This is a genomic window from Acidovorax sp. Leaf73 (genome assembly GCF_916855635.1).
Lineage (GTDB): Bacteria > Pseudomonadota > Gammaproteobacteria > Burkholderiales > Burkholderiaceae_C > Acidovorax > Acidovorax facilis.
The window spans coordinates 171,469-285,863 of sequence record NZ_CAKASI010000002.1 but is presented as its reverse complement, the minus strand read 5'-3'; the positions used below and the strand labels follow the sequence as shown (position 1 = coordinate 285,863).

At 63.9% G+C, this 114,395-nt stretch carries 103 protein-coding genes, 1 tRNA gene and 1 pseudogene (2 of these 105 only partly in view); 53 read left to right on the top strand and 52 right to left on the bottom strand.

Annotation, left to right across the window (positions count from 1 at the left end):
* Nucleotides 1-193 carry the end of an alkaline phosphatase gene (locus LPA35_RS07675; RefSeq protein ID WP_228896294.1) on the top strand. Its footprint begins 1,562 nt before the window's first position, so only the last 193 of its 1,755 coding nucleotides appear in the window; its start codon lies off the left edge, out of view; its stop codon occupies nt 191-193.
* An 8-nt stretch (nt 194-201) separates the two neighbouring features.
* On the opposite strand, the gene LPA35_RS07670 is transcribed toward LPA35_RS07675, so the two are convergent.
* Nucleotides 202-981, bottom strand: a complete 780-nt coding sequence (locus LPA35_RS07670; protein WP_228896293.1) for an IclR family transcriptional regulator C-terminal domain-containing protein — start codon at nt 979-981, stop codon at nt 202-204.
* Nucleotides 982-1,182: 201 nt separating this feature from the next.
* On the opposite strand from LPA35_RS07670, the gene pobA reads away from it, so the two are divergent.
* On the top strand, nt 1,183-2,367 hold the full coding sequence (gene pobA / locus LPA35_RS07665; RefSeq protein ID WP_228896292.1) for a 4-hydroxybenzoate 3-monooxygenase: 1,185 nt from the start codon (nt 1,183-1,185) through the stop codon (nt 2,365-2,367).
* Nucleotides 2,368-2,448: 81 nt separating this feature from the next.
* On the opposite strand, the gene purH is transcribed toward pobA, so the two are convergent.
* The 4 genes from purH to LPA35_RS07645 all read right to left on the bottom strand — a co-directional run bounded on the left by purH (nt 2,449) and on the right by LPA35_RS07645 (nt 6,148).
* On the bottom strand, nt 2,449-4,050 hold the full coding sequence (gene purH, locus LPA35_RS07660) for a bifunctional phosphoribosylaminoimidazolecarboxamide formyltransferase/IMP cyclohydrolase (protein ID WP_228896291.1): 1,602 nt from the start codon (nt 4,048-4,050) through the stop codon (nt 2,449-2,451).
* 96 nt (nt 4,051-4,146) lie between these two features.
* Entirely contained in the window at nt 4,147-4,380 is a 234-nt protein-coding gene (locus LPA35_RS07655) for a Fis family transcriptional regulator (protein ID WP_015015597.1), read from the bottom strand.
* Nucleotides 4,377-5,423: a tRNA dihydrouridine synthase DusB gene (gene dusB, locus LPA35_RS07650; protein ID WP_228896290.1), complete on the bottom strand. Its 1,047-nt coding sequence runs from the start codon at nt 5,421-5,423 to the stop codon at nt 4,377-4,379. Before dusB ends, LPA35_RS07655 begins: the two co-directional genes overlap by 4 nt.
* Before the next feature lie 161 nt (nt 5,424-5,584).
* Entirely contained in the window at nt 5,585-6,148 is a 564-nt protein-coding gene (locus tag LPA35_RS07645) for a M15 family metallopeptidase (RefSeq protein ID WP_228896289.1), read from the bottom strand.
* 153 nt (nt 6,149-6,301) lie between these two features.
* Between LPA35_RS07645 and LPA35_RS07640 the strand changes: the two genes are divergently transcribed.
* Nucleotides 6,302-6,784 (top strand): YqaA family protein, encoded by a 483-nt coding sequence (locus LPA35_RS07640; protein WP_055393381.1) that lies wholly within the window; start codon nt 6,302-6,304, stop codon nt 6,782-6,784.
* Between the two features lie 22 nt (nt 6,785-6,806).
* On the opposite strand, the gene LPA35_RS07635 is transcribed toward LPA35_RS07640, so the two are convergent.
* The 5 genes from LPA35_RS07635 to LPA35_RS07615 form a co-directional block, all read right to left on the bottom strand.
* Nucleotides 6,807-8,444 carry a bifunctional aminoglycoside phosphotransferase/ATP-binding protein gene (locus tag LPA35_RS07635; RefSeq protein ID WP_228896288.1) on the bottom strand — a complete coding sequence of 546 codons (1,638 nt, stop codon included), beginning with the start codon at nt 8,442-8,444 and terminating at the stop codon, nt 6,807-6,809.
* Nucleotides 8,445-8,584: 140 nt separating this feature from the next.
* The gene (locus tag LPA35_RS07630; RefSeq protein WP_055393383.1) at nt 8,585-9,826 is read right to left on the bottom strand and encodes a diguanylate cyclase; all 1,242 of its coding nucleotides are present in this window, start codon (nt 9,824-9,826) and stop codon (nt 8,585-8,587) included.
* A 245-nt stretch (nt 9,827-10,071) separates the two neighbouring features.
* Nucleotides 10,072-10,950 (bottom strand): EamA family transporter RarD, encoded by an 879-nt coding sequence (gene rarD, locus LPA35_RS07625; RefSeq protein ID WP_055393385.1) that lies wholly within the window; start codon nt 10,948-10,950, stop codon nt 10,072-10,074.
* Nucleotides 10,951-11,076: 126 nt separating this feature from the next.
* Complete coding sequence (gene ychF, locus LPA35_RS07620; RefSeq protein ID WP_228896287.1) at nt 11,077-12,171, bottom strand: redox-regulated ATPase YchF; 1,095 nt, start codon at nt 12,169-12,171, stop codon at nt 11,077-11,079.
* An 83-nt stretch (nt 12,172-12,254) separates the two neighbouring features.
* Complete coding sequence (locus LPA35_RS07615; protein ID WP_228896286.1) at nt 12,255-13,124, bottom strand: MOSC domain-containing protein; 870 nt, start codon at nt 13,122-13,124, stop codon at nt 12,255-12,257.
* A 90-nt stretch (nt 13,125-13,214) separates the two neighbouring features.
* On the opposite strand from LPA35_RS07615, the gene LPA35_RS07610 reads away from it, so the two are divergent.
* From LPA35_RS07610 to LPA35_RS07550, 13 genes are all read left to right on the top strand, one after another.
* Complete coding sequence (locus tag LPA35_RS07610) at nt 13,215-14,348, top strand: FAD-dependent monooxygenase (protein WP_228896284.1); 1,134 nt, start codon at nt 13,215-13,217, stop codon at nt 14,346-14,348.
* A 53-nt stretch (nt 14,349-14,401) separates the two neighbouring features.
* Nucleotides 14,402-15,130 (top strand): DsbC family protein, encoded by a 729-nt coding sequence (locus LPA35_RS07605; RefSeq protein ID WP_055393390.1) that lies wholly within the window; start codon nt 14,402-14,404, stop codon nt 15,128-15,130.
* 79 nt (nt 15,131-15,209) lie between these two features.
* Nucleotides 15,210-17,015: a M61 family metallopeptidase gene (locus tag LPA35_RS07600; RefSeq protein WP_228896282.1), complete on the top strand. Its 1,806-nt coding sequence runs from the start codon at nt 15,210-15,212 to the stop codon at nt 17,013-17,015.
* A gap of 115 nt (nt 17,016-17,130) precedes the next feature.
* On the top strand, nt 17,131-17,910 hold the full coding sequence (locus LPA35_RS07595) for an enoyl-CoA hydratase (RefSeq protein WP_176886979.1): 780 nt from the start codon (nt 17,131-17,133) through the stop codon (nt 17,908-17,910).
* 25 nt (nt 17,911-17,935) lie between these two features.
* A tRNA-Met gene (locus tag LPA35_RS07590) sits at nt 17,936-18,012 on the top strand.
* A gap of 207 nt (nt 18,013-18,219) precedes the next feature.
* Entirely contained in the window at nt 18,220-18,672 is a 453-nt protein-coding gene (locus LPA35_RS07585; RefSeq protein ID WP_228896280.1) for a hypothetical protein, read from the top strand.
* Between the two features lie 106 nt (nt 18,673-18,778).
* Nucleotides 18,779-20,122, top strand: a complete 1,344-nt coding sequence (gene miaB, locus LPA35_RS07580; protein ID WP_228896278.1) for a tRNA (N6-isopentenyl adenosine(37)-C2)-methylthiotransferase MiaB — start codon at nt 18,779-18,781, stop codon at nt 20,120-20,122.
* 22 nt (nt 20,123-20,144) lie between these two features.
* A complete protein-coding gene (locus tag LPA35_RS07575) occupies nt 20,145-21,608 on the top strand; it encodes an ATP-binding protein (protein ID WP_228896276.1) in 1,464 nt (487 codons plus the stop codon).
* Between the two features lie 25 nt (nt 21,609-21,633).
* Nucleotides 21,634-22,284 (top strand): hypothetical protein, encoded by a 651-nt coding sequence (locus LPA35_RS07570; protein ID WP_228896274.1) that lies wholly within the window; start codon nt 21,634-21,636, stop codon nt 22,282-22,284.
* Between the two features lie 30 nt (nt 22,285-22,314).
* A complete protein-coding gene (locus LPA35_RS07565) occupies nt 22,315-23,730 on the top strand; it encodes a sigma 54-interacting transcriptional regulator (RefSeq protein WP_228896272.1) in 1,416 nt (471 codons plus the stop codon).
* 181 nt (nt 23,731-23,911) lie between these two features.
* Nucleotides 23,912-25,483 (top strand): glucan biosynthesis protein G, encoded by a 1,572-nt coding sequence (locus LPA35_RS07560; RefSeq protein WP_228896270.1) that lies wholly within the window; start codon nt 23,912-23,914, stop codon nt 25,481-25,483.
* The gene (gene mdoH / locus LPA35_RS07555) at nt 25,456-27,465 is read left to right on the top strand and encodes a glucans biosynthesis glucosyltransferase MdoH (RefSeq protein ID WP_228896269.1); all 2,010 of its coding nucleotides are present in this window, start codon (nt 25,456-25,458) and stop codon (nt 27,463-27,465) included. The genes LPA35_RS07560 and mdoH overlap by 28 nt, the downstream gene beginning before the upstream one ends.
* 244 nt (nt 27,466-27,709) lie before the next feature.
* The gene (locus tag LPA35_RS07550) at nt 27,710-28,570 is read left to right on the top strand and encodes a C13 family peptidase (protein WP_228896267.1); all 861 of its coding nucleotides are present in this window, start codon (nt 27,710-27,712) and stop codon (nt 28,568-28,570) included.
* Between the two features lie 90 nt (nt 28,571-28,660).
* On the opposite strand, the gene ffh is transcribed toward LPA35_RS07550, so the two are convergent.
* The gene (ffh, locus tag LPA35_RS07545; protein ID WP_055395017.1) at nt 28,661-30,040 is read right to left on the bottom strand and encodes a signal recognition particle protein; all 1,380 of its coding nucleotides are present in this window, start codon (nt 30,038-30,040) and stop codon (nt 28,661-28,663) included.
* Nucleotides 30,041-30,109: 69 nt separating this feature from the next.
* Between ffh and LPA35_RS07540 the strand changes: the two genes are divergently transcribed.
* The 9 genes from LPA35_RS07540 to LPA35_RS07500 all read left to right on the top strand — a co-directional run bounded on the left by LPA35_RS07540 (nt 30,110) and on the right by LPA35_RS07500 (nt 40,400).
* Entirely contained in the window at nt 30,110-30,907 is a 798-nt protein-coding gene (locus tag LPA35_RS07540) for an inner membrane protein YpjD (protein WP_228896264.1), read from the top strand.
* Complete coding sequence (locus LPA35_RS07535; protein WP_055395021.1) at nt 30,904-31,131, top strand: PP0621 family protein; 228 nt, start codon at nt 30,904-30,906, stop codon at nt 31,129-31,131. The genes LPA35_RS07540 and LPA35_RS07535 overlap by 4 nt, the downstream gene beginning before the upstream one ends.
* Nucleotides 31,132-31,139: 8 nt before the next feature.
* Entirely contained in the window at nt 31,140-32,843 is a 1,704-nt protein-coding gene (locus LPA35_RS07530) for a nitrogen regulation protein NR(II) (protein WP_370641377.1), read from the top strand.
* An 11-nt stretch (nt 32,844-32,854) separates the two neighbouring features.
* Entirely contained in the window at nt 32,855-34,372 is a 1,518-nt protein-coding gene (locus tag LPA35_RS07525) for a sigma-54 dependent transcriptional regulator (protein WP_228896260.1), read from the top strand.
* Nucleotides 34,356-34,985: a 1,6-anhydro-N-acetylmuramyl-L-alanine amidase AmpD gene (gene ampD, locus LPA35_RS07520; RefSeq protein WP_228896258.1), complete on the top strand. Its 630-nt coding sequence runs from the start codon at nt 34,356-34,358 to the stop codon at nt 34,983-34,985. Before LPA35_RS07525 ends, ampD begins: the two co-directional genes overlap by 17 nt.
* Before the next feature lie 369 nt (nt 34,986-35,354).
* A complete protein-coding gene (locus LPA35_RS07515) occupies nt 35,355-38,294 on the top strand; it encodes a ribonucleoside-diphosphate reductase subunit alpha (protein ID WP_228896256.1) in 2,940 nt (979 codons plus the stop codon).
* Nucleotides 38,295-38,429: 135 nt separating this feature from the next.
* Complete coding sequence (locus tag LPA35_RS07510; protein ID WP_218301718.1) at nt 38,430-39,626, top strand: ribonucleotide-diphosphate reductase subunit beta; 1,197 nt, start codon at nt 38,430-38,432, stop codon at nt 39,624-39,626.
* Between the two features lie 22 nt (nt 39,627-39,648).
* Nucleotides 39,649-39,813: a hypothetical protein gene (locus LPA35_RS07505; RefSeq protein ID WP_158603296.1), complete on the top strand. Its 165-nt coding sequence runs from the start codon at nt 39,649-39,651 to the stop codon at nt 39,811-39,813.
* A complete protein-coding gene (locus LPA35_RS07500; RefSeq protein WP_228896254.1) occupies nt 39,813-40,400 on the top strand; it encodes a histone in 588 nt (195 codons plus the stop codon). Before LPA35_RS07505 ends, LPA35_RS07500 begins: the two co-directional genes overlap by 1 nt.
* A gap of 139 nt (nt 40,401-40,539) precedes the next feature.
* Here the strand turns inward: LPA35_RS07500 and LPA35_RS07495 are convergent, their stop codons facing one another.
* The 8 genes and pseudogenes from LPA35_RS07495 to LPA35_RS07460 all read right to left on the bottom strand — a co-directional run bounded on the left by LPA35_RS07495 (nt 40,540) and on the right by LPA35_RS07460 (nt 47,258).
* Complete coding sequence (locus LPA35_RS07495; RefSeq protein ID WP_121421121.1) at nt 40,540-41,436, bottom strand: carbohydrate kinase family protein; 897 nt, start codon at nt 41,434-41,436, stop codon at nt 40,540-40,542.
* 25 nt (nt 41,437-41,461) lie between these two features.
* Nucleotides 41,462-42,232: a DUF3426 domain-containing protein gene (locus tag LPA35_RS07490; protein ID WP_228896810.1), complete on the bottom strand. Its 771-nt coding sequence runs from the start codon at nt 42,230-42,232 to the stop codon at nt 41,462-41,464.
* Between the two features lie 699 nt (nt 42,233-42,931).
* Nucleotides 42,932-42,997, bottom strand: a pseudogene (locus LPA35_RS26155) (MJ0042-type zinc finger domain-containing protein); the annotation flags it as partial.
* Nucleotides 42,998-43,053: 56 nt separating this feature from the next.
* Nucleotides 43,054-43,956, bottom strand: coding sequence for a 50S ribosomal protein L11 methyltransferase (gene prmA / locus LPA35_RS07480; RefSeq protein WP_121421123.1), 903 nt, complete (start codon nt 43,954-43,956; stop codon nt 43,054-43,056).
* Nucleotides 43,957-44,032: 76 nt separating this feature from the next.
* Complete coding sequence (gene accC, locus LPA35_RS07475) at nt 44,033-45,382, bottom strand: acetyl-CoA carboxylase biotin carboxylase subunit (RefSeq protein WP_055395037.1); 1,350 nt, start codon at nt 45,380-45,382, stop codon at nt 44,033-44,035.
* A gap of 7 nt (nt 45,383-45,389) precedes the next feature.
* Nucleotides 45,390-45,845, bottom strand: coding sequence for an acetyl-CoA carboxylase biotin carboxyl carrier protein (accB, locus tag LPA35_RS07470; protein WP_121421124.1), 456 nt, complete (start codon nt 45,843-45,845; stop codon nt 45,390-45,392).
* Between the two features lie 235 nt (nt 45,846-46,080).
* Nucleotides 46,081-46,662, bottom strand: coding sequence for a TlpA disulfide reductase family protein (locus tag LPA35_RS07465; protein ID WP_228896253.1), 582 nt, complete (start codon nt 46,660-46,662; stop codon nt 46,081-46,083).
* Entirely contained in the window at nt 46,659-47,258 is a 600-nt protein-coding gene (locus LPA35_RS07460; RefSeq protein ID WP_121421126.1) for a hypothetical protein, read from the bottom strand. Before LPA35_RS07460 ends, LPA35_RS07465 begins: the two co-directional genes overlap by 4 nt.
* 174 nt (nt 47,259-47,432) lie before the next feature.
* Between LPA35_RS07460 and mpl the strand changes: the two genes are divergently transcribed.
* Nucleotides 47,433-48,857 carry a UDP-N-acetylmuramate:L-alanyl-gamma-D-glutamyl-meso-diaminopimelate ligase gene (gene mpl, locus LPA35_RS07455; RefSeq protein ID WP_228896251.1) on the top strand — a complete coding sequence of 475 codons (1,425 nt, stop codon included), beginning with the start codon at nt 47,433-47,435 and terminating at the stop codon, nt 48,855-48,857.
* 48 nt (nt 48,858-48,905) lie between these two features.
* Here the strand turns inward: mpl and LPA35_RS07450 are convergent, their stop codons facing one another.
* The 12 genes from LPA35_RS07450 to LPA35_RS07395 all read right to left on the bottom strand — a co-directional run bounded on the left by LPA35_RS07450 (nt 48,906) and on the right by LPA35_RS07395 (nt 61,730).
* Nucleotides 48,906-49,217, bottom strand: a complete 312-nt coding sequence (locus tag LPA35_RS07450; protein WP_055395047.1) for a hypothetical protein — start codon at nt 49,215-49,217, stop codon at nt 48,906-48,908.
* A gap of 105 nt (nt 49,218-49,322) precedes the next feature.
* A complete protein-coding gene (locus LPA35_RS07445) occupies nt 49,323-50,444 on the bottom strand; it encodes a 3-deoxy-7-phosphoheptulonate synthase (RefSeq protein WP_121508589.1) in 1,122 nt (373 codons plus the stop codon).
* 298 nt (nt 50,445-50,742) lie between these two features.
* A complete protein-coding gene (locus LPA35_RS07440; RefSeq protein ID WP_228896249.1) occupies nt 50,743-51,279 on the bottom strand; it encodes a hypothetical protein in 537 nt (178 codons plus the stop codon).
* A gap of 120 nt (nt 51,280-51,399) precedes the next feature.
* Nucleotides 51,400-52,539 (bottom strand): SGNH/GDSL hydrolase family protein, encoded by a 1,140-nt coding sequence (locus LPA35_RS07435; RefSeq protein ID WP_228896247.1) that lies wholly within the window; start codon nt 52,537-52,539, stop codon nt 51,400-51,402.
* 4 nt (nt 52,540-52,543) lie between these two features.
* A complete protein-coding gene (locus LPA35_RS07430; protein ID WP_176886993.1) occupies nt 52,544-52,696 on the bottom strand; it encodes a DUF5989 family protein in 153 nt (50 codons plus the stop codon).
* On the bottom strand, nt 52,696-53,109 hold the full coding sequence (locus LPA35_RS07425) for an SxtJ family membrane protein (protein ID WP_228896246.1): 414 nt from the start codon (nt 53,107-53,109) through the stop codon (nt 52,696-52,698). Before LPA35_RS07425 ends, LPA35_RS07430 begins: the two co-directional genes overlap by 1 nt.
* A 5-nt stretch (nt 53,110-53,114) precedes the next feature.
* A complete protein-coding gene (locus LPA35_RS07420) occupies nt 53,115-54,944 on the bottom strand; it encodes a carbamoyltransferase (protein ID WP_228896243.1) in 1,830 nt (609 codons plus the stop codon).
* Between the two features lie 90 nt (nt 54,945-55,034).
* On the bottom strand, nt 55,035-56,039 hold the full coding sequence (locus LPA35_RS07415) for a sialate O-acetylesterase (RefSeq protein ID WP_228896241.1): 1,005 nt from the start codon (nt 56,037-56,039) through the stop codon (nt 55,035-55,037).
* 9 nt (nt 56,040-56,048) lie between these two features.
* On the bottom strand, nt 56,049-57,533 hold the full coding sequence (tldD, locus tag LPA35_RS07410) for a metalloprotease TldD (protein WP_228896239.1): 1,485 nt from the start codon (nt 57,531-57,533) through the stop codon (nt 56,049-56,051).
* Nucleotides 57,534-57,614: 81 nt separating this feature from the next.
* Complete coding sequence (locus LPA35_RS07405; protein WP_228896237.1) at nt 57,615-57,953, bottom strand: YegP family protein; 339 nt, start codon at nt 57,951-57,953, stop codon at nt 57,615-57,617.
* Between the two features lie 129 nt (nt 57,954-58,082).
* The gene (gene rodA, locus LPA35_RS07400) at nt 58,083-59,255 is read right to left on the bottom strand and encodes a rod shape-determining protein RodA (RefSeq protein ID WP_055394909.1); all 1,173 of its coding nucleotides are present in this window, start codon (nt 59,253-59,255) and stop codon (nt 58,083-58,085) included.
* A gap of 36 nt (nt 59,256-59,291) precedes the next feature.
* Entirely contained in the window at nt 59,292-61,730 is a 2,439-nt protein-coding gene (locus LPA35_RS07395) for a serine/threonine protein kinase (protein WP_228896236.1), read from the bottom strand.
* A gap of 110 nt (nt 61,731-61,840) precedes the next feature.
* Here LPA35_RS07395 and LPA35_RS07390 point away from each other — a divergent pair, with 110 nt between their 5' ends.
* A complete protein-coding gene (locus LPA35_RS07390; RefSeq protein ID WP_228896234.1) occupies nt 61,841-62,425 on the top strand; it encodes a YqiA/YcfP family alpha/beta fold hydrolase in 585 nt (194 codons plus the stop codon).
* A 41-nt stretch (nt 62,426-62,466) separates the two neighbouring features.
* Here LPA35_RS07390 and LPA35_RS07385 read toward each other — a convergent pair whose 3' ends face one another.
* Nucleotides 62,467-64,044, bottom strand: a complete 1,578-nt coding sequence (locus LPA35_RS07385) for a Wzy polymerase domain-containing protein (RefSeq protein WP_228896233.1) — start codon at nt 64,042-64,044, stop codon at nt 62,467-62,469.
* Nucleotides 64,045-64,138: 94 nt separating this feature from the next.
* On the opposite strand from LPA35_RS07385, the gene LPA35_RS07380 reads away from it, so the two are divergent.
* From LPA35_RS07380 to LPA35_RS07360, 5 genes are all read left to right on the top strand, one after another.
* On the top strand, nt 64,139-66,214 hold the full coding sequence (locus tag LPA35_RS07380) for a ribonuclease catalytic domain-containing protein (protein ID WP_228896231.1): 2,076 nt from the start codon (nt 64,139-64,141) through the stop codon (nt 66,212-66,214).
* A 32-nt stretch (nt 66,215-66,246) separates the two neighbouring features.
* A complete protein-coding gene (locus LPA35_RS07375; protein WP_055394913.1) occupies nt 66,247-67,107 on the top strand; it encodes an energy transducer TonB in 861 nt (286 codons plus the stop codon).
* Nucleotides 67,108-67,176: 69 nt separating this feature from the next.
* A complete protein-coding gene (gene aroE, locus LPA35_RS07370; protein WP_228896229.1) occupies nt 67,177-68,025 on the top strand; it encodes a shikimate dehydrogenase in 849 nt (282 codons plus the stop codon).
* A gap of 29 nt (nt 68,026-68,054) precedes the next feature.
* On the top strand, nt 68,055-68,789 hold the full coding sequence (gene mtgA, locus LPA35_RS07365; RefSeq protein ID WP_055394917.1) for a monofunctional biosynthetic peptidoglycan transglycosylase: 735 nt from the start codon (nt 68,055-68,057) through the stop codon (nt 68,787-68,789).
* A gap of 31 nt (nt 68,790-68,820) precedes the next feature.
* A complete protein-coding gene (locus LPA35_RS07360) occupies nt 68,821-69,150 on the top strand; it encodes a hypothetical protein (protein WP_228896228.1) in 330 nt (109 codons plus the stop codon).
* Between the two features lie 48 nt (nt 69,151-69,198).
* Here LPA35_RS07360 and LPA35_RS07355 read toward each other — a convergent pair whose 3' ends face one another.
* The gene (locus LPA35_RS07355) at nt 69,199-70,698 is read right to left on the bottom strand and encodes a cytochrome P450 (RefSeq protein ID WP_228896226.1); all 1,500 of its coding nucleotides are present in this window, start codon (nt 70,696-70,698) and stop codon (nt 69,199-69,201) included.
* Between the two features lie 25 nt (nt 70,699-70,723).
* Here LPA35_RS07355 and LPA35_RS07350 point away from each other — a divergent pair, with 25 nt between their 5' ends.
* The 5 genes from LPA35_RS07350 (at nt 70,724) to LPA35_RS07330 (ending at nt 74,794) form a co-directional block, all read left to right on the top strand.
* Nucleotides 70,724-71,635 (top strand): helix-turn-helix domain-containing protein, encoded by a 912-nt coding sequence (locus LPA35_RS07350; protein ID WP_228896224.1) that lies wholly within the window; start codon nt 70,724-70,726, stop codon nt 71,633-71,635.
* 84 nt (nt 71,636-71,719) lie between these two features.
* Complete coding sequence (locus LPA35_RS07345; RefSeq protein ID WP_121508584.1) at nt 71,720-72,493, top strand: 1-acyl-sn-glycerol-3-phosphate acyltransferase; 774 nt, start codon at nt 71,720-71,722, stop codon at nt 72,491-72,493.
* Between the two features lie 2 nt (nt 72,494-72,495).
* Nucleotides 72,496-73,488 (top strand): phosphatidate cytidylyltransferase, encoded by a 993-nt coding sequence (locus LPA35_RS07340; RefSeq protein WP_228896222.1) that lies wholly within the window; start codon nt 72,496-72,498, stop codon nt 73,486-73,488.
* An 82-nt stretch (nt 73,489-73,570) separates the two neighbouring features.
* Complete coding sequence (gene ruvC / locus LPA35_RS07335; protein ID WP_055395965.1) at nt 73,571-74,119, top strand: crossover junction endodeoxyribonuclease RuvC; 549 nt, start codon at nt 73,571-73,573, stop codon at nt 74,117-74,119.
* A gap of 42 nt (nt 74,120-74,161) precedes the next feature.
* On the top strand, nt 74,162-74,794 hold the full coding sequence (locus tag LPA35_RS07330; protein WP_228896220.1) for a DJ-1/PfpI family protein: 633 nt from the start codon (nt 74,162-74,164) through the stop codon (nt 74,792-74,794).
* Between the two features lie 81 nt (nt 74,795-74,875).
* Here the strand turns inward: LPA35_RS07330 and LPA35_RS07325 are convergent, their stop codons facing one another.
* Together LPA35_RS07325 and LPA35_RS07320 are read right to left on the bottom strand one after the other, a co-directional pair.
* On the bottom strand, nt 74,876-75,628 hold the full coding sequence (locus LPA35_RS07325; protein ID WP_176887008.1) for a M48 family metallopeptidase: 753 nt from the start codon (nt 75,626-75,628) through the stop codon (nt 74,876-74,878).
* Between the two features lie 356 nt (nt 75,629-75,984).
* Nucleotides 75,985-76,470: a CZB domain-containing protein gene (locus tag LPA35_RS07320; RefSeq protein WP_055395973.1), complete on the bottom strand. Its 486-nt coding sequence runs from the start codon at nt 76,468-76,470 to the stop codon at nt 75,985-75,987.
* 203 nt (nt 76,471-76,673) lie between these two features.
* On the opposite strand from LPA35_RS07320, the gene LPA35_RS07315 reads away from it, so the two are divergent.
* The gene (locus tag LPA35_RS07315) at nt 76,674-77,693 is read left to right on the top strand and encodes an LLM class flavin-dependent oxidoreductase (protein ID WP_228896212.1); all 1,020 of its coding nucleotides are present in this window, start codon (nt 76,674-76,676) and stop codon (nt 77,691-77,693) included.
* Between the two features lie 18 nt (nt 77,694-77,711).
* On the opposite strand, the gene LPA35_RS07310 is transcribed toward LPA35_RS07315, so the two are convergent.
* Both LPA35_RS07310 and LPA35_RS07305 read right to left on the bottom strand, forming a co-directional pair.
* Entirely contained in the window at nt 77,712-78,488 is a 777-nt protein-coding gene (locus tag LPA35_RS07310; RefSeq protein WP_147433800.1) for a hypothetical protein, read from the bottom strand.
* A 217-nt stretch (nt 78,489-78,705) separates the two neighbouring features.
* Nucleotides 78,706-79,455, bottom strand: coding sequence for an SDR family oxidoreductase (locus tag LPA35_RS07305; RefSeq protein WP_228896210.1), 750 nt, complete (start codon nt 79,453-79,455; stop codon nt 78,706-78,708).
* Between the two features lie 234 nt (nt 79,456-79,689).
* Between LPA35_RS07305 and gspF the strand changes: the two genes are divergently transcribed.
* From gspF to LPA35_RS07290, 3 genes are all read left to right on the top strand, one after another.
* Complete coding sequence (gene gspF / locus LPA35_RS07300) at nt 79,690-80,922, top strand: type II secretion system inner membrane protein GspF (protein ID WP_228896209.1); 1,233 nt, start codon at nt 79,690-79,692, stop codon at nt 80,920-80,922.
* Between the two features lie 4 nt (nt 80,923-80,926).
* Nucleotides 80,927-81,859 (top strand): 5'-nucleotidase, encoded by a 933-nt coding sequence (locus LPA35_RS07295; protein ID WP_228896207.1) that lies wholly within the window; start codon nt 80,927-80,929, stop codon nt 81,857-81,859.
* A 146-nt stretch (nt 81,860-82,005) separates the two neighbouring features.
* Nucleotides 82,006-82,398, top strand: coding sequence for an EF-hand domain-containing protein (locus tag LPA35_RS07290; RefSeq protein ID WP_370460251.1), 393 nt, complete (start codon nt 82,006-82,008; stop codon nt 82,396-82,398).
* Nucleotides 82,399-82,485: 87 nt separating this feature from the next.
* Here LPA35_RS07290 and LPA35_RS07285 read toward each other — a convergent pair whose 3' ends face one another.
* The 3 genes from LPA35_RS07285 to LPA35_RS07275 all read right to left on the bottom strand — a co-directional run bounded on the left by LPA35_RS07285 (nt 82,486) and on the right by LPA35_RS07275 (nt 86,073).
* Entirely contained in the window at nt 82,486-82,917 is a 432-nt protein-coding gene (locus LPA35_RS07285; protein WP_029414343.1) for a hypothetical protein, read from the bottom strand.
* 319 nt (nt 82,918-83,236) lie between these two features.
* Entirely contained in the window at nt 83,237-83,743 is a 507-nt protein-coding gene (locus LPA35_RS07280) for a DUF1854 domain-containing protein (protein ID WP_055395969.1), read from the bottom strand.
* A 23-nt stretch (nt 83,744-83,766) separates the two neighbouring features.
* Nucleotides 83,767-86,073 (bottom strand): ABC transporter ATP-binding protein, encoded by a 2,307-nt coding sequence (locus LPA35_RS07275; RefSeq protein ID WP_228896205.1) that lies wholly within the window; start codon nt 86,071-86,073, stop codon nt 83,767-83,769.
* 253 nt (nt 86,074-86,326) lie between these two features.
* Between LPA35_RS07275 and cphA (LPA35_RS07270) the strand changes: the two genes are divergently transcribed.
* The 3 genes from cphA (LPA35_RS07270) to LPA35_RS07260 all read left to right on the top strand — a co-directional run bounded on the left by cphA (LPA35_RS07270) (nt 86,327) and on the right by LPA35_RS07260 (nt 91,718).
* Entirely contained in the window at nt 86,327-88,531 is a 2,205-nt protein-coding gene (cphA, locus tag LPA35_RS07270) for a cyanophycin synthetase (RefSeq protein WP_121508576.1), read from the top strand.
* A gap of 98 nt (nt 88,532-88,629) precedes the next feature.
* Nucleotides 88,630-91,209: a cyanophycin synthetase gene (gene cphA / locus LPA35_RS07265; protein WP_228896203.1), complete on the top strand. Its 2,580-nt coding sequence runs from the start codon at nt 88,630-88,632 to the stop codon at nt 91,207-91,209.
* Nucleotides 91,209-91,718, top strand: coding sequence for a CreA family protein (locus tag LPA35_RS07260; RefSeq protein ID WP_228896201.1), 510 nt, complete (start codon nt 91,209-91,211; stop codon nt 91,716-91,718). The genes cphA (LPA35_RS07265) and LPA35_RS07260 overlap by 1 nt, the downstream gene beginning before the upstream one ends.
* A gap of 123 nt (nt 91,719-91,841) precedes the next feature.
* Here the strand turns inward: LPA35_RS07260 and LPA35_RS07255 are convergent, their stop codons facing one another.
* Nucleotides 91,842-92,492: a DsbA family oxidoreductase gene (locus tag LPA35_RS07255; RefSeq protein WP_121421146.1), complete on the bottom strand. Its 651-nt coding sequence runs from the start codon at nt 92,490-92,492 to the stop codon at nt 91,842-91,844.
* Between the two features lie 194 nt (nt 92,493-92,686).
* Between LPA35_RS07255 and LPA35_RS07250 the strand changes: the two genes are divergently transcribed.
* Nucleotides 92,687-94,444, top strand: a complete 1,758-nt coding sequence (locus tag LPA35_RS07250; protein ID WP_228896200.1) for a hypothetical protein — start codon at nt 92,687-92,689, stop codon at nt 94,442-94,444.
* 69 nt (nt 94,445-94,513) lie between these two features.
* Here the strand turns inward: LPA35_RS07250 and LPA35_RS07245 are convergent, their stop codons facing one another.
* Nucleotides 94,514-96,037 (bottom strand): AMP-binding protein, encoded by a 1,524-nt coding sequence (locus tag LPA35_RS07245; RefSeq protein ID WP_228896199.1) that lies wholly within the window; start codon nt 96,035-96,037, stop codon nt 94,514-94,516.
* 283 nt (nt 96,038-96,320) lie between these two features.
* On the opposite strand from LPA35_RS07245, the gene LPA35_RS07240 reads away from it, so the two are divergent.
* From LPA35_RS07240 to LPA35_RS07230, 3 genes are all read left to right on the top strand, one after another.
* The gene (locus tag LPA35_RS07240; protein ID WP_228896198.1) at nt 96,321-97,319 is read left to right on the top strand and encodes a YcjF family protein; all 999 of its coding nucleotides are present in this window, start codon (nt 96,321-96,323) and stop codon (nt 97,317-97,319) included.
* 199 nt (nt 97,320-97,518) lie between these two features.
* On the top strand, nt 97,519-98,829 hold the full coding sequence (locus LPA35_RS07235; RefSeq protein ID WP_228896197.1) for an SPOR domain-containing protein: 1,311 nt from the start codon (nt 97,519-97,521) through the stop codon (nt 98,827-98,829).
* A 120-nt stretch (nt 98,830-98,949) separates the two neighbouring features.
* Complete coding sequence (locus LPA35_RS07230) at nt 98,950-99,702, top strand: GDSL-type esterase/lipase family protein (protein ID WP_228896196.1); 753 nt, start codon at nt 98,950-98,952, stop codon at nt 99,700-99,702.
* A 25-nt stretch (nt 99,703-99,727) separates the two neighbouring features.
* Here the strand turns inward: LPA35_RS07230 and LPA35_RS07225 are convergent, their stop codons facing one another.
* Nucleotides 99,728-100,504 (bottom strand): alpha/beta fold hydrolase, encoded by a 777-nt coding sequence (locus tag LPA35_RS07225; RefSeq protein WP_228896194.1) that lies wholly within the window; start codon nt 100,502-100,504, stop codon nt 99,728-99,730.
* A 13-nt stretch (nt 100,505-100,517) separates the two neighbouring features.
* A complete protein-coding gene (locus tag LPA35_RS07220) occupies nt 100,518-101,528 on the bottom strand; it encodes a M14 family zinc carboxypeptidase (protein ID WP_121421154.1) in 1,011 nt (336 codons plus the stop codon).
* A gap of 181 nt (nt 101,529-101,709) precedes the next feature.
* On the opposite strand from LPA35_RS07220, the gene LPA35_RS26075 reads away from it, so the two are divergent.
* From LPA35_RS26075 to LPA35_RS07210, 3 genes are all read left to right on the top strand, one after another.
* Nucleotides 101,710-101,841 carry a hypothetical protein gene (locus LPA35_RS26075; protein ID WP_255354175.1) on the top strand — a complete coding sequence of 44 codons (132 nt, stop codon included), beginning with the start codon at nt 101,710-101,712 and terminating at the stop codon, nt 101,839-101,841.
* Complete coding sequence (locus LPA35_RS07215; protein ID WP_176887027.1) at nt 101,813-101,974, top strand: hypothetical protein; 162 nt, start codon at nt 101,813-101,815, stop codon at nt 101,972-101,974. The genes LPA35_RS26075 and LPA35_RS07215 overlap by 29 nt, the downstream gene beginning before the upstream one ends.
* 264 nt (nt 101,975-102,238) lie before the next feature.
* Nucleotides 102,239-102,712, top strand: a complete 474-nt coding sequence (locus LPA35_RS07210; protein ID WP_121421155.1) for an HU family DNA-binding protein — start codon at nt 102,239-102,241, stop codon at nt 102,710-102,712.
* Nucleotides 102,713-102,852: 140 nt separating this feature from the next.
* Here the strand turns inward: LPA35_RS07210 and LPA35_RS07205 are convergent, their stop codons facing one another.
* From LPA35_RS07205 to LPA35_RS07190, 4 genes are all read right to left on the bottom strand, one after another.
* Nucleotides 102,853-104,652 (bottom strand): feruloyl-CoA synthase, encoded by a 1,800-nt coding sequence (locus LPA35_RS07205; RefSeq protein WP_228896192.1) that lies wholly within the window; start codon nt 104,650-104,652, stop codon nt 102,853-102,855.
* 271 nt (nt 104,653-104,923) lie between these two features.
* Nucleotides 104,924-105,865 carry a 3-hydroxyacyl-CoA dehydrogenase NAD-binding domain-containing protein gene (locus LPA35_RS07200; protein ID WP_228896190.1) on the bottom strand — a complete coding sequence of 314 codons (942 nt, stop codon included), beginning with the start codon at nt 105,863-105,865 and terminating at the stop codon, nt 104,924-104,926.
* An 11-nt stretch (nt 105,866-105,876) separates the two neighbouring features.
* Nucleotides 105,877-106,869: a Bug family tripartite tricarboxylate transporter substrate binding protein gene (locus LPA35_RS07195; protein WP_228896188.1), complete on the bottom strand. Its 993-nt coding sequence runs from the start codon at nt 106,867-106,869 to the stop codon at nt 105,877-105,879.
* Nucleotides 106,870-106,909: 40 nt separating this feature from the next.
* Nucleotides 106,910-107,830 (bottom strand): 3-keto-5-aminohexanoate cleavage protein, encoded by a 921-nt coding sequence (locus LPA35_RS07190; RefSeq protein ID WP_055393320.1) that lies wholly within the window; start codon nt 107,828-107,830, stop codon nt 106,910-106,912.
* A 130-nt stretch (nt 107,831-107,960) separates the two neighbouring features.
* Between LPA35_RS07190 and LPA35_RS07185 the strand changes: the two genes are divergently transcribed.
* Nucleotides 107,961-108,653, top strand: coding sequence for a Crp/Fnr family transcriptional regulator (locus tag LPA35_RS07185; protein ID WP_228896186.1), 693 nt, complete (start codon nt 107,961-107,963; stop codon nt 108,651-108,653).
* Between the two features lie 49 nt (nt 108,654-108,702).
* On the opposite strand, the gene LPA35_RS07180 is transcribed toward LPA35_RS07185, so the two are convergent.
* The 4 genes from LPA35_RS07180 to LPA35_RS07165 are packed head-to-tail and all read right to left on the bottom strand — an operon-like array spanning nt 108,703 to nt 113,202.
* Complete coding sequence (locus tag LPA35_RS07180; protein WP_228896808.1) at nt 108,703-109,518, bottom strand: alpha/beta fold hydrolase; 816 nt, start codon at nt 109,516-109,518, stop codon at nt 108,703-108,705.
* 8 nt (nt 109,519-109,526) lie between these two features.
* Nucleotides 109,527-111,077, bottom strand: coding sequence for a benzoate-CoA ligase family protein (locus LPA35_RS07175; protein ID WP_228896184.1), 1,551 nt, complete (start codon nt 111,075-111,077; stop codon nt 109,527-109,529).
* Between the two features lie 48 nt (nt 111,078-111,125).
* On the bottom strand, nt 111,126-112,676 hold the full coding sequence (locus LPA35_RS07170; protein ID WP_228896181.1) for a 3,4-dehydroadipyl-CoA semialdehyde dehydrogenase: 1,551 nt from the start codon (nt 112,674-112,676) through the stop codon (nt 111,126-111,128).
* Nucleotides 112,677-112,734: 58 nt separating this feature from the next.
* Entirely contained in the window at nt 112,735-113,202 is a 468-nt protein-coding gene (locus tag LPA35_RS07165; RefSeq protein WP_228896179.1) for a DUF4863 family protein, read from the bottom strand.
* A 261-nt stretch (nt 113,203-113,463) separates the two neighbouring features.
* Between LPA35_RS07165 and LPA35_RS07160 the strand changes: the two genes are divergently transcribed.
* Nucleotides 113,464-114,395, top strand: partial view of a helix-turn-helix transcriptional regulator gene (locus tag LPA35_RS07160; protein ID WP_228896176.1) — the 5' portion only. 10 nt of this gene lie beyond the right edge of the window; 932 of the gene's 942 nt are visible here — the first part of the coding sequence; the start codon lies at nt 113,464-113,466; the stop codon falls past the right edge of the window.

The window sequence follows — 114,395 nt, the reverse complement described above, 5'->3', positions numbered from 1 at the left end:
GCTCATCGCTCCGCTGAAGTACTGCGATACCTCGCGCCGTGGCTACATGGTGCTGACTGCCACCGCCACTGAGTGCCGCGCCGACTGGGTTTACGTGAGCACCATCACCAGCCGCAACTACACGGCCAGCACCGACAAATCTCTGAAGGTGCTGGCGGGCGCGGCGGGCACGGGGCGCATTGTCGCGGCATGAGCTCAGGCTTACAGCAGCCCGCGCAACTCGCGGGCGGCCTCCTGCAGCAGCGGCAGCATGTCGCGCTGCAGGCTGCTCTCATCCACCTGCTTGGGCGACGCCACCACATTGAGCGCCGCCACCGTGTCGCCCTGCAGGTTGCGCAGGGGCACGGCCAGCGCGTGCACGCCCAGTTCGTGCTCTTCCACCGCCAGGCAATAGTCATCGCGCCGCACCTTGGCAATCACCTGCCGCAGCGGGCCGACCTGGGTGATGGTGTGGGGCGTGAGGCGGTGCAGTGAGCAGGCCTTGAGCCACGCAGTGAGTTGCGCAGGAGGCAATGCCGCCAGCAGCACGCGCCCCGTGGATGTGGGGTGCGCCGGCAGCCGCGCCCCCAGGTGCAGGCCATAGGCCAGCACGCGTGACGGCGCGCCGTACACCCCGCTGCGCGCCACGATCACCACCTCGCTGCCATCCAGCACCACGGCCGAAAACGACTGCTGCGTCTGGGCCGCCAGCCGGTTCAGCGTGGGCTGCAGCACACGCGGCAGCCGGGCTGAGGCCAGGTAGCTGCCTGAAAACCGCAGCACCTTGGGCGCCAGCCAGAAGTAGCTGCCATCCGTCTCCAGATACCCCAGGTGCGCCAGCGTCAGCAGGTGCCGCCGCGCTGCCGCGCGCGTGAGACCCGTGCGCTGCGCGGCCAGTGTGGCATTGAGCCGCTGGCGCTCGGTGTCAAAACTCTCCAGCACGGCCATGCCCTTGGCCATGCCTTCGATGAAATCTGCCTTGGCGATGGGAACGGTGGTCATGGTTTGCTTGGGGCGCCTGGGGTCGGACGCCCGGTCGAAGACTGGAGGTGAGCCGAGGCTATGGAAGATTGCGCGATGATCGCACATCAGATCCATCAATCGCACGATAGCGGCGTGCGCCGCGCTTCAATTGACATGGATCAACCTACGCTTGGCCCTGTTCCTTTACCGCTTTCTAACGCCTTTGTGAGGTTGTCCACCATGCGTACCCAGGTTGCCATCATCGGCGCAGGCCCCGCCGGTCTGCTGCTCGGCCAGTTGCTCTACAAATCCGGCATTGACGCCGTCATCATCGAACAGCGCAGCCCCGACTACGTGCTGGGCCGCATCCGCGCTGGCGTGCTGGAGCAGGTCAGCATGGACCTGCTGGACCAGGCCGGTGTCGGGGCCCGTGCCCATGCCGAAGGGCTGCCCCACGACGGCATCGAGCTGCTGTTCAAGGGCCAACGCCACCGCATCGACCTGCACGACCTGACCGGCGGCAGCCGCGTGACGGTGTATGGCCAGACCGAAGTGACGCGCGACCTGATGGACGCGCGCGCGGCAGAAGGCTTGACCACCGTGTACGACGCGCAGAACGTACAAGTGCACGACTTTGACGGCCAAAGCCCCCGCGTGACCTACCAGAAGGACGGCCAGACGCACGAGCTGGCCTGTGACTTCATCGCAGGCTGCGACGGCTACCACGGCGTGTGTCGCGCCAGCGCCCCGGCCGACCTGCTCAAGACTTACGAACGCGTCTACCCCTTTGGCTGGCTGGGTGTGCTGGCCGATGTGCCGCCCGTCTCGCACGAACTGATTTACGCCAACACCGAGCGCGGCTTTGCGCTGTGCAGCATGCGCAGCGCCACCCGCAGCCGCTACTACGTGCAGGTGCCCAACACCGACAAGATCGACAACTGGACCATCGACCAGTTCTGGACCGAGCTGGGCAACCGCCTGGACCCTGAGGCACGTGCCAATCTGGTCACCGGCCCGGCGCTGGAGATGAGCATTGCCCCGCTGCGCAGCTTTGTGGCCGAGCCCATGCGGTTTGGCCGCATGTTCCTGGCGGGCGACGCGGCCCACATCGTTCCGCCCACGGGCGCCAAGGGCCTGAACCTAGCGGCCAGCGACGTGGGTTACCTGTGGACTGCGCTCACCGACTTCTACACAGAGAAATCCGCCGTGGGCATCGACACCTACTCCGACCGCTGCCTGCGCCGCGTGTGGCGGGCAGAGCGCTTCTCGTGGTGGTTCACCTCGCTGATGCACCGCTTTCCCGAGACCGGCGAATTCGGGCAGAAAATCCAGGAGGCCGAACTGGACTACCTGGTGAACTCACGCGCTGCTTCGGTGTCGCTGGCCGAGAACTATGTCGGACTGCCGATGAATTTCGGCACCTGAACCTCACCTTCATCCTGACAACGGGCATAAAAAAAGCGGCTTCCTTGGAAGCCGCTTTTTGTTGGATGACCGCCGGTCGAATCAATGGCGGAAGTGGCGCACGCCACTGAACACCATGGCTACGCCGCGCTCGTTGGCGGCGTCGATCACTTCGTTGTCGCGCATGGAGCCACCGGGCTGGATCACGCAGGTGGCGCCCGCATCCACCACCACATCGAGGCCGTCGCGGAAGGGGAAGAAGGCGTCACTGGCTACGACCGTGCCTTGCAAGGTCAGGCCTGCGTGGCCCGCCTTGATGCTGGCGATGCGGGCCGAGTCCAGGCGGCTCATCTGGCCCGCACCCACGCCCATGGTCATGCCACCCTTGCAGAAGACGATGGCATTGCTCTTGACGTACTTGGCCACCTTCCAGGCGAACAGCAGGTCTTCCATTTCTTCCAGCGTGGGCTGCTTCTGGGTCACGACCTTGAGGTCGATGAGCGACAGCTCGTGGTTGTCGGCGGTCTGCAGCAGCAGGCCCGAGCCGATGCGCTTGGCGTCCATGGCGTTGCGGCCGCGTTCCCAGTCGGTCTTGCCACCATGCGCGGGCAGTGCAATCTTGAGCAGGCGCACATTGGCCTTGGCCTTGAAGATCTCCAGCGCCTCGGCCGTGAAGTCGGGGGCCATCAGCACTTCGACAAACTGCTTGCTCACCTGCTGGGCGGCCGGGCCGTCCACCACGCGGTTGAAGGCGATGATGCCGCCGAAAGCGCTGGTGGGGTCGGTCTGGAAGGCCTTGCTGTAGGCGCTCAGCGCGTCCAGGCCCACGGCCACGCCACAGGGGTTGGCGTGCTTGACGATCACGCAGGCGGCGGCGTCAAAGCTCTTCACGCATTCCCAGGCGGCATCGGCATCGGCGATGTTGTTGTAACTCAGCTCCTTGCCCTGCAATTGCACGCCGGTGACCAGCGAGCCGGGTGCGGGGTACAGGTCGCGGTACAACGCGGCTTGCTGGTGGCTGTTTTCACCGTAGCGCAGGTCTTGTACCTTGGTGAAGATGCCGTTGCTCTGGCCGGGGAACTGGGTGCGCGTGGGCACGTAGGTTTCCGACAGTTTTTCTTCTTCGAACGTGACGGACGAGAGGTAGTCGCTGATGGCGCCGTCGTACTGGGCGATGCGATTGAATGCGGCCACCGATAGCGCAAAGCGCAGCTTGTCAGACAGCTTGCCGCCCGCTTTCAGCTCGGCCAGCACGGCGTCGTACTGGTCGGCCGAGGTGATCACGCCCACGTCCTTCCAGTTCTTGGCTGCGCTGCGCACCATGGCGGGGCCGCCGATGTCGATGTTCTCGATGGCGTCGGCCAGCGTGCAGCCGGCCTTGGCCACGGTGGCTTCAAAGGGGTAGAGGTTGACCACCAGCAGGTCGATGGTGTCGATGCCGTGTTCTTTCAACGCTGCCATGTGTTCGGGCAGCTCGCGGCGCGCCAGCAGGCCGCCGTGCACCTTGGGGTGCAGTGTCTTCACGCGGCCATCCAGCATCTCGGGGAACTGGGTGACCTCGGCCACTTCGGTCACGGGCAGGCCTTTGTCGGCCAGCAGCTTGGCGGTGCCACCGGTGGACAGGAGCTTGATGCCCAGCGCGTGCAGCGCTTGGGCGAATTCGACGATGCCGGTCTTGTCGGAGACGGAGAGAAGTGCGTTCATGGTGTGGGAGGGGGAGAGTTTGAATAAAAACAGGCTCTAGCGCTTATCCATCAAGCGCAATCAGCTACAAATTAAATAGCAAATAACACAATGACGTCAGAGCAGCTTGTGCTCGACGAGCTTTTTGCGCAGCGTGTTGCGGTTCAAGCCCAGCCATTCGGCCGCGCGGGACTGGTTGTTGTCGGCCTGCTGCATCACGACTTCCAGCAGCGGCCTTTCGACCACACGCACCAGCATGTCGTACATGCCATCGGGCGTCTCGCCGCCCAGGTCGCGAAAGTAGCCCTGCAGGCTCTCGCGCACGCATTCTTCTATGTGTTTCTTGCTCATGCAGCCAATCCCTCTTGTTCTTCTGGTTCTGCGTCCAAGCCCGTGGCGGCAGGCAGCCGGTCCATCTGTTGCCCGAGGGCGTCCAGGTGGTCGGCCACGGCCTGCCACTGCGTGGTGCTGTCTTCGATCGTGTTGATGTGTTGCCTGAAGGCCTCGCCGCCCGGCAGCGCGCGCAGGTACCAGGCAATGTGCTTGCGCGCACTGCGCACCCCGGTCAGCTCGCCATACAGGCTGTAGTGGTCTTGCAGGTGGTCCAGCAGCAGGCGGCGCACCTCGGCCACCAGCGGCGGCGCCAGGTGTTCGCCCGTGGCCAGAAAGTGGCCGATCTCGCGGAAGATCCATGGTCGGCCCTGTGCGGCGCGGCCGATCATGATCGCGTCGGCGCCAGTGGCAGCGAGCACGTCGCGCGCCTTTTCGGGCGAGGTGATGTCGCCGTTGGCCACCACGGGCACCTTCACCGCCGCCTTGACGGCTGCGATGGTGTCGTACTCCGCGTGGCCCTTGTAGCCCTGCTCGCGCGTGCGGCCATGCACGGTGAGCATCTGAATGCCCACGCTTTCAAACTGCCGCGCCAATGCCACGGCGTTCTTGTGCTCCTGGCACCAGCCGGTGCGCATCTTCAGCGTGACAGGCACGTTGAAGGGCGCGCAGGCCTCGACCACCGCAGCGGCAATTTCCACTGCCAGCGCTTCGTTCTGCATCAGGGCGGAGCCCGCCCATTTGTTGCAGACCTTCTTGGCCGGGCAGCCCATGTTGATGTCGATGATCTGCGCGCCGCGTTCCACGTTGTAGACCGCAGCCTCGGCCATCATCGGTGCATCGGTGCCAGCGATCTGCACGGCAATGGGCCCCGGCTCCCCTTCATGGTTGGCCCGGCGCGAGGTCTTGAGACTGTTCCACAAGTCCTTGCGCGAGGTCACCATCTCGCTCACCGCATAGCCCGCACCCAGCGCCTTGCACAGCTGGCGGAACGGCCGGTCGGTGACGCCCGCCATCGGGGCGACGAACAACCGGTTCGCCAAAGGAATGTGGCCGATGTGCATGGGCGGGGTGGGATAGGGAGGCAGCAGCAGATGCTGAAAAAGGAGGCAGGATTGTACCTGCTCAAAATTTCAGCAAATGAAATATCTCGACCGCTGAAAATCGGACGGTCTTGTCACCCTCAGGCGCAGCTGGGGCGAGTACCACCCCGCAGGGAGCAAGGTCATCGCGCGGCGAGGTCAGCGTCCGCGGTGCGCACCGGTGCAGGGCCGCGCAGCGCATAGTGCCACCAGGCGTCGGGGGTGTTTTCAAACTGGTGGCGGGCCATCGTCGCACGCAGCCAGGCGCGGTTGTGCAACACATCGGGCGAGAAGCCCTGGGCGGCCGACTCTGCCCCCGCCAGCGCCGCACCCGCAGGCGTGCCCATGTCCACATCGTGCCCATCGGCCAGTGGCCCGCGCACCACCTTGCTGGCCTTCATGCCGTCCACCACACGCACCTGCACCACCCAGCCGCCACCAGTGGCCGGGCAGGTAGCCTGCAACACCATGCCCTGCGCCTGCAATTCCTGGCCCACCCGCTGCAAAGCGGCGCGCGCAGTAGGGGTTTCGCTGCAAGGGCTGGCGACATGCACCTCAGCGGGTTGGAGTTCAGGCACCGCTGCCTGTGGGCTGTGCACACAGGCAGCCATCAGCAGCGCCAGGGCCAGAGGCAGCCAGCGTGAGCCAACAGGCGCGCCAGCCAGAGCGGTGCCGCTGGGGAAGACGTGGGGTTCAAAACGTTGCATGCTGCCTCCTCCTTGGGAATTTTTCGGGGGACGGTGTGGTTACCACGATAAGAAAGGAGCCCCTTGCAGGCCATGCGCAGATGGCGCAGCCCGGCGTAGGACAGCGCCCCCTGGCACCAAAGCACCGGCTGCGCAGCCCTACACTTGGCCCCTATGGAAATCTGGATGCACCAGCTGCTGGAATGGCTTGCGCTGCCGCAGTTCGGCCTGAGCACGGTCTTTGTGGTGGCGTTCATCTCCGCCACGCTGCTGCCTTTGGGCTCGGAGCCTGCGGTGTTCGGCTTGATCAAGATCAACCCTGAACTCTTCTGGCCCGCCATCCTGGTGGCCACGGTTGGCAACACGCTGGGCGGTGGTGTGAGCTGGTGGATGGGCCTGGGCGCTCACAAGGTGGTGGACAAGGCCCGTGGCAATGCCACTGAAGTTCGCGCGCTGAACTGGCTTCGGCGCTTTGGCGCCCCCGCCTGCCTGATGAGCTGGCTGCCCGTGGTGGGCGACCCGCTGTGTGCTGTGGCAGGCTGGCTCAAGCTGCCGTTCTGGCCTTGCCTGGCCTATATGGCTGTGGGCAAATTCTTCCGCTATCTGGTTATGACGAGCGTGTTGCTGTACTTCATGCCAGGGCATCTGGCGATGTAGTGGCCCGCCGAAGCCACCGGGATCAGGGCGGCAATAGACGGTCCCAGTTCACGGGCACCGTGGTGTCCACGTGCAGCGTGATCGCCTCTTCGTGGGACTGCAGCGGGTGGGCGCGGGCCCACTGGGCGTCCAGCACGGCCACGTCCGCCTCTGACGCACCGGCTCCGGCCAGCGCGCGCTGGCGCACACGCTCGCGCAGCACCGGCAAGGGGGCCTCGAACGACAGGATGTGGCAGGGCACTTGCACAGAATCGGCCAGGGCCAGGAAAAGCGCGCGGGCATCGCGGTCCAGCAAGGTGGCATCCACGATCACGGAGTAGCCTGCCGCCAGCACCTCGCGCGCCACTTGCGACAACCGCTGGTGCGTGCGGAATGTGGCCTCGGCGGTGTAGATGCCGCCAGGTACGCCGTCGCTGGAAGCATTAGGCGCCAGGCCGAATAGGCGCTTGCGCTCCACATCCGCCCGCACGCGCACCAATCCACGCTGGCACGCCAGGGTCAGCGCATGGGTGCTCTTGCCCGCCCCCGAAAAGCCATGGGCCAGCCACAACGCAGCAGGGCGCGCCACCGGCCAGCGCGCAGGCCGTTGCCCCGCAAAACCCGCCGCCAGTTCCAGATATTCCTCCAGGGCTTGCACAGCCTGCGCACTGCCATCACCGCAGGTTGGGTTCAGCCGCAGGGCAGCAACCCGCGCCCGCACCAACGCGCGGTAGGCTCCGTAGTACCGCAATACGGACAGGCCCGCGTAGTCTCCCGTGTGCTCCAGCCACCGGTTCAAAAACCGCCAGGCCAGATCGGCCCGGCCATGGGCCGCGAGGTCCATCACCACAAAGGCGATATCGGCCACACAGTCGATCCAGCGCAAGGCGGGGTTGAACTCGATGGCATCGAACAGCTGGGCCTCGCCATCGATGAGTGCAATGTTGGCCAGATGCAAATCGCCATGGCATTCGCGCACCCGACCGGCTGCCCGCCGTGCCTCGAACGTGGTGGCCAGGGCCCGCCCCTGGTGCCGGCACCAGCCGACCACCTGCGCCAGCAGAGGGCCCTGACCGGGCAGCGCGCTTGCCACGGGTGCGCGCAGAGCCGCCACACAGTCATTCACTGGCGCTTGCACCGCTGCCGCCGTGCCCCAGGTGTCGGTGCTTGCAGCGATGGCGGCTGCGTCGTGGAACTGCGCCACATGGCACGCCAGCTGGTCGATCTGCACAGGCGACACGCGATGCGCATCCAGTGCAGCGGCGAGCAGTGCGTCCTGGGCAAAACGTCGCATCCACACGACGGGCTCTGCGCCTGGCAGAGCGTCTTTCCACGGCACCACCTGAAGCGTGGTGGGGGCGCCATCCGCCCCAGCATTCACCTGACCCACCAAACCGACAAGGCCCAAGTACACGCCCGGCGCCGTGCGGCGATTGATGCGCAGCTCTTCCTCGCAGGCGGCGTGCCGCAGGGCATGGGTACTGAAGTCGAGAAAATCCAGCTGCAAGGGTTTCTTGAGCTTGTAGGCAAAGTCACCCGCAAGCAGCACCCAGGAGATGTGGGTCTCGATACATTCCACGCGCTCTACAGGGTGGGGAAAAGCCTGCGGTTGTTGCTGCAGCAGACGCACACGCTGCTGGGCGGTGGCGAATTCGGCCGACAGGTCGGTGGATGAGGGCATGGAACGGACGCGGGGGAAAGGCACCAACGCACAAGCGCGAAAGGCAGCCATGCCACCCAACGTGGGGGATGGAAACAGGCGTTCAGTGTGAACACCGAAGGCCGCTTGTCAACCCGGCCAGCACAAACAACGGCCAGCAGCTACAGGAAAGCGTTGCTGCTGGAGATCGACAAGTCCGACAGCTGCGAATCGCCTTTGGCAACGGGCTCCTCGACCACCACCTGGTTGCGCCCGCCTTCCTTGGCCATGTACATGGCGGTATCGGCCCGCGAGAAGAACTCCAGCACCGACTCGCCCAACACATACTGCGTCACCCCGACCGATACCGTCACCCGGCCCTTGAGCAATCCGGTCCAGGCATGGGTTTCCACCTGCGCGCGAATGCGCTCACAGGTATTGAGCGCAGGCAGCAACGAAGTGCCAGGGAAGATGAGCAGAAACTCTTCACCCCCATACCGGCCAAAAACATCGCCCCCGCGCACGCCCTGCTGCGCGATGCGCGCAAAGGTGCGCAGCACCTCGTCGCCCCCCAGATGCCCCAGCTCATCGTTGATGCGCTTGAAGTGGTCAATGTCCAGCACGGCCAGGCACAACGGGATGCCACTTTCGTCGGCCAGCTGTTTTTGCTCTTCCAGCGCGGCCAACACGTAGCGGCGGTTGAAGCATCCCACCAGCGGATCGCGCTGGGCGTCTTCCTGGATGTTCTTGATCTTGCGGCTTGCATGGTAGAGGCTGCGGTACAGGCGCTGCACGCGGCCCATGAGGGCAATGAAGGCGGGCAAAGAGACCGCCAGAGCCACCCAATGCAATGCCTCCAGACGCAGCAGGGCGTTGTTCTGCTGCTCCAGGTAGTGCAGCCCCACCACCCCGGCATAGAGGCACAACATGCAGGCCGCCAGTGCCAGCAGGGTGGGCCGTGGCACAGTGAAAATGCCATAGGCCACGGCCACAAAGGTGAATGGCGCCAACAGGATTTGCGTAACGGGCGCCAGGTAGACAATGCCGAGCATGCACGCGAGCGCTGTAGCCACCATGGCCAGCTTCAGGTGCCGATGCCGCACATTTTTGTGCAAGCCCGTGTTGAAAATGCCCCAGAAGGTCGCGCAGACCACCGCCACCAGCACGCCCAACACGGCGAGCACCTGGAGGTCCACCATGCCCAGCGCACAAAACCCCAGCATCGCCAGCGCATAGAGCCCCATCAGCCCTGCGGCCAGCAACCATTTTTCGCGCGCACTGCGCCCACTGCGGGGCCCCATTCCATCCAGCGCGCGGCGGGCCGGGCGCACCATGGCTGAAGACGAGTCATCGAACTCCATGACAGCGTCGGACAGGGGAAAGGCGTCCGTCGCCGAAAACGGATTCTTGCGACCAAAAAACATGTGGAGGCAGGCCTGAGCCCGGGTTCGTTCGGGTGATGCTTCACCGAAATGCGCAGGCTGCAGGCACCAACACCCGGCAGACGAGCCCGCGCATCTTACGCAGAACTGACACCCTCGCGCTCCGTGTTTTCCAGTAGCACCTCCAGCGGCGCAGCAAATCTGTGCAATGAATGCGACGCGAGCCCATCGAAAAGACTCCCAGCCCCGGTTCCACGCATGCGGTGCGGGGAGCACTCGGCCCTTCTTCAGGCCACTACAACCCGCCGGCGCGTCCACCAGCCTTCCATGCTGTAGACCAGCAGCGCCGCCCAGATCAAGACAAACCCCACCAGGCGCGCTGGCTCGAACGGTTCATGGAACAACCACACGCCCAGCGCAAACTGCAGGCTGGGCGAGATGTACTGCAGGATGCCCAAGGTGGACATGGGGATCAGGCGCGCACCCGCCGCAAACAGCAGCAGCGGAACTGCCGTCATGGGGCCCGCAAGCAGCAACCAGCCGACGGTGGCGGGCGTGCCCTGCACCAGCGCACCCTGGCCTTGCCACGCCCACCAGCCCAGCACGACGGCGGCCACCGGCGCGAGCACCAGCGTCTCCAGCGCGAGACCCTCCAGTGCGCCCAGCACAGCAACCTTGCGCAACAACCCATAAAAGCCAAAACTCAAGGCCAGCACCAGTGCAATCCAGGGCAGGCGCCCAGCCTGCACCGCCAGCCACAGCACGCCAGCGGCCGCCACGGCCACCGCCATCCATTGGCCCGAGCGAGGCCGCTCACGCAGAAATACAAAGCCCAGCGCGACGTTGACCAGCGGAAGGATGAAATAGCCCAGGCTGGCGTCTACCACGTGCTGGTTTTGCACCGCCCACACATAGGTAAGCCAGTTGCCCGACAGCAGCATCGCAGACAGCACAAATGCCGCCAGCACCTTGGGCTGGCGCAGCACGGTCCCCATCCACGACCATTGCCTGCGCACCATCAGTACGCCAAATACAAACACCAGCGACCACAGTGTGCGGTGCATCACCACTTCGAGCGAGGGCACGTCTGCCACCTGCTTGAAATACAGGGGGAACAGGCCCCAGGCGATGTAAGCCAGGGCGGCGTAGAGGATTCCAGTGTTCATAGAAATCGATGCTCAGGGGGATGCGTGGCCCCCCTGCCAAACGGTCGTAAAAAATCCCTGCATGCCAGGGGCCCTGCAGGGATTGCGGGCCACCGGGCCATAACCCGATGGCGTTTTCAGTGATTTTTAGACGTTGAACAGGAAGTTCAGCACGTCGCCGTCCTTGACCACGTATTCCTTGCCTTCGGCGCGCATCTTGCCAGCATCCTTGGCGCCCTGCTCACCCTTGTAGGCGATGAAATCGTCAAAGGCAATCGTCTGCGCACGGATGAAGCCGCGCTCGAAGTCACCGTGGATCACGCCGGCCGCCTGGGGTGCCGTGTCACCAATGTGGATGGTCCACGCGCGCACCTCCTTCACACCCGCAGTGAAATAGGTCTGCAGGCCCAGCAGCTTGAAGGCGCCCCGGATCAGGCGCGCGAGGCCGGGCTCGGTCTGGCCCATTTCGGCCAGGAACATGTCACGGTCTTCGTCGCTCATTTCAGCCATCTCGGCTTCCATCTTGGCGCAGATCGCCACCACGGGGGCGTTCTGGCTGGCGGCGTAGTCCTTGAGGCGGTCGAGGAAAGGGTTGTTCTCAAAGCCGTCTTCGCTCACGTTGCCCACGAACATCGCGGGCTTGGCCGTGATCAGGCACAGGGACTTGAGCAGCGGCTGCTCTTCCTTGGTGATCTCGACCGAGCGGGCGGGCTTGCCTTCATTGAGCGCAGCCTGGATGCGCGCGAGCAGCGCCACCAGCTTGGCGGCATCCTTGTCGTTGCCCGACTTGGCAGCCTTGGTGTAGCGATTGAGCGCCTTCTCCACAGTGCCCATGTCGGCCAGGCACAGCTCGGTCTGGATGACTTCGATGTCCGAGATCGGGTCCACGCGGCCGGCCACGTGGATGACGTTGTCGTCCTCGAAGCAGCGCACCACGTTGACGATGGCGTCGGTTTCGCGGATGTGGGCCAGGAACTGGTTACCGAGGCCTTCACCCTGGCTGGCACCCGCCACCAGGCCGGCAATGTCCACGAACTCGACGATGGCCGGCACGATGCGCTCGGGCGAGATGATCTGGGCGAGCTGCTGCAGGCGGGGGTCAGGCACTTCCACCACGCCCACATTGGGTTCGATGGTGCAGAACGGATAGTTCTCGGCGGCGATGCCGGCCTTGGTCAGCGCGTTGAAGAGGGTGGACTTGCCGACGTTGGGCAGGCCCACGATGCCGCATTGGAGGCTCATGGCAGGGCTTTCTGGATTTCGGAGACAAACCGCCGATTTTACGGGCCAGCCAGCTATCACCCTTTCACGCCATGTTCACACCGTCAGTCGAAGCGCAGATTGGCCGCCACCCGCTGACCCACGCGCAGCATCTGGCCCGCCCCCTGGCGCACGATGGCATTCATTCCGAACGTGATGGCGCCATCGAGCCGTTGGTCCTTCCGATAGGTCCGCAGGGTGTCCCCCACCGATGGGTTGCTTTCGGCTGTAGCGGGGTCGATGTCAGGAATGGGGCACCGCGAACAAGGTTTGACGGGCTGCAGGTGGATTTCACCCTCTTGCGCATCCACACGCACCAGATCCACTCGGTCCTCGTCGTGTGCGTCCACCCCGGCCAGGACCACATTGGGCCGAAACCGCTCGATCCCCGCGGCGGCATGGCCTGCAGCCTGAAGTCGCACGTTCAGCTCATCCATCGATGCCTGGCTGGCGAGCAACAACGGAAAACCATCGGCAAACTGGTTCGGCGCCTCGACACCGCCCGTCCATTCCATGCTGGACAAGCGGCGGTATTCAGGATCAAAACGGACAAGGCGGCAGGGCTGACCGAGGAAGTCCGTAAACCACTGCGCCGCCACGGCACCCATGTCCCATGCGGGCACCGTGTCGCGCCACACGGTCACTGTGGCGGGCGCCTCGACCGCATCGATGGCCACATGCAAGGCCAGCATGCCAGGCGCACGCAGCACCATCTCATCGCCTTTGAGCTGCGGGCGAATCAGCGCCATGCGCGGCAGCGTGCGCTGGGTTACAAACATGCCCTCAGCGTCTACCACCATCCAGGCACGGTCCAGATCGAGCCCCGTATCGGTGAGCACGGCCTGCTGCACTTCAATGCCGGCACACGACTTGACGGGATAGACAAACAGGCGCGCGATGGTGCCCGACAGATCGGAATCAGGGTGGAAACTCACGCGAAGGTGCTCCTCAAAAATGACCAGTTGGACAGCGAGCCCGATTTTGCACCGCGCCCAAGGGCCCAGGCCCGCTCCTACAATGCCGCCATGGCCCAAACCTTTGATATCTGTATTCGCGGCACCGGCATTGTGGGCAAGACGCTGGCACTGCTGCTGGCCCGCGAACGGCTGAAAGTGGCCCTACTACCCGCCCCCGGCCCGAAGGCCCCTGCAGCTGCGGATGTGCGGGCCTATGCGCTGAACGCAGCATCGCGCAAACTACTGGAATCGCTTCGCAGCTGGCCCGATGCAGAGCACGCCACAGCCGTGCGATCCATGCAGGTGCGGGGAGACCGGGATGGTGCCGTGCATTTTGATGCGGCAACCCAAGGGGTGGAAGCTCTGGCCTGGATCGTGGACGTGCCTGCCCTGGAGGCCCGCCTCGCCGAAGCTCTGCGCTACCAGCCCCAGGTGGAAATGGTCGATGCCCCCGTGCCGGCGGCCCTGACCGTGGTGTGCGAGGGCCGCGCCAGCAGCACGCGCGAAGAGTTTGGTGTGGGTTTTCAGGTAACGCCGTATGGGCAACACGCCATCGCCACCCGATTGCAGTGTGAACGCGCCCACGAACAGGTGGCACGGCAATGGTTTTTGCCCGACGGCATTCTGGCTTTTTTGCCTTTGGGCGGGCCGCAGGGGAACTCCGTGGCGGTTGTCTGGTCCGTCTTGCAGGAACAGGTCGCGCCGCTGATGGCCTTGTCCCCTGAAGAATTCGCGCAGAAGCTCCAGATGTCCAGCCAGGAATCCCTGGGGTCGCTGACGCTCAGTGCGGAACGAGCAGCCTGGCCCCTGCAGCTTGCAAAAGCAGACCGCTGGTGTGGCAGCTTGCCATCCACCGGAAAAAACCCGCGCAGCTGGGTGCTGGCTGGTGACGCGGCGCACAACGTGCATCCGCTCGCAGGCCAGGGGTTGAACCTGGGACTGGCAGACGCCCAAGCCCTGGCCTGCGCACTGCATGGGCGCGACTACTGGCGCAGTGTGGCTGATGTACGTTTGCTGCGGGGCTACGAGCGCGAGCGCAAGGCAGCCCTGCTGCCGATGGGATTGGCGACGGATGGCCTGCAACAACTCTTCTCCCGCCAGGAAGGGCCCCTGCAGGCGCTGCGCAATTGGGGAATGAAGGGCTTTGAACTGAGCGGCCCGCTGAAGCACTTCGTGGCCCGCCAGGCCATGGGAAATTACTGACCACACCGGTGGCCACCCTCTGGAAGCCACCAGACCGTTTTAACGAGAACACCATGAAACTGATTCCCACCCTGCTCGCTGCCGCCGCGCTGGCCTCCGGCTTTGCCGCCACCGCACAAGAAGCGGACATCCGCAAGGCGCTCGCTGAACGCATTCCCCAAATGGACAAGATTGACGAGGTGCGCCCCACCCCCATGAAAGGCCTCTACGAGGTACGCATCGGGACGGACCTTTTCTACACGGACGCCAAGGGCAACTATGTGATCCAGGGTGAACTGATCGATACGAAAGTGCGCCGGAATCTGACCGAAGACCGCATTGCAAAGCTCACAGCCGTCGAGTTCTCGGCACTGCCCCTCAAAGACGCCTTCACCATTGTGCGGGGCGACGGGAAACGCAAGTTGGCCGTGTTTGAGGACCCCAACTGCGGCTACTGCAAGCGTTTTGAACGCGACCTGCAGAACGTGGACAACGTGACGGTGTACCTGTTCCTGTACCCCATCCTCAGCCCCGACTCTGCGGAAAAATCGCGCAACATCTGGTGCTCCAAAGACCAGGTGACGGCCTGGCAGGATCTCATGGTGCGGGACAAGCCTGTGCCTGCAGCGAGCTGCGATACCAGCGCCTTGCAGCGCAACCTGGCATTTGGCCGCAAGCACAAGATCACAGGAACGCCTACGCTAATTTTTGCCAACGGCGCCCGCGTGCCGGGAGCCATCGGCGCCAAGGAAGTGGAAAAGCGCCTGGCCGAGGCCAGCAGCGAAACCCCTGCCGCCAACTAATATGCGTTTTGCATGCGCGCAGGCCCCGCTCCCACGGGGCCGCGCCATCTGACCACAAGGCCCGAACCTGCAGTTGCCCATGCCCTCAACCCGAAAGCCAGAATCCGCCGCCATTCACTACCACGTTGAGCCAGCGGACCTGCACGGTCATCTGTTTCGCATTGCACTGACGATTCCCCACCCTTCGGCGCAGCAAGAGGTCTCGCTGCCGATCTGGATTCCGGGGAGCTATCTGGTGCGGGAGTTCTCCAAAAATCTGCAAGAGCTCAAAGCCCACCAGGGCACGCGGGAAGTGAAGCTCACGCAATTGGACAAGCATCGGTGGCAAGCTGAATGCAGCCCCAACAAGCCCCTTGTGCTGTCCTACGCCGTCTGCGCCTACGACACCTCGGTGCGCACGGCCTGGCTGGACGCATCGCGCGGGTTTTTCAACGGCACCAGCCTGTGCCTGCGCGTGCAGGGCCAGGAAACGCAGCGCCACACGCTCGATATTGCCAGCACGCCTGCTACGGCCACTTGGTCAGTGGCCACCGGCTTGTCTCCCGTCAAGACAGACAAGAAGGGTTTTGGTCTCTACGCTGCGGCGAACTACGACGAGCTGGTTGACTGCCCGGTGGAAATGGGCCTCTTCTGGACCGGCCGCTTCACGGCCCGGGGCGTTCCGCACCGCTTTGTGGTGGCCGGTGCAGCGCCCTCTTTTGACGGCAAGCGCCTGCTGGCAGACACCCAGAAGATCTGCGAGACCGCAATCCGCTTCTGGCATGGCGAAGGCAAGGCGCCTTTCAAGAGCTACCTGTTCATGCTCAACGCTGTGGGCGACGGCTACGGAGGGCTGGAGCACCGCAACTCCACCGCGCTCATCTGTGGACGGCGCGACCTGCCACGGGTCGATGAGGTCCGCACTGGTGATGGATACACCACACTGCTGGGCCTGATCAGCCACGAGTACTTTCACGCGTGGAACGTCAAGCGGCTGCGCCCCGCCGATTTTGCCCAATACGACTACAACCGCGAAAACTACACGGAGCTGCTGTGGTTTTTCGAGGGCTTTACCAGTTACTACGACGATTTGCTGCTGCGCCGAGCAGGGTTGATTGACGATGCTGCGTACCTGAAGCTCATCACCAAAACCATCAACCAGGTGCTCCAGACACCAGGCAGGGCCGTGCAGACCGTAGCGCAAGCCAGCTTTGACGCCTGGGTCAAATACTACCGCCAGGACGAAAACACCCCCAACGCGACCGTCAGCTACTACACCAAAGGCTCGCTGGTGGCACTGTGCCTGGATCTTGCCCTGCGCCGCGAAGGCAAGACCAGCCTCGATGAGGTCATGCGCACGCTGTGGCTGCGGTGCCAGGGCGGCCCGATGTCGCAAGACGATTTGCTGGCAGTATTGAAAGAACTGTCCGACCGGCCCTTCGACGCAGAACTGGCGCGGTGGGTGCACAGCACCGCAGAACTGCCGCTGGCAGAGTTGCTGGAAGCCAACGGCGTTTTGCTCAAGGCGGAGCCCCCCCAATGGGCGCAGCGGCTGGGGCTGCGGGTGGGAGAAAACCACAGCGTGCAAATCAAGACCGTGCTGCGAGGCGGCCCTGCGGAAAAGGCGGGCATGGCGGCTGGCGATGAGTGGCTGGGCATCGATGTGAAAGGCCAGGGGTGGCGCATCAGCAAGCTGGAAGATGTGGCGTTCTATGCTGGCACCGAGACATCCTTGACGGCCCTAGTGGCGCGGGACGGCCGACTGCTGCGATTGCCGCTCGAACTGTCGGCCCGCAGTGCGTCCACACCCCCCAAGAAGACCTCCCGCACCACCACCGCCACGGTGCCAGATACGGTGAGCCTGTCGATTGCCAACGCTGGCACCCTGGGGCGCTGGTTGAACTGAGCCAGGGACATGACACCGGATTGGTACGGTGTTCTACCTACCAGCGCATAGGTTCGGGCATGCTTGGGTATATTCGTTCGTGCTTTCATAACTACCTATAAACCCAGGAGATTTCATGTCTTACGAAACTATCGAGGTTCGCATTGAGGCGGACAAGGTTGGTATCGTCACGCTCAACCGGCCCAAGCAGCTCAACGCGCTGAACGACCAGCTCATGGATGAGCTGGGCGCGGCACTGAAGGCCTTTGATGCGGACGAAAAAATCGGCTGCATCATCGTCACAGGCAGTGAAAAGGCGTTTGCTGCAGGCGCCGACATTGGCGCCATGGCGAAATACAGTTTCGCAGACACTTACAAGGGCGACTACATCACCCGCAACTGGGAAGCGATCCGCTCCATCCGCAAGCCCGTCATTGCCGCTGTCAGCGGTTTTGCGCTGGGCGGTGGCTGTGAGTTGGCCATGATGTGCGATTTCATCATCGCCGCTGAAAACGCCAAATTCGGCCAACCCGAAATCAAACTGGGCGTGATCCCCGGCGCAGGCGGTACGCAGCGTCTGCCGCGCGCAGTGGGCAAATCCAAGGCGATGGACATGGCCCTGACCGGTCGCATGATGGACGCGGTGGAAGCCGAACGTTCCGGCCTGGTCAGCCGCGTGGTGCCCTACGACAAGCTCATGGACGAAGCACTGGGTGCCGCCATCATCATTGCAGGCTTCTCCCAGATCGCCGTGATGGCGGCCAAGGAGTCGGTCAACCGCGCCTTCGAAGGCAGCTTGTCGGACGGTGTGATGTTCGAGCGCCGCCTCTTCCACGCCCTGTTCTCCACCCAGGACCAAAAGGAAGGCATGGACGCTTTCATGAACAAGCGCACCGCGAACTTCACACACCAATAATTTTTGTTCTATAATCTTGGACTGCGGTCGTATAGCTCAGTTGGTTAGAGCGCAGCATTCATAATGCTGATGTCGGTGGTTCAAGTCCACCTACGACCACCAAATCCAACCCACAGTGCCTGCGCACTGTGGGTTTTTTATTGGGCAGCCGCACCGCAAAAATCATAGCTGCCGACGCTTGGTACCATTGGTTTTCAATGGGAAATCGCTGGAAATCCTTTAAAACCAAGCGCGAGCAGCTATTATTTTTGAGAACTGCGGGATTGGCCCCGCTTTTAGAATCGCTGTTTCAGCCCCTGGATGTAAACCATGAACCGCTGCACCACGACTTCCTCTCCTGCTTTCTCCCTCACTTCGCCGACGGCACCCGCGCGAAAGCTCTTCGCGGCTGTGGCCTGCGCCCTGCTCTGCGGCACCCTGCCGGTGTCCGCCCAGGTACAGCCTGGGCTTGGCGGCATGCGGACCTTTCCCGATGCGGCCCAGCGCGGCACCCTGACCCTCAACACGGCATCGGAGGCCACGCTCAATGGCCGCACCATCCGCCTGGCGCCCGGCATGCGCCTGCTGAGCCCTCAGAACACGCTGGTCATGATGCACACGGTGCTGGGGCAGAGCTACAAGGTGAACTACGTGATCGAAAACAGCACCGGCATGCTGATCACCGCCTGGATCCTGACCCAGGGCGAAGCCGAGCAGCCCCGCAAGGGCAGCGACACGGTCGAGCGCAACTACCGCACCGAGTACGACGTCATCCGCAAGTGATGCGTTGACCCATCAGCCGCGCCCTGTGTCCCGGCGCGGCCCTTGAATATTTGCGGCGCGCTGCGGTGCTCCGCCCTTTTTCTTTCTGATTGCAAGAGAGCCTGCCATGGCCAAAAAAGTCTTCATCAAAACCTTCGGCTGCCAGATGAACGAGTACGACTCGGACAAGATGGCCGACGTGCTCCACGCTGCCCAGGGCTACGAGCCCACGCAGAACGTGGACGAAGCCGACCTCATCCTCTTCAACACCTGCTCGGTGCGCGAAAAGGCGCAAGAGAAAGTCTTCAGCGACCTGGGCCGCATCAAGCACCTGAAGGCGCGCGGCGTGAAGATTGGTGTGGGCGGCTGCGTGGCCAGCCAGGAAGGCGCCGAGATCATCAAGCGCGCACCCTATGTGGACGTGGTGTTTGGACCCCAAACCCTGCACCGCCTGCCCGAGATGCTGAACCAGCGCGAGCGCCTGGACAAACCGCAGGTGGACATCAGCTTTCCTGAGATCGAGAAGTTCGACCACCTGCCGCCCGCGCGCGTGGAGGGCGCCTCGGCCTTTGTGTCGATCATGGAAGGCTGCAGCAAATACTGCAGCTACTGCGTGGTTCCGTACACCCGGGGCGAAGAGGTGAGCCGCCCGTTTGACGACGTGCTGGTGGAAGTGGCAGGGCTGGCCGACCAGGGCGTGAAGGAAATCACCCTGCTGGGCCAGAACGTGAACGCCTACCTGGGCAAGATGGGGGGCACGGCCGAGATTGCCGACTTTGCCCTGCTGCTCGAATACGTGTCCGACATCCCGGGCATCGAGCGCATCCGCTACACCACCAGCCACCCCAATGAGTTCACCCCTCGGCTGATCGAGGCCTATGCCAAGCTGCCCAAGCTGGCCAGCCACTTGCACCTGCCTGTGCAGCACGGCAGCGACCGCATCCTGATGGCCATGAAGCGCGGCTACACCGCCATGGAATACAAGAGCACGGTGCGCAAGCTGCGCGCCATCCGACCTGACCTGGCCATGAGCAGCGACTTCATCGTGGGCTTCCCCGGCGAGACCGAAGACGACTTCAACAAGATGATGAAGTTGATTGACGACATCCACTTTGACAACAGCTTCAGCTTCATCTTCAGCCCCCGCCCCGGCACCCCAGCGGCTGGCCTGCACGACGACACGCCGCACGACGTAAAGCTGCGCCGCCTGCAGCACCTGCAAGGCGCCATCAACGCCAACATCAAGTCCATCAGCGAGAGCCGCGTGGGCACGGTGCAGCGCATCCTGGTGGAAGGCGCTTCCAAGCGCGATACCACCGAGCTGATGGGCCGTACCGAATGCAACCGCGTGGTGAACTTTGTGGGTCAGTCACGCCTGGTAGGCCAGATGGTGGATGTCACCATCACCGAAGCCAAGGCCTACACGCTGCGCGGCGAAGTGCTCACCCGCGAGGCGGCAGTCGCAGCCTGACGCGCACCCGGCGCCAGTGGCAATGACGGCAGACACCCCGCCAAGCGCGGATCTTCGCAAGGCCGACGGCCCGCTGCACGGCCTCTCGTTCCAGCAGCTTTTGCTGCTGGCCTTCCTGCTCATAGCGGGACTGCTGGGGGTCAGCTCGTTGCGGGCGCTGTACACCCTGGAACAGCTCATGGTGCAAAGCCGGCTTGGTGCCGCCGAGGCCACCACGCTGAGCACAGCGGCCCAGGCATTGAACCAGCGCGGGCAGGCCCTGGAGCGCGCGGCACGCCAGTCCCTGGTGCTGCGGGATGCGCCGCTGCGGCGCAGCTTCAACGAAATGTCCGTAGAGGCACAAGCCGTTCTCGACCAGTTGCACCAGGGCGGCCTTCCCGAAGACCAGGCCAGCCAGTGGCGTGCGCATCTTGACGCCGTGAAGGCACTGCTGGATGCACCGCCGGAACGGGCACTGGAAAACGAGCAACGGGTAGCGGAAGAATTTGTCACGCTTGAAGCGCTGCATACCACCATCGTGCAATCGGTCCAGGAGATCAACGCACAACGTAACCGCGCGCTGCAGGACCGGGTGGAAGCGAGCCGCCGCAACGTGACGCACCAGGTGGTAGGGGTGATCGTCCTGGCGCTCGTCCTGGCCCTGGCGCTGGGCATCTGGCTTGCCCGTCCTTTCAAGCGGCTGGAAGGCACGATTCGGCGGTTGGGCGAGAACCAGCTTGAAGCGCCCGTGGTGATCTCCGGCCCCGACGACGTACGCCGCGTGGGGCAGCAGCTGGAATGGCTGCGCCTGAGGCTGCTGGAACTGGATTCGGACAAGGCCCGCTTCCTGCGCCATGTCTCGCACGAACTCAAGACGCCGCTGGCCGCGATGCGCGAGGGCGTGGCGCTGCTGCAGGATGGTGTGACCGGTGAACTCAATACCGGCCAGCGCGAAGTTACACAGATCCTTCACCACAACACATTGGTTTTGCAAGGTGAGATTGAAGCCTTGCTGCGCTTTAATGCTGCAGCCTTCGAGGCACGCCAGCTGCAGCGGCGCGACACCGATCTGCTCGCGCTGCTGGAAGCCCAGGTGGAAGCCCAGCGGCTGCAATGGCAAGCCCGGGGCCTGCGGGTTCTGGTGGAAGGATCCGCCATCTCTCTGCCCATTGACGCCGACAAAATCGCCTCGGCAATCAGCAACCTGCTGTCCAACGCCATTCGTTTTTCGCCCAAAGGGGGAACGGTGCGGCTGTCCCTCTCGCGCCATGCGGGCTGCGTGCGCGTGGACGTTTCGGACCAGGGCCCCGGTGTGGCCCAGGCAGACCGTGACCGCGTGTTCGAACCTTTTTACCGTGGCATCCGCCAGCCGGACGACGCAGTGCGCGGCACCGGCATCGGGCTTTCCATCGTCCAAGAGTACATCGTCGCCCACGGCGGCCAGGTGCGGTTGGTGGAAGATGGCGTCCACACCTTTTTTCGCATGGAACTACCGCATGCTGCCTAGTTGTCTTCCCGTCCACCCCACCAACATGCGCGCCCTGGACTTTCCGGTATGGGTGATGTTGCTGGCTGCAGCCATCACGTTGGCCGGATGCAATGCGACGGCGCCCCAAGCGGTTGCAGCGCCTGTTCCGCCCATGACCGCCCCCACGCCAGCCCCGGTGGCTACGGAATCCCCCCGCCCCAACCCGGCCGCCGCCACCAGCGCTCCTTCGGATGCCACCCCGGTCCTGCAGGTGCTGGCGCAAACGGACCGTACCCTGCGCATGGCCCCCGCAGAGCTGGCCAAAGAGATTGCCCGCCTGGGCGAGGCAGAAGATGCCTCGGTGGAGACCCCCCTCCTTCTGGCAACAGCATTGGCCCAGACGCGCCAGCCCGTCGATACGGCCCGTGCCCTGGGCCTGGTGCAGCGGGTGATGAGCAACACCGCGGCAGCGGCACAAGCCCTCCACCCGCTGGCGCGGCTGATGGAGTCGCGGCTTCTGCAGCAACGCAGGCTGGAAGACCAGCTGGAGCGGCAGGGCCAGCAACTGCGCGAGGCGCAGCGCCGCAACGACCAGCTCAACGAACGGCTGGAGGCCGTGCGCGCCATCGAACGCAGCCTGACCACGCGCCCGGCCCCGCTTCCTGCCGCCCCCGCCTCGCCCCCGGGCAGTAGCCCCCAGCGCCCCACGCCCTGATCGCTCAGGAAGGTGTCAAAGGAAACCGCCATGGCAGCTGCCCCCACCCCATCCCGCACAACGCCCCGCGCCCGCGTCCTTGTGGTGGACGACGATGCCGACATGCTGCGGCTGCTGTCGCTGCGCTTGCAGGCCGCCGGATACGACGTGGTCGCCGTGGGCTCGGCCGAGGCGGCCTTAGCGCAGCTGGACATGGCACGCCCACAGCTCGTGCTGAGCGATGTGCGCCTACCTGGGCGTGATGGCCTCGCGCTGTTCGACGAAGTGCGTGCGCGACACCCTTCGCTGCCGGTCATCCTGCTCACTGCCCACGGCACCATTCCCGACGCGGTGGAAGCCACTTCGCGCGGGGTGTTCACCTACCTCACCAAGCCCTACGACGGCAAAGAACTGCTGGAAAAGATTGCCCAGGCACTGGCCCTGAGCGCCCCCGCCGTCACACATGCCCACGCCCATGAAGCATGGCGTGCCGACATCGTGAGCCGTTCCAACCGCATGACCGACCTGCTGGCCGAGGCCTACATGGTGGCCCAGTCGGACGCCAGTGTGCTGCTGCTGGGCGATAGCGGCTCGGGCAAGGAGTTGCTGGCCCAGGCCATCCACCGCGCCAGCCCGCGCGCGCGCCACCCCTTTGTGGCGGTCAACTGCGGCGCCATCCCCGAAGCCCTTCTCGAATCCGAACTGTTCGGCCACGTCAAAGGGGCCTTTACCGACGCAGTGAGCAACCACAAGGGGCTGTTCCAGGCGGCGGAAGGCGGCACCTTGTTGCTCGACGAGATTGGCGACATGCCGCCCGCCCTGCAGGTCAAGCTGCTGCGGGTGCTGCAGGAACGCGCGGTGCGCCCCGTGGGTGCCAGCCAGTCGATTCCCATCGACGTGCGCATCATCTCGGCCACGCACCGCGACCTGGAAGCCGCCATGGCCACGGCCCAGTTCCGCGAAGACCTTTACTACCGGCTCAATGTGGTCACGCTGGCGCTGCCCACCCTGGGAGAGCGGCGCGAAGACATCGCACTGCTGGCCAACCACTTTCTCGACAAGCTGGCGCGCAAGTACGACAAGCGCCTGTCAGGTTTTGCACCCGAGGCGCTCAAGGCACTGACCCTGGCAGCCTGGCCTGGCAACGTGCGCCAGCTCTACAACGTCGTCGAACAGGTGTGTGCCCTGTCCACCACGCCCCTGGTGCCCCTGACGCTGGTGCAGCGCGCGCTGCGCACGCCATCTACCCAGGTGCTGAGCTTTGCCGAGGCCCGGCAAAGGTTTGAGCGCGAGTACCTGGTGGGCCTGCTCAAGATGACGGATGGCAATGTAGCCGACGCGGCGCGCCTGGCACAGCGCAACCGCACGGAGTTCTACCGGCTGCTGCAAAAGCACGCATTGACCCCCGGAAACTTCAAGAACGACGCTGTGGACAACGAAGACGTCGCTGATGAGCGACACGACTAGGTCGTTGATTTGATTCAGTTTTTCTCTAGCGCCTTGCCACACTGTCGCCATTCGGCGACAAAAACACTGGATTTCCCCCCCAATCCACGAGTCGCACAACTGCTTACATGCAATTGATGACTTAAACCATTGATTTAAAACAGTTTTTTGAAGCTGGCACAGGGTTTGCCCTAGTCTCAGCATGCAAGCTGTTTTTTCTCACTGTTCACGCTTCACCGGCCGCCTCCCACAGGCCGCGATAGCGCTGGCCGCCACCCTGTTGGCAGGCGCCGCACAGGCCCAGAGCTTCGATTTCGACAGCGTCACCCGCATCGCCCGGGAACGGGCGGAGAAGCCCTATCGCGCATCCAGCGACAGGCTCCCCGCCGACCTCGCCAAACTCAACTACGACCAGGTGCGCGACATCCGCTGGCGCCCCGACCGTGCCCTTTGGCGCGCCGAAAAGCTGCCGTTCGAGGCCATGTTCTTCCACCTGGGCCTGTACCAGAAGGAGCCGGTGCTGATCAACGAGGTGACACCGCAGGGCGCGCGCCACATCGGCTACAGCCGCGCGGACTTCGACTACGGCAAGAACCAAGTGCGGCCTGAGGCCTGGGGCGACCTCGGCTTTGCGGGCTTTCGCCTGCACAACCACCTCAACTCCAGCGCCTACAAGGATGAGCTGGTGGTCTTCCAGGGCGCCAGCTACTTCCGCGCACTGGGCAAGGGTCAGCAATACGGCCTGTCAGCGCGCGGGCTGGCCATCGACACCGTGGGTGGCAGTGGCGAAGAGTTCCCACGCTTCACCGAGTTCTGGCTGGTGCGGCCAGATCCCTTGTCCACACAGGTCACCGTGTATGCGCTGCTGGATTCGCCCCGTGCCACCGGCGCCTACCGCTTCGACATCCAGCCGGGGACGCAGACCACCACCACCGTGCGCAGCCGCATTTTTGTGCGGCCCAGCACGGGCAGCAAACCCATCGCCACGCTGGGCATTGCTCCCTTGACCAGCATGTTTTTCTTTGGCGAGAACCAGCCCCGCAAAGAAGACTTCCGGCCCGAGGTCCATGACTCCGACGGGCTGATGATTGCCACGGGCGAAGGCGAATGGCTCTGGCGTCCGCTGCAAAACCCCAAGCAGACGCTGGTCACATCGTTTGCCACCAAAAATCCCAAAGGCTTTGGCCTGATGCAGCGCGACCGCCAATGGTCGAACTATGAGGACGTGGAAGCCCGCTATGAGCGCCGCCCAAGTGCCTGGGTGCGCCCCCTGCACGACTGGGGCGCTGGCCGCGTCGAACTGGTGCAGCTCAACACCCCCGACGAAACGCACGACAACATCGTGGCGTATTGGGTACCCGCCCAGATGCCCGCCCCCGGCCAGCCCCTGGAATTTGCCTACGAGCTGAGCTGGCAAGGCGATGAACAGCAGCGGCCGCCCGGGGCCTGGGCCACGCAATCGCGCCGGGGCGTGGGCTACACCAAAGAGACCACTGCCGCCTTGCGCCAGCAGGCGCAGTACGTGGTCGATTTCGACGGCCCCGCCCTCAAGGCTTTGCCCGCTGACGCCACCGTGAAAGCCGTGGTGACCAGCGATGCCAACGGCAAGGTGCTGGAAAACATCGTCTACCGCAATCCCGCCACCGAGCAGTGGCGCATGACCGTTCGCGTACAGCGCCAAAAGGCCGATCGACCGATCGAGCTGCGCGCTTTTCTTCAACACGACAACAACGCTGTGAGTGAAACATGGACGCACATCATTCTTCCCGAGTAAGCCCCCCGGTGCCCCATCACCCCCAACGCAGCACGCTGCGCGAGGAACGGCATCCCAATGCCGTCACCGCGCCGCCCGTCCACCGGGGTTCCATGGCACCCGTGCCCTGGCGCGGCTTCTGGAACAGCATGGGCACAGCCCTGCTTCTCAAGCTGACCGGTCGCACCGAAACCAGCCCTCCCGCGTCGCCCGAAAACCGGCCAGCCCAGGAATGGGAGGGTGCTGCGCAGCGCCGCCGCTGGACCTTTGCGGTGCTGACGGTGCTGACCACGGCCCTGGCGAGTTTCCTGTTTGCCGGCATGCAGCCTGAGTATGAGAACCCGTGGCTGGGCTATGGGCAGATCGCGCTGTTTGCCCTGCTGTCGGCCTGGGTGGTCACCGGCTTTCTCACCGGCTTGATGGGCTTTTGGGTCATGCTGCGCGGCGACAGGCATGCGCTGTCCGTGCGCAGTGTGGTGGAGCACGAACTGGCACCCGGCGCGCGCACGGCCATCATCATGCCGATCTGCAACGAGGACGTGGCCACCGTGTTTGCGGGGCTGCGGGCAACGTGCGAGTCGGTGGCATCGACCGGCCACGGGGCCACCTTCGACGTGTTTGTGCTGTCCGACAGCTATGACCCCGCCATCGCCCAGGCTGAACGCGCCGCCTGGGAGGAACTGCGCAGCGCCCTGGCGCAGCACAGTCAGCAACCCCAGGTGCAGGTGTACTACCGCCTGCGCGCACGCCGCACGCACCGCAAGGCCGGCAATGTGGCCGACTTCTGCCGCCGCTGGGGCAAGGACTACCGCTACATGGTGGTGCTGGACGCCGACAGCGTGATGAGCGGTGACTGTATCGTCTCGATGGCCAAGCTCATGGAAGCCAACCCCACGGCGGGCATCATCCAGACGGCAACCCAGGCCATCGGCCACGTCACGCTGCACGCCCGCGCGCAGCAGTTCGCCTCACGCGTCACCGGTCGCCTGTTCACGCTCGGCATGCAGTACTGGCAGCTGGGTGAATCCCACTACTGGGGCCACAACGCGATCATTCGCGTGGCACCCTTCATGGAACACTGCGCCCTCGCGCCGATCAAGGGCAATGGTGGCCTGGCGGGCGGCATCATGTCGCACGACTTTGTGGAAGCCGCGCTGATGCGCCGCGCTGGCTACCACGTGTGGCTGGTGTCGGACCTGATTGGCAGCTATGAACAGCAACCCCCCGACCTGCTGGCCGAACTGCAGCGCGACCGCCGCTGGTGCCAGGGCAACCTGCAAAACGCACGCTTGATGGCCGAGCCCGGCATCCACGCGGTGCACCGCTCGATGTTCATCACGGGCGCCATGGCCTACCTGTCGGCGCCGCTGTGGCTCGCCTTCCTGACACTGGGCACGGCGCTGTGGCTGTCGGGCGCCAAGCTCGTGGCCGACTGGCACATCCTGCCGGCCGAATTGCTGTCGCTGTGGGCCTGGACGCTGTGCATGCTGTTCCTGCCCCGCATCCTGGGTGTGGCCGCCGTGTTCATGCGCCGCGAGCAAAAGGAATACGGCGGTGCCGTCAGCCTGCTCAAGAGCGCCGCGCTGGAGAGTGTGCTGGCCATCCTGCAGGCCCCCATCCGCATGCTGGCGCATTCGCTGTTCGTGCTGATTGCGCTCACCGGTCTGAAGCTGGAATGGAAGTCGCCCCCGCGCGAAGCCCATGCCGTGCCCTGGCGCCACGCCGTGCGCCAGCTGGCACCCATGAGCCTGGTGATTGCCCTGCTGGCAGTGGGTGTCGCCGTGATCGATAGCAGCGCCCTGCTGTGGCTCATGCCTGTGGGCCTGCCCCTGGCGCTGGCCATACCGCTGGCCGTGTTCACCAGCCAGATCGCGTTGGGCAAGGCCATGCGCGCACAACGCCTGTTGCTGATCCCCGAGGAGTCCTGGTCACCGCCGGTGCTGCGCCGGGCCTGGCTGCATGCAAGCCGGCTGGCACGGCCAGCGCCGCTGGCAGCGTTGTAGGCATGTGACAATTGCCCCACAAGCCACAAGCCGGTGCATGCACCGGCTTTTTTGCGATTGCTATTTTATTTATAGCAATAAAATGTTTATCAATAAGCGCTAGCACCGAAAAACAGCACATTCCCCAGCAGCAGGGTGGCGCCCCCCGCTGTTGGGGCACCGTTACGATACGCATCCCTTCCAACCGGCCCCTGTGCGTGAAACCGATTCATCGCGGTTTCTGCGGTGTGCGGCCCTGTCATCGATGCAATCGTCTCTGTTTTTAACTGTCGCCCGCCAGCGGCTGTGCCATGCCAGCGCACTCGCCCTGGCCCTTGTCATCACCGGCTGCGCCGCGCCCTCAGCAAAGGCTCCCGTGGCAGCACCGGCCCCAGTCGCTGCGCCAGCACCACCGGCTCCACCACCCGAGCCCCCAGGGCGCATCATCTTTGCGGGATTTGCGATGCATTCGCAATCCAAGGTTTTCCGCAACGACGTGCTTCTGGCCGAAAAGCTGGTCAAAGATATCGATCCGAATGCGCTGATGCTCAAGCTGGCCAACCCGGCACGCGATCAGAGCGCCGACTGGCCGCAGGCCACCCCCGAGAACTTCGCGCTGGTGATGTCCAAAATGGCCGAAGTGGCGCGCCCGCGAGACCGCGTTCTGCTGTTCATTTCGACCCACAGCAACCCCGGTCTGCTCAACATCAACGCGGGCGGCAAACACCTGCCGCCGCTCACCCCCCAAATCCTTAGCAATGCGCTGGCCCCGCTCAACGATGTGCCAACGCTGGTGGTGCTTTCCGCCTGCTACAGCGGCGCGTTCATCGAGCCCCTGAAAGCTCCGAACCGCGTGCTGCTCACTGCCACGGACGCCCGCCGCACCACTTTCAATTGCCAGTACAAAGGCGACCACACACCGTTTGCCGAAGCGCTGTTTGGCCAGGCGGGCGCAGAAAACCGTTCTGTGACCGGCTGGATGGGCGAGGCGCAGAAATCCATCGCAGCGCAGGAAAGGCGCCGCAAGGTCCCCGCATCCCAGCCGCGCATCTTTGTCGGTGACGAGGCCAAGGCCTGGGCGAATCAACCTCTCAAGAACTGGTTGCAAGCACCGAAAGCGCCATAAGCCGGCCGCCACAAGCCCGTCTCCCCCGAATGCAAAAAACCCTGAAGAAGCCGCGCCTCTTCAGGGTTTTTGCATTTCAGCGCCGGGGGCTCAGAAAGGCATCTTGGGCATGCCGCCCCCGCCCATACCCTTCATCCCGCCCATCTTCTTCATCATCTTCATGAGGCCGCCGCCCTTCATCTTCTTCATCATGCCCTGCATCTGCTCAAACTCCTTGAGCAAGCGGTTGACCTCTTGCACATGCACGCCCGCCCCGTTGGCGATGCGTTTTTTGCGCGTAGCCTTGATGAGTTCGGGCTTGCGGCGCTCCAGCGGCGTCATGCTCTGGATGATGCCTTCCTTGCGCTTGATGTCCTTCTCCGCCTTGTCCATGTCCAGTGCGCCTGCCTTGGCAGTCAGCTGAGACGGCAGCTTGTCCATCAGGCTGGAAAGCCCGCCCATCTGCTTCATCTGCTGGATCTGGGACAGGAAGTCGTTCAGATCGAACCCGTCGCCACTCTTGACCTTGGCCGCCAGCTTTTGCGCAGCCTCCATGTCCACCCCGGCGGTGACCTGCTCCACCAGGGCCACGATGTCTCCCATGCCCAGAATGCGGCCTGCATGGCGCTCGGCATCGAACACCTCCAGGCCGTCGAGCTTTTCGGACACACCCGCAAACTTGATGGGCGCGCCCGTGATCTGGCGCACGGACAGCGCAGCACCGCCGCGCGAATCGCCGTCGAGCTTGGTGAGCACGATGCCGGTGAGCGGCAGCGCTTCCTTGAAGGCCTTGGCGGTGTTGATGGCATCCTGCCCCTGCATGGCATCGACCACGAACAGGGTCTCGACAGGGTTCAGCGCGGCGTGCAGGTCCTTGATTTCCTTCATCAAGGCTTCATCGATGGCCAGGCGACCCGCCGTATCGACCAGCAGCACGTCAAAGTAGTGCTTCTTGGCGTAGTCCAGCGCGGCGTGGGCGATGTCCAGAGGTTTCTGGTCGGGGGTGCTGGGGAACCACTCGGCACCGGCCTGCTTGGTCACCGTCTTGAGCTGCTCGATAGCGGCCGGGCGGTACACGTCGCCCGACACGGTCAGCACCTTCTTCTTGCGCTTTTCGATCAGGTGCTTGGCCAGCTTGGCCGTGGTGGTGGTCTTGCCCGCGCCCTGTAGACCAGCCATCAGGATCACGGCGGGCGGCTGGGCGGCCAGGTTGATGTCAGCCACGCCCTCGCCCATGGTGGCGGCCAGTTCACGGTTGACGATGCTGACCAGCGTCTGACCGGGCTTGAGCGAGCCCAGCACTTCCTGGCCCAGGGCCTTCTCTTTGACACGGGCGATGAAATCGCGCACCACCGGCAGGGCCACATCGGCTTCGAGCAGGGCCATGCGCACCTCGCGCAGCATGTCCTGCACATTGGTTTCGGTGATGCGGGCCTGGCCACGCATCTCCTTGACGAGGCGCGTGAGTTTGTCGGTAAGGGCGGAGGCCATAGGGGAGATGTCCGGTGTTGCCTGCGCGCCAGGGTGCTGGCGGTGGGGCGAAAGGCTAAACTGCGATCCATGATTTTACCCAGTGCTTCCCCTGCCAGCTGGCTCCTGGCCCTGGCCGCTGCCGTGGCATACGCCGTTCCGGCTGCCGCATCCTCGCGGCTGGGCGCTACAGCGGCGCGCAATGCACTGCTGGTGGCCTGGTTGCTGCATGGCGCCATGCTGGTATGGGGCCTGTGGGGCGATTCCCCCCGATTTGGTTTTGCACCCGCCTTGTCGATGACCGCCTGGCTGGTGCTAACGGTGTACGCGGTAGAGCGGCAGCTGTTTCCGCAGATGCAGTCACGCTGGATACTGGCAGCGCTGGGGGCGGTTGCCATTGTGCTGGCGATGCTCTTTCCGGGCCAGCCGCTGCATGTGACGGCTTCCGCCTGGCTGCCGCTGCACCTGGCGCTGGGCATTGCCTGCTATGGCTTGTTTGCCGCCGCCGTGGTGCACGCCTGGCTGATGACACGCGCAGAGCAACGCATCCGGCAGGCCGAAGATCCCCACAGCGGCATCCCCCTGCTCACACTGGAGCGCCTGACCTTCCGGTTTGTGACGGCGGGCTTCATCCTGCTGACTGCCACGCTGCTGGCGGGCTGGCTGTTTGGTGACACGCTGTACGGCAGGGCCTGGCGGTGGGACCACAAGGCCGTGTTCTCGCTGCTGTCCTGGATCACGTTTGCCACGTTGCTGGTGGGCCGAGCACGCTTCGGGTGGCGGGGACGCAATGCCGTGCGCGTGCTCTATGCCGGATCAGCGCTGCTGTTGCTGGCCTATGTGGGCTCCCGCTTTGTCATGGAAGTCGTCCTGGGCCGCAGCGCATGAAATACCTGGTCTTGCTGGTGGTTCTGGCTATCGCCATTGGTATCTGGCGCAGCCGACGCGCGCCGGATGCAAACGCTTCCAAGCCGCCTGCACCTCCGCTGGCCCTCCCGCAGAACATGCTGGCCTGTGCCCACTGCGGCGTTCACATTCCGCAGGCAGACGCACTGATGGTGGGCGAACAAGCCTACTGCTGCACAGAACACCGGCGCCTGGGCCCGGTCTGAAACCGACCATGCCTCCGCTGTCCGCAAGCACCTTTGCGTCCACCATGGATGCGCCATTTGTGCGCCTGTGGCGCGGGTTTCTGACGGGCCGTGTCATGGTCGCACTGGCCCTGCTGGTACTCCAAGGGGCCGGGCAGGCCATCAACCAAACCACCGAACCCGCCGTGCTGGCAGTGTGTGTGGCCTATCTTGTGGCCGCCGTCATGCTGCGCGTGCTCGGCAGGCACAGACCGCCATCACCCAAGACCGGCCCCCAATGGCTCCCCTCCATTGGTGTTGACCTTGCAGCGATTGTCGCCCTGCAACTGCTGAACGCGGGCACCATGAACTACACCCCCCTGTTTGGCTTGCCCATCCTGATGGCAGCCGTGCTGGGAACGCTGACCTTGGCCCTGGGCACCACAGCAGGCGTCACGCTGCTGCTGCTGGGCTGGGCCTGGTGGCTCGGCTCGGGCACTGCGGGCGACGACGCACCGCGCTACCTGCAAAGCGCGCTGACTGGCACAGGCTATTTCATCGTGAGCTATCTCGTGCACCAACTGGCAACACGCCTGGCGCGCGAGCAGGAACTGGCGCAGCAAAGCCAGGTTGCTGCCCGCGTGCAGACGCAGGTCAGCGCACTGGTCATCCAGAACCTGACCGACGGGGTGTTGGTCGTGGACGAAAGCGATGTTGTGCGCATTGCAAACCCCGCAGGGCTGCAGTTGCTCGGGGGCACCTCGCTGCCCGAGCTGCCATTCATCCTGGCATCCGAGGCCCCCTGGAATCCGCTCGTGATCCTGGCTCGGCGCACCTTCCGCCAGGAACAGCCCCAGACCGCCGACGTAGACCTCCTGCACCCGGGACAAAGCCCCACCGGGCTGCATGTACGCACGTGGTTGACTTCGACGCGCGAGGCAGCGCGGCAGACGCAGACCGAGCGCCTGTGCGTGATGTTCCTGCACGACCTGCGCGAGATGGAAGCCCGCCTGCGCACGGAAAAGCTGGCGGCCATGGGCCGCATGTCCGCCGCCGTGGCCCATGAGATCCGCAACCCGCTGGCCGCCATCGTGCAGGCCAATGCCTTGCTCGAAGAAGACCTGCACGACCCGGCACACAAGCGCCTGGCCCACATGGTGCAGCAGAACGCCGACCGCCTCGCGCGCATTGCCGAGGAGGTACTGGATATCGCCCGCGTGCAGCACCAGATCAGCCATGCGCCCGCGTCCACCTTGCCCCTGGACGAAACGGTGTCGCAAATATGGAATGACTGGCAGGCCCAGGACCCCGTGCAGCGCCGGGCAGTAGTGATGCTGGAAGCGGGCAATCCGCAGGTGGAATTCGACACCGAACACCTGCGCCGCGTGCTCGTGAACCTGCTGGACAATGCCCTGCGCTATGTGGGACAGGAGCCTGACTCCCTCACGGTGACCACCCGCACCTTGCCCTCCGGCCAGACCAGCCTGCAAGTCTGGAGCGACGGTGCCCCCATGGACAAGTCCGTGGAGCGTCACCTGTTCGAACCGTTTTTTTCCTCCGAAAGCCGCTCCAGCGGCCTGGGCCTCTATATTTGCCGCGAGTTATGTCAGCGCCATGGAGCGTCCATCAGCTACCAGCGGCTGACCCGTACCACCTTGCGGGGCGAGGTAGGCGGCAACGCCTTTACCGTCGGCTTTCGCCGCACCACACGCCCTGCCGATGCTGCCACGCTGTTTGACACCATCGTGGTCTGAAACGCCCTGCCATGAACGCACCTACCGCTTCCATCCTCGTCGTGGACGACGAACCCGACCTGCGCACCTTGTACGAACTGACCTTGCTGCGCGAAGGCTATCGGGTGGAGACCGCATCCAGCGTCCAGGAGGCGCGCGAACAGCTCAAGGCCCACCGCTTTGACGCCGTCATCACCGACATGCGCCTGCCCGATGGTTTCGGCATGGAACTGCTGCAGGATCTGCGCGACCAGCAGCGCCGCGAGCGCTGCGTGGTCATGACAGCGTATGGCTCCGCAGAGAACGCCGTGGAAGCCCTGCGCTCTGGTGCCTTCGACTATCTGACCAAACCCGTGGATCTGAAGCAGTTCCGCTCGGTCGTCGCATCGGCCGTACAAGGCACCGGGGGTGTCCCCGCGCCCCGGGCCGCACGCACCGGCGGCGTACAGAGTCGGCAGGGCGCGTTCAGCGCAGACCCCTTGGCAGCGGGCACCGCACTGGACCGGCTGGTGGGCACCTCAGAGGCCATTCGCAACGTCAAGCAGCGCGTGGCCAAGGTGGCACGAGGCATGGCGCCCGTGCTGATTCATGGGGAATCCGGCACGGGCAAGGAACTGGTTGCGCAAGCGCTGCATGCCAGCAGCCAGCGTGCCGATGGTCCCCTGGTTGCCGTGAACTGCGGCGCCATCCCAGAAAACCTGCTGGAGGCAGAATTTTTTGGTGCCCGGAAAGGCTCTTACACCGGTGCCACCCAGGATCGGGACGGCTACTTTCAGGCAGCCCGTGGCGGCACGCTGTTTCTGGACGAAATCGGTGACCTTCCCTTGGCCATGCAGTCCAAATTGCTGCGCGCCATCCAGGAGCGCAGCGTACGGCCTCTTGGCTCCACCCAGGAGGAGACGGTGGATGTGCGCATCGTGAGCGCCACACACCGCGACCTGGCCGCCGACGTGCAATCGGGCCGCTTCCGCCAGGATCTCTATTACCGGCTCAACGTGATCGAAATCGTGATCCCCCCGTTGCGCGAGCGGCGTGAAGATCTGCCTGTGCTGTGTGCCGCACTTCTGGCGCGCATCGCCCAGGAATCTGGCATGCCAGTGCCTTCTCTGACAGAGCATGCGCTCCAAGCCATTGCCGCACACCCCCTGACCGGCAACGTCCGCGAACTGGAAAACCTGTTGCACCGGGCCGTGGCACTCAGCGACGGAGACGAGCTGCATGTGGACTGGCCCTCTGGCACCCCCGCCCCATTGGTGGCGCGGACGCTACCAGCCCCCACCCTCCCCAACCACACCGAGGCGCAGCCTGCCTACCAATCACCACAGCCCGCCGCCAGCACGGGCTGCTCGGTCCCTCTGCCCAATGACCTTCAGGCCTGGCTGGACCAGCAGGAGCGGGACATTCTGATACGAGCCTTGCGCGAAGCGGGTTTCAACAGAACCGCCACCGCAGCCCGGCTGGGCATCAGCCTGCGTCAGATACGCTACCGCATCGCCCGGCTGAACATCGCCGTCCCCAATGACCAGGACCCGCATGACGAGATCGGCTGACGCGGCACCAGGCAGATCAACGCCTTGGGACGGTGGATGGCACCGTGCAGCAACTAGGCTGGAATCCCCCAACCATGGTGTGCGCCCTGCCCCGGCAAGTTCCTCCATCGACCTGATCGTGGTGCATTCCATCAGTTTGCCGCCAGGCACATATGGCGGGAATGCGGTGCAACAGCTATTCACCAATTCGCTGGACTGGGACGCACACCCCTACTACCAGAGCATCCGTGGTTTGGCCGTTTCGTCGCATTTCTTCATTGACCGCACCGGCGCCCTTTGGCAGTTTGTGGACTGTGATCTTCGGGCCTGGCATGCTGGCCAGTCGGCCTACCGTGGCCGCAGCCAGTGCAACGATGACTCGATTGGCATTGAACTGGAAGGCCTTGAAGGGCTTACGTTCGAACCGGCGCAGTACCAGACCCTGACAACGCTCTGCCAGGACATTGAACAGCGCTACCCCATTGAACACATCGCAGGGCATGAGCACATCGCGCCCGGGCGCAAGCAGGACCCAGGCTCCGGCTTCGATTGGGCGCAGGTACAAAAAGCACTGGGCTGGCCCGTGCAACGTTTTCCGGCAGCCACCTGGCCTGACATTCAAGCCGCCCGCTGAGGGCGCTGTGGTTGCGCCACATTCAGCGACTTTTTTCTATGTGCACTTGCACATCGTCGCGTCCCCAGACACCACGCGGCCTCGCGCAGAAAATCCGCTCGAAACGCTTGTCTTTGCGAGGTTTTCGTCCTGCTTTTCCGCAGGGGCAACGGGTTCCGGCGGGGTCAACAGAAGGCCCTGCGGCGCCGCTGACATGCTGTTTCGTTTTTCTGAGGGCAATACGACGGTACACTACCGGTAGTGTCTTGAATGCATGTGACACACCATATATAGTGTGCGCCAGACAGTAGTCCGCCGCACCACTCACACGCTGCGACGGCATCCAGGCCGCGCACCACACCCCAGACAGCCCACAGAAGAGGACCCCCCATGCAAGCTGCTTTGAACACGCCTTCCACGCCCCATGCCGCCTCCCCCGAGGCCCCAAACACCCAGTCCGCACCAGCAGCGGCGGGTAACTCGCTGGCGCACTATCAGATCATTCGCCGCAACGGAGCAGTCGTGCCCTTTGAGCCGCAAAAAATTGCGGTGGCGATGATGAAGGCATTTCTGGCAGTGCACGGCACGCAGGGCGCCGCCTCCGCCAGCGTGCGCGAGGTGGTGGACACGCTCACCCAGAATGTGGTCCGCGCCCTCATGCGCTCGCGTCCCGGTGGCGGCACCTTCCATATTGAAGACGTGCAGGATCAGGTTGAACTGGGCCTGATGCGCGGCGAACACCACGAAGTCGCCCGGGCCTATGTTCTGTACCGCGAGCGCCGCACGCAAGAGCGTGCCCACCACCAGGAACAGCTCGCGCCCGCAACCCCCATGTTGAACGTGATCGACAACGGCCAACGCGTGCAGCTGGACATCCTGCGCCTGCACGGGCTCATCGAATCGGCCTGCGCCAACCTCGGCGCCGACATCCAGGCCGCGCCCATCGTCGCCGAGACCATGCGCAACCTGTATGACGGCGTTCCCATGGACGAGGTCTACAAGGCGTCCATCCTCGCTGCCCGCACCCTGATCGAAAAAGACCCCGACTACACCTATGCCACGGCCCGCCTGCTGCTGCATACCATCGTGCGCGAGGTGCTGGGACGCGAGGTCGCCCAGAGCGACATGGGCCAGGCCTACAGGGACTATTTCCCCGCCTTCATCCAGAAGGGGGTGGACAACGAGCTGTTGGACGAGCGCCTGCTCAAGCAATATGACCTGAACCGCCTGGGCGCCGCGCTCAAGGCCGAGCGCGACCTGCAGTTCGACTACCTCGGCCTGCAGACCCTGTATGACCGCTACTTCCTGCACGTCAAGAAAACCCGCATCGAACTGCCCCAGGCGTTCTTCATGCGCGTAGCCATGGGCCTGGCACTCAATGAAACCGACCGCGAGGCCCGCGCCATCGAGTTCTACGAAGTGCTGTCGTCTTTCGACTTCATGTCGTCCACCCCCACGCTGTTCAACAGCGGCACCCTGCGCTCGCAGCTGTCCAGCTGCTACCTGACCACGGTGCCCGACGACCTGGATGGCATCTACGAATCGATCAAGGAAAACGCCCTGCTGTCCAAGTTTGCTGGCGGCCTGGGCAATGACTGGACCCGCGTGCGTGCCCTGGGCTCCCACATCAAGGGCACGAACGGGGAATCGCAAGGCGTGGTGCCCTTCCTCAAGGTGGTCAACGACACCGCTGTGGCGGTGAACCAGGGCGGCAAGCGCAAGGGCGCCGTCTGCACCTACCTGGAAACCTGGCACCTGGATATCGAAGAGTTCCTGGAACTGCGCAAGAACACCGGCGACGACCGCCGCCGCACGCACGACATGAACACGGCCAACTGGATCCCTGACCTGTTCATGCGCCGCGTGATGGAAAAGGGCACCTGGACGTTGTTCTCCCCTTCCAACGTGCCCGACCTGCACGATCTGTTCGGCGCCGACTTCGAGAAGGCCTATGTGGCCTACGAAGAGAAGGCTGCGCGCGGCGAGATCAAACCCGCCAAGACGGTGCAGGCCACCGACATGTGGCGCAAGATGCTGACCATGCTGTTCGAGACCGGCCATCCTTGGATCACCTTCAAGGATGCCTGCAACGTGCGTTCGCCCCAGCAGCACGCTGGTGTGGTGCACTCGTCCAACCTGTGCACTGAGATCACACTCAACACCAGCGACACCGAAACCGCCGTCTGCAATCTCGGTTCGGTCAACCTGCTGCAGCACATCAAGGACGGCCAGATCGACCACGAGAAGCTCAAGAAGACCATCACGGTTGCCATGCGCATGCTCGACAACGTGATCGACATCAACTATTACGCCGTCAAGAAGGCCCGCGACTCCAATCTGCGCCACCGCCCCGTGGGCCTGGGCGTCATGGCGTTCCAAGACAGCCTGTACGAACTGCGCATTCCCTACGCCTCGCAGGAGGCCGTGGAATTCGCCGACAAGTCGATGGAGGCCATCTGCTACTACGCCTACTGGGCCTCCACCGAATTGGCCCGGGAACGCGGCCAGTACTCCAGCTACAAGGGCTCGCTGTGGGATCGCGGCATCCTGCCTTTCGACACGCTGGACATGCTCTCGCAGGCCCGTGGCGGATATGTGGAAGTGGATCGCTCGTCCACCCTGGACTGGGATGCCCTGCGCAAGAAAATTGCACAGGACGGCATGCGCAACTCCAACTGCGTCGCCATTGCCCCCACGGCCACCATCTCCAACATCATCGGCGTTGATGCCTCGATCGAGCCTTCGTTCGGCAACCTGTCGGTCAAGTCCAACCTGTCAGGTGAATTCACGGTTATCAACGGTGGGCTGGTGCGCGACCTCAAGCGCCTGGGCCTGTGGGATGACGTGATGATCATGGACCTCAAGCACTTCAAGGGTTCGCTGCACCCCATCGACCGGGTGCCACAGGACATCAAGGCGCTGTACTCCACAGCGTTTGAAGTCGAGCCGCAGTGGCTGGTGGAAGCCGCATCGCGTCGCCAGAAATGGATTGATCAGGCGCAGAGCCTGAATATCTATATGGCAGGTGCATCGGGCAAGAAGCTCGACGACACCTACAAGCTGGCCTGGATCCGTGGCCTCAAGACCACGTATTACCTGCGCACACAAAGCGCCACACACGTCGAGATGAGCACCGTGAATACACGCCAGCTCAATGCCGTTTCGTCGGGCAATGACAGTGGTGCATCGGCAGCGTCGGTGCCCGTTGCAGCGAAACCCAGCGCACTCGATGCGGCAGCCGCTGAAGCCACCCATCAAGCATCAGCAGTGCCTGCTACGGACGTCAAGTTCTGCGCTATCGATGATCCCGGCTGCGAAGCCTGCCAATAAGAACTTCGCACGCGACACCTTGGGCTCTTCCGAGGTGTCGCGCATGTGCTGTGAAGCAACAAATCCTTGCTGCACAACGCTTCAGTGCTTTTCTTTTCGCAGCACTGCTTTCATAATCCGAACACTGGAAAATCTATGTTGACCTGGGACGAAGAAGTCAAGCCCTCATCGCAAAATCAACTGGACGGTGGACTGAACCAAAGCCACCCGGCGGGACAGCCGCCTTTGCCTTTCCAAACCCCCTCACTGCAGGAAGTGCACGCACCGATGACGGCCTCTGCAGCACCGCACGCAACACCTGCCGCAGCCACGCAACGCCGCGTGAACGCCGCCGACAAACGCATCATCAACGGGCAGACGGATGTCAATCAGCTGGTCCCGTTCAAATACAAGTGGGCCTGGGAAAAATACCTGGCCACCTGCGCCAACCATTGGATGCCTCAGGAAGTGAACATGACGCGCGACATCGCGTTGTGGAAGGACCCCAATGGCCTGACCGATGACGAACGCCGCATCATCAAGCGCAACCTGGGCTTCTTTGTCACGGCAGACTCGCTGGCTGCCAACAACATCGTGCTGGGCACCTATCGCCACATCACGGCACCCGAGTGCCGCCAGTTCCTGCTGCGCCAGGCCTTTGAAGAAGCTATCCACACGCACGCCTATCAGTACATCGTGGAATCGCTGGGGCTGGATGAGAGCGAGATTTTCAACGCGTACAACGAAGTCCAGTCCATCCGCGACAAAGACCAGTTCCTGATCCCCTTCATCGAGGCGATCATGGATCCGAACTTCCACACTGGCACGCCCGATACCGACCAGACGCTCCTCAAGTCGCTGATCGTGTTTGCCTGCCTGATGGAAGGCCTGTTCTTCTACGTCGGCTTCACACAGATCCTTGCACTGGGCCGCCAGAACAAGATGACTGGCGCCGCCGAGCAGTACCAGTACATCTTGCGCGACGAGTCGATGCACTGCAACTTTGGCATTGACCTGATCAACCAGCTCAAGCTGGAAAATCCCCATCTGTGGACCGCTGAATTCAAGGCCGAGATCAAGGCGCTGTTCCTCAAGGCGGTTGAACTCGAGTATCGCTACGCTGAAGACACCATGCCGCGCGGCGTGCTGGGCATGAATGCATCGATGTTCAAGGGATACCTGCGTTACATCGCCAACCGCCGTGCCACACAAATCGGGCTGGAGACGCTGTTTCCCAATGAAGAAAACCCGTTCCCGTGGATGAGCGAGATGATTGACCTCAAGAAGGAACGCAACTTCTTCGAGACCCGGGTTATTGAATACCAGTCCGGTGGTGCGCTGTCCTGGGACTAGCGCCTTTTCGCAACACACCACCATGGATTTTTACACCACGCCCACCACCACAAGCAGCGCTGCAGTGCGTTGCGGTGCAGGGCGTTCCCGTGTTCATGGCGATGGGGATTTCTCCATCGCCATGGATCGCTTCGTGTCCACTGCAGACAGGAAGTGCTCTTTGCAAATTGACCCAAGGAGAACATGATGGCAACTGCGAAAAAACCAGCCGCTAAGAAGGCGACCCCAGCGAAAAAAGCTGCACCTGCAAAACCAGTAGCAGCGAAGAAGGCTGCACCTGCCAAGAAGGCAGCAGCACCGGCAAAGAAAGCCGCTCCCGCCAAGAAGGCAGTAGCAGCGAAGAAGGCTGCACCTGCCAAGAAGGCAGCAGCACCGGCAAAGAAAGCCGCTCCCGCCAAAAAGGCAGTAGCAGCGAAGAAGGCCGCACCCACCAAGAAGGCAGCAGCACCGGCAAAGAAAGCCGCTCCCGCCAAGAAGGCAGTAGCAGCGAAGAAGGCCGCACCTGCCAAGAAGGCAGCAGCACCGGCAAAGAAAGCCGCTCCCGCCAAGAAGGCAGTAGCAGCGAAGAAGCCTGCCGCCCCAGCCAAGAAGGCGGCTCCCGCCAAGAAGGCAACGGCTGCCAAGAAGGCCGCTCCCGCCAAGGCGCCTGCAAAAAAAGCTGCACCGGCCAAGAAGGCCCCCAAGGCGCCTGCCCCTGCGGCAGCAGCTCCAGCAGCACAGACCACCCTGAATCCTCAGGCAGCCTGGCCCTTCCCTACGGGCAACAAGCCTTAATCCTGGCGTATCACACGCTCAACCCGGTGCCTGCGCACCGGGTTTTTTTATGCCTGTTCGTGTTGCACACCACACGCCGTGCAACACAAGAAGCCGGCAGCAATGGGGCGCCCCGTGACTTCATGGAAAGCTGGCCCAATTACGCGGGGATGAAATCCAGTGTGTAGTTTTGCGGGCCCCGCTGCGCAATCTTAAGGGCTCCCACCCGGTTGCCCAGCTCGGCGCAACGCACCAGCGGCCAGCCCTTTTCCAGGCCGAACAACAACGCGCCCCGCCAAGCATCACCACACCCCGTAGGATCCACCACTTGGGCAGGCACCACGGCGGGTACATGGGTTTTCTGACCATTCACCCAGACCTCGCAACCCTCCGCACCCAGCGTCACCACAAGCCCCTTTACCTTGTTCGAAATCTCTGCAAGCGTCCAGCCCGTGCGGTCGCAAAGCATTTTCCCCTCGTAGTCATTGACCGTCACCCAGGAAGCCTGGTCCACGAACCGCGCCAGCTCTTCGCCATTGAACATGGGCAAGCCCTGGCCCGGGTCAAACACAAAAGGAATACCGGCCGCCACAAACTGTGCCGCGTGTTCAAGCATGGCGTCACGACCATCCGGCGCGATGATCCCCACGCTCACCCCCACATCTGCCTCGATGCGGTTCACATGTGCCTGCATCATCGCCCCGGGGTGGAAGGCGGTGATCTGGTTGTTGTCACGGTCCGTCATGATCATGGCTTGTGCGGTGTAGGTGTCCTGGACCTGCCCCACATGGCGCGCACTGATACCCAGCAATTCCAGGCGCTGCAGATAGTCTGCGCCATCGCTGCCCAGCATGGCCATTGGCAATGGCTCACCGCCCAGCAACTTGAGGCTATACGCAATGTTGCCCGCACAACCACCAAAGTCGCGCCGCAACGAAGGCACCAGGAAAGAGACGTTCAGGATGTGCAGCTGGTCGGGCAGTATCTGCTCGGCAAAACGGCCCTCGAAGGTCATGATGGTGTCGAACGCCAGAGAACCACAAATGAGGGCAGCCATATCAAAGAAGTAGGTTGGTAAAAAATCAGGGATAAAACGCCAGCAACCGATAGCCAGCAACACGCGCTCCGCCGGTGGTCACAATCACTGACACGGACGCACTCCACTCGCCCCCTGCAGACAACTCCATGGGAGCCCCCATGTCAGTGGGCAAAAGCACACGCCGCAGCACTGGCTGGTCCTGCGCATCGGTCAACGTCAACTCGACGGCGGGCATGGCCAGAGGTATCGAGGCCTTGCTCTTCATGGTCAGCGCGAGTTGATAGCTATCACCTCGGGCCTTGTTGAATGAAGAGCTGTCGATGACCACATCCGCAATCTGGCGCGGCGGCGCGATCTCGCAGTGCAAGGGAGCGCACAACGCCATCAACCATGGCCTGGCACGCGCATCCATCGCGGCAAGGCGGTCACGCTCCTGAACAGCGACCTGCAGCGCAAGCCCCGCCACAGACATCAAAAGCAGCATTCCAAGCACCGTGCGCACCATCGGCCTGCGCCAGAACGCCTTGCGCCGCGCAGCGACTACAAAGCTGACTTCCTGTCCGGCCTCAGGGTCATCGTCCTCGTCAACGGCATCCGACGCCTTTCGGACCGAGGATCGCTTGCGAGTCGATGCCTGCAACACGGCTGCGGGCGAATGGTCTTCCACCAGCGCAAGTGCCTCCGGCTCGGGTTCAGGCGTCGCGGGCTGCGCAAAACCCACCGGCGGCACGGCCTCTTCAGCCCGCTCTTCCGGCTCCGCACCTTCCACCGGCAACGCCGTCTTGGTAGGCAACTCCAGTGCAGGGTATCCCATCGGGGTCAACGCCACGGCTGCAGCTGGATCGGCAGCCACCTCTGCGCCGTCTCGAAGAGCAGCAGCAGGTAACTCATACCCTGAAGGGAGTGATGTTCCATCGCCTGCACCGGGCAAGACGGCTGACAACGAGGCAGTGGGGTGCTCCCCCTTGGGCAAAGAGGATGGCCCATCAACAGCCACCTCGGGAAAGGCCAAAGGAGGTAAGGCGACGGCATCGCTCCGCATCCCTGCAACATCCCCGCCCGTTGTTGGCGCATTGCGCACGGAGTCCGGGCGCCAGGCAAAAGGAGTGAGGGGGCCGATTCCCGCATCGGCACCGGGTGCCACCGCCCCGGCCGCCGCAGAGAGAAACGCGGGCACCGCAGGCTGAGGAACCTCTAGAACCGGAGCCACCACCTGGGCCTGTGCATCCGGCAACCCCGCCATTACGTCGGAAGTACCTGCGGGAAACAGCGAAAACACTGGTTTTTCGGAGGTTGCCGACAGCGCCCCCGCAGATGGGGCAACCGGTGGCGAAGAAGGCGGCTCACCCCATGACCGCCCCGTCTCTGCCTTGCGCGCCACCGGCATGGATGGCGGACGTATGTCGGTCAACGAGACATCGGGCAACAACGCTGGTGGAGCCGCTGGAAGCAGGTGCGCCGAAGCGTCAAACACCTCTTTGCATTGACCACAACGCACCCACCCTTGCGAGATGCGCAATTGGTCCGCCACCACCTTGAACGAGGTAGAGCAGGACGGGCAGCGAGTGATCTGGCTCATCAGCGATGGATTGTAGAGGCGCGTGCGACCCCGGCGAAGCGGGCTTCGGCCCCGTCTTAGCGACGGGCGGTCATCAAGATCCAGCCATCTTCTGTATCCGCCACATCGAGCTGAAGCCAGGGAGCATATGCCTCTTTCAACTCCTCAGCCTGGCGTTCCAAAATGCCTGCCAGCACCAGATTCCCGCCAGGCGCGACGTGGCTGCACAAGAGGGGCGCCAGCACGCGCAAGGGGGTGGCAAGAATGTTTGCCAGCACCGTCTGGTATTCACCCCGTGCCTTGTCGGGCAGACCCGCGTGGAGCCGCACGTCATTGGCCTGTGCATTCAGCGCGGTGGACTCGACCGCCGCAGGATCAATATCGACCGCATCGATGTCCGTGGCACCAAACTTGGCCGCACCAATGGCGAGGATGCCAGAGCCACAGCCATAGTCCAGAACCCGGCCCAGCGGATTGCCCATGGACGACTCGGTGGCACCGTTACGGGCAATCCAGCGCAGACACATGCGCGTCGTGGGGTGGGTGCCGGTGCCAAACGCCAGGCCCGGATCCAGCCGGATGCTGCGCTTTGCCTCGGCGGGAAGTTCGTGCCAGGTAGGAACTATCCAAAAATCCGGCGTGATGTCCACAGGCGCAAATTGCGATTGCGTGAGCCGCACCCAGTCCTGCTCGGGCACGTGGGCAACCCCCAGCACCTGGCAGCCCGCAAAAAAATCCTGCACCACCAGCAGTTGCTGGGCCTCCCGGGCTGCCACCTCCGAAGGAAAGAGCGCCACCACCCTGCTGCGCTGCCAGCCATCCTTGGGCGGCGGCATGCCAGGCTCGCCAAACAAGGCCTGCTCGGCGTCGGTCTGGGCATCAGCGTCCTCCACCGAAACGCTCAGCGCATCCAGCGCATCCAGCGCATCGCTGACCGCCTCGATCCGATCCTCGGGACACATCAGACTCAGCTCAAACATAGAAGCCTCTCAGAAAAAGTGAAATGCTGGCACCCGTTGCCAGGAGCCAGCATGTGAATGACTGCGCAATACGATTTCAGCGCTTGTGCTGCGACAGCCACTCTTCCAGGTAATGGATGTTGGTGCCACCGGCCATGAACTTGGCGTCCACCATCAGCTCGCGGTGCAGCGGCACGTTGGTGTTGATGCCTTCGATCACCGTCTCGGACAGCGCCGTGCGCATGCGGGCCAGGGCCTGCTCGCGCGTGTCGCCGTGCACGATGATCTTGCCGATCATCGAGTCGTAGTTAGGCGGCACAAAGTAGTTGGTGTACGCATGCGAATCCACACGCACGCCGGGGCCGCCTGGTGGATGCCACGTTGTGATACGCCCGGGCGACGGAATGAACTTGTAAGGGTCTTCCGCATTGATCCGGCACTCGATGGCATGGCCCCGAATCTCGATCTGGCGCTGGGTGAACGGCAGCTTCTCGCCCGCCGCGACCATGATCTGCGTCTTCACGATGTCCACGCCGGTGATCCACTCGGTGACGGGGTGTTCCACTTGCACACGGGTGTTCATCTCGATGAAGTAGAACTCGCCGTTTTCGTACAGGAACTCGAACGTGCCCGCACCACGGTAGCCGATCTTCTTGCACGCGGCCACGCAGCGCTCGCCGATCTTCTCGATCAGTTTGCGGGGGATGCCGGGGGCTGGAGCCTCTTCGATGACCTTCTGGTGGCGGCGTTGCATGGAGCAGTCGCGCTCGCCCAAATACACCGCATTGCGGTGCTTGTCGGCCAGGATCTGGATTTCGATGTGGCGCGGGTTCTGGAGGAACTTCTCCATGTACACCGCAGGATTGCCAAACGCAGCGCCCGCTTCGGCCTTGGTCATCTGCACCGCATTGACCAAGGCAGCTTCGGTGTGCACCACGCGCATGCCACGGCCACCACCGCCGCCTGCGGCCTTGATGATCACCGGGTAACCCACGGCCTTGGCGATGCGGCGGATCTGCACCGGATCGTCGGGCAACTCGCCCTCAGAGCCCGGCACGCAAGGCACGCCTGCGCGGATCATGGCCTGCTTGGCGGACACCTTGTCGCCCATGATGCGGATCGACTCGGGGGTGGGGCCGATGAACTGGAAGCCACTCTTTTCCACGCGCTCGGCGAAATCTGCGTTCTCAGACAGGAAGCCATAGCCGGGGTGAATGGCCTCGGCGTCGGTCACCTCGGCGGCCGAGATGATGGCTGGCATGTTCAGGTAGGACAACGGCGAGGGCGCTGGGCCGATGCACACCGCTTCTTCGGCGAGCTTGACGTATTTGGCGTCGCGGTCGGCCTCGGAGTAGACCATCACGGCCTTGACACCCAGTTCATGGCAGGCGCGTTGGATACGAAGGGCGATCTCCCCTCTGTTTGCGACCAGGATTTTCTTGAACATGCGCGCCTTATTCGATGACGAACAAAGGTTGTCCGTATTCCACGGCCTGACCGTTCTCACCCAGGATGCGGGTGACGGTGCCCGACTTGTCGGCCTCGATTTCGTTGAGGATCTTCATCGCTTCGATGATGCAGATGGTTTCGCCTTCCTTGACCTGGCTGCCGACTTCGACAAAAGCCTTGGCGCCAGGACTGGACGAGCGGTAGAACGTGCCCACCATGGGTGACTTGACGATGTGGCCAGCAGGGACTGCAGGTGCCGAGGGCGCAGGCAGCTCGGCGACTTGGGCGGCGGCAGATGCAGGGGGCGCAGGTGCCTGCATCGGGGCGGGGACGTACTGCTGAACGACACCACCCACGCTCTTGACAATGCGGACTTTGCCCTCGGCTTCCGTGATTTCGAGTTCAGATACGTTCGACTCGGACACGAGATCGATGAGGGTTTTGAGTTTTCGCAGATCCATGGGAGCTCCAACGGCTATAAAACTGATAGGACTCGCGCCAATCGGGACGCAACAGCCGCCTCGCGTTGGGCGAGCCGCTTGCCTGAGCCCTGCTTTGCGCAAGTCATGACTGAATAGGGCGCGAATTTACTCCAATTTCAGCCTATTTCCGTCTTCCACAGGTATTTTTGATGAACTACATCATGCCGATACCCAGCCCGAGCCCACAAAAATGCCGAACAGAAGGCTTGGTTGATCAGCGCAGAGGCGCCCACAGCTGGAGGTCTTGCGGGGTGATTTGCCCCATTTTACGGTGCAGGACACGCCCGTTGCCCCCGAGCACCACGGTAAACGGCAGGCCACCGGTAAGGTTGCCCAGTGATCGCCCCAGGTCGGTACCGCCCAGTCCGGCAAGGCCCACCGGGAACTCCAGCGGAATGCGCTGCAGAAACTTGCGCACGGCAGAAGGCTGGTCAATGGCCAATCCCAGAACTTGCCATCCGTTCGGCGCCTGTTGGCGATAGAAAGCATTGAGCATGGGTAGCTCTTCCACACAGGGTGGGCACCAGGTGGCCCAGAAGTTCAGCAGCAGCGGCTTGCCAGCCAATGACTTCAGCGCCACCACACCCCCTTCAGGCTTTTCAAACTCCATCGTCCAGAGCGCTTCTTCCACCCCCTGCTCCAGGGCGTGGGGCTGGAACTTCCACCATGCCAGGCCGGCACCACCCAACGCTGCAGCACCCGCCACCCCGGCGTACAGCAGGCGCCTACGTGCGGCAGACGGTTGCGCATCGCTGGTGGCGGGGATGGACTCAGGGCGATCGGAAGGGCTTGTCATGGGGCAGGGGTTTCCTGGAGCAGGCGCCGAACGGCGGTCATGTCACCGCGCGGCACACGCCCTTGGGCATCCGGGCGCAATGCGCCGCGCAGGTCATCGAGGTCATAGATCATCAAGTGCACCCCGATCATCTCATTGAGTTCGGGCGACTTGCTGCCCAGGCTCAGCGCTTCGACCGACTCACCATGAAAACCGGTGACCGTGCGTGGCTCGTAGTCCACATGGTGATCGATGAGCGCTATTTCTGCAGATTTGGAGTCATCGCAGAACAACTGCAGGTAAATGTCGGACAGCCGCGTGGCTGTACCATGCCATACAGCCCCCGCCAGATGGGGACGGAAGGCCGCCATGCGCTCCATCCACACGAGGGCCAGCTGGCGCAGCGCCCGCAGCTCGTGCGGCTGCGTATCGGCACAAAAGAGCTGGATGTACTCCCGTACGGCGGCCTCGACCTGGTCGTTGCTCGGCAGGGGCGTGCGGGCAGGCAAGCCCATCTGGCGCAGCGCACGGCGCTTGGCCGGGCCCCATTCCAGGCCCTCTTCCACCACCAGCCGGGCCGTGGTGTGGGCGATTTCGTCGCTCAAAGGTGTGTGCATGGCGGTAGGGGATGGTGGTGGCAAGGAAAGAAACTGCATTGTGGCCCGAAGCACCGGCCCGGACTACGGGTTACCCCTAGATACGCCCAGGGTCACTATATTTTTCATAGCTTCTCGCGCTTATCCATCAAGCGCTAGGGGCCTTTTTCGTATTGAACCTTAGAATCTGCGCCCATGCATATACACATACTGGGCATCTGCGGCACGTTCATGGGCGGCTTGGCCGCGCTCGCGCGCGAGGCTGGCCACAAGGTGACGGGTTGCGACGCTGGCGTATACCCGCCGATGAGCGACCAATTGCGGGCCCTGGGCATCGATCTGATCGAAGGCTTCAGCGCCGACCAATTGGCCCTGCAGCCCGACATGTTTGTCATCGGCAACGTGGTCAGCCGCGTCCGCCTGGCAGACGGTTCGCCCAAATTTCCGTTGATGGAAGCCATCCTGGACGCAGGCCTGCCCTACACCAGCGGCCCGCAGTGGCTGGCCGAGCATGTACTACAAGGCCGCCATGTGCTGGCGGTTGCTGGCACCCATGGCAAGACAACCACCACCTCAATGCTGGCCTGGATTCTGGAAAGCGCCGGGCAGCAGCCGGGCTTTCTGATTGGCGGAGTACCGTTGAATTTCGGCGTATCCGCCCGCCTGGGGGCGACCCGGCGACCATCACCCGGCAGTGCGCCGCTGGGGGATGCGCCGCTGTTCGTGATCGAGGCCGACGAATACGACACCGCCTTCTTCGACAAGCGCAGCAAGTTTGTACACTACCGCCCCCGCACCGCCGTGCTGAACAATCTGGAGTTCGACCACGCAGACATCTTTGACAACCTGGCCGCCATCGAGCGGCAGTTTCACCACCTCGTGCGCACGGTGCCGCCGTCGGGCCGTGTGGTGGTCAACGGTCTCGAAGAAAGCCTCACCCGCGTACTGCACACGGGCTGCTGGAGCGAAGTGTCCAGCTTTGGTGAAGCCGTCAGCGACTTTTCCGCCGAAGGCGATCCCCAGGCATTCGACGTGCTGCACCAGGGGAGCAAGGCCGCCCGGGTGGAGTGGGCGCTGACCGGCGTGCACAACCAGCTCAACGCACTGGCGGCCATTGCCGCCGCCCACCATGTGGGCGTGAGCCCCGAGCAGGCCGCTACGGCACTGGCCACCTTTCAGAACGTAAAGCGGCGCATGGAACTGCGCGGCACCGTAAAGGGCGTTGCGGTGTATGACGACTTTGCCCACCACCCCACCGCCCTGAGAACCACGCTGGACGGCCTGCGCCGCAGCCTGGGCCAGGGTGCGCGCATCCTGGCGGTGTTCGAGCCCCGCAGCAACACCATGAAACTGGGCGCCATGAAGGCCCAACTGCCGTGGGCGCTGGAGCCTGCCGACCTCGCGTTTTGTCACACGGCCGGTCTGGACTGGGACGCGGCGCAAGCCCTCGCCCCCCTGGGCGTGGGCCCAGGCCTGCGGGCGCAAACCGCTGCCGACATCAGCACCCTGGTAAAACAGGTCACAGCGGCAGCCCGCCCGGGGGACCACATCGTGTGCATGAGCAACGGGGGATTTGGCGGCATCCACGCCAAACTGCTGGAATCGCTACAAAATAAATAGCTGCCAACACTTACCAGGCAAACGCCAGGGCCTGATTTTCTTCAAAAATCAGAACGATACCGCCATGCCCGGGACGTCCACGCGCACCACGGGCTTGGCGAGTGCCGCGCTGGCAGCGCGCGCAAAGTCACGGGACCATGCCGGGTCGGCCAGCAACGAAGCCCCCGCAGCGCGGGCCACGGTGAGCACCTTGTCCGCCAGCAGCACCTTGCCGCTGGCGCGCAGGGGCTCGCAATCGAGCGCGGTGAACTGATCATCCAGCCAGCGCCTGCCAGCCTCGTGGCCCATGGGCTCGGCGCCCTCCAGATCAAAACGGAATTCCTGGTTTCCGGCCAGACGGACCGACACTTCGCTGTGCATGATGGTTTGCCTTTCTATCTACTGAAACCGTGGCGGCGACTGCCGTGCTCCCTTGCACGGCCCGCCACGGGTTTCCAGTTTAGGGCCTTCGGCCGGCGGCGCAGATCACCGCGCGCGGCGCGCCTTCACGGCGTCAGACAGCTCAGCCAGCGCCGTCAGCGAATCGTCCCAGCCCAGGCAGGCGTCCGTGATGCTCTTGCCATACTCCAGCGCGCCGGGCTGGTCCTTGCCCGGTGAGAACTTCTGGGCACCGGCGGTGAGGTGGCTCTCGATCATGAGGCCGAACACACTGCGCGAGCCACCGGCGAGCTGAGCGGCGATGTCGCGCGCCACGTCGAGCTGCTTTTCATGTTGCTTGCTGCTGTTGGCATGGCTGCAGTCCACCATCAGGGTGGCGGGCAGCTTGGCGGCTTCGAGGTCCTTACAGGCAGCGGCCACGCTGGCAGCGTCGTAGTTGGGCGTCTTGCCGCCGCGCAGGATCACGTGGCAATCCTTGTTGCCCTTGGTGTTGACGATGGCCACCTGGCCGTTTTTATGCACCGACAGGAAGTGGTGGCCCCGGCTGGCCGACTGGATCGCGTCGGTGGCAATGCGGATGTTGCCATCCGTGCCGTTCTTGAAGCCGATGGGCGCCGAGATGCCGGAGGCCAGCTCGCGGTGCACTTGGCTTTCTGTGGTGCGGGCGCCGATGGCGCCCCAGCTGATGAGGTCGCCGATGTACTGGGGCGAAATCACATCCAGGAACTCGCTGCCGGCGGGCATGCCAAGGCGGTTAATTTCGATCAGCAGCTGGCGCGCAATGCGCAGGCCTTCGTCGATGCGGTAGCTTTCGTCGAGGTACGGGTCGTTGATGAGGCCCTTCCAGCCCACCGTGGTGCGTGGCTTCTCAAAGTACACCCGCATCACGATTTCCAGGGTGTCGGCGTATTGCGTGCGCGCGGCCATGAGGCGGCGCGCGTACTCAACAGCGGCAGCCGGATCGTGGATGGAGCATGGGCCGATCACCACCAGCAGGCGGTCATCCTTGCCGGCCATGATGTTGTGGATGTTCTTGCGGGTCTGGGTGATCAGCGTCTCGACCGGCGTTCCACGGATCGGGAAAAAGCGGATCAGATGCTCGGGAGGAGGCAACACGGTAATGTCCTTGATACGTTCGTCGTCGGTCTGGCTGGTTTTCTCGACGCTGCGGTACCAGGCATCGCTGGTCGGGGTGGTGGTGGCCGTCATGGTTGCTTCCTCGTGGAGTAAAAGTAGTGGGAGGGATGAAAAAACGGGAGGGCAGAAAAACAAAAACCGCCGGGCTTTGCAGCGTCGGCGGTTGGTATGGGAAGGTTGTGTTTGCTTGCGCGTTTTCCTCTCATCCGCCGGGGACCGAGATAAAAAACCAAAAATAAAACGCGCTGCGAACTTGCATGGCAGCCAATGTAGCACAGGAGTGCGGCAGTGCAGCACCCCCGGATTGTTGCGATTGCGCGACAGTGCAGGTAATCCGGATGCCCACCAGGCCCACTTCCAACCCCCTGATTCAACGCCGCCAGCGACGAAACCAGGCGCTCGCACGTTGCAGCACTGACAGCTTGCGCGGAGGCGCGCGATCCTGCAGGTCACTGGGTGGATCACTCTGGTGCTCATACATGTCGATGAGCAGCAACGCCTCGCCCAGCGTGCGCCAGGCCAGAAGCTCGAACTGGTCGAAGCTCGCACTTTCCTTCGGGCTGCGCCGCTCCAGCATCTGCTGCCAGTCCGCGGTCGCATTGCGCAACTCCCTCAGCGCACGCTCATAGGCCCCGAACTCGTACAACGCGTGCCAGGCCGATCCCAGGCCCGTCAGGAACAGCTGGTGCTCGCGGGCGCAATGCGACAAAGTCAACACACGCCGGGTGATGGCGGTGGTATCGGTGCTGGTGCGGCGGATCCGCACCGCCTCGTCGATCTGCGTTGAGAGCGCGCTCAAGCTATCGCGCAGTTGGCGAGACTCCTCATCGGCCACGCCTTCACGCAGAAAGCGGCTGATGTCGCCAAATGACTGAAGGGTCTGCTGGCTCGGAAGCGTGGCGGGCATGGCACATATTGTGCGCTCCGTAGCTCTACGCCACACCCTCTTCAGCCCTTAGCGCGCGCGGAAGCAGCAAGGCATGGAGCCACAGCAGCCGCTTCCATACGCAAATATCACAACTCAAGGCTAAGGCTTGCGCAGACTGCCTTCTATTTGCGGAGTCAATGAGGTGAGGATGGCGTGAGCAATGACAGCATTGCCCTTATCCCCAAAATGAAACTGGTCCAGGAACATGTCGTCCTCTGCCCCGTAGCGGTCGAAGACGCCAGACAGATCGATAAACTTAAAGTTCTTCAAGCTGACGCCCGACAGACTGGCTTTAATTGCCTGATAGCACTGCACATAATATTCTTTAGAATTGGAGAGAAAATCCTTTTCACGTGAACTCAAAGACTTTTTAGACACAGAAAGAGTAGGCTGCAGGAAAAATACCCAATCTACACCCTGAAGAGCATGTGCTCCTAATCGAACATTCTTTTCGAGTCGATAAGCGACAGTCTGCGAGGGTACAGGCTGAGGCAGAGGACGGGCCTGCGGCAAGTCCTGCAATTCCTTTCTGCCAGCTATCTTCAACCCCGTATTTGCCAGTGTTTTGAAATAATCATCTGAAAATGCACTGAACCACAGGATATTTCGACCCGCGTCCGCCCAAAAAACATCATTATTTCCGGATAGTGAAATCAGCAGATCCGGCTGAAGCTCAGAAAGATAGTTTTCAATGGCAATACGCTCTTGTGTGGACGCCCAAGCTGGATTGGCAAAAGTAAACACTTCGTAACGCAGACCAGGTTTTGACAGGTTCTTGTTGAGCAGATCATTCAACAGGCTGCCAATCGTCTGCTCCTGACTCGGAGCACCGGATCCATATGCAGTGGAGCCGCCGGTGAGAAAAATGCGATAAATCCCCTCCGGCTTGGGCATCTGGAGCTCCTCGCTATTGCGCATCTGCCAAGAGTTGATATGTGCATTTTGGTGCTGCCCTGGTGATGGGGCAGTACCTACAAAAGGAGTCGGCTGATTGGGAACAGACCAACTAATGGAGCCGATATCCAACGCAGAACTGGTGTAAGCACGTGCGTAATGATTGCGCTGCTCATCCTTCAAAGGAGTCACCGCCAGCACTCCAGCCAAAGTCTCCCCTTGCTCCACCCACCGAATTACTTTGTCGAACCGACCAGCCACCGTATACAGCCCAGCCCAGTACCCCAAAGCCACGAGTGCACACAGTACGAATGAAGGAAGAAGAATATAAATGAATTTCTTCATCGATCTAGAACAGCGTATAGATAAACGGTGCAAACACCGAACCATGCCCAAACACAATGAGGGCTCCCAGCAGCAGCAAGACCAAGAGCACAGGAATCAGTGCGTAGCGTTTATGCTCCTGGAAGAAAAGAATAAGCTCTTTGATCAGCTCCAACATCAGAATTGCCGCTCCATGTGATTATTTTTTCTAGATACCTTGTTGACTCTGTAGGTAGCCAACTGCTTATCCCACTTTTTTTGCAGCGTATCCTTTCCAAGCAGCCGCATGATCATTCCCAATGGCATAAAAACCAAAAAGAAGACAACACCCAGAACAATCCGGACATTGACCCATTCCAGCACTCGGCCCAGTCGCATCCAGCATTTGTAAACAATACCCAAAGCCAAGGGCTTCAAAAGGGCCAACGCAAGAAAGACCACAGCGACGCCCCATGGCCAATAAGCCCATTTTAGAGACCACCACCAAGGCACAAAAAGGCCAAAAACCAGGGCAAAAAACCCTGCCATGACATAGCCGAATTTACGCAGTTCACGTGCATCAACTACGGCTTCAGTGTTATTTTTCATCATTTTCGTCAGTCCAGTGCCAGGGCACCTCTGCGATGGGCAATATTGACGTTCTTTTGTGCGTCCTTCGACAGCAGTACGTTACCCAATACCAAGCAATCCATATCCGTTCCCATGAAACAACGGTATGCGTCTTCCGGCGTACAGACAATAGGCTCGCCGCGCACATTGAACGATGTATTCACCAGTACCGAACAGCCGGTTTTTCGTTCGAAGGCACTCAATAGCTGATAAAACTCTGGGTTACTTTGTTCACTCACGGTTTGTACGCGCGCAGAATAATCCACATGTGTCACGGCAGGGATCGACGAACGCACCTGATGCAACTGCGCCAAACCGTGCAAGGACTCATCCGGCTGGGTCTGAATGTCCTCGTGGACCTGTGCCACCAAGAGCATATAGGGGCTGGGCCTATCCAAGTGGAAGTACCGAGCAGCGGCCTCTTCTTTGACGGCCGGGGCAAAAGGCCTGAACGACTCGCGGAATTTTATTTTCAAGTTCAGCTGGGACTGCATGGCACTCGAACGCGGATCCGCAATGATCGACCGCGCACCCAGCGCCCGGGGACCGAACTCCATCCGATTTTGAAACCAGCCTACAACCTTTTCATTGGCCAACAGATCTGCAACGGTATCAGACAGCCTACTAGGCTCAACCACTGTGTAGTGCGCCCCCAGTTGATCAAGCTTCGCAACGATATCAGCTTGTTCATAGCGCGGCCCCAGCAAGGAGCCTTGCATCTGGTCAACGCCCGGCACATACACCCTGGGTTGCTTGCGATAGGTATGGTAGGCAGCGTAAGCGGCCCCCAATGCACCACCTGCATCTCCAGCGGCGGGTTGAATCCAGATGTCTTTGAAAATTCCCTCTCGCAAAAGGCGCCCATTCGCTACACAATTCAGAGCCACCCCCCCGGCCAGACACAAATAATCGGCGCCGGTATCTTTTTTGAGCTGCCGAGCCAATTTTATAATTATTTCTTCCGTCACCACCTGGATGGACGCTGCCAGATCCATATCGCGCTGGGTCGGTATGCTCTCTGGATCTCGGGGCGCCCCCCCGAATAGATCGGAGAACTTCTGGTTGGTCATCCGCAATCCAGCGCAATAATCAAAATAATCCAGATTCAGACGAAAACTCCCGTCCTCCTTGACGTCGATAAGATGATCCCAGATCAATTGGGCATGAACAGGCTTCCCATAGGGCGCAAGGCCCATAAGCTTGTACTCTCCCGAGTTCACCTTGAAACCTAGATAATAGGTAAACGCCGAATACAACAACCCCAGTGAGTGCGGAAAATCGATTTGCCATAAAGGGGTCAATTCTGAACCCTGCCCCAGCCATGCCGATGTGGTTGCCCACTCTCCTACGCCATCCAGACATAAAACGGCGGCAGTTTCATAGGGACTCGGATAGAAGGCGGACGCCGCATGCGACTCATGATGCTCGGCAAACAAAATTGGTGGAAGTTCCGACTCCTTGCAGGAAAGCAAGCTGGCAAGCTCTTGCCTGAGTGTCCTCTTCAGATACAGCTTCTCCTTGAGCCAGACGGGTACAGCCATGACAAAAGAATGAAAGCCGCGGGGCGCATAGCTCAAGTAGGTATCGAGCAAGCGCTCGAACTTGAGGATGGGCTTGTCATAAAAAACAATCGAGTCCAGTTCATGGACACGAACATTTGCCTCCGCTAGGCAGTAATGGATTGCATTTCTTGGGAATCGTTCATCATGCTTTTTCCGCGTGAAACGCTCTTCCTGTGCCGCAGCGATGATCCTGCCTGATCGCAATAGCGCCGCCGCGCTGTCATGATAGTACGCAGATATTCCCAATATATTCATTGCAATCCACAAAATAATCTTATTTAATCGTAAAAACGAAAATATCGCTCACATCCGAAAATTCTCGAAGTTTCCGTTTTGCTCAAAGTTTTACGAAGGAGGAAAAAAGGCTTGATAAACCCTCTTGCCCAACTGGGCCTGACCATACTCGTTGAAGTGCAAACCACTCTTGTCAAGCCATCCCGAAAGATCATCCGTATTCACAATACTGACATGCGGGACGTCGCGAGCCACCTTTTTCTGAGCAAGTCGCACGATTTTTGCATGCACCCACGCAGAATTATTTTGAATTCTTCCAAGGACGACTGGGACATTTTTTGCCTCTGCACAGTTCATACTTTGAACATCCTCTCGGAAGCGTTGCACGAATTCCTTGAGATTTTTTTCGTAATTTCTTGCCCATTCATTATGCATTGCGTCGGTTTCGCCCTGCATAAAAAAAATGCCAGCCACCTTCAAATTCACTTCCGTTCGCTTGGTATTGTGAGCTTCAGCAATCATTTTCATAAGCTCTTTATACAATCGTCCCCCAGGGGACCAGCTATCAGCATTGGTCGTGGTATTCAGCGAAGTATTTGAAACAGCCAGTTTTACAATGTAGTGGTCTTTCGGCGGCCGATCATTCAAGTAGCGGGCAAAGTACAGTTCAGGTCCAAACATGTCTTGTGCACCCGAGCCCTGTGGGAAATACTGCGGGTAATGGGTCACATTTTTGTAGCCGAAACCAGGCCGTGCCACCTGCCATGATGCAAAACGACTCCAGCTTACTGTGCTGGAATGTGTTGCATCATCCTTTCCGGCGATTTCAGGTCCAGCGTTAAAGACGCCATAGATCTTCACGTTCGGAAAAACGGTATCTTTCTCAACATAATTATTGGGACCACTGGTAATGTCCCTGACGGACGCCAAGCCCACCGCGTTGGATTGTCCTGCGATGACAAAAAGCTTGCGAACTGGAGCCGATGGGTTGGCATCTACCGCCAGACAGTGCTGAGCGAAGCTGCTGCCGCTCGCACATGCCAGCCCCCACAAGCAGACTATGCTGCTCAGCAGGCGGAGAGTGGGTTGCCGGAATGCCACACCAACTTTTCGCATCCGCCTTCTTCAGGCCGTGCCACCCACCGTCAACCCCTCGATACGCAGCGTAGGCTGGCCCACGCCCACGGGTACGCTCTGGCCTTCCTTGCCGCAGGTGCCTACACCGCTGTCAAGGCGCATGTCGTTACCGATCATGGTGACCTTCTTGAGCGACTCGGGGCCGCTGCCGATGATGGTCGCGCCTTTCACGGGATATTGGATCTTGCCGTTTTCCACCCAGTAGGCTTCGCTGGCCGAGAACACGAATTTTCCCGAGGTAATGTCCACCTGTCCGCCGCCGAAGTTGCTGGCGTACAGGCCCTTCTTGATGCTGGCGATGATTTCCTGCGGGTCCTTGTCGCCGCCCAGCATGTACGTGTTGGTCATGCGCGGCATGGGAATGTGGGCATAGCTCTCACGCCGACCGTTGCCGGTGGGTGCCACACCCATCAGGCGCGCATTGAGCGAATCCTGGATGTAGCCCTTCAAGATGCCGTCCTCGATCAGCACGTTGCGCTGGCTGGCGTGGCCCTCGTCGTCCACGTTGAGCGATCCACGGCGGTCGGCGATGGTGCCGTCGTCCAGCACCGTCACGCCCTTGGCCGCCACGCGCTGGCCGATGCGGCCGCTGAATGCGCTCGAGCCCTTGCGGTTGAAGTCGCCTTCCAGCCCGTGGCCAATGGCTTCGTGCAGCAGGATGCCGGGCCAGCCCGCCCCCAGCACCACCGTCATCTCGCCCGCAGGGGCGGGGCGCGATTCGAGGTTGACCAGGGCCGCATTCACGGCCTCGTCCACGTACTTGCCCATCTGCTCGTCGTCAAAATAGGCCAGGCCGAAACGACCACCGCCGCCCGCCGAACCCATTTCGCGGCGGCCATTCTGCTCGGCGATCACAGTGACCGACAGGCGCACCAGCGGGCGCACATCGGCCGCCAGGGTGCCGTCGGCACGGGCCACCAGCACCACGTCGTATTCGCTCGCCAGCCCGGCCATGACCTGCGCCACGCGCGGGTCCTTGGCGCGGGCGCGCTGCTCCAGCTTTTCCAGCAAGGCCACCTTGGCGGTGCTGTCGAGCGAGGCAATGGGGTCCACGCCGGGGTACAGGCTGCGGCCTGCCGCTACTTTTTTAGGAGCTACTCGCACTTTACCCGCCTGCGCTGCGGCCGAAATAGACCTTACAGTTCGGGCTGCGTCCAACAAGGACGCCTCGGAGATGTCGTCCGAATAGGCAAACGCCGTCTTCTCGCCGCTCACCGCGCGCACACCCACACCCTGGTCGATGCTGAAGGAACCAGTCTTGACGATGCCCTCTTCGAGGCTCCAGCCCTCGCTGCGGGTGTACTGGAAGTACAGGTCGGCATCGTCCACCTTGTGGGTGCGGATCTCGGCCAGTGCCCGTGCAAGATCGCTTTCGTCAAGCCCGAAAGGGGTCAGCAACAATTCGCGAGCGACATCGATGCGCTGGCTGGTGGCCGCACGCTGGGGCGCGGCAGTGGTGGAGCGGAAAGTCATCGGGGCATTTTAGGCGCGCAGCCCCACCCTGCCGGACAAGGGGGCACATGCCCCTATGCCTCAAAGCGCCCACGCAAAGCGTCAGGCCGTCGTCTGGTCGTCCAGCGCGGCCAGGGGCGCATGGGTCTGCACCGACTCGATACCGGCATCGCGCGCCTTGGCACCGGAATACATCTGGCTTTGGCCGATTACCTGGCCATTGCCCGCCTTGAGCGTGAAATAAGGCGATCCATCCTTGGCGCTCAGGCGACCGAACCGGCCATCATCGGGAGCGTTCTTGCGCACGGATTCGATGCCGTTCAATGCACTGGCCCGTGATTCGTACATCTCGCTGGTGAGGATGATCTGGCCATTGGAGGCCAACAGGTTGAAGACAAATTTATCGTTCTTCGACTTCTTCAGCTCAAACTTCGCCGCCATAGGGAATCCCTCCGGTTGCATGGGCCAAGGCACAGTTGGCCTGCCGGTTTGTACCCTCTTGCCGCTATGCACGCAACGCCTGGGTAAAGACCCTGGAAGGTGTTCCTGATCTCCCAGCGAAGCCTATGGCTATAGGGCAGGCCGAGCGTCCTTGGGGTCCTGCTTCTGGGCCCGGGCCACCGACATCAGGATGCCCAGCGCCAGGCCCAGGGTGACCATGGCGGTGCCGCCATAGCTGATGAAAGGCAGCGGCACGCCCACCACGGGCAGGATGCCGCTGACCATACCCATATTCACAAAGGCATAGGTGAAAAAGATCATCGAGACCGCCCCGGCCATCAGGCGCCCGAACAGGCTGGTGGCCCCTGCGGCGATGGCCAGGCCGCGCCAGACCAGCATCAAAAAGCAGACCAGCAGAAACAGGTTGCCTGCCAGCCCGAACTCCTCGGAGAACGCGGCAAAGATGAAGTCAGTGGTGCGCTCGGGGATGAACTCCAGATGCGTCTGCGTACCCGCCATGAAACCCTTGCCCCACATGCCCCCCGAGCCGATGGCGATCATGCCCTGGATGATGTGGAACCCCTTGCCCAGCGGGTCGCGTGTGGGGTCGAGCAGGGTGCAGATGCGCTGCTGCTGGTAGTCGTGCAGCACCGACCAGCGCACGCCGTCCGCGCACAACTGGTCCCCCAGCAACACCAGCGCCAGGATGCCCACGCCCCCCAGCACCACCGGTGGCAGCACCAGCTTCCAGGAGAGCCCGGCAAAGAAGATCACGGACAGGCCAGCTGCCAGAACCAGTAGCGACGTACCCAGATCGGGCTGCTTCATGATCAGCCCCACCGGAACGGCCAGCAGCAGCCCTGCCGCCGCAAAGTCGAGCGGGCGCAAGGTGCCCTCGCGTTTCTGGAACCACCAGGCCAGCATCAGGGGCATGGCAATTTTCAGGATCTCGCTGGGCTGGATGACGATGCCCACATTGATCCAGCGCGTCGCCCCTTTTTTGGTGATGCCAAACAGCGCAACCGCCAAGAGCAGCGCCACGCCAGCCGCATACAGCGGCACAGCGAACAGCATGATTTTCTGGGGCGGCACCTGGGCCACCATGAACAAAATGGCACCCGCAATGAGCATGTTGCGCCCATGGTCCGAAAACCGTGTGCCGTGGTCGTAGCCCGATGAATACATGGCAACCAGCCCGGCGCAGGCGAGCAACGCCACCACCAGCATGAGCGGCAGGTCAAACCCGCGAAACAGGGGAAGAAAACGCTGGGCGAGCGAGGGCTTTTCAAAAACAACGGCCATCGAGGGATTATCGCGGCCCTTGGGGCCGCGCCACCGTCACCCCGCCTGGCGGAAGGCCATCACCGCCTGGTTGCGCAGGGTGCGCAGCAGGCCCAGGGCCTTGTCGTCCACCACGATGCCCCCTGCCGTGGACTGGTCGGCATAGATAAGCGCAAACGTCTGCCCCTTGATCTGCAGCGGAAGCAGCAAGAACGAGGGGGCATTGAGCCCCGCGCGGTACCACTCGGGCAGGCGGGCCTGCATCTTGGGCTCCGTCGCGTCGTTGATGAGCGTATCGGCACCGCGCAGGCAGACGGCGGCAAACAGGTCGCCCGGCGCCTTGAGCGGGACTTTCATGGCACGCACGGCGGCCTCGCTGCCCTCGCCCAGGCCAAAGCGGCCGGTCAGCAAATCGGTGCGTGCCTCACGCAGGCAAAACACCATGCGCCGAAACCCCAGCGCGCGGAACATGGTCTCCAGGATCATGCGCAACACGTCGTTGAGCTGAAAACTCTCGACCATGGCATTGGTGATGTCCTGGATGCCCGCTGCCAGCACTTCGTTGACCTGCGCGACCGACACGGCGCCGCTGGCCTGCGACTCCAGCACCGCTGGCAAGGGCTGGGTTTCGCTGGCCCGCAGCTCGTGCGAGCCCAGGGCGTCATCCTGCGCGGGCCCGGCACCGGCCGCCGGGGGCAGCTGCAGCAGCCGCGCCGCAGGCGTGCCGGGGGCTACGCGCAGGTCCAGCGCCTCGGCCAGCGCCACGAGCTTGTGGCGGGCGCGCAAAGTGCCCTCCGAAATCGCTGCGGGAGACAGCGCCAGCGTACGGGAATAGCGGGTGCCGATCTGGCCCAGGCGGGCTTCCAGCGACGCGGCATCGCTCGCCAGCAGGGTGCTGGCCACCTCATTGGCAGCCATCGCCACCCAGCGCAGGCGCTCCACCCCCTGCTCCGGCGCGCGTTGCATGGGCGAGCCCAGGGGCTTGCGCATGCAGCGCTGCAGGCTCTCGGGCAGCCCCCAGACGCGGGCCACGCCCACCCCCAGGTCCTCGAAGCCCAGGCCCAGCACCTGCAGCGCGGCCGACTCTTCGCCCCCCTCCACGCGGCCAGTCTCCATGAGGGAGCGCACCTGGCGCGCCTCTTCCGGAAAATAGAACTCGCACAACATGCGGCCCAGGTTCTGGAACATCGCGCCAATGAAGGCCTCTTCAGCCGCCTGGCCGGGCTCGCACAGCTCCGCCGCCACCGAACCGGCCATCATGGCGCGCAAAAACTCCTCGCGCATCTGGCTTGCATGGGCCTTGTCCTGCATGTGGTCGAGCAGCACCAGGCTGAGTGCCATGTTGCGCACGGCGTTGAAGCCCACCAGGCTCACGGCCCGCGACACGGTGCTGATGGTGCCCCGGCCCGCATGCGCGAAATGCACGCTGTTGACCAAGCGCAGCAACTTGTTGGTGAGCGCCACATCCTTGAGGATCTCGTGTGTGAGATCGCTGATGCTGTCGTCCTCGGAGTTGGCCACGCGCTGGATGCGCGCCACCGAGTCCGACAGCGCCGGAAAGTCGCTTTTGTGGCGCATGCGCCGCAGCAGGAAGTCGAGCGTGGCATTGCTGGCGGCCGTGGGCGCGCTGGCCGGAGCGGCCCAGGCACGCAAGGCATCGCGAAACTCCGCCGCCGACGGATAGCGCTGGCCCGGCTCGCGCGCCATCGCACGTTGCAAAATGGCCCGCAGGGCGTCGTCCACGCCCGGCCCCAGGTCTTCCGGCAGCACCAGGGTTTCGTTGGCAACGCGGTACAGCGCCTGCCAGGCGTCCTTCTGGTGGATCAGTGGCCGGCCCGTGAGCAGCTCCACCAGCACCAGGGCGGCCGAATACACATCCATGGCCGGTGCAGGGGCCGCCCCGGCCGCCGCCTCGGGCGCGAGGTACGCCGGGGTGCCACTGGCCAGTTGCGAATCCGGCACAGCCTGCACCGGAGCCGCCATGCCGAAGTCCATCACCCGCGCGTGGCGCTGGGTGTCGATCATGATGTTGGAAGGCTTGAGGTCGCGGTGCACGATCCCGGCCTGGTGCGCGGCCTGCAGGCCATCCAGCACATCCACCATCAGCGCCACTGCGTCGTGCGGCGTGCAGCGCCCCTGCTGCGCCAGATGCTCGGCCAGCGTCTTGCCTGGAACGTACTCGAACACGATGTAGGGCTGGCGGCCCTGCACATCGGCCTCAAACACCGGAACGATGAAGGGGTGCGCCAGGCGCCCCACATGCCGGGCTTCGCGCAGCCAGTGCTCCAGCACCGACGGGTCCTGGTCCTCCACGGGGCGCATGAGCTTGATGGCCACCTCGCGCTGCAGGCGCGGGTCCAGAGCCAGCCACACAGTGGCCTGGGCGCCCCGGCCCAGCAGCTTTTTCAGTTCAAAGCGGCCCAGCGACGTGGGAGGCTTGTCGGTGGATCCCAAAGCCCAGCGTTTGGCGGTGGAAAGCGGGGCAAAATCAGTCATGGTGGGGATCAAGGCAGCGGGCCCACCGCGTGGTGCCCATGCCATGCATCTTATGTCTCGGCCACCCCTTTCACAGCAGTGATTCCCCTGCCCTGTCGTTTTCCCCCTCCATGACCACCACCCACCTTCTGTACCTGCACGGCTTTCGCTCTTCGCCCCAGTCTGCTAAGGCGCGGCAGATGGCTGCGCATGTGGCGCAGCACCACCCGGGTGTCACCTTCTGGTGCCCCCAGCTGCCGCCCTCCCCCAAAGCGGCGATGGAACTGGTCGCGCAGGGGCTTGCCCTGTGGCCCGGAGCAGCAATGGCGGTGATCGGCTCCTCGCTCGGTGGCTTTTACGCCAGCTGGGTGGCGCAGCACAAGGGCTGCCCCAGCGTGATGCTCAATCCGGCCGTGCACCCGGCGCGTGACCTTGCGCGGTACATCGGCGAGCAGACCATCTGGCACGACCCAGCGGAGCGGTTTTACTTCCAGCCTGAATACATTGACGAGCTGCGCGCGCTGGACACCACGGGCCAGCCGCCCGCAGCCCCCGAGATGGCCATCATTGCCAAGGGCGACGAGGTGCTGGACTGGCGTGAAATGGTGGCGCGCTACCCGCAGGCACGGCTGGTGGTGCAGGAGGGGGGACAACACGCCCTCGCCAATTTCAGCGACTACCTGCCCCAGGTGACGGAGTTTCTGGCTCTGGCCTGACATCAACCGGGCGCCGGGGGCACCAGCGCATCAGAACCTCTTCAACGTGCCTGGGATGCCCGGGTTCCACCCGCCCCCATCCAGCGGGCATAGTCGTCCGGGTAGGCTGCACGGTAGCGCTTCATGTGGAAAGCCGCTTCGTCGTCCTTGCCCAGCATCACGGCACTTTCAACCAGCACTTCAATGACGCGGGGCTCGGGGGAGTAATGCAGCAGTTCCTGGGCCAGGGCGTTCATGCGCGCTGCGTTGTCGCGGGTCAGCCCCGTGGTGGTCAGGCGCGCAAAGTCCAGCGGGCCCGAAAACAGCAGCGAATGGGACACCTTGGCCTGCGTATCCTCACGGTACGCGGCAGCCCGCTGCGCCCCCGGCTTGTAAAGCTGGCTCACGCGGTGGTAGTCCCAGGCGGCAAGGCCGCAGGCACCCAGGACTGCCAAGGCGGCCACCAGCGCAGCAGCCCCCGCAGGCCACGCGCGCCCATCCGATGCTTCATCGCGCCGGGGCCAGACCAGGATCGCCACCGAGAGCAAGGCCACCACCTGGAACGGCCCGTACCACAGCGGGTATTCCAGCATGCTGTGCAGTCCGATGATCGCCAGCACGCCCCAGGCCAGTTGGCGCACAGGTTCGGCTTCGCTCCAAGGCCGGGCCCACAGGCACCCTGCCACGACGACCCCGCACAACGCCACGGCAGCGGGCAGGCCCAGCTCTACGGCCAGGTGCAGGGGCAGGTTGTGCGCGTTGTCCAGCAGCACACAAAAGCGCTCGCCCGGGAACAGCGTGATGTAGTGTGCGTAGTCCAATTCGCCCCAGCCCCAGCCCAGCCACGGTTTCTGCGCAATCAGGGTGAGCACGTTGGACCACAGCACCCGCCGACTGGTGCAGGTGTGCGATCCGTCCGTAAAACGGTGGAACAAGGCATCTGCGCGCACGCCCTGGAACTTCCAGAGCGCCTCGGGCAGCACCCAGGCTGCCACCAGAAAAACCGCAAACCCTGCGATACCCAGGCGTAGCGCCTCGCCACGGCCCGCGCCACGCCACACGACCAGAAGCACAAAGACAAGCAGCCACTGCACCACCACGGTCCGCGACGCTGTGGCGGCCCCGCCCACGGCGATCCACATCAGCGCCACGGCGGTCAGCACGCCCCACACACCGGTGGAAGGTACGCGGCCTGGGCTGGCCGCCCCGGCCAAGTCCGCGTTACCTTGTGGACGGGCATGCAGCGTCCACCACAGCCAGGCCCACGCGCCCAGGCTGAGCAGGGTGGCCTGCTGGTTGCGCTGGCGCAGGTTGCCCACCGCCTGGCCCGGCACCGAGGCATGAATCCAGGGCCCCAGGCCGACATCGCCAGCAAGGTACTGCACCAGCCCGATGACGCTGGCCACCAGCGCGGCAAGCCCCAGCCCACCCGCCAGCAGCCAACCCCAGCCCGCAGGCCCCCTGCGCTTCGCGACCCCGGCGCGTGCCCACCCGGCTGCCAGCAGCAAAAGCACCGCACCACACACCCAGGACGCGATCAGCGGCCAGAAGTTGGCGATTGGGGAGTCAGTGACGGCAAACAGAAACGGCAAAGCCACTGCGAGCAAGGCCAGCGGAACGGCAATGGCATCAAAAAACATGTCGAAAGAACCGGGCCATCGTGCAAAGCCCTGGATCATAGGGGCAGGCCCGGGGCCGTCGGACCGGCGCGGCACCCATGGGACAATGCCGCCCATGCACGCATTGTTTGAAGAAGCCGGCAAGTTCATGGCCGGTCGTATCCTGTCCGAAGCCGATACATCCGCCCAGGTTGAGCTCGACTCGGGCAAGCGGGTCAAGGTCAAGGCCGCCAACATTCTGTTGAAGTTTGAAAAGCCAGCTCCCGCCGATCTGATCGCACAGGCCCAGGCCGTGGCCGAAACCATTGAGCTGGACCTGGCCTGGGAGTTCGCGCCCGAAGACGAATTCGGCTTTGCCGACCTGGCGCGGGACTATTTCTCTGAAAACGCCACCCTGGCCCAGCAGGCCGGTGCGCTGTTCCGCCTGTACGACGCGCCCCACTATTTCCGCCGTGCGGGCAAGGGCCGGTTCAAGAAGGCATCGGCCGAGATCCTGCAGCAGGCGCTGGCCGCCATCGAGAAGAAAAAGGCCATCCTCGCGCAGATCGACGAATGGGCCGCCGCGCTGGGACGGGGCGAATGCCCGCAGCCCATCCGCGACCAGCTTTACAAGATCCTGTTCAAGCCCGACAAGAACGCGCCCGAGTACAAGGCCGTGGTGGACGCCAGCCGCGCCACGCACACCGCGCCGCTCGATCTGCTGCAAAAGGCGGGCGCCATCGATTCGGCTTACCAGTTCCACTGGAAGCGCTTCTTGTTCGAGAACTTCCCCAAGGGCACGGGTTTTCCCGCCGTCACCGCACCCTCCATTGCGGACGAGCTGCCGCTGTCCACCGCGCAGGCGTATTCCATCGACGATTCGCAGACCACCGAAATCGACGATGCGCTGTCGGTGCAGGGCCTGGGCACGGGCACCGTGGTGCTGGGCATCCACATCGCCGCGCCGGGTCTGGCCATCCAGCCGGGCAGCGCCATCGACCAGCTCGGCCGTGCGCGCCTGTCCACGGTGTACATGCCGGGCTACAAGATCACCATGCTGCCGGATGACGTGGTGCAGACCTACACGCTGGACGAAGGCCGCGCCAACCCGGCCGTGTCGCTGTACGTCACCATCGACGAAGCCACGCTGGAATTCAAAAGCTCTGAAACCAGGCTGGAGCGCGTGCACGTGGTCGCCAACCTGCGCCACGACCAGCTCGACAGCGTGGTGACCGAAGAATGGCTCTCCAACCCGGCGTTCGAGCATCAAAACGACTCCCAGCGCTTGTCTGACCTGCGCCCCCAGCTATCATTTTTGCACCGCCTTGCCAAGGACCTCAAAGCCCGCCGCGAAGTGGTGCGTGGCAAGCCCGAGAACTTCAACCGGCCGGACTACAACTTCCGCCTGGTCGGCAACAACGGCGCCGAGCCCACGGGCGATGAACAAGTGCAGATCAGCGTACGCCAGCGCGGCGCGCCGCTCGACCTGATCGTGGCCGAGGCCATGATCGTGGCCAACAGCACCTGGGGCAGCTGGATGGCCGAGCTGGGAGTGCCCGGCATCTACCGCAGCCAGGCCAGCATGGCGCCGGGCGTGAAGGTGCGGATGGGCACCAAGGCGCTGCCGCATGCGGGCATCGGCGTCAAAGCGTATTCGTGGGCCACGTCGCCCCTGCGCCGCTACACCGACCTGGTCAACCAGTGGCAAATCATTGCCTGCGCCCGCCACGGCAAGACCGCTGCGCTGGCCGCGCCGTTCAAGCCCAAGGATGCCGACCTGTTCTCCATCATCAGCAGCTTTGACGGCGCCTACAGCGCCTACAACGGCTACCAGGCGGGCATGGAACGGTTCTGGACGCTCAAATATGTAGAGCAGAACGGCATCACTGAGCTCAACGTCACCGTCTTCAAGGAAGGCCCGGGCGGCAGCTTCCTCGTTCGTGCAGACGATATTCCGCTGGTCTTCCCCGTGCTGGGCGCGCAGAACCTGCCGCGCGGCGCGCGCCTGAAGGTCAAGCTGGGCGAGGTGGACGAGATCACCCTCGATATCCATGGCACCGTGATCGAGCGCCTGGATGACCCGGCCGACACCAGCGACGACGGCCCGGTGGACGATGCCGAGGACGACGATACCGTGGCCGGACCGATTGCCATTGCAGTGGACGTGAACGAGGCACCCGCCGAAGCCGCTGCGGCAGCACCGGCCGCCTGATTCCCCCTGACAGCCCCTGATAATTGCTGGCGATGAAACTCCCTGCCTTCCTCCGCACCTTCAGCACGCTGCAGCTCGCGTTGGGCATCTCGGTGGCCGTGCATGCCGCGCTCATCTCGGTGCGTTTCATCGACCCCGAGGGCTTCAACCGCGTGTTCCAGGACACGCCGCTCGAAGTCATCCTGGTCAACGCCAAGTCCAACGAGCGCCCCGACAAGGCCCAGGCGATTGCCCAGGCCAACCTGGCCGGCGGCGGCGATGCCGAGAAGGGCCGCGCCACCAGCCCCCTGCCCTACACCGCGCTGACCACGGTGGGCGACGACTACGAAGAAGCCCAGCGCAAGATGGACGCGATGCAGGAGCAGCAGGCGCAATTGCTGGCCCAGTTGCGCAAGCAGCTGGCCACCATGCCCGAGCCCGATCCGCGCCAGGCCAGCCAGAGCGCCGAGCAGGCCAACGAGCAGGAAAAGCGCCGCCAGCTCGTCAAGCTACTCGCCGAGATCGAAAAGCGCATCAATGAAGAAAACTCGCGCCCCAAGAAGCGCTACATCAGCCCCGCCACGCGCGAAGAGGCCTACGCCATCTATTACGACGGCCTGCGCCGCAAGGTGGAAGACAAGGGCACCGAAAACTTCCCCGAACAGGGCGGAAAGAAGCTGTATGGCGAGCTGACCATGATCGTCACCGTCAACCACGACGGCCGCGTGCTCGACACCGAGGTGGTGCAAGGCTCGGGCAACCCCACGCTGGACCGGCGCGCCGAGGCGATTGCCCGGGCTGCCGGTCCGTTTGGCGCGTTTGGCGCCGACATGCGCAAGAAGGCCGACCAGATCGCCATGGTGGCGCGCTTCAAGTTCACGCGCGATCAGACGCTGGAGACCAGCGTCCGCTAGTCGCCACCAGGCCCTGCCCGCGGCGGCCCTGCCAACCCGCCTTTTTTCATACCGCACGATTTTTTACCCATGAGCCAAGCCGCCGACCTGTACTGCGTGATGGGCAATCCGGTGGCGCACAGCCGCTCCCCCGCCATCCACGCCCGCTTTGCCGAACTGACGGGTGAGCACATCGCCTACGAACGCCGCCTGGTGCCCATGGATGGTTTTGCCCAGGGCGTGCGCGACTTCGTGGCCCAGGGCGGGCGCGGTTGCAACGTGACGGTTCCGTTCAAAACCGACGCACCACTTCTCGCCACCGAATGCAGCGAGCGCGTGCAGCTGGCCGGTGCGGCCAACACCCTCACCTTCCGCACCGACGGCAGCATCTATGCCGACAACACCGACGGCCTGGGCCTGGTGGCCGACATCACGCGCAACGCGGGTGTGTCGCTGGCGGGACGCGATGTGCTGCTGGTAGGCGCCGGTGGCGCCGCTGCGGGCGTGCTGGGCCCGTTGTTGCTGGCAGGAGCCCGCCACATCACGGTGGCCAACCGCACGCTGGCCAAGGCGCAGGCCCTGGTGCAGTCGCACAGTGCGCTTGCATTGCTACAAAAATCAGAGCTTATTGCGCTTACTCCACAAGCGCTAGAGGCCAATTTTGATGTCATTATCAATGCCACGGCCAGCAGCCTGGCCGGTGCCGAAGTGCCGGTATCCGCCAGCGTGCTGCGCCCCGGTTGCCTGGCCTACGACATGATGTATGGCCCCGCCGCGCAGGGTTTTCTGGATTGGGCCCGCCAGCACGGCGCCGTTCCGCGCGACGGCCTGGGCATGCTGGTCGAGCAAGCCGCCGAAGCCTTCTTGCTGTGGCGCGGCGTGCGCCCGCCGTCGGCCCAGGTGCTGCAGGAAATGCAGCAGGCCAACTCATCTAAATAACAACACCCCACACGAGGAGACACACCGCGATGAAAGCCGTGCTGCGCTGGCTGGGACTGGTGGTGCTCGCCTTCGTGGCGCTGCAGCTGTTCTTTGTGGTCCGTATCGCTGCCATGGTGGTCATCGACCCCGAATCCACCAGCTTTCAGCGCTCCGAGGCCTGGACGCTGCTCACCACCAAAGGCAACGTCCCCTGGCGCCAGCAGTGGATGCCCTACGCCAGCATCTCCGATCAGCTCAAGCGCGCCGTGATCGCCTCGGAAGACGATGGCTTTGTGAGCCACGACGGCGTGGACTGGAATGCCATCGAAAAAGCCTGGGAGCGCAACGCCAAGGCCGAGGCCCTGGCCAACAAAGCCCAGGCCCGTGCCCCCGACCGCCCCGTGCGCGCCCCCAAGATCCGGGGTGGCTCCACCATCACGCAGCAACTGGCCAAGAACCTGCTGCTATCCGGCGAACGCACGCTGCTGCGCAAGGGGCAGGAATTTGTACTCACGCTGCTGCTGGAGCAGCTGCTGAGCAAGCAGCGCATCCTGGAGATTTATCTGAACAGCGTGGAATGGGGCGAAGGCGTGTTCGGCGCCGAGGCGGCCGCGCAGCACTACTTCCGCAAAAGCGCCTCGCGCCTGAGCGCCACGGAAGCCGCGCGGCTGGCGGTAATGCTGCCTGCACCCAAGCGGTTTGAGAAGACACCGGGGTCGGCGTATCTGGCGGGAAGGACGCGGACGATATTGGGTCGGATGGGGAGTGCGGAGCTGCCGTGAAGGATCCAGTGCTCAACGGAAGGATTTGCTGATGATATTCACGCGAGCCGAGCGTTGGGTGGCCGCCGCAAACATCGCACTGGTTGTTGTCTTTAGCGCCTGGAGCCTCGCGGTCGCCTATGGCGAGATTCCACTTTCAGCATGCTGTGGCGTCCCGAGCTATGTCGAGGCCGTGCTGACAACACTGAACATCCCTTCGTGGTTGCCCGCCGCGCTTGCTGCGAAAGTTCTCTATGGTCAGGACTTCACCGCATTCGTCGCCTTCAAGCAACTGGTGTGGATCACCCTCTGCGGACCGCAATGGTGGGCCTACATTTCCATCTATCGGTTTTTGAGAAATCGGCGACGCTCCCCTCCGTAGCAGTACCTCGGCATCAGTCTGGGGAGCAAATTGCCAAGCTAAAAGCGTCTACCCCCTTCGCGCTAGTAGCAGCGTTACTGGTTCCTCCGGCCGTAAAGTCACCCGCAGCTTCGGCACACACACCGCCGCCCCCTCCGGCAACCGCAGCCGGTACCGCTGCAACAACATCGCCGCCAGCAGCGTCATCTCCAGCATCGCAAAGTGCTGCCCGATGCAGACGCGTGGCCCCACCCCAAACGGTATCCACGCGCCTTTGGGGATGGCCGGGGCGTCATCCAGAAAACGCTCCGGCACAAAGCGGTCGGCCTGGGCAAACCAGCGTTCATCCAGGTGCAGCACCCAGGGCGTGATGCGCAGCATGGCGCCCTGGGGCACCTCCACGCCGCCCAGCGTGATGGGTGCGGTGGTGCGCCGGGTCATCAGCGCGGCAATGGGTGGGTACAGGCGCAGCGCCTCCTTGAGCGTGGCGGACAGAAAGGGTAGCTGCGCCAAGTGCTCGGGGCCGGGCGTCTGGCCTGGGGGGAGCACGCTGTCCACCTCGGCCTGTGCGCGTTGCGCGGCCTCGGGGTGTTCGGCCATCAGGCGGCTCCACCACAGCAGCGTGGTGGCGCTGGTCTCGTGCCCGGCCTGGAAGCTGACCATGCACTGGTCGAACACTTCCTGCGGCGACAGCGGCTCGCCGGTGGATTCGTCGCGCAGCGCCAGCAGCATGTGCAGCAGGTCAGTGCGTGGCGGGGCGCCTGCTGAATCTGCCGCCTCCCGGCTGCGCGCACCGATGTGGCGCTGCACCAGCCCCTTGAGCGCCTTGAGCGCGCGCCGCTTGGCGGCCTTGCCGGGCAGGGGCAGCCAGTCGGGCAGCGTGAAGGGCATGAACATTTCTCGGAAGGCTGTCTCCGACAGCGTCTGCGTGGCCCAGGCGGCATCGCGCGCGTCGGCCTGGGCCGATTCGCTGAACAGCGTGCGCAGGATCACATCCATGGCCACATCGGTCCAGAGCGTGTCCATGGCCACCAGCGCTTCGGACTGGCCAGCGGGCACGGCGGCGTCGAGTGCGCTGCGGGCGGCATCGGTCATGAGCTGCGCGTAGCCCGCCACGCGTTTGGGGGTAAAAGCAGGCATCAGCATGCGGCGCTGGCGCTGCCAGGTGTCGCCCTCGGTCACCAGCACACTCTGGCCGAACACCTGCTCGAACACGGCGATGCCGCGCTCCCAGCGGATCAGGTGGTCTGCGTGGGTGACCAGCGCCTCGCGCACGAGGTCGGGCGACAGGAGGTCCCAGGCATCTTCATTACCCAGGCGCATGCGAGTCAGGTCGCCATGGTCACGCTGCAGACGGGTGACGAAACCGAGGTAATCGGCCCGCATCTCCCACAGCAAGGGCAGGCCCCACCAGCGGCTGGGCGGGCCACCGGGCTCGGGGAGCCGGGCTGGCGCAAGCTGCGCAGAGGGGGAAGGTGTTGCGGGCTTCGATGGGGCAGTGGTGATGGCGTGGTTCATGGTGCGGATGGTGCGGTGCAGCAGCGGGCAGGTATTGAACGAATTCGACATCGCCCCTGGCCTACACTCGCGCCCCATGGCAACCCTGGTCCCACCTTCCGCACGGCATCCGCAGGGGCTGATCCCCTCGGGCCAGCTGTGGCTTCCGCGCGCCAGCCTGTCGGCCTGCCTGCGCGGCACCATGGTGCGCAGCACACTCGGCTACACGCTCACGGATGCGCAACGCATCAACCGCTTTCCGGCCACGCCCCTTTGCAGCCTGAGCTGGTGGTTTGAAGGTCGCAGCGAAGCCCTGGTGGCAGACCGCCCCGACACCCTGCCCGGCCTGCACAGCCCGCGCGAGGCGTATCCCGGCCGCTGGGTGCTGGCGGGCCCCCAGACCCGGCCCAGCGCCAGCTATTGCGCAGCGCCCACCCACGCCATGATGGTGATGTTCATGCCCGACGCGCTGCACCAGCTCACCGGCCTGGAGCCTGAGGCGCTGACTGACCGTTTCGTGGATGCGCAAACCGTGCTGCCACCCGACTGGATCGCGATGTGCGAAGCCGTGCAGCACCAGCCGGGCGATGCCGCCCGCATGGACTGCCTGGAGGCGTTTCTGGAACCCCGCTGGCAAGCCTGCCGTCCCGCGCAGGCGTTGCAGGTGCAGCGCTACGGTGACTGGGCCATGCACCTCGCGCAGCGCGCCGCTGTATCGGCTCCCGGCCGCAGCCTGCGCCAGCTGGAGCGCCGCATCAAGCGCTGGGCCGGGCTGCCGCTGCGCGAGCTGCGCGGCTTTGGCAAGGCCGAGCAGGCGTTTTTCGACACCATCGCTTCGGACGCCGCGAAGGGCACCGTGAAATGGGCCGATGTGGCGGCAGGCGCGGGCTTCTCGGACCAGTCGCACCTGTGCCGCGTCACGCGGCGCATCACCGGCTATGCCCCACAGGCGCTGTACGACGGCATCTACGGCGACGAGGCGTTCTGGGCATATCGCATCTGGGTGTAGTGGCCAGGGTAGCTGCAGCCGCCCGGCTGCGGCACGCCACAGTACACGCCCGACCGGGCACACCCGCCACGTATCATCCCCGTCATGCTTGCCAAGTTGATGAGTTTCCTTCTGCTGGGGATCGTGCGGTTTCTGACCGGTTCCCAGGCCCGCTGGTACGGCTGCCCGCCCAAGGCCGAGCAGCGCATTTATTTCGCCAACCACCAGAGCCACGCCGACATGGTGCTGATCTGGGCGGCGCTGCCCGAGGAGCTGCGCAGCATCACGCGGCCCATTGCCGCCAAGGACTACTGGACCAAGACGCCGTTCCGCCAGTGGATCACCACCGCCGTGTTCAACGCCGTGTATGTAGACCGTCAGGCCACGCCTGCGCGGCCCCCGGCTCCCCTGGCTGCGGAGCCGGTGGGCGTGCTGGAGGCCCTTGCCACCGCCGCCAGCGACGCGGACACCGCCATGGCGGGCGGCCCCGATCCGTCGCCCGAAGCCCCGCCCCGCGCGCCCACCCCCGAGGAGCTGCGCGCAGCCCTGCCCGAGTCCGACCCGCTGGCCCCGCTGGTGCGTGCGCTGGAGAGCGGAGACTCCATCGTGATCTTTCCCGAAGGCACGCGCGGCCATGGCGACGAGCCGCAGCCGTTCAAGTCGGGCCTGTTCAAGCTGGCGCAAATGTTCCCGCAGGTGGTGCTGGTGCCCGCCTGGATCAACAACGTGCAGCGCGTGATGCCCAAGGGCGAAGTGGTGCCAGTGCCCATCCTGTGCTCAGTGACTTTTGGAGAGCCCGTGCAGCTGGAAGCAGGTGAAGAGCGTCGCCCGTTCCTCGACCGGGCACGCCGTGCAGTCATCGCGCTCAGGGAAGTCTGAACATGAACAACTTCCTCCGCAATTTGACTGCCACCCAGCAGGTCGGTGCCCTGTTCCTGGTGATGTTTGGCATCCTGTCCGTCGTCACCATCTGGGCCTTCGTACGCAATCTGCGTGAACACGCCAGCGACGACCCTGAATCCGAAGCCCGCATCCTCGAAGCCAAGCGTTTCTGGGGACTGCTCAAAACATCCTGGATGATGGCTTCCGTCTTCTGGATTGGCTGGGTCCTGGGCGACACGGTAGCCACCGTGCTCTTTGCCATCGTGGGGTTTTTTGCGCTGCGCGAGTTCATCACGCTCTCGCCCACACGGCGTGGCGACCACCGCAGCCTGGTGCTGGCGTTTTTTGTGGTGCTGCCGCTGCAGTTCTGGATCGTGGGCAGCAAGCACTTTGACCTGTTCACGGTGTTCATCCCCGTCTACGTGTTCCTCGCCCTGCCTGTGGTGAGTGCGCTGGCCAACGACCCGCAGCGTTTTCTGGAGCGCAACGCCAAGCTGCAGTGGGGCATCATGGTGTGCGTGTACGGCATGAGCCACGTGCCCGCGCTGCTGCTGCTGGACTTTCCGGGCTACCGCGACAAGGGTGCGTTTCTGGTGTTTTTCCTGGTGTTTGTGGTGCAGACCTGCATGCTGGTGCAGCACCTGCTGGGGCGGCGCTTTCCGCACAAGCCCGTGGCGCCGCAGGTGAGCCAGAGTTTTCAGCGGACGAGCTGGCTGGCCGGTGTGGCGGCCGGGGGGCTGGCCGGCGGGCTGCTCACGTTCATCACCCCGTTCAAGCCCGGCCAGGCGCTCGGTATGGCGCTCCTGGCTTGCGTGGCGGGCAGCCTGGGGCACCTGGTGATGAAGGCCCTGAAGCGCGACCGCGGGATCACCAGCTGGGGCATGCAGGGCATGTCGGTCACCGGTGCGGGTGGCCTGCTCGACCGGGTGGACGCGCTGTGTTTTGCGGCGCCGGTGTTTTTCCATTCGGTGCGCTGGTACTTCGGTCTGTAAATGAACCGACCCAGAAATTTTCAAGAAAATTGGCATCTAGCGCTTTACCAACAAGCGATAGCAGCTATCAAATAGTGAGCAAATGCGCATCTTAGGCATCGACCCCGGCCTGCAGACCACCGGATTTGGCGTGGTAGACATGGACGGCCACAAGCTCAGCTACGTGGCCAGCGGCACCATCCGCACCACCACGCTGGCGCTGGGCGATCTGCCCGGGCGCCTGAAGATCCTGTTCGACGGCATCACCGAAGTGGCGGCCCGCTATGAACCCGATGTGGCCTCGGTCGAGATCGTGTTCGTCAACGTCAACCCCCAGTCCACCCTGCTGCTGGGCCAGGCACGGGGCGCCTGCATCACGGCCCTGGTGGCGAGCAATTTGCCGGTGGCCGAATACACGGCGCTGCAGATGAAAAAAGCCGTGGTCGGCCACGGCCGCGCCGCCAAGAGCCAGGTGCAGGAGATGGTGCGGCGCCTGCTCAGCCTGCCCGGCGTGCCAGGCACCGACGCGGCCGATGGCCTGGGCATGGCCATCACGCATGCGCATGCGGGTGCTGCCATGGGGCGGCTGGGCGAAGCCGCGACGCTGAACCGGCGCCAGCATGCGATGTACAAGGGTGGGCGGAGTTACTGAACCATTGGCCTTATGAGCCGCCACAACGCAAGGAGCCTGCGCATGAATTTCGGCATCGTTCTGTTCCCCGACGTCGAGGAACTCGATTTCGTCGGCCCCTGGGAAATGCTCACGATGTGGAGTCGCTACGCCGATGGCCCCCAAAACTGCATGACTGTCGCGCAGACGGCAGCGCCCATCACCTGCGCCAAGGGGCTCTCGGTCAACCCCCACCACGCTTTCGACAACTGCCCACCGCTGGACTACCTGCTCGTCCCCGGTGGCCAGGGCACGCGGCGTGAAGTGGACAACCCGGCCATGCGCGATTTTGTGGCGCGGCAGGCGCAAACCTGCCAGGCCGTGTTGTCCGTCTGCACGGGTGCTTTTGTGCTGCACGCGGCTGGTCTGCTGGGCGGCAAGCGCGCCACCACACATTGGGGGTCCCTGGACCGCCTGCGCGCACTGGGCGATGTGGAGGTTGTGGAGCAGCGCTGGGTACGCGATGGGTCGCTGTGGACGTCCGCCGGGGTATCAGCAGGCATTGACCTGATGCTGGCGTTCATCGCCCATGTAGGCGGCGAAGAAGCCGCAGGCAAGGTGCAGTTTGGGGCGGAGTACTACCCTGACGCAAAGGTGTATGGTGATTTCCGGGGTCATCCGCAAGCACCGAGGTACATCCGCAACGGTCCCACGTAAAAAAACCGCGCCCGAAGGCGCGGCCCCACCAGGTATCAAGCTAAAGCCGCAGGCCCACCTTCAGGCCTTCGGGCCTTCAGGTCAGGCAACCTGCGTCTTCATCCGGTCCGCCCGCTCCTTGGGTGACGGATGGGTAGACAAAAAGCTGGTCGAATCCCCGCCCGACATGGCGGCGAGTTTTTCCAGCGCAGTGACGCAAGCGGCGGGCTGGTATCGCTTGGCCTTCATGAAGCCCATGGCGTAGTCGTCAGCCTCGCGCTCGTTGCTTTGCGAATGCTGTGCGCGCACCACTTTCTCGAACAGGTCACCCAGCTGCGAGCTGGCAATGGCACCGGCCTTGCCGTTGCTCGACGCCACGGCATTGCGCAGCGCGCTGGTGCGCAGGGCGGTCTGGATGCGGGCCTTGGTGTGGCCGGCCTTGACGTGGCCGATCTCGTGGCCGATCACATAGCGCACTTCATCGTCGGTGAACTTGTCCATCAAACCCGAATACACCCGGATGGTGCCGTTGGCCATGGCAAAGGCGTTGATCTCGGGCGTGAGGTAGACCTTGAAGTTCATCTTGAGGCCGTCGTGGGTGCCCAGGCCCGAGGTGAGCTTCGTGAGGCGCTTGGCATAGGGGTTTCCTGCCGGGGCCACCTGGTTCTGGCTGTCCATCTCGGCGGACATCTGGTCGAACGTGCTCTTGAGTTCCTCGTCCGACAGGCTCTCGGACTTGGCCAGGTCCTTGCCTGCATCCAGCATCTTGCCCAGGTCAAACTGCGCCCACACGGGCGATACGGCGCTCACGCCGGAAGCCAGGGTTACGAGCGTCAACAATTTACGGCGGTCCATGGGGGTTCCCTCTCTGACGTGGTCAGCTTCTTGATTGGTCTTGAATCGATGGATCGATTGTGTTTTTGCGCAACCAACTGCAAGCAATGGTTGGCGCGCGCCGAAGGATAGCCACGCCAACGGCGTTTCTCGCTGGCGGCCGTGTCTTCAGATGTAAGAACTGTGTGCCGATGCTGGCGGGCGGGCCGAAACGGTGGGGGCTGGGCGAGGTTGCGGCGCCGGAAATCTTCGCAGAATTCAGATAAAATGGCCTCAGCGCTTGTGCATCAGGCGTTTTAAGCTATCAAAAACAGAGCGACCATTCACACAGCGCCGACTGGCCCTGGCCGTGCCTGTGTACACCGCGCCCCAAGGTATCAGCGCCCCAGGCCCCGCTTGAGTTCCTTGAGCAGCAACAGCACCTGGTTGGACGCATGGCGGCAGCTGCTGTTGAGCAGTTGCACGGCCTTTTGCTGCTCGCCCGCCTGGAACGCAGTCACCACATCGGCCGCCTGCTGGTGAAAGTATTTGTGCCGGGCCACCAGCATGTCGAACGCGGGGTAATGCCCCAGCCGCACGCGCCCCGTGCCATAGAGCCATCGGCCCAGGTCGCAGCGGTCGTCCTGGCAGATGCGTTCGGGCCGCATCACTTCCTGCGAGCGGCCATTGACCATGTCCTGCAGCTGCAGGCGCCAGCGCTCATGGCTGGCAATGGCCGCGTCGATATCGATTTCGGTCATGAGCATGGAGGCGTACTCGGCGTCCAGCACCAATTCGCTGCCGTTGTCTTCCATGGCCCAGGTGGTGTCAGGGCTGGTGGGATCTTGCTCCCGGATCTTGAACAGACGACTGAAAAAACCCATGCTTGGTCCCTGTGGAGGCACCTCGTCCGCCAGCACCAGGAATGGTCCTGCCGGAAATGCCTTGAAACATTCTGTGGGGCGCGCGCGCTTTTGGCTACCAAAAAATGACCTCTTGGTAAAAACCGTGCGCGTCAACCCTTCTGGCCCTGCCAGCTCTGCCCCGGTAGCCAGCAGCAATGTGGCCAGGGCCAGACAATGCACGGATGACTTCCACTGCTCAACGCCCCGCCCTGTCCATGCTCGACCTCGTCGCCGTCCGGGAGGGCGGCACCGTAGCCGATGCGCTGCAGATTGCCCTGCGCACCGCGCAACATGCTGAAAAGCTGGGTTTTGCCCGTTACTGGCTGGCAGAGCACCACAACATGGCGGGCATTGCCAGCTCAGCCACCGCCGTGCTGGTGGGCCACATTGCCGGTGGTACCTCGCGCATCCGTGTGGGTTCTGGCGGCGTGATGCTGCCCAACCACGCGCCTCTGGTGGTGGCCGAGGCCTTTGGCACCCTGGCCGAGCTGTACCCGGGCCGCATCGACCTGGGACTGGGCCGCGCGCCGGGCACGGACCCCACCACCATGCGCGCACTGCGCCGCAGCCGGGTGGAGACAGCCGATGATTTTCCGCAGGACGTCGCAGAGTTGCAGCGCCTGCTGGCCCCGGCCGAACCAGGCCAGCGCCTGATCGCCATGCCCGGTGCGGGCACCAACGTGCCGATCTGGCTGCTGGGCTCCAGCCTGTTTTCTGCGCAACTGGCGGCGGAGCGCGGGCTGCCGTATGCCTTTGCCTCGCACTTTGCCCCGCGCCTGCTGCACCAGGCCATTGACCTGTACCGCAACCTGTACCGGCCGTCCGCCGCCTGGCCCCAGCCCTATGTGGTGATCGGGGTGCCGCTGATTGCAGCGCCCACGGATGAAGAAGCGGAGTTTCTGGCCAGCAGCACCTACCAGCGGGTGCTGGGCATTCTGACCGGCGACCGGCGCCGCCTGCTGCCGCCCGTTGAGAACTACGCCGCGCAGCTGCAGCCCCAGGAGCGCGCCGCGATTGGCGACTTTCTGGCCGCTGCCGTGATCGGCGGGCCCGACACAGTGCGCGCGGGCCTTGCACAGCTCACCGAAGCCACCGGGGCCAATGAGCTGATGCTGGTGAGCGATGTCTACGACCCAGCACTGCGCCTGCGCTCGCTGGATGTTGCTGCACAGGCCCACGCCGAAGCGTGGGAAAGCCGCTGAGTGCCTTGATAAAAGAGCTTAGGTCTTCTGTCCGGTGTAGACGAAAGTTTCTGCCTTGCTCGCACTCTGCCCCATGATCACGATCGCTTGGGTGGTGTCGTTGTACAGAACAACGTGTTGAACAACCACGCCATCGCCCACGGGGCAGGTGGCTCCGCTGAAGGTGAGCGGCAGATCAAACACGTTCCGGCCGCTGGCGCGGGGCACCACGGTGCCGCGAACGGAGCAGCCCGGGTAGGAGGGAATCGACACCAATCCACCTGTGGAAATGGAAACCGACACCAGGGGCTCTCGCACCTGATTGCCAATGCCAGTGCCGGAATACGTACCCAGCAACTCGCTCACGACAGCAGGCTGCTCGTAGAGCACGCCATAGGTACCGGTGAACTTCACGCCCTTGGAATCCGTGACCTGCACCGAGTCCCGCACCGCGTACTTGCCGCTATAGCTGACCGCCACCGTCGTCCGGCTGGCAAGGTTTGCCTCATCCACCACATTGAGATAGCGCCCGGTGCCAGAGACAACATCTGGGCCCGACGTCTGAACGGCGCCTTGCGATATGCCCACCACGGCGCCCACTGCATCGGTCAGGATGCTCCAGGATTCGCCGTTCTCCAGCACCACACCCTGCACATTCAGAGGGTCGGTGGTCGCCCCGGTCCACAGGCCTTCCACGCCGGTGACCACGGTCGCAGGAGGCTTTGGCGCAGGTGGCGCCACATCATCCCCGCCTCCGCCGCAAGCAGATAACACCAAAGCGGCAACCAGTCCTCCCAGGGCAGTCGTCTTATTCACTTTCTTCTCCTTTGTAAGTCAAATCTGGGGGGCTGCGCCATGGCGCGGCCCCAACTGCCGCATCTTAAGCGCAGGCACCGCAAGCGGCACAGGGCAAAATGGCATGCGGTGGCGGGCCGTCTCACCCACGCCACATCGGGTTCGAGGAGAACTTCATCAGAGGCAGCCACCCTTTCCAGCCATCCAGTTTCCATGGCTCCAACGCCGCGCCGGTGTTTTATCGCGCCAGGTAGCCGCCATCCACCGGGTAATACGCCCCGGTCACAAACGACGCCTTGCTGGACGCCAGCCAGGTCACCAGCTCGGCCACCTCTTCAGGTTGCCCCAGGCGGCCGATGGGGTGGGCGCCCACCAGCATCGCGTTGATGCCAGCATCCTGCTCCAGCCCGCTGATCATGGGCGTATGGATAAAGGCAGGCCCGACGGCATTGATACGCACGCCATGGGCGCTGTATTCAATCGCAGCCGCCTTAGTCAGCCCCACCACACCGTGTTTGGCCGCGGTGTAGGCCGGGGCGGTGGCAAAACCCACCGACCCCAGGATGGATGCCATGTTGATGATGGAGCCGCCGCCATTCTTGAGCATGGCTGCGATCTGGTATTTCATGCCGTAAAACACGCCGGAGAGGTTGATGTTGATGACCTGGGCCCAGCCATCCAGGGGGTAATCGGCCGTGGCCGCCTGCGGGCCGCCGATGCCCGCGTTGTTGCAGGCGATGTCCAGCCGGCCGTAGTAGGCCACGGTGCGGTTCACCAGCGCTTCGCAGTCCTCGGGCCTGCCCACATCGGCAGCCACAAAAATGGCATCGCCCCCGGCTGCGCGTACCAGCGCCGCCGTTTCCTCGCCTGCCTGCACATTCACATCCGACACCACCACCTTGGCGCCTTCGCGTGCCCACACCAGCGCAATGGCACGCCCAATGCCCGACGATGCCCCGGTGACCATCGCAACCTTGTTCTTCAGCATGAAAGACTCCTTGTTCATTCAGAACACCTGCAACCCGATGCCACAGATCGCTTTTCATTCTGCGCGCCCAATGCGTCAGCGCCTTGACCTGGGTCATCCCGCTGGCAAGGGTACTGGCCCACAGCCATGGGCCTTGGGTACCGGCTACCATCAGGGGCTGCAAGGTTTTCGCCCGCATCAGCCTGTTGTGTGACCGCCTGATTTCCACGCCACCGCCATACCGCCCGCACCCGCATGCCTGCTTTTTCCTTTGAAGCCCTGGACGCCCAGGGCCAGACCCGCAAGGGCCTCATGGAGGCCGACACCGCCAAGGCCGCGCGCAGCCTGCTGCGAGCCCAGGCCCTCGTGCCCCTGGCGGTAGAGCTGGTGCAGACCGGCCAGTCGCTGGATGGCAGCTCGGCCAGCCTGGGCCAGCGCCTGTTCACACGGCCCGTGTTCAGCGCCACGGGCCTGTCGATCTGGACGCGGCAGATTGCCGGGCTGGTGTCTTCCGGCCTGCCGCTGGAGCGCGCCCTCACGGCACTGTCTGAAGAAGCCGACGACGAACGCCAGCGCCACCTGGTGGCCGCACTGCGCGCTGAGGTCAATGCCGGAGCCACGTTTGCGCGCGCCCTGTCGCAGCACCCGCGCGAGTTTTCCGACATCTACTGCGCGGTGATCGGCGCGGGCGAGCACAGCGGCAACCTGGGCCTGGTGCTGGAACGCCTGGCCGACGACCTGGAAGAACGCCAGGCGCTCAAGGCCAAGCTGGTGGGCGCTGCGCTGTACCCCGCCATCGTGACCATCGTCGCCATCGTGATCGTGCTCTTCCTCGTGGGCTACGTGGTGCCCCAGGTGGCCAGCGTGTTTGCGGGCACCAAGCGGGCGCTGCCGTTTCTGACCGTGGCCATGCTGGGCATCAGCGCTTTTGTACGCAGCTATGGCTGGATGATGCTGATTGCTTCTGTTTTGATCGCTTTTGGCACACGCTGGGCGCTGACCATCGGGCATGTTCGCGAAAAATTCGATGCCGCCTGGCTCAACCTGCCGCTGGTGGGCAAACTGGCGCGCGGCTACAACGCGGCGCGTTTTGCGGGCACCTTGGCCATGCTGGCGGGTGCGGGCGTACCCATCCTCAAGGCGCTGCAGGCCGCCGCCGAAACGCTGAACAACCGCGCCCTGCGCGCCGATGCACTCGAAGCGCTGGTGCTGGTGCGCGAAGGTGCGCCCCTGGCCTCGGCGCTGGCGCAGAAAAAGCGCTTCCCCGGCCTACTGTCCATGTTTGCGCGCCTGGGCGAGCAGACGGGGCAACTGCCGGTGATGCTGCAGCGCGCCGCCAGGCAGCTTTCCACCGAGGTCCAGCGCCGCGCCATGGCGCTGGCAACCATCCTGGAGCCTTTGCTCATCGTCGGCATGGGCCTGATCGTGATGCTCATCGTGCTGGCGGTATTGCTGCCGATCATCCAACTGAATCAGTTCGTGAAGTGACCCTATGGCTGTGACACTGGACGACAAGCTGGTGGTGGCGATCTCATCGCGGGCGCTGTTCAACTTCGAAGAGGAAAACCGCGTCTTCGAGCACGAGAGGGATGACCGCGCCTATGTGGACCTGCAGCGCCAGCGCCTGGACGTGCCCGCCGCGCCCGGCGTGGCGTTCTCGCTGGTGCGCAAGCTGCTCGCCTTCAACACCTCGGAGCACCAGCGGGTGGAGGTGGTGCTGCTCTCGCGCAATGACCCGGTCAGTGGGATGCGCGTGTTTCGCTCCTGCAACGCCCATGGCCTGCCCACCATCCAGCGCGGCGTGTTCACCCAGGGGCGTGACCCGTTTCGCTACCTGCGACCGCTGGGCGCACACCTGTTCCTGTCTGCCAACGAGGCCGATGTGCGCGAGGCGCTGCACCTGGGCTACCCGGCCGCGCGGGTGATCACCGAATCGGTACAGGCAGGCGACGCCAACCCGCAGGAAGTGCGCATTGCCTTTGACGGCGACGCCGTGCTGTTCTCCGATGAGGCCGAGCGTGTGTACCAGGCTGAAGGCCTGGCCGCCTTCCAGCAGCACGAAACCGACAAGGCCGCCCTGCCTCTGCCCGATGGCCCGTTCAAGCCCCTGTTGGCGGCGCTACACCGGCTGCAATCCGCCGGAGAGGCTGGCGGCACCACCGGCATGCGCATCCGCACCGCACTGGTCACGGCGCGCAGCGCCCCGGCGCACGAACGCGCGATCCGCACGCTGATGGACTGGAACATCGATGTGGACGAAGCCATGTTCCTGGGCGGCCTGCCCAAGGGCGAATTCCTGCGCGAATTCGAACCCGACTTTTTCTTCGACGACCAGACAGGCCATGTGACCTCAGCCGCCCGCCATGTGCCAGCCGGGCATGTGAACAGCGGTATCTCCAACCCCCTGCGCCCTGCCGGCGGTTAGACCGGGGCCTGGCACGACCCGCGTTCCTTCGAAAAGTTTTGCAATCCCCTGCAACTCCCGGTGAAAGCTGCAAGCCTTGGGTTGCATTCCGCCCACGCACGCCCAGCTGTGCCAACATCGTTGCCAGTCCACAGAAGGAGCCTGTTTTGCGCATCAGATTTTCCCTGGCCGCCTGCGTGATGAGCACCCTGGCGACAGCCTTGGGCACCACTGCGCTGGCCATGCCCCCTGCAACTGCGTCGGCACCGCCTGCACCCGCTGCCAGCACCCCCGCGGAATCCCAGGCAGCTCTGACCAAAGGCGAGATCAAGGCCATGCGCGAGTTCAAGATGCTGGACTTCAATGGGGACGGCAAGCTCAGCCGCACCGAGGTCAAGCTCTTTCCCCGCCTGGCCGCCGCGTTCGACGATGCAGACACGGACAAGGATGGCTACGTGTCGTACGAGGAAGTGCGGGCCTTTGCCGCCAAGTACCGCGCGGAGCGGGATCAGCAGCGGGCGGCCCAGGCAGCGGCTCCCGCTTCATCGCCCCGGCCTTGAGGCCAGAATGGGGCAAAAATTGAATGAAATAAGGCTCCAGCGCTTATCAGTTATGCGCAATTAGCTATAATTTTAGGAGCAAAACCCTCACAAGCCACCAGTGCGCTTGATCTTGGGGTCCGAGTAGGTCAGCGGCTCGTTCTTGACCTGCTGGGCCATGCGCTCCTGCAGGGTCATCTTGTTGATGTCCTGCGCCACCTCCACCGCACTGCCACTGGCCCGCCACATCGACTGGATCAGCTCCAGCAGTTGTTTGTAGATCGGCTCCTTGGGGGGCTCGGGCGGTTCTTCCACGGTGTCTTTTTTCTTGACCTCGGTCCAGTCCCGGTTTGCTACATCGGGCGCGGAGGGCTTGTCGGGCTCGCGCACGATGGCGCCCTCGCCCAGCCGGTCCATGGATTCGACGGGATTGGATGCATTGATGGGCCGCACCGGCGGCGCGCCAGAGGCGCCAGTGGAATACAAATCAGCGCCCTGAGGACGCCAACTCGGCGATCGGTCGACAGGTGGCATTTGCATGGCAGTGGCCCCAATGGTTGATGAATAGATATGCTCGAAGTGCAGAGGCTTTTTCGCCGTCTTCGTAATCTATTACGGCAAAAAGAAGGGGAAATTTAGGTCTTTTTCACCGATTGGCTCAAATTTAGGGTTTTCCCTAATTTTTGTCACCCTTTTGGGAGCATGCGGGGGCCGGATCGGCTCACAGCCGACCGATTGCACTCATTCCCGCACCGGGTCTGGAGCTACTGGCTTGTGGGGGGAGCGGGCACGGCAGGGCTTGGCACTGCCGTTGTGCCTTGCCGGTGGAGACACAGGGATGACCCCGTACAGGGTCAGATCAGAGAAAGCGTTCCAGCAACCGGCGCGAATGCCGGTCCAGCGCCGTGGTGTCTTTGACGCGGAACTGCACGCCGTCGCCCCCGGCAATCAGCAGGCGGGTGCGTCCGCCCAAGCGGCGGATGTCTTCCTCGGCCTTGAGGACGAGGCTGGCGGGGCCCCGGTCCGTCTCCACCTGCCAGGTGCTGGGGGTGGAGAAGCTCGATACTGCAATGATTTTTTCGATAGTGGGCACAAACTCTCGCACTTCCAACTCTTCTTCGATGAGCTGGCGGGCGGGGGCTGGCAGCTGGTCCAGCCGGTCGATCCACAGCAGTTCGTGGCCGTCAGATCCGATCAGCGAGAGCCCTTCGGCGGGTGCCGCGATGGGGAAGGCCCGCACGGGCGTGACGCCCTCGTGGGCCGTGCCGTCGGCCAGGGTCAGAACCAGCCGACCGTGTGGATTGCGTGCCAAGGTGAACGTGGCGGAGGCGGTGGACGGCGATTGCGGGAAGGAAGGGGTGTTCATGGCGTTTTCCTGCAGTGCAGTCATCACGGGTTGCCCGCAGGGTGGGCGGGGTGCAGCAGGCTGCTGTCGATGATGACGCCGGCCGCCTGGGCGTCTTCTTCAGCACGGCGCGCCTGGGCTTCGTAGAGCCGCCAGTAGGCGCCCTGCTTCTCCATGAGTTCGTCGTGCGGCCCGACCTCCACCACTTCGCCCCGGTCCATCACTACCAAGCGGTCGGCTTTGCGCAGGGTGGACAGGCGGTGGGCGATGGCAATCGTGGTACGGCCCTGCACCAGGTTGTCGAGCGCCTTCTGGATTTCCTTCTCGGTCTCGGTGTCCACGGCCGAGGTGGCCTCGTCCAGGATCAGGATGCGCGGGTCGATCAGCAATGCGCGGGCAATGGAAATGCGCTGGCGCTCGCCGCCCGAGAGGCCCTGGCCGCGCTCACCCACGAGTGAGTCGTAGCCATGGGGCAAGCGCAGGATGAATTCATGGGCGTGCGCAGCGCGGGCCGCCGCCACGATCTCCTCGCGCGTGGCCTCGGGCTTGCCGTAGGCAATGTTCTCGGCAATGGTGCCGAAGAACAGGAAGGGCTCCTGCAGCACCAGGCCGATGTGGCGGCGGTAGTCGGCCACGGCAAAGCGGCGGATGTCGATGCCATCGACCTGGATGGAGCCGTCGCTCACGTCATAAAAACGGCTGATCAGGTTGACCAGCGTGCTCTTGCCTGAGCCGCTGTGGCCCACCAGGCCGATCATCTCGCCGGGGCGGATATCCAGATCCAGCCCCTTGATGACTGCGCGGCTGCCGTAGCGAAACCCCACGCCCTGCATGGTGATCGCGCCCTGAACCTTGTCCACCTTCACGGGTTGGGCCGGGTCGGGCACGTTGCTCACATGGTCCAGGATGTCGAAGATGCGCTTGGCGCCAGCGGCGGCCTTTTGCGTGACCGAGACAATGCGGCTCATTGAATCCAGCCGCCCGTAGAACCGGCCGATGTAGGCGATGAAGGCCGTGAGCACACCCACCGAGATCTGGTTGCGCGACACCAGCCAGATGCCGAAGCCCCACACCACCAGCAAGCCAATTTCAGTGAGCAGCGACACGGTGGGCGTGAACAGGCTCCAGGTCTTGTTGAGCTTGTCGTTGACTTCCAGGTTGTGTTGGTTGGCGTCGCGAAAACGCTGGGCTTCGCGCTTTTCTTGCGCAAAGGCTTTCACGACCCGGATGCCCGGGATGGTGTCGGCCAGCACGTTGGTCACTTCGGACCACACGCGGTCGATCTTTTCAAACCCGGTGCGCAGACGATCGCGCACGGTGTGGATCATCCAGCCAATGAAGGGCAGCGGCACCAGCGTGACCAGCGCCAGCCATGGGTTGATGGAGAACAGAATGGCCGCCGTCATCATGATCATGAGCACGTCGGTCACAAAATCCAGGGCGTGGAGGGACAGGAAGACGTTGATGCGGTCCGTCTCCGAGCCAATCCGCGCCATGAGGTCACCCGTGCGCTTGCCGCCAAAGTAGTCCAGCGACAGGCGCAGCAGGTGCTCGTAGGTGGTGGTGCGCAGGTCGGCGCCGATGCGCTCGGACACCAGCGCCAATATATAAGTGCGCGCCCAGGAGAGGCCCCAGGCCGCCAGCGCCGACAGCAGCAGGCCGCTCAGGTACAGCAGCACCAGGCCGGGTTCGATCTGCTTGCCGTTCTGGAACGGGATCAGGATGTCATCCATCAGCGGGATGGTCAGATACGGCGGCACCAGGGTGGCGGCGGTGGACGCCAGCGTCAGCGCAAAACCGGCGGCCAGTTGCTTGCGGTAGGGCCGGGCAAAGCGCCACAGGCGCAGCAGCACCCAGGTGGAAGTTTGGGGCGGCTGGGCGCGGGCGCAGGCCGGGCATTCTTCGGTGTCGGGCGGCAGGGGCGTGTGGCAGGTGGGACAGGCGGGTTCGTCGGCCTCGTCCTCGGCGCCGTTGTCACCCCGGGCGCTTTGCTGCTCAAAACGCTGCAGCAGACGCAGGGCCTGGGCGTGGTGCGCGAGGGTAAAGCGCCACAGCGCCAAGCGCTCGCGAGGGCTGTGCAGCTCCAGCGAGCCCACACCGCCATGGTCCTGCAGCTTGAGCGCCAGGCCATCGCCCAGGGGCCAGCTGCGCCAAGCCGTGGTGCCCGCATCACAGGCCAGCAGCCGTTCAGACGTCACCACCACCCAGCCTGCCGCAAAGCGCAGCGCCGTGCTCAGGTCAACCTGAAGCGCTGCCAGTACGTTTTCCTTGGAAGCGAGCATGGCCCGCAAATCGGCCCCCAAAGGGCCAGAAAAGACACCCGAGGCGTCCACAGAATGGTGATGTTGCATTTTTGGTTGGGTTTTCCGCCCCCGGCTGCCTGCGGTGACCGATCTCGCGAAAGCGCGAATTCTCCCCGATACTGCATGCCACGGTGCGACGGCATCCTCATTTAACGCCTCTGACGCTCATTTGGCTGACACTGCGCACAGCCCCAGGACTGGAGCACAATCCTCGTCCACAAAAGTTTCCTTTCACAGTTTCTTCCTCTCCCGCATAGCCCATAGCCCTTACCCGGCCGGACCAACTCACCCGCTGCAATCCATGGCGAAACTCAACGACATCCAACTGCTTCGCATCAACTACCTGCGCGGCCCCAATATCTGGACCTACCGGCCTGTACTGGAAGTCTGGCTGGACCTGGGCGAGCTGGAGGACTACCCCTCCAACCTGCTGCCCGGTTTCAACGACCGACTTACCGCCTGGCTGCCCGCACTGATCGAACACCACTGCGGCGTGGGCGAACGCGGTGGGTTCCTGCAGCGCCTGCAGGAAGGCACCTGGTGCGGCCATGTGCTGGAGCACATCGTGATCGAGTTGCTCAACCTGTCGGGCATGCCCACCGGTTTTGGCCAGACCCGCAGCACCAGCCAGCGTGGCGTATACCGCATGGTGTTCCGGGCGCGCGACGAAAGCGTGGCGCGCGTGGCGCTGGCCCAGGGCCACGCGCTCATCATGGCCGCCATCAACGATGAGCCGTTTGACGTGGCTGCCGCCGTGGCCCGTGTGCGCACCGAGGTGGACGACCAGTACCTTGGCCCCAGCACCGCCTGCATCGTCACCGCCGCCACCGACCGGGGCATCCCGCACATCCGCCTGAACGACGGCAATCTGGTGCAACTGGGCTATGGCGCCAGCCAGCGCCGCATCTGGACGGCTGAGACCGAGTTCACCAGCGCCATCGCCGAAGGCATCGCCAGCGACAAGGACCTGACCAAGAGCCTGCTCAAGTCCTGCGGCGTGCCCATCCCCGAGGGCCAGGTGGTCAACAGCCCCGAGGAAGCCTGGGAAGCCGCCCAGGACATCGGCCTGCCTGTGGTGGTCAAGCCCTCTGACGGCAACCACGGCCGGGGGGTGACGCTGGATCTGCACAAGCAGGCAGACATCGAGGCCGCCTACCACGTGGCCTACCCCGAGGGCAGCGACGTCATGGTCGAGAGCTTCATCCCCGGCGACGAGCACCGCCTGCTGGTGGTGGGCGGCAAAGTGGTCGCAGCGGCACGTGGTGAAGTGGTCACCATCACCGGCAACGGCCGCTCCACCGTCAAGGAGCTGATCGACACCCAGCTCAACTCCGACCCGCGCCGTGGCTACGAAGAAGAGTACCCGCTCGAAATCATCGACCTGGCCACTGACACCAAGGTGCAACTCGAACTCAAGCGCCAGGACCTGGGCGCCGACTCGGTGCCCGCCGCTGGCCGCCAGGTGGTGGTGCAGCGCAACGGCAACGTGGCCGTGGACTGCACGGACGACGTGCACCCCGAGGTGGCCTACATCGCCCAGTTGGCGGCCAAGGTGGTGGGGCTGGACATCGCCGGCATCGACTTGGTGGCCAAGGACATCTCCAAACCCCTGCACGCCCAGGGCGGTGCCATTGTCGAAGTGAACGCAGGCCCTGGCCTGCTGATGCACCTGAAGCCCGCCGTGGGTGCACCGCGCCCTGTGGGCCAGGCCATTGCAGAGCATCTGTTCCCGTCGGAAGACGATGCGGGCCAGGCAGGCCGCATTCCGCTGGTGGGCGTGGCGGGCACGCGTGGCACGTCAACCATCGCGCGGGTCGTGGCCTGGCTGCTGCACCTGAGCGGCCACCACACGGGCCTGGCCTGTCGCGAAGGGCTGTTCCTGGACCGCCGCTGCGTCGAATCGACCGATTGCGCGCACTGGGAGGCCGCCCACCGCCTGCTGATGAACAAGACCGTGCAGGCCGCCGTGATCGAAAGCGACGCGCGCACCATCCTGCGCGACGGTTTGGCCTACGACCGCTGCCAGGTGGGTGTGGTCACCGACATGGACGGCGTGGAAACGCTGGCCGAATTCGACGTGCACGAACAGGACCAGATGACCAAGGTGATGCGCACCCAGGTGGACGTGGTGCTGTCGGAAGGCGCAGCGGTGCTCAACGCTGCCATCCCGCAAGTGGCCGACCTGGCGCCGCTGTCGGACGGTGCCGTGGTGCTGTATGCCCAGGACGCCACCCTGCCCGTCATCGTGGAACACCGCGCCAAGGACAACGGCCGCGCCGTGGTTGTGAAGAACGGCCGCGTGGTGCTGGCCACGGGCAGTGCAGAACATGTACTAGGCTCGCTGGCAGACCTGACCTTTGGGCGCAATGCCGTGGCGCCCGACACCGACGCCCTGCTGGCTGCCATCGGCACGGCCTGGGCGCTGAACATTGCCCCCGACCTCATCGGCGCTGGCATCAAGACCTTTGAGCCCGAACTGGTCCCCACCGCCGCACTGCGGTCGTGATGGCACCTCGCGCATTAGCTTTTGTTTGTTGTTTGACCTCGCATCCCACGACCTGAACAGGGCCTCAGCGCCCTGATGGACCACTGAAAGAGACTTCCATGGATGTATCCCGCACCCGGGCCCTGCGTGGCCCCAACCTCTGGAGCCGCCACATGGCCATCGAGGCCGTGGTGACCTGCGCCGAAAACGAGCGCGCCGTGGGCCAGATGGCCGGGTTCGAAGCCCGCCTGCGGGCCCTGTTTCCCGCCATCGGCGCGCTGCACCCCGAAACCGGGGGCGGCGATGTCTCGCTGGCCCATGTGCTGCAGACTGCCGCCCTGGCATTGCAGGCACAGGCAGGTTGCCCTGTCACCTTCGCGCGCACCACCGCCACCACCGATGCGGGTGTGTACCAGGTGGTCGTGGAATACAGCGAAGAGGCCGTGGGCCGCAAAGCCTTTGAGTATGCGCAGCAACTCATCAAGGCAGCGCAAGGCGAAGGCAATTTTGATGCCGACACCGTGATTGCCGAGTTGCGCGAACTCGACGAAGACGAGCGCCTGGGGCCCAGTACCGGGTCCATCGTGGACGCCGCCGTGGCGCGCGGCATCCCCTACCGCCGCCTCACGCGTGGCAGCCTGGTGCAGTTTGGCTGGGGCTCCAAGCAGCGCCGTATCCAGGCGGCCGAGGTCGATTCGACCAGCGCCGTGGCCGAATCCATCGGCCAGGACAAGGACCTGACCAAACGCCTGCTGCATGCCGCTGGCGTGCCCGTGCCCCTGGGCAAGCCGGTCGAAAGCGTGGACGAAGCCTGGGAAGTGGCCCTCAAGGTCGGCCTGCCCGTGGTGGTCAAGCCGCAGGATGGCAACCAGGGCAAGGGTGTGACGGTCAACATCACCGACCGCGCCCAGCTCGAAGAAGCCTACAAGAACGCCGCCGAATACGGCACCGTGATGGTCGAGCGCTTTTTGCCGGGCCATGACTTCCGCCTGCTGGTGGTGGGCGACCAACTGGTGGCCGCTGCACGCCGCGAGCCGCCCCAGGTGCTGGGCGACGGCCAGCACACGGTGCGCGAGCTGGTCCACCAGGTCAACCTCGACCCACGCCGGGGCGAGGGCCATGCCACCTCGCTCACCAAGATCCGGCTCGACGACATTGCCGTGGCCCGCCTGGCCATGCAAGACCTGACGCCCGACTCGGTGCCCGCCAAGGGCCAGCGCGTCGTCCTGCGCAACAACGCCAACCTCTCTACGGGTGGCACCGCCACCGACGTGACCGATGACGTGCACCCCGAGGTTGCCGCACGCGCCGTGGCCGCCGCCCAGATGGTGGGCCTGCACATCTGCGGCGTGGACATGGTGGCCGAGACCGTGCTGCGCCCGCTCGAAGAGCAAGGCGGCGGCTTTGTGGAAGTGAACGCCGCCCCCGGCCTGCGCATGCACCTCGCGCCCAGTTACGGCAAGCCCCGCAACGTGGGTCAGGCCATGGTGGACAAGCTGTACGCCCATGGCGACGACGGCCGCATTCCGGTCGTGGCCGTCACGGGCACCAACGGCAAGACCACCACGGCCCGCCTCATCGCCCACCTGTTCACCGCCCAGGGCCTGCGCGTGGGCATGACCAACACCGATGGCGTGTACGTGAACGGCCGCCAGATCGACAGCGGCGACTGCAGCGGCCCCAAGAGCGCCCGCAACGTGCTGCTGCACCCCGAGGTGGATGCAGCCGTGTTCGAGACCGCCCGTGGCGGCATCCTGCGCGAAGGCCTGGGGTTTGACCGCTGCCAGGTGGCCGTGGTGACCAACATCGGTGCGGGAGACCACCTGGGCCTGAACTACATCACCACGGTGGAAGACCTGGCCGTGCTCAAGCGCGTGATCGTGCAGAACGTGGCCACCACAGGCTACGGCGTGCTCAACGCGGCCGACCCCATCGTGGCCGCCATGGCGCCGGCCTGCCCTGGCAAGATCATCTTCTTTGCGAGCGACCGCCACCATCCCGTGATGGCCACGCACCGCGCGCAGGGCCACCGCACCGTGTATGTGGATGGCGACTCCATCGTGGCTTCGGAAGGCTCGTGGCGCGAGACCATCCACCTGCGCGACGTACCCATCACACGCAACGGCAAGATCGGCTTTCAGGTCGAGAACGTCATGGCGGCCGTGGCCGCCGCCTGGGGCGTGGGCATGCCCTGGCAGACCATCCGCCGGGGCCTGTCAGGCTTTGTGAACGACAGCGACAACGCGCCGGGCCGCTTCAACATCATGGACTACCGGGGCGCCACCGTGATTGCCGACTACGGCCACAACCCCGACGCCATGCGCGCCCTGGTGGGTGCCGTGGACGCCCTGCCCGCCAAGCGCCGCAGCGTGGTGATCAGCGGCGCGGGCGACCGCCGCGACGAAGATATCCGCGACCAGACCGTGATCCTGGGCGCCGCATTTGACGACGTGATCCTGTACCAGGACGCTGCCCAGCGCGGCCGCGCCGATGGCGAGGTGATGGCCCTGCTGCGTGAGGGCCTGGCGGGCGCATCGCGCACCACACACGTCGAAGAGATTCGCGGTGAGTTCATCGCCATCGACGCCGCCCTGGCGCGCCTGCAGCCCGGCGACCTGTGCCTGGTGCTGGTGGACCAGGTCGAAGAAGCCCTCGCCCACCTGGCCCAGCGCTGCACCGAAGCCGGGGCCGGTGCGTGATGGCCCTCAAGCAAGCGGCCACCTCGGCGCTGCTGGCCCTGGCCGCAGCCACCGCCTGGGTGGGCGCAGCTGGCACAGCGCAGGCAGCGCCTGGCGAAAAAATCGGCACGGTGGACACCGCCTTCCAGTGGATCGGCCGCGACCACGACATCCTTGTGGAAGCCTATGACGACCCCGGCGTGCAGGGCGTGACCTGCTACGTCTCGCGCGCACGCACGGGCGGCATCAAGGGCACCCTGGGCCTGGCCGAAGACCGCGCCGAAGCCTCCATCGCCTGCCGCCAGGTGGGGCCTATCAGCTTCCCCGAGCCGCTCAAGAAGCAGGAAGAGGTGTTCAGCGAACGCATGTCCATCCTGTTCAAGCGCCTGCGCATCGTGCGCATGGTCGACCCGGCCCGCAACACGCTGGTCTACCTCACCTACTCCGAAAAACTCATCGATGGCTCGCCGCAGAACAGCGTGACCGCCGTGCCGGTGGACCGGGCCATGGCCATCCCGCTGCGCAAATAAGCGGGCAAGGCCGTACACAACAGAAAGCAGAAAGGGGCCATGGCTCCTTTCTGCTTTTTATATAAAACCAGCCCCTAGCGCTTACCCATCAAGCACCAGCAGCTATCAAAACAATAGTATTCATCAAGCCTGGCTGGCAATCTGCCGCAGCGCCTGCTCAAACACCTCCACTGGCTGACCACCTTGAATCAGGTGGCGCTCATTGATGATGATGGCGGGCACCGAGTGGATGCCGTTTTGCAAATACAACTGCTCACGCTCGCGCACCTCTTCAGCGAAACGGTCAGACGCCAATAGTTCACGCGCCTCGTCCACATTCAGCCCGACCTCACCCGCCACGCGCACCAGCACTTCGTGGTTGCTCGGGTCTTGCCCATCGGTGAAATAGGCTTTGAATAGCGCATGTTTGAGCTGCGGCTGCAAGCCCTTCTCTTCGGCCCAGTGCAGCAGACGGTGCGCGTCAAAAGTGTTGTAGACGCGGCTGCGTTTGCCTTTACCAAAGGTGAACCCCAAGTCCGCGCCACGCGCGGCAATGGCCTCGCGGTTGCGTTCGAGCTGCTCGGGCGTGGAGCCATACTTTTCCTGCAGATGCTCGTTGATGTCCTGGCCCTCGGGGCCCATCTGCGGGTTCAGCTCGAAAGGCTGAAAGTGCATGTCAAGGGCCACTTCGCCCTTCAGGCGATCGGCCGCCTGCTCCAGCGCCTTGAGGCCGATGATGCACCAGGGGCAGGAGACATCGGAGACGAAATCGATCTTGAGGGTTTTGGTAGTCATGGCAAGCTCAAAAAATCAGAGCTGGATGGTAGACCAATGCATTGGCCTTCGCAGGAGGGCGCTTTTGTGCCCCTGAAGCGCCCGCTTCCTGCCCCAGTGTTCTCTAGTGTGGCGTTGCACGCTAGCGCAGAACGCCAGGCTTCAGTCCTCCTCGTTTCTGCCGATATCCGTCAGACAGCTATGAAATATCCTGAATGAGTGCGATCAGCCTCTCCCCTCTTTCCACAAGCTGGAGCCCGTCAGGAAATTCCACCCAAGCATCGGTGACGGCCTCTGCGCAGGCTTCTTCACGCGTGCCGATAGCGAGCGCCGTATCGCCGGACGTGACCCGCAACAGCGTCACAAACTTCACTCCATCTGCCATCCCGGAAGCCGTGCCTTCGACGATGGGTGACACCCGGTTTCTGCACGTTACCCAGTGGCCCTCGGCGATGGAGTCGATCGACGTCACCTACGAAGCAATCGCCCCATCGCAGACCAGCAGCCGGCAAATGCAGGTATGGGAGCAGACACCGACGACCGCTGTGGATCAGATCATCGGCCGAAACGCGAGCGCCACGACGGAAAAGGCGCGGTTTGCCGGTTTGGGGTCCGCCCTGATAGAGCAGGCCGCCCGCACCGGCTCGAGCTACCGTCAGACTGTGGTGAACCTGGGTGCAGTGAGTTCGCCCGACAAAATTCAAGGCAAGGCTACTGGCGCTATGTGGGGCATTCAATCCAGCCCAAGCGCCAGTGCGACATTTGCCATCACCACTCAATCTGGCGCCACGGTCCGGATCTCCATAGCCGACCAGCGGGAGCAACGCGCCACAGGCTCTGGCATCGCGGTGCAGATCGAGGTGGATGGCAACCTTACGCAGCAGGAAAAGGACGCACTCCAATCTCTGGCAGAAGGTTTCGATCTTGCTATCGAGGGCCTGACGGCTGAATCCCCTGTGCTGCGGCTGGACGGTCTGCTGAAGTTCGATAGCAAGCTCTTCACCAAGCTGGAATTCAAGGTGGATATCTATGGGGTGGACCAGGATGGCGTCCGCATCCTGAAGCTCGGTGCCAACATCAGCGCAGACGCCAAAACCCGCGAGATTGAACTCAAGAGCCCTGAAGGCACCGTAAGAATGAAAACCGATTTGCGGCAGCCCGCGCTATGGGGCACCGCAGACCAGAAGGCCTACGCCGTGCGACAGTACCTCAGCCGCATCGACAAGGCAGCAGAGCGCGGGCATGCAGACAGCGGCTTGGTTGACCTGTTCAAGTCCAGCTTCGCCGCCCTGAACGGCGGCTATGAATCGGCAAACTCCCCTGGGAGGTCAGGCAGCGCCAGTATCAGCATTGGCGACCCGGTCGATCTGACGCGCGACGCCAACGCCTTCAGTGAAGGCGACAAGAGCCTGCTCACCGGCCTGGCGGACTTTGATGCATCGATTACCGCAACCCGCCGTGCGTCCAATCCGCGCCGCACCAAAGAGGTTGACACCTTCGAATACACACTCAAACAGTCCACTCAGATCTCCGGCTCATCCCCCAGCAACCGCGGCTTCACCCAGACCCAGTCCGCCAAGCTTTCTGCTGCCTATCACCAATCGCTGCACTCAAGAGCAGCACCAAAGTTGACATCAGACTCTGCAACCCAGAACTATTCCTACGAAAAGGTGGAAGACAGCAGCAGCACGCAGGTAGAGCTAGGCTACGAGAAGGATGAGCCTGTGCGCGCACTGATCACGCAGGCCGCCTCGCAATCGCTGCACGTCCTCAAGGTGGAAAACAACAAGATCACCGAGAACACGGCAGAGCCAGCTCATGTGCAGTCAAAGCAGACAGATTTGCTGCCCTTGCTGAAGCAATTGAAACGGCAGCAGGATGCGAACCAGTTGACGGATGACGAGAAACAAAAGCAGCTGCAGGAATGGGGCGGAATGGTGCTGGGAAGCTTGACCACGGATTCGCACCGCTGAAAAATTTCGTTGACGCAGCGCCCGTGCGTTCTCTGCTGCGCAAACTGACAAAGACGCCGAACACCCGCGCTAACCCGTTCGATCCGCCGAGAGCATCTCTCGAAGTGCTGTCTTTGGCACTTTGCCATAGCTGTTCTTGGGCAAAGCCTGCACAAAGCGGTACAGCCGAGGGCGCTTGAAACGGGCTATATGGGCCAGGCACAGCGCGTCCAGTGCATCCGGGCTCACGCCCTCCTCCGCCACCACAAAAGCCACAGGCACCTCGCCCCATTCCGCATCGAGCTGCCCCACCACGGCCACCTCGCGCACCTGGGGGTGCAGCAGAAGCACCTCCTCCACCTCACGCGGGTAGATGTTGGAGCCGCCAGAGATGATCACGTCCTTGGAGCGGTCCTTGAGGGTGAGGAAACCATCGGCATCCAGCGCGCCCATGTCGCCGGTGTAGAGCCAGCCATCGCGCAGCGTCTGCGCCGTGGCTTCGGGGTTGTTCCAGTAGCCGGGCATGACGGTGTCGCCGCGCACCACCACCTCCCCGGTCTCGCCTGTGGGCATCGGCTGGCCTGCAGCATCGACCACACGCACCTCCACCAGCGACTGCGCCACGCCGACCGATACCATGCGCTCGGCCCAGCGCGGGTGGTTGCGGTCGGCCAGCTGGGCGCGCGACAGGGCCGTGATCGTCATGGGGCTTTCGCCCTGGCCGTAGATCTGCACGAAGCGGTTGCCGATCACGGCCAGCGCGTTGCGCAGGTCGTCGGCATACATGGGACCGCCACCGTAGACGATGGTCTTGAAGCCGCTCACGTCGGCACCCGTGGCGCGCACATGGTCCACCAGGCGGTGCACCATGGTGGGCGCAGCGAACAACGTGAGCTGGCCCACGCTGGCCGCAAGCTGCACCAGCTCCGCAGGCTCGAAGCCACCCGACAGCGGAACCACATGCCGCCCGCCGCGCAGCACCTGGGCGTAGTTGTAGAGGCCAGCGCCGTGCGACATGGGCGCGGCGTAGACCATGGCGTCGCCGGGCAGCACATCGTCCACGTCGGTGAAGTAGCAGGCCGTCATGGCCAGCAGATTGCGGTGGGTCTGCATCACCCCCTTCGGGCGGCCAGTGGTGCCGGAGGTGTAGAACAGTGAGGCGACATCCTCGGGTGCGCGGTCGCAAACGTCCATGGGCGCGTGCGCGACGGCGGCGCGGTACGCTTCGGAGCCGAACACCAGCAGACCGGCATCCGCCGCCCCGGCCTCGCGCGCGGCCGGGGCCAACGCCTGCGATGCCAGCACCACACGCGCGCCGGAGTCGGCCAGCACGTAGGCCAGTTCTTTGGAATGCAGCTTGTAGTTGACCGGCACCGACACGGCCCCGGCCCACACGATGGCGTGCAGGGCCTCCAGGTACTCGGGCGCATTGGCGGCGTAGATGGCCACTCGGTCACCGGGGGCCACGCCGCATTGCGTGTGCAGATAGGCGGCCAAGGCGGCAGCGCGTGCGCCCAGGTCGCCGTAGGACCACAGCACGTCACTCCCCTGGAGTACAGCGGGCTGGTGGGCATGCAGCAAAGCACTGCGGCGCAGCAGGTGGGCGATGTTCATAGTGTGCACTCCACAACAACGGGATTTTTCAGGGTCAGCCGCCTCCACAGCCGTGGAGACCTGTTGGCACTGTAGGCACGCCGGGCGCTGGCGCACAGTCGCCAAAATACCCAAGGGATAACCCGGCCCGCCCCCGAAACACCCGGTTACCACGCGCGCCCAAATCCCCACAGGCTGTGGCGTTGAAACCCCGTTGCCTAGACTGCATCTGATCCCATGCGCGCGACCGCCCCCCAGGCGAGCGCACCACCGTTTTTACCCAACGCCTTGCAGGCAACACCCCATGAACCTGGACCAGCAAAAATCCATTCTCACCATCGCCCTCCTGGCCGCGTTTGCGGACGGCAACAAGGACGACGCCGAGCGCGAAGAGATCCGCCGCATTGCCCAGTCGCTCGCGGGCGACGCAGGCATGGCGGACCTTCCACGCATCTACCAGGACGTGCTGCTCCGGCGCACCAGCGTGCAGGCGGCGGTGCAGGCCCTAAGCGACCCCATGCACCGCCAGCTGGCCTACGAGATGGCCGTGTGTGTGTGCGACGTGGATGGCCGCCAGACCGCGGCAGAACGCGAGTTTCTGAGCAGCCTGAAGGCGGCGCTGCAGCTGGGCGCACCGCAGACCGACGCGTTTGACCGGGAAGCCGATGCGATCGTGGATGTGGCCGAAAAGGCCGTGCCTTTATCCGTGCCTGTGTCCGCGCCCATCGCGGTCCCAGTGGCAGCAGCCGCCGCAACGGCAACAGCCGCCGCAGCCCCCAGCAGTGCTTTGGATGCCGAGCTGGACAAGTCCATCCTCAACTACGCGCTGCTCAACGGTGCGCTGGAGCTGCTGCCGCAGTCCTGGGCGTCAATGGCCATCATCCCCATGCAGGTGAAGATGGTGTACGGCATTGGCAAGGCCCATGGCGTAGAGCTGGACCAGGGCCACATCAAGGAATTCATCGCCGCTGCGGGCGTGGGCATGACGTCGCAGTACCTGGAGCAGTTTGGCCGCAAGCTGCTGGGCGGCTTGCTGGGCAAGGCGGCGGGCCGGACCATCGGCGGGCTGGGCAGCGCCGCCACCGGCATGGCGTTTTCGTTTGCCACCACCTACGCGCTGGGGCAGGTGGCCAAGCACTACTACGCCGGGGGCCGGGTCATGAGCACGGCCATGCTGCGCGATACCTTCCAGAACCTGCTGGGCCCCGCCAAGCAGATGCAGTCGCAGTACCTACCGCAGATCCAGCAAAAGGCCGCCACGCTGGACGCGGGGAAGATCATGGCGATGGTGCGCGGTGCCTGACACGCCACAGCCACTGCGGCAAACGCTATATTATTAATAGCTACCAGCGCTTAATAGACAAGCGCCAGAGGCCATTTTTAATCAAAATCCAGTGGCGAGGCCCGCGTGGGCCAAACGCAATCAGGCCAGAGCGTTGCGCCCGCGCTGACCCGCGCGCAAACCAGGTGGCGCAAACATCGGCCCATGACAGAATCGGCCCATGCTCGACCACACGGACCCTGTCGCCTCCATCATCCCGGCCATGTCGCTTGACTCACCGTCCGACAACGCCATGACGGCGCTGTCCCGGCTGGCACTGGGACCCGTGAACACGGCCTACTACATGGCCGTTTTCGAGCGCTTTGACAACACGGGCCGCACCACCACCACCTGGAACTGGGCGGCCTGCCTTGCCACGCTCAACTGGATGCTGTTCCGGCAGTTGTGGACCCCCGCGCTGGTCTACCTGGCAGCGGCCGAAGGGCTGGCGCTCATCGTGTATGGCATCGGCCGGACCTTCCTGCAATGGCCGCCGGGCGTGGAACTGGGCGTGCTCGGCGCCTTTGCAATGCTGGCCTTTGCGGTGCCGGGCCTGTATGGCAACGCCATCCTGTATGCCGACATCCGCAAGCGGGTGGCCCGCGCGCTGGCGGCCTCACGCACGCTGCCCGAGGCCTGTGTGCTGCTGGAGAAGCAGGCCAGCTCACGCAAGCGGCTGCAGGCACTGGTGCTAGCCAACCTGGTGCTGGTGGCCGCAGCCGCGCTGGCTTATCTGGTATGGGCCCCTTCAGACACCAAGCCGCTGGCCCTGGAGCCCGCCGTAACGGTGGCGCAAGCCACGGCGGCGGCTTCCCGGCCCAGCGCAGCGGCTTCTGCAGCAGCCGCTGCCATTACGGCGGCGCCTTCACCAGCACCAGCACCAGCACCCGTACCTGTTCCGGTTCCTGCGCAAGAGCCCCCTACTCCCGCCCGTCCCGCCACCACCGCCTCGGCTCCTGACCCAGCGAAACCGACAGCGGCCCCAGCAACCCCAGCGCCAAAGGCCGCAGCACCAGCCAGCACGCCAGCGCGATCCTCTGAGGCCAACCGCCCCGCTCCGGCTACGCTCTCTGCAGCCTCCACGGTGTCCAAAACGCCCTCTTCAGCGCCCGCCACGGCAGCCCCCAAGCCCTCTGCAAAGACGACGCCCTCCGCCGAGCCCGCCAGCCGCGCGGCCTCTGCAGCCAAGGCCAAAACGCCCAAAGCCTCCGCTTCGGCCGCTGCGCCAGCATCCTCAGCCCCTCTCCCCACCGTGGGCACGGCGGCGGGCTACTACATCAACGTGGGCCTGTTTGCCGACGAGGCCAATGCCCGCAAGGCCCAGGCTCGCTTGCTCAACGAAGGGCTACCCGCCTTTCGTCAGGAGCTGAACAACGCCAAGGGCCGCCGCATCCGCGTGCGCGTGGGGCCCTATGAAAGCCGGGCGAAGGCAGAGGCTGCGGCCGCGTCGATCCGGGCGATGGCGCTGGAAGCTGTGGTTTTCAAGCAGTAGCCGACTGTAGCGGCGCGCCCGTCCTACGCGCCCGTCCTACTCGCTCCGTTGCCCGCCACCGACGCATCCGGCCCCTGCCCGCCGGTAGGCTGCAGCAAGGTCCTACTCTTGCTCCAGCCCATGAAACACGCCGTCCGTACCCGCCCCGCATCCTCGCGCCGCATGGTGACCCTGGTGGCCATTGCCACAGGCGCACTCTTGCTCACCGCCTGCGCGCCCTGGCGCATGTGGACCGCCGCAGACCTGGCCCGCGAGGCCCAGCCCTACACTGCGCAACCGGATCAACCCGTGCGGCGGGTTCTGGTGGTGGGCGACAGCACGGCCGTGGGCACAGGGGCCAATGCCCCGCTCGACAGTCTGCCCGGGCGCATTGGCCAGGACCACCCGAAGTGGCACATCGACAACCTGGCCGCCAACGGTGCACGCTACGCCGACGTGGCCGCCCAGCTGGATCGGGCGTCTGCGGGCTACGACCTGGTGCTGGTGCTCGCGGGTGGCAACGACGTGATCCGGTTGACAGCGCTGGATACCCTGCGCCCCCAGATCGAGCAGGTGGTAACCCTTGCACAACAAAAGGGCCAGCACGTGGTGCTGATGCCGTGTGGGAACGTGGGGCATGCACCGTTTTTCATCCCCCCGGTTTCGTGGGTGATGTTGCACCGCTCTGAGGACCTGCACGCCATCGTCAAAGACGTCGCAGCCACGCGCCAGGCGCGCTATGTGCGCCTGCTCAAGCCACGCCATGAAGACCCGTTCGTGGCCCGTAGCAAGGCACTGAACGCCGCCGACGGCCTGCACCCCAGCAGCGCTGGCTACGAGGAGTGGTACCGCGAACTGGTGGCCCAGGGCGGGCTTGCCGGTCTGGGGGAGTGAACGCCAGCGCGGGGTTTGCGCCACCTCACGGCGAGCCCTCCATCCAGAACCGCACCTGCCCAATAACCCACTGCGCGTCATCCAGCGGGAGGTCATGTCCGGCCGACGGATGCATGCGCAGCGGCACCCCCCACGCCCGTGCAATGGCCTGCGAACACTGGCAAGACACCAGCCCGTCGTTCTGGCTGGCCAACAGCAGGATGCGGGGGCTGTCTGAGACCGGAACCAGGGGCGCTGCAACAGGCGCCATGTAGCGCGCTGCAGCCACCAACTGGCGCAGGGCGTTGGATGCCGACACCGGTCGCTGCCTGCGCAGGGCCACCCAATCGTCTACCACCGCCCCCCTGGCGTGGGCAAGGTTGCTGGTCATTCGCAGCACGGTCTGTTCAATGGTGAGCGGGCTGCTCCAGGGCGCGACGCAGCGCAGCACCTGCAGATAACTGGCTGGCCGCAGCCGTTGGTAGAAGGGGCTGAAGGGCCGCAGGCTGGTGTTGATCAACACACAGCCCACCAGCTCCTCCGGCGCCACCCGCGCCCACTCGGTCGCCACCATGGCGCCCAGCGACATGGCCAGCACCCGAAAAGGTGGCCGCACACCTTGCGCGGCCAGCTCGGCGCGGCAGCTATCCACCATGCCCCGCACCGTGGCGGGCGACACGGCCCGGTGCAGCAGGCCATTGCCAGGCAAGTCTTGCACCACAACGCGGGCACCCGGCAGGGCGTGCTCGAACGCTTCGACAAATGAGCCCCAGTGCGCGGCCTCGCGCGTGAGACCTCTGAGCAGAATCCATGGATGGTGCATGGTGGACACCTCTTCAGTACCACGCGGCCAGGGCATCCGCCCTGCGCTGCGCCCGCGCTTCGGGAGCTGGCACCCAGCGCTCGTGGCTACAGGCCGCGCGGGCCAGAAAATCGAGCAGTGACAGATGGCGCCGCAGCACCCGCTGCTGGCGGTGGTTGATGAGCGGGTTGAAGATGCCGTTGCGCGAAAACAGCTGGCGCGGGTTCTTCTTGATCCACAGCCACGACCCCATCTCCAGCGTGAGCGGCAGGAAGGTGTGTGTGGGCGCCTCGCGGCAGGCCTGCAGGTACAGGTGGTCCCACAGGTCGCCGTGCGCCAGGTACTGAGCGCTTTGCGGCTCGATGACGTACTGGTGGTGGCTGTGGGCCTGCAGAAAGATCTCCTGCAGCGCATGCAACTCGGCCAGGTGCGCAATGGGCTTGCGCGTGTGGGCAAACGGAAACCACAGGCGGTCACGCACGCCAAACCCCGAATGGCAGTCGATGGCCATGCTGAACGGCCGCGCCAGCAACTCCTGGGCCACCACCTCGCACAGCGCCTGGCTTTCTGCCTCCATGGCATCGCCCGCGCGCCCCCGGTACCAAGGCAGCCCCGCGCTGATGCGTTGCCCGCCGATCCAGGGCGGCACGCGGTCCGTGGCATCGACCGGTGCATTGCGCATAAGGTCCACCCCGCGCGGATTGGCGCGTGTGGCGGCCCACATGCCACCCGGGTTGACCACGGGCATGAAAACCAGGCGCATCTGCTCCAGCTGGCGGTGCAGCGTGGTGTCCCACTGCAGCCGCATGACCACGTTCTGCAAGTAGGCGATGACCACCTCGGCGCCGATGCGCTCCAGCCCATGCACGCCTCCGAAAAAGCCGATGGCAGGCACGTCCAGCGACGGGTTGCCCACGCCGATGGCATGGATCGGAAAGCTGTGGCCCGACGCCAGCTGCACCTGCCGAACCACCTGCACCTGCAGATGGGGTGCCCCCAGCTCGATGATTTTTTCGAGCGCCAGCAACTCGGGCAGCGTGTTCATGGTGGATGGCGATGGCGGCGTGGGGCCGTGCAGCAAGGCGATAGGCAGCAAGCATAGCCCCGGCCCGCACGCACCAACAGCGCCATGACGCATCTGTGTGAATTCGGCGAAACGACTCGGAACTGTCACACAAGCGCGTTAACTTGCCCGCAGACACAACCCTTCGAAGAGGCACATGATCATGCTCTGGAGATTGCTCGGACTGCAGCGGCTGCTGGATGAACTCTTCGATGCCCCGGGCTGGCCCAGCTTCGATTTGCCCAGCCCCGACGGATGGACCCACTATGAAGACGCAGCCGCAGCGCAGGACTGAGGTGCACCGCATCGCCCTGCTGTGCGGCACCCTCGGTTGTGCGCTGGCCTGGGGTCTGGTGGAGTTGCTGGCGCTGCAGCGCCAGCGCTACCACCAGTGGCGCCAACGCCACGAGACCCCTGCGCACCGCTGACGCAGCAGCAGGACGGACACATGCGTGCATGCACCTATGCATGTATGCGAGCGCGTGATCGCACGCAGCACACACGGCCTTCAGCAGACGCCAACTGAGCACGGCCCCTCACTCGCAGCGTCTTTCTACAGCCCTTCTCAGAAGCCTCTAATGCTGGCGGGTCTTCGTTTTTGCACGGTATGCCGCAGTCGCACCTAAAATTGCGCACCTTCCCTTCATTGGGGGGAGGCATATTGCAACTCTGAACAAAGAAGAATCACCATCATGGCAACTGCAAAAAAGACTCCAGCGCCCGCGAAGAAGGCCGTCAAGGCGGCAGCACCTGCTGCTGCAAAGAAGGCGGCACCTGCCGCCAAGAAGGCTGCAGCCCCCGCAGCGAAGAAGGCCGCCGCACCCGTGGCCAAGCCTGTTGCTGCAGGCATCAAGCCGATCAAGACTGCCTTCAACAAGACCACGCTGATCGCCCACTTGGCCGAGCAGGCTGGTGTGGAACCCAAGGCCACCAAGGCCGTGCTGGCCGCACTCGAAGCCACCATCCTGGGTTCGGTGCACAAGAAGGGCTCTGGCGAATTCACGCTGCCCGGCCTCATGAAAATCGGCCTGCAGCAAATCCCCGCCAAGAAGAAGCGCTTCGGCAAAGACCCCTTCACCGGTGAAGAGCGCTGGTTCCCCGCCAAGCCTGCAGCCGTGAAGATCAAGACCCGCGCGCTGAAGAAGCTCAAGGACGCCACGGTCTGATCTCAGCCGTTGCGAAGGGCGTGACGGGGTGATGCCCCATCATTCCTTCTCCGCAAGAAAAGGACCCGTTGCCCAAGGCAGCGGGTCCTTTTTTACGGGTGGATTCGAAAAACCGCAGAAGGCGCTGCCACGGCACCCCGTCAGATTGAGATCACGTTGGGGGCAGCAGGGCTGGCATGCAGCAGCTCGACCTGTGCAGCACGGCGCGAGAGCACAGCGCCCTGGTTGATGTAGCCCTTGTCGGTGATTTCTCCAGCATCGGGGTCGGGCGGCGCCGCCATCACCAGTGCACGCGCGGGGCACTGCGATGAACCCGCGCCAGCAGTGCGGCGGGCCTGCATGGCACCGCGCAGGGCGTCGTCCAGCCGCGCGCGGTCCGCTGCACCGGCGACAGAGGGAAACACCAGCATGCCCACTTCGTCCCGGTTGTGGCCCGTAAGCACGAGGTCCTGCACCAGGGGGGCCAACTCGGACACCAGTTCCACCCGCAGCGTGCCCACCGACACCCAGCTCCCGCTGGAGAGCTTGAAATCCTCGGCCACCCGGCCGTTGAAGACCACGCCACACTCCGGCCGCGCGGGGTCCACCAGGTAGCCCGCGTCACCGATGCGGTAGAAGCCATCGCTGTCAAACGCGGCGGCCGTCTCGGAGGGTGCATTGCGGTAGCCCGGAAACACCGATACACCCTTGACCCGCATTTCGAGCTTGCTGCCGTTGGGCACCAGCTTGAGTTCAAGCCCGGGCAACGGCGCACCGATACAGCCAGCGCCCTCCATGCGCCAGTGGGCGCTGGTCACTGCGGGCGATGTCTCCGTGGAGCCCCAGGACGTGGTCAGCCACAGCGGCGACGCGGGCCGCACGCGTACTGCCACGGCCTCCAGCCGCTGCCAGGTGGAAGGGGCCAGCGCTGCCGCGGCATAGAACGCCAGGCGCATGCGCGAGAGGATTTCAGCGGCCAGCGCGGCGTCTGCCTCCAGAAACGGCAACAGCATGTCGAAACCACGCGGAACATTGAAGAGCATCGTCGGCTTCACATCGCGCAGGTTGCGCACCGTCTTCTCGATAAGCCCTGGCACGGGCCGCCCTTCATCGATGTAGAGCGCGCCCCCATGGCACAGCACCATGTTGAGGTTGTGGTTGCCGCCAAAGGTGTGGCTCCACGGCAGCCAGTCCACCAGCACAGGCTTTTCGTGGGCCAGGAACCGCCAGGTCTGGGCCATCATCTGCTGGTTGGCGCACAGCATGCGGTGGGTGTTGATGACCACCTTGGGATGGCCCGTGGAGCCCGACGTCAGCAGGTACTTGGCAGGGTCGTCGGGCTGGATGGCCTCAAACGCCTGCGACACGGCCGGGCTTTCCACGCCCGCGAGCAGTTGAGCAAAAGGCAAGGCGCCAGGCACGGCCTCGGCATGGCGACTGAAGACCTTGACGGCATCGGACGCGTACCCCGCCAGGGCGGGCGCGTAGACCGAGGCGTCCGATGCATAAACCAGCGAAGGCTCTAGCACCGCAAGCATGCTGTGCAGGCGGCCCGGGTCTCGGGATCGTGCATAGGCGCTCGACAAGGAACAGGGCGTGATGCCCACATGCATCGCCGCCAGCATGAGCACCGCGTGGTCTACCGCGTTGTCGGAAAGAATGGCGATAGGGCGGCCCGCCGGCAGCTTCAGGTCCAGCAATGACTGCGCAACGGCGCCCACAGCCTGGCGCAATTCGCCATAGGTCAGGATGCACCAGTGCTCGGCCGTCTCGTCACGCTCCGCCAAGGCCAGCGCGTGGGGTGTCTCGCGCGCCCACTGCTCCACCCATTCACCGATGCAGCGCGCATACGCGCCCAGCGCCACGGGGGAACGCAATACGAACGAGCCGTCGTCTTGATGGACCAACACCGTGGCGGGCGGTGCGATTTGGTTTTCATTGCCAAGAAATTCGGGGTGCATGGTGTGGGTGGTCTCTCGTGTTCTTGGGGCAGCAACAAAAATGGGCAACACAGCGCTAACCAGCGGCGCGGCGGTGCGCAGCACCACTGCTGGAAGCGCTTGGTTGAACCCGTCGAATAAACCCATGCGGCAGGACCGCACGGTGCAATAGCGGATTCAGACCGGCGAACAAAACTCAGCGAAGCGGTTCTGGCCGGGCGCTGCGTCGCAGGCAGTACGGGTAGTACGGCAAGACGCGGCAACAACGCCAGCAGGGTTCTGTTGGCCGCTCTCAGTCCAGGACGCGGGCGTCTTGCTTGGCACGCAGAAGGTCTACCAGCAAGGCGTCGCGTGCAGCCACCAGCTCCGCACTGGTTCTCCCTCCAAGCGCCTGCGTAACGCCGTCAGCGACACGGCTTTGCAGCGCTGGCGTCATCTGCGGAGCCCCCAGGTCCTGCCACCAGTCTTCGATGGGGCCGCCGAGGTGCGCGAGCAAATGGGCGATTCCACCTTCGCCGCCGGAGAGGTGCAAGTTCATGAAAGGCCCCATCAGCGCCCAGCGCAGCCCCGGGCCATGGGCAATGGCGGTGTCGATGTCGCTCACACTGGCAACCCCCTCGTGGACCAGATGAAACGCCTCCCGCCACAGCGCCGCCTGCAGGCGGTTGGCAATGTGCCCCTTGATTTCGCGCCGAACATGGATGGGGCGCTTACCGATGGCGGTGTAGAAATCCATCGCGGTAGTGATCGCCCGGGCCGATGTCTTTTCGCCTCCGCCCACCTCCACCAGCGGGATCATGTGCGGGGGGTTGAACGGATGGCCCAGCACCACGCGCTCCGGGTGTTTGCACTGGGCCTGCATGGCCGTAACAGACAGCCCTGAAGAGCTGGAAGCCAGGATGGCATGCGACGGGGCGGCTTCGTCTATGCGGCGCAGCAGATCCACCTTGAAGTCCAGCCGCTCCGGCCCGTTTTCCTGCACGAAGTCCGCCTGCCCCACGGCGTCCTCCAGCCGAGCATGAAAGTGCAGCCTTGCCGTGCTGGCGCCCGGCGCAAGCCCTTGCCGCTGGAGCACCGGCCAGTGCTGTGCCACGGCATCGTGCAGGCGCTGCTCGGCCCCCGGAGAAGGATCGTGGGCATCCACGTTCAGCCCCCGGGCGAGAAAGTACGCAGCCCAGCTTGCACCAATGACGCCAGTGGCAACCACCGCCACCCGGTTCACGGAAGCATCCATGTCCGTGCCCTTCAGGACTCGGCCGTGAAGCCGATCTTCTTGACCAGAGGCCCCCATCGATCTGCCTCCGCCTGTTGCGATGCGGCCATCTCTGCGGCGGTGGAGCCCTTGGCAATCAGGCCCACCACAGCCAGGCTGTCGATCACCGACTTTTCCTTGATCGCCATGTTGATGGCAGCGTTGGCGGCTGCAACCACGCTGGCCGGTGTCTTGGCGGGTGCGTAGAAGCCAAACCACTCCTCGGTCGTCAGCTCGGGGAAGCCCTGCTCCGCAAAGGTGGGCACCTCGGGCGAAAACGGCGAACGCGCCTGGCCAGAGGTGGCGATCAACCGCAGCTTGCCCGCCTTGTGGTTCGGAATGAAGTCGCCGCTGGGCGTCACCATGGAGGCAATCTGCCCACCCACCACATCGGTCACACCGGGAATGGAGCCCCGGTAGGGCACATGCTTGAGGTCCACACCGTTGTTCAGCCCCAGCAGCGCACCGATGAAATGGGGGGTAGAGCCCGCCGCTGGCGAGCCGTAGTTGGCCTGCCCCGGGTTCGCCTTGGCCCAGGCCAGGAAGTCCTTCACGTTCTTCACCGAGGCTGGCACCAGCGGCCCCACGGCCAGCCCATGGTGCATAACGGCGGCGATGGACACCGCCACGAAGTCTTTCGTGGGGTCGTAACTGAGTTTGCTGTAGATGTGCGGATAGATGGACGTGCAGGAAAACGGCGACAGCGTGAGCACGCTGCCATCGGTGGGGGCGCCCTTGAGCGCCTCCAGCGCAATGCGCCCGCCGGCACCGGGCTTGTTCTCCACCACGGCGACATTGCGGGTATACGACGAACCCGCCAGCTTCTCACCCACCCTGCGCGCCACGCTGTCACCCGCGCTGCCCGCCGGGAAGCCGTAGAAAATCTTCACCTGCTCCAGCGTCTGGGCCATCGCGCTCCAGGGAGTCAGTGCCCCCAGCGCGGTTGCATAGCCCAGGTGATTCATGAATTGGCGGCGTGTCTGCATCATCTGTCTCCTCTTTCTTGGTGGGTGAAATCGCAACAACTCAATCGATCGCAAAGGCGGGGCGAACGCCGCCTGCGCGGGGCAGACCCATGAGGGCGCGGGCCTCTGCCGGCGAAGCGGGCTCCATGTCCAGCTCCCGAATGATGCGCACGATGCGCTCCGTCAGCTGCACATTGGTGGCCAGTTCGCCCTGGCGGAAATACAGGTTGTCCTCCAGCCCCACGCGGGCATGCCCACCCAGCAGCAGCGCCGCCACATTGGCTTCGAGCTGCGAGGGGCCGATGCCACTCACGCAAAAGATGCTGTTGCGCGGCAGGGTGTCCACCATCATCTGCAGGTAGCGCGGCGAATATGGCATGGCGTTCTGGAAGCTGCGGTGCACGTTCATCACGAGGTTGATGAAATGCGGGCCCTCGTCGTGCCCCTCATCGATCAAGGTGGTGGCATCCTGCAGGATGTGTGTGGGGCTGAACACCTCCCACTCGGGCTTGATGCCGCGTGCCTTCATGCCCAGTGCCAGTTCGCGCCCTTTGCTGAGCGGGGTGTCCATGAGGATCTCGCGGCCGTCAAAGCTCAGATTGAGCGTGGTGGCATCCAGGGTGCACATCTCGGCCCCCGCATCCATGCCCTTGATGCGCTCTTCCCAGGCGATCTCCCAGCGGTCACCGGACAGCGGCCGCACCATGTCGCCATGCACACCACCGCCGGTAGAGTTGTTGATGACGATGTCGCAGCCTTTGGCCCGGATGCGGGTGTTGATGTCGCGGTAGATATCTGCGTTGCAGGTGGCGCCATCATCCGGGCGCCGTGCATGGATGGCCACCACGCTGGCCCCTGCGTTCCAGCACCGCTGCACATCGTCGGCAATTTCACCGGGCTGGGTGGGCAGGTGCGGGTTCTGCGACTTGTGGGCCATGCCACCGGTGGGAGCGATGGTGACGATGACTTTGCGCTTTGTCATGACATGGACTGGTGGAAAATGGTAATGCACCCATTATTTTTTTTAGCGTCTGCATACTCAGTCATCGCGATGACATTTGGACTCAGGGTATACGAGGACGCATTTCTCCTTCACTCTGGAGCCTCACACCATGCTGGTCAAGCTGGCGCCGCCGACGGTCGCCGATCTCCTGAAAAACTCAGCCTGGTTTCCCTTGCTGGACGAGAGCGCACAGCGACGCGTCCTGGACGACCTGCGTGAAGTCGAAGTGGCCCAGGGCAGCGCCCTGTGCCGGCGCGGCGACGTCCCCCTGCACTGGTACGGTGCCGTTGAAGGACTGCTCAAGTGGACGGTGACCTCGGACAACGGGCGCTCGGTGACCCTCGGCGGTCTTTCTGCAGGCAGCTGGTTTGGTGAAGGAACCCTGCTGCGTGGCGTGCCGCGCACGGCGGACATCATTGCGCTGCGGCCCAGCCGGGTAGCGCTTTTACCCGTGGACACCTTTGAATGGCTGCACGCCACCCAGCGCAGTTTTGACCACTTTCTGCTGCGCCAGATCAACGAGCGCATGCACTGGTTTCTGGGCAATTTCACGGCCCACCACCTGCTGGACACGGACAGCCAGGTGGCGCGGGCGCTGGCAGGTCTTTTCCACCCCTGGCTGCACCCTGGCAGCGACCCTCACCTGCAGGTATCGCAGGAGGAAATCGCCAATCTGTCCGGTGTCTCGCGCCAGCGCTGCAACGCTGCACTCAAGCGCCTGGAGGCCGAGGGTGTGCTGCAGATCGAGTACGGCGGTATCACTGTGGTGAACCTGCAAGAACTGCGCCGCAGAGTGGAATGAGGGCCGGCGCGGCGTTCGACGGGCGCAGGTGTGCAGGCCTATCGGGTGTTCACGGATTTCGGCCTGCTGCCATCACGAACGCCAAGGTCGCAGCGATCACATCGTCGGAACGATCGCGGTGGGGTGAATGCGCGCAATCGGACAGTTCCAGCAGCTGTGTTCCGGGCACGCGGGCAGCAATGCCGTGGATCTGGGCCAGCGTGCCGTACTCGTCATTGAGCCCCTGCACAGCCAGTACGGGCACACGCACGGTGCCCAGCTCTTTTTCGATGTTCCATGCGCGAAATGTCGGGTCGAGCCAGATGCGGTTCCAGCCCCAGAAAGCGGAGTCCGGGTCGTCGTGGTAACGGCCCAGCTTGCGGGGCAGGTCGGTGGTCTGGTAGGCGTCCCGCGCCTGCTCGATGTTCTGGATGGTCACATCCTCCACAAAGAGGTGGGGCGCCAACACCACCAGACCGCTGACCCTCTGCGGGAACATCGATGCGTACAGCAAGGCAATGGATGCGCCATCACTGTGGCCAAAAAACCAAGGCGGCTCGTTAACGCCCACAGCCTCCAAAAAAGCAGGCAATACCTCCCGCGCCTGCCGGTGCATGAAGTCCACACCCCAGGCTTCATCGGGCGCCCGTGGGGTGGAACGCCCATACCCCGGCCGCGAGAACACCAGACCCCGAAAGCCTCCCGCCTCGCACAGCTGCTGCGGGAAGTCCTTCCACATCGCCAGCGACCCCAGCCCCTCGTGCAGGAACACCACCAAAGGTGCAGACCGGCGCTCTGGCGCAATCCACTGGTATTCCACCCGCACTGGCCGACCTCGCCAGTCAATGGCGGCCCATTCGCTGCCCCCGCTGGTACTACCGCGCATGCCCCCGTTCACGCCCGGGACTCCAGCTCGCGCAGCCTGAAACGCTGGATCTTGCCCGTGGCGGTCTTGGGCAGCTCCGGTACGAACTCGATGAAACGCGGGTACTTGTAGGGCGCGAGTTTCTCCTTCACGAAGGCTTTGAGCTCGTCCTGCGTCGCGGCCTTGCCATCCTTGAGCACCACAAACGCCTTCGTCTTGGTAAGGCCGTCTGCGTCCTGCTTGCCGATCACGGCGGCCTCCAGCACGGCGGTGTGCTGCATCAGCGTGGCCTCCACCTCAAACGGCGATACGTAGATGCCGCTGACCTTGAGCATGTCGTCGCTGCGGCCTGCGTAGGTGTAATAGCCGTCCGCGTCGCGCACATACTTGTCGCCGCTTTTGGTCCACCCGCCCTGGAAGGTGTCGCGCGTCTTCTCGCGGTTGTTCCAGTACATCAAAGCAGCGCTGGGGCCCCGGATGTAGAGGTCGCCCACCTCGCCATCGGGCACGCTCTGGCCGTCCTCGCCACGCAGTTGCACCTCGTAGCCCGGCACGGGCTTGCCGGTGGTGCCATAGCGGATGTCGCCCGGGCGGTTGGACAAAAAGATGTGCAGCATCTCGGTGGAGCCAATGCCATCGATGATGTCGCAGCCAAAGTGCGCCTTGAAGCGCTGCGCGATCTCTGCGGGCAGCGCCTCGCCCGCCGAGGAGCACATGCGCAACGCCACCGCAGCACGCGCTGGCAACCGGGGTGATGCGAGCATGCCCGCGAAGCCTGTGGGGGCGCCAAAAAACACCGTAGGCTGGTGGTCCACCCAGCGTTTGAAGGTGGCATCGGGCGTGGGCCGCTCGGCCATCAGCACCACGGTGGCGCCCACGGACAGCGGGAAGGTGAGCGCATTGCCCAGGCCGTATGCGAAGTACAGCTTTGCGGCTGAGAAACAGACGTCCTGCTGGGTGAGGCCGAGCACCGGCTTGCCATACAGCTCGGCCGTCCACCACAGGTTGCCGTGGGTGTGCACCGTGCCCTTGGGCTTGCCCGTAGAGCCCGACGAATAAAGCCAGAAGCCCGGGTCGTCCGCGCCGGTGGGCGCTGGTGCGGCCAACGGAGACGCACTGTTCAAGGCCGCCTCCAGATCGCGGGCGCCCGCATGCAGCTTGCCCACCGGCAGCGATACCAGCAGCGTGCCCACTTCGTGCGCGCTGCGCGCCATGGCCTCGGACAAAACAGGCAGCAAGGCCCCCGAAACCAGAGCAGCCTGCGCCCGGCTATGCGCCAGCATGTAGGCATAGTCGTCTGCGGTCAGCAGGGTGTTGACCGCCACCGGCACCACCCCTGCATACAGGCAGCCCAGAAAGCACACGGGCCAGTCGCTGGTGTCGTGCATCAGCAGCAGCACCCGCTCTTCGCGCCGCACCCCCGCCTCAGCCAGCACGCTGGCCAGCCGCCGGGCGCGGTCTTCCAGATCGCCATAGCTCAGGCGCCCCCGGTCGTCGATGTAGGCCGTGCGCTCGGTATGCGCCCGGTTCAGGTCGAACAGATGTTCGGCGAAATTGAATCGCTCTGGCAGGCTGGTCATGGGGATGTCTCCGTATTGTTCTGGGCAATTCACAGGCCTTGGCAGGCCTCATAGACCGAGCGATGCCAACACACCTGGGCTGGCTTGCACCGCACTGCGCTGGTGGTAAAAGTCGAGCGCACGCAAGCCGCCCAGCTCTGCACCACCACCAGCGCGCCCCGGCCCCCCGTGCTGCGACATGGGCATCACATTGCCGTGCCCTGTGTGAGTCTGCGCCACATCGGGTGTGACGACATGCACACGCCCGTGGCTCGCGGCCAGCTGCACGGCCGCAGCTGCCAAGGCTGCCTCGTCAGCACCAAACAGCGAGGTCACCAGCGATCCTTGGCCCCTGTGCGCCAGCGCCAGGGCATGGTCCAGGTCACGGTAGGGCAGTAACGTGGCGACAGGGCCGAATACTTCCATGTCATGCACCGCAGATGCCGCATCGGCATCGCGCGCACCCAGCAGCACCGGCCCCATGCAGGCCGCTACGGCAGGGTCGGCATCCACCAGCGGGCGTGCGCGGCCATCGTGCAGCAGGTCGGTGTGGGCGCTCAAAGCGGCCAGACCTTCGCGCACCGCGTGCAATTGCGCGGCGCTGACCAGGGAACCCATGCGCACGCTCTCGTTGCGCGGGTTGCCCACGCTGATGCCTGCGAGCTTGGCACCGATGGCCTCGGCCGCAGCGTCGTATACCGCAGCGGGCACCAAAATGCGGCGGATCGCCGTGCACTTCTGCCCGGACTTGACCGTCATCTCGCGCACCACTTCACGCACCAGCAGGTTGAAGGCATCGCTGCCCACGGTGGCGTCGGGCAGCAGGAGGGCAGAGTTCAGGCTGTCGGCCTCGATATTGGCCCGCACGGAGCGGTGCGCCACGGCCGGGTGCGACCGGATGACAGCCGCAGTTTCCGCCGAGCCCGTGAAGGAGACCACATCGAAAGGCTGCAGCTGGTCCATCAAGCCCGCAGAGCTGCCCGCGACGACCGACAGCGCCCCCGCAGGCAGTACGCCCGCATCGATCACATCCTTCACCATGCGCTGCGTGAGCCAGGCCGTGGCGGTGGCGGGCTTGACGATCACCGGGACGCCAGACAGCAACGCAGGCGCCGCCTTCTCCCACAGCCCCCAGGCCGGAAAGTTGAAGGCATTGATGAACAGCGCCACACCCCGCGTGGGCACCTGCAGGTGCTGCGACAAAAAGACCGGCTCCTTGCCCAGCTTGACCGCGTCGCCATCGCGCAACACCCGCACATCACCCAGCGCATCGCCCCACCGCGCATACTGGACCAAGGTGAAGATGCCGCCGTCGATGTCCACCGCCGAATCGTTCTTCACCGTGCCAGAGTTGGCGGTTGCAATGTCGTAGTAACTCTCACGGTGTGCCTGCAGTACCTTCACCACCGCCGCCAGTAGCGCGGCCCGCTCACGGTAGGTCATGGCGCGCAAGGCGGCGGCGCCGCGATCCCGTGCAAAGGCAAAGGCTTCCGGCAGATCCAGCCCCGTGCAATCGACGCGCACCAGCGCGTCGCCCAACACCGGGTCGCTGAGCACGGTGCCCGGGCCGTTTCCGGTTTGCCAGCGTCCAGCGGCAAAGTTGGCCAGGAGTTCAGTCATGCAGGTCTTTCAAAAAAGGGATCGGTATGGCGAGAAGCGCCAGAAAGGAGGGACCGCTTTAACGTGTGAACTGGATCTGCCCCTCCGGCAGCAGATAGAGCACCAGCGCACGCCCCTGGGCCACCGTGGGGCGGTGGGCGCTGGCCGGTGGATAGACGCACCACCCAGCGGGGTGCCCGTCGAAGGTGGCACCGGCCGTGAGCGGCATGATCAAATCGATTTCCCCCAGCGGATGGCTGTGGTGAGGGCCCGCAATGTCCTGCATGTCCACCACATCGACGGAAAAGCGATGCAGCGCATCGTCAGCCTTGAAGACGCGGCCGTAGCGGATGCCGCCACCTTCGCGGTCGCACAGCCACCCCTCTTCCACGCCCACCAGGCAGGCCGCCTTGAGCCCTGCATAGGCAGCGCTGTCAGGCCCATGGGTCTGGTTGAGCCAGTCCTGCAGTTCGGAATCCAGAGGTCGCCCGGCGATCTGCGCGGTCAGATCCACCAGGGCTTGATGAAATGCGGCTTTGTGGGGCATGGCTTCTCGGGGGCTAGGAAAATGGGGGCCCGCACACCTTTTTGATCTGTATCCTTGTGGATTTTTCAGATGCGCAGTATTTTGCTTGCACATGAACAATAGGTAATGCATGGCTGAATGTCAAGCACTATAGTGCATAAATTGTTTTCACCGAAGGGGTGGAAATGCGCCGTGGTGAAGCGCCCCAGAGCGCGCTCGACCTGCCACTACCCACCAATACCCGCCAATGGGCTGTAAGAACCTGTTCCAAGAAAGATGGGCATGACCGAACAAGAAGACGCAGAAACCGCGCTCTCCACGCGTGCCGACAACATGCCGGGGGCTGCGGAAGAGGCCAAGAACCCCCTGCTGGTCGCGCTGGGCGAGCGCGTGCGCAACCTGCGCGCACAGCGCGGCCTCACGCGCAAGGCCGTGGCGGTGGCGGCCGACGTGTCCGAGCGGCATCTGGCCAACCTCGAATACGGCACCGGCAACGCGTCCATCCTGGTGCTTCAGCAAGTGGCAGGCGCCCTGCACTGCTCGCTGGCCGAGCTGGTGGGCGACTTCACCACACGCTCGCCGGAATGGCTGCTGATCCGGGAGCTGCTGGAGCACCGCAGCGAGCCCGAGCTGCGCCGTGCGCGGCTGGCGCTGAACGAACTGTTGAGCGGCGGTGGCAGCGACACGGCACGCCACAGGCGCATCGCACTCATTGGCTTGCGGGGCGCGGGCAAATCCACCCTGGGCCCCCTGCTGGCGCGCGACCTGGACGTGCCCTTTATTGAGCTGAGCCGCGAGATCGAAACCCTGGCGGGCTGCAGCGTGCGGGAGATCCACGACCTGTACGGCACCACGGCCTACCGCCGCTACGAACGCCGCGCCCTCGAAGAAACCGTGCAGATCCACAGCGAAGTGGTTATCGCCACGCCCGGTGGCATCGTCTCGGACCCCGCCACCTTCAACGAGCTGCTCGCGCACTGCACCACCGTGTGGCTGCGCGCCGCACCCGAGGAACACATGGGCCGCGTGCTGGCCCAGGGCGATATGCGCCCCATGGCCGCCAGCAAGGAGGCCATGGACGACCTGCGCCGCATCCTGGAAGGGCGCGCGGCCTTCTATTCCAAAGCCGACCTCACCATCGACACCTCCGGGAGCAGCCTGGAAGACAGCCTGCAGCAACTGCGCGCCGGAGTGCGCAAGCTGATGACCGCCCG

Coding starts and splice junctions, on each gene's coding strand:
- LPA35_RS07205 (WP_228896192.1), bottom strand. CDS start 104,652: ATGCACCCCGAATTTCTTGGCAATGAAAACCAAATCGCACCGCCCGCC.
- LPA35_RS07275 (WP_228896205.1), bottom strand. CDS start 86,073: ATGCAACATCACCATTCTGTGGACGCCTCGGGTGTCTTTTCTGGCCCT.
- ffh (WP_055395017.1), bottom strand. CDS start 30,040: ATGGCCTCCGCCCTTACCGACAAACTCACGCGCCTCGTCAAGGAGATG.
- LPA35_RS07670 (WP_228896293.1), bottom strand. CDS start 981: ATGACCACCGTTCCCATCGCCAAGGCAGATTTCATCGAAGGCATGGCC.
- LPA35_RS07450 (WP_055395047.1), bottom strand. CDS start 49,217: ATGCACAGCGAAGTGTCGGTCCGTCTGGCCGGAAACCAGGAATTCCGT.
- LPA35_RS26075 (WP_255354175.1), top strand. CDS start 101,710: ATGCTCTGGAGATTGCTCGGACTGCAGCGGCTGCTGGATGAACTCTTC.
- LPA35_RS07330 (WP_228896220.1), top strand. CDS start 74,162: ATGAATTTCGGCATCGTTCTGTTCCCCGACGTCGAGGAACTCGATTTC.
- LPA35_RS07565 (WP_228896272.1), top strand. CDS start 22,315: ATGGCAGCTGCCCCCACCCCATCCCGCACAACGCCCCGCGCCCGCGTC.
- LPA35_RS07610 (WP_228896284.1), top strand. CDS start 13,215: ATGGCCCAAACCTTTGATATCTGTATTCGCGGCACCGGCATTGTGGGC.
- LPA35_RS07465 (WP_228896253.1), bottom strand. CDS start 46,662: ATGACAAGCCCTTCCGATCGCCCTGAGTCCATCCCCGCCACCAGCGAT.
- rodA (WP_055394909.1), bottom strand. CDS start 59,255: ATGGCCGTTGTTTTTGAAAAGCCCTCGCTCGCCCAGCGTTTTCTTCCC.
- LPA35_RS07185 (WP_228896186.1), top strand. CDS start 107,961: ATGCTGGTCAAGCTGGCGCCGCCGACGGTCGCCGATCTCCTGAAAAAC.
- LPA35_RS07445 (WP_121508589.1), bottom strand. CDS start 50,444: ATGACGGCCACCACCACCCCGACCAGCGATGCCTGGTACCGCAGCGTC.
- LPA35_RS07505 (WP_158603296.1), top strand. CDS start 39,649: ATGGATTTTTACACCACGCCCACCACCACAAGCAGCGCTGCAGTGCGT.
- LPA35_RS07295 (WP_228896207.1), top strand. CDS start 80,927: ATGGCTGTGACACTGGACGACAAGCTGGTGGTGGCGATCTCATCGCGG.
- accC (WP_055395037.1), bottom strand. CDS start 45,382: ATGTTCAAGAAAATCCTGGTCGCAAACAGAGGGGAGATCGCCCTTCGT.
- LPA35_RS07440 (WP_228896249.1), bottom strand. CDS start 51,279: ATGCCCGCCACGCTTCCGAGCCAGCAGACCCTTCAGTCATTTGGCGAC.
- LPA35_RS07500 (WP_228896254.1), top strand. CDS start 39,813: ATGGCAACTGCGAAAAAACCAGCCGCTAAGAAGGCGACCCCAGCGAAA.
- LPA35_RS07250 (WP_228896200.1), top strand. CDS start 92,687: ATGAGTGCGATCAGCCTCTCCCCTCTTTCCACAAGCTGGAGCCCGTCA.
- dusB (WP_228896290.1), bottom strand. CDS start 5,423: ATGCACATCGGCCACATTCCTTTGGCGAACCGGTTGTTCGTCGCCCCG.
- LPA35_RS07280 (WP_055395969.1), bottom strand. CDS start 83,743: ATGAACACCCCTTCCTTCCCGCAATCGCCGTCCACCGCCTCCGCCACG.
- LPA35_RS07385 (WP_228896233.1), bottom strand. CDS start 64,044: ATGTTTTTTGATGCCATTGCCGTTCCGCTGGCCTTGCTCGCAGTGGCT.
- mtgA (WP_055394917.1), top strand. CDS start 68,055: ATGAAAGCCGTGCTGCGCTGGCTGGGACTGGTGGTGCTCGCCTTCGTG.
- LPA35_RS07345 (WP_121508584.1), top strand. CDS start 71,720: ATGCTTGCCAAGTTGATGAGTTTCCTTCTGCTGGGGATCGTGCGGTTT.
- LPA35_RS07530 (WP_370641377.1), top strand. CDS start 31,140: ATGCCTCCGCTGTCCGCAAGCACCTTTGCGTCCACCATGGATGCGCCA.
- LPA35_RS07560 (WP_228896270.1), top strand. CDS start 23,912: ATGCAAGCTGTTTTTTCTCACTGTTCACGCTTCACCGGCCGCCTCCCA.
- LPA35_RS07595 (WP_176886979.1), top strand. CDS start 17,131: ATGTCTTACGAAACTATCGAGGTTCGCATTGAGGCGGACAAGGTTGGT.
- LPA35_RS07240 (WP_228896198.1), top strand. CDS start 96,321: ATGAACCTGGACCAGCAAAAATCCATTCTCACCATCGCCCTCCTGGCC.
- LPA35_RS07535 (WP_055395021.1), top strand. CDS start 30,904: ATGAAATACCTGGTCTTGCTGGTGGTTCTGGCTATCGCCATTGGTATC.
- mpl (WP_228896251.1), top strand. CDS start 47,433: ATGCATATACACATACTGGGCATCTGCGGCACGTTCATGGGCGGCTTG.
- LPA35_RS07430 (WP_176886993.1), bottom strand. CDS start 52,696: ATGTTGGAGCTGATCAAAGAGCTTATTCTTTTCTTCCAGGAGCATAAA.
- LPA35_RS07405 (WP_228896237.1), bottom strand. CDS start 57,953: ATGGCGGCGAAGTTTGAGCTGAAGAAGTCGAAGAACGATAAATTTGTC.
- LPA35_RS07525 (WP_228896260.1), top strand. CDS start 32,855: ATGAACGCACCTACCGCTTCCATCCTCGTCGTGGACGACGAACCCGAC.
- LPA35_RS07350 (WP_228896224.1), top strand. CDS start 70,724: ATGGCAACCCTGGTCCCACCTTCCGCACGGCATCCGCAGGGGCTGATC.
- aroE (WP_228896229.1), top strand. CDS start 67,177: ATGAGCCAAGCCGCCGACCTGTACTGCGTGATGGGCAATCCGGTGGCG.
- prmA (WP_121421123.1), bottom strand. CDS start 43,956: ATGTTTGAGCTGAGTCTGATGTGTCCCGAGGATCGGATCGAGGCGGTC.
- LPA35_RS07320 (WP_055395973.1), bottom strand. CDS start 76,470: ATGGGTTTTTTCAGTCGTCTGTTCAAGATCCGGGAGCAAGATCCCACC.
- LPA35_RS07325 (WP_176887008.1), bottom strand. CDS start 75,628: ATGGACCGCCGTAAATTGTTGACGCTCGTAACCCTGGCTTCCGGCGTG.
- LPA35_RS07225 (WP_228896194.1), bottom strand. CDS start 100,504: ATGCACCATCCATGGATTCTGCTCAGAGGTCTCACGCGCGAGGCCGCG.
- cphA (WP_121508576.1), top strand. CDS start 86,327: ATGGCGAAACTCAACGACATCCAACTGCTTCGCATCAACTACCTGCGC.
- LPA35_RS07605 (WP_055393390.1), top strand. CDS start 14,402: ATGAAACTGATTCCCACCCTGCTCGCTGCCGCCGCGCTGGCCTCCGGC.
- LPA35_RS07210 (WP_121421155.1), top strand. CDS start 102,239: ATGGCAACTGCAAAAAAGACTCCAGCGCCCGCGAAGAAGGCCGTCAAG.
- ampD (WP_228896258.1), top strand. CDS start 34,356: ATGACGAGATCGGCTGACGCGGCACCAGGCAGATCAACGCCTTGGGAC.
- LPA35_RS07390 (WP_228896234.1), top strand. CDS start 61,841: ATGACCACCACCCACCTTCTGTACCTGCACGGCTTTCGCTCTTCGCCC.
- mdoH (WP_228896269.1), top strand. CDS start 25,456: ATGGACGCACATCATTCTTCCCGAGTAAGCCCCCCGGTGCCCCATCAC.
- LPA35_RS07420 (WP_228896243.1), bottom strand. CDS start 54,944: ATGAATATATTGGGAATATCTGCGTACTATCATGACAGCGCGGCGGCG.
- LPA35_RS07260 (WP_228896201.1), top strand. CDS start 91,209: ATGGCCCTCAAGCAAGCGGCCACCTCGGCGCTGCTGGCCCTGGCCGCA.
- LPA35_RS07285 (WP_029414343.1), bottom strand. CDS start 82,917: ATGCAAATGCCACCTGTCGACCGATCGCCGAGTTGGCGTCCTCAGGGC.
- miaB (WP_228896278.1), top strand. CDS start 18,779: ATGGCCAAAAAAGTCTTCATCAAAACCTTCGGCTGCCAGATGAACGAG.
- LPA35_RS07220 (WP_121421154.1), bottom strand. CDS start 101,528: ATGAACACGCTGCCCGAGTTGCTGGCGCTCGAAAAAATCATCGAGCTG.
- LPA35_RS07170 (WP_228896181.1), bottom strand. CDS start 112,676: ATGACTGAACTCCTGGCCAACTTTGCCGCTGGACGCTGGCAAACCGGA.
- tldD (WP_228896239.1), bottom strand. CDS start 57,533: ATGACTTTCCGCTCCACCACTGCCGCGCCCCAGCGTGCGGCCACCAGC.
- LPA35_RS07550 (WP_228896267.1), top strand. CDS start 27,710: ATGCAATCGTCTCTGTTTTTAACTGTCGCCCGCCAGCGGCTGTGCCAT.
- LPA35_RS07510 (WP_218301718.1), top strand. CDS start 38,430: ATGTTGACCTGGGACGAAGAAGTCAAGCCCTCATCGCAAAATCAACTG.
- LPA35_RS07635 (WP_228896288.1), bottom strand. CDS start 8,444: ATGCCCTCATCCACCGACCTGTCGGCCGAATTCGCCACCGCCCAGCAG.
- LPA35_RS07640 (WP_055393381.1), top strand. CDS start 6,302: ATGGAAATCTGGATGCACCAGCTGCTGGAATGGCTTGCGCTGCCGCAG.
- ychF (WP_228896287.1), bottom strand. CDS start 12,171: ATGAGCCTCCAATGCGGCATCGTGGGCCTGCCCAACGTCGGCAAGTCC.
- LPA35_RS07340 (WP_228896222.1), top strand. CDS start 72,496: ATGAACAACTTCCTCCGCAATTTGACTGCCACCCAGCAGGTCGGTGCC.
- LPA35_RS07190 (WP_055393320.1), bottom strand. CDS start 107,830: ATGACAAAGCGCAAAGTCATCGTCACCATCGCTCCCACCGGTGGCATG.
- LPA35_RS07655 (WP_015015597.1), bottom strand. CDS start 4,380: ATGAGCAAGAAACACATAGAAGAATGCGTGCGCGAGAGCCTGCAGGGC.
- LPA35_RS07180 (WP_228896808.1), bottom strand. CDS start 109,518: ATGCGCGGTAGTACCAGCGGGGGCAGCGAATGGGCCGCCATTGACTGG.
- rarD (WP_055393385.1), bottom strand. CDS start 10,950: ATGAACACTGGAATCCTCTACGCCGCCCTGGCTTACATCGCCTGGGGC.
- LPA35_RS07495 (WP_121421121.1), bottom strand. CDS start 41,436: ATGGCTGCCCTCATTTGTGGTTCTCTGGCGTTCGACACCATCATGACC.
- LPA35_RS07315 (WP_228896212.1), top strand. CDS start 76,674: ATGACTTCCACTGCTCAACGCCCCGCCCTGTCCATGCTCGACCTCGTC.
- LPA35_RS07570 (WP_228896274.1), top strand. CDS start 21,634: ATGCGCGCCCTGGACTTTCCGGTATGGGTGATGTTGCTGGCTGCAGCC.
- LPA35_RS07380 (WP_228896231.1), top strand. CDS start 64,139: ATGCACGCATTGTTTGAAGAAGCCGGCAAGTTCATGGCCGGTCGTATC.
- LPA35_RS07305 (WP_228896210.1), bottom strand. CDS start 79,455: ATGCTGAAGAACAAGGTTGCGATGGTCACCGGGGCATCGTCGGGCATT.
- pobA (WP_228896292.1), top strand. CDS start 1,183: ATGCGTACCCAGGTTGCCATCATCGGCGCAGGCCCCGCCGGTCTGCTG.
- LPA35_RS07515 (WP_228896256.1), top strand. CDS start 35,355: ATGCAAGCTGCTTTGAACACGCCTTCCACGCCCCATGCCGCCTCCCCC.
- LPA35_RS07245 (WP_228896199.1), bottom strand. CDS start 96,037: ATGAACATCGCCCACCTGCTGCGCCGCAGTGCTTTGCTGCATGCCCAC.
- LPA35_RS07425 (WP_228896246.1), bottom strand. CDS start 53,109: ATGATGAAAAATAACACTGAAGCCGTAGTTGATGCACGTGAACTGCGT.
- LPA35_RS07175 (WP_228896184.1), bottom strand. CDS start 111,077: ATGACCAGCCTGCCAGAGCGATTCAATTTCGCCGAACATCTGTTCGAC.
- accB (WP_121421124.1), bottom strand. CDS start 45,845: ATGGATCTGCGAAAACTCAAAACCCTCATCGATCTCGTGTCCGAGTCG.
- LPA35_RS07200 (WP_228896190.1), bottom strand. CDS start 105,865: ATGGATGCTTCCGTGAACCGGGTGGCGGTGGTTGCCACTGGCGTCATT.
- LPA35_RS07215 (WP_176887027.1), top strand. CDS start 101,813: ATGAAGACGCAGCCGCAGCGCAGGACTGAGGTGCACCGCATCGCCCTG.
- purH (WP_228896291.1), bottom strand. CDS start 4,050: ATGAACGCACTTCTCTCCGTCTCCGACAAGACCGGCATCGTCGAATTC.
- LPA35_RS07460 (WP_121421126.1), bottom strand. CDS start 47,258: ATGCACACACCTTTGAGCGACGAAATCGCCCACACCACGGCCCGGCTG.
- LPA35_RS07355 (WP_228896226.1), bottom strand. CDS start 70,698: ATGTCGAATTCGTTCAATACCTGCCCGCTGCTGCACCGCACCATCCGC.
- LPA35_RS07235 (WP_228896197.1), top strand. CDS start 97,519: ATGCTCGACCACACGGACCCTGTCGCCTCCATCATCCCGGCCATGTCG.
- LPA35_RS07395 (WP_228896236.1), bottom strand. CDS start 61,730: ATGACTGATTTTGCCCCGCTTTCCACCGCCAAACGCTGGGCTTTGGGA.
- gspF (WP_228896209.1), top strand. CDS start 79,690: ATGCCTGCTTTTTCCTTTGAAGCCCTGGACGCCCAGGGCCAGACCCGC.
- cphA (WP_228896203.1), top strand. CDS start 88,630: ATGGATGTATCCCGCACCCGGGCCCTGCGTGGCCCCAACCTCTGGAGC.
- LPA35_RS07435 (WP_228896247.1), bottom strand. CDS start 52,539: ATGAAGAAATTCATTTATATTCTTCTTCCTTCATTCGTACTGTGTGCA.
- LPA35_RS07415 (WP_228896241.1), bottom strand. CDS start 56,039: ATGCGAAAAGTTGGTGTGGCATTCCGGCAACCCACTCTCCGCCTGCTG.
- ruvC (WP_055395965.1), top strand. CDS start 73,571: ATGCGCATCTTAGGCATCGACCCCGGCCTGCAGACCACCGGATTTGGC.
- LPA35_RS07585 (WP_228896280.1), top strand. CDS start 18,220: ATGAACCGCTGCACCACGACTTCCTCTCCTGCTTTCTCCCTCACTTCG.
- LPA35_RS07195 (WP_228896188.1), bottom strand. CDS start 106,869: ATGCAGACACGCCGCCAATTCATGAATCACCTGGGCTATGCAACCGCG.
- LPA35_RS07360 (WP_228896228.1), top strand. CDS start 68,821: ATGATATTCACGCGAGCCGAGCGTTGGGTGGCCGCCGCAAACATCGCA.
- LPA35_RS07630 (WP_055393383.1), bottom strand. CDS start 9,826: ATGTTTTTTGGTCGCAAGAATCCGTTTTCGGCGACGGACGCCTTTCCC.
- LPA35_RS07230 (WP_228896196.1), top strand. CDS start 98,950: ATGAAACACGCCGTCCGTACCCGCCCCGCATCCTCGCGCCGCATGGTG.
- LPA35_RS07375 (WP_055394913.1), top strand. CDS start 66,247: ATGAAACTCCCTGCCTTCCTCCGCACCTTCAGCACGCTGCAGCTCGCG.
- LPA35_RS07575 (WP_228896276.1), top strand. CDS start 20,145: ATGACGGCAGACACCCCGCCAAGCGCGGATCTTCGCAAGGCCGACGGC.
- LPA35_RS07490 (WP_228896810.1), bottom strand. CDS start 42,232: ATGGGATACCCTGCACTGGAGTTGCCTACCAAGACGGCGTTGCCGGTG.
- LPA35_RS07255 (WP_121421146.1), bottom strand. CDS start 92,492: ATGACTACCAAAACCCTCAAGATCGATTTCGTCTCCGATGTCTCCTGC.
- LPA35_RS07540 (WP_228896264.1), top strand. CDS start 30,110: ATGATTTTACCCAGTGCTTCCCCTGCCAGCTGGCTCCTGGCCCTGGCC.
- LPA35_RS07645 (WP_228896289.1), bottom strand. CDS start 6,148: ATGCAACGTTTTGAACCCCACGTCTTCCCCAGCGGCACCGCTCTGGCT.
- LPA35_RS07600 (WP_228896282.1), top strand. CDS start 15,210: ATGCCCTCAACCCGAAAGCCAGAATCCGCCGCCATTCACTACCACGTT.
- LPA35_RS07165 (WP_228896179.1), bottom strand. CDS start 113,202: ATGCCCCACAAAGCCGCATTTCATCAAGCCCTGGTGGATCTGACCGCG.